This is a genomic window from Pseudoalteromonas distincta (assembly GCF_005877035.1).
Taxonomy (GTDB): Bacteria; Pseudomonadota; Gammaproteobacteria; order Enterobacterales; family Alteromonadaceae; genus Pseudoalteromonas; species Pseudoalteromonas distincta.
On sequence record NZ_CP040558.1, the window covers coordinates 3,229,605 to 3,344,947 of the forward strand.

The 115,343-nt window shown below is 40.0% G+C and carries 107 protein-coding genes and 3 rRNA genes (2 of these 110 cut by a window edge); 50 read left to right on the forward strand and 60 right to left on the reverse strand.

The genetic code is table 11. The features are described from left to right. The 3 genes from FFU37_RS14505 to FFU37_RS14515 all read left to right on the forward strand — a co-directional run. Nucleotides 1–310, forward strand: partial view of a hypothetical protein gene (locus tag FFU37_RS14505; RefSeq protein WP_138489777.1) — the 3' portion only. 2 nt of this gene lie to the left of the window's left edge; 310 of the gene's 312 nt are visible here — the last part of the coding sequence; the start codon is cut by the window's left edge — 1 of its three bases falls inside, at nucleotide 1; it ends in the stop codon at nucleotides 308–310. 50 nt (nucleotides 311–360) lie between these two features. Then, complete coding sequence (locus FFU37_RS14510) at nucleotides 361–942, forward strand: CBS domain-containing protein (protein ID WP_002959556.1); 582 nt, start codon at nucleotides 361–363, stop codon at nucleotides 940–942. 168 nt (nucleotides 943–1,110) lie between these two features. Further along, the gene (locus FFU37_RS14515; RefSeq protein WP_138489778.1) at nucleotides 1,111–3,438 is read left to right on the forward strand and encodes a Tex family protein; all 2,328 of its coding nucleotides are present in this window, start codon (nucleotides 1,111–1,113) and stop codon (nucleotides 3,436–3,438) included. Between the two features lie 72 nt (nucleotides 3,439–3,510). On the opposite strand, the gene FFU37_RS14520 is transcribed toward FFU37_RS14515, so the two are convergent. The 3 genes from FFU37_RS14520 to bioH all read right to left on the reverse strand — a co-directional run bounded on the left by FFU37_RS14520 (nucleotide 3,511) and on the right by bioH (nucleotide 5,506). Further along, nucleotides 3,511–4,365: a putative metalloprotease CJM1_0395 family protein gene (locus FFU37_RS14520; protein ID WP_138489779.1), complete on the reverse strand. Its 855-nt coding sequence runs from the start codon at nucleotides 4,363–4,365 to the stop codon at nucleotides 3,511–3,513. A gap of 4 nt (nucleotides 4,366–4,369) precedes the next feature. Beyond that, entirely contained in the window at nucleotides 4,370–4,678 is a 309-nt protein-coding gene (locus tag FFU37_RS14525; protein WP_002959563.1) for a hypothetical protein, read from the reverse strand. Nucleotides 4,679–4,768: 90 nt separating this feature from the next. Next, nucleotides 4,769–5,506, reverse strand: a complete 738-nt coding sequence (gene bioH, locus FFU37_RS14530; protein WP_138489780.1) for a pimeloyl-ACP methyl ester esterase BioH — start codon at nucleotides 5,504–5,506, stop codon at nucleotides 4,769–4,771. A gap of 74 nt (nucleotides 5,507–5,580) precedes the next feature. On the opposite strand from bioH, the gene FFU37_RS14535 reads away from it, so the two are divergent. Next, complete coding sequence (locus FFU37_RS14535) at nucleotides 5,581–6,258, forward strand: ComF family protein (protein WP_138489781.1); 678 nt, start codon at nucleotides 5,581–5,583, stop codon at nucleotides 6,256–6,258. Nucleotides 6,259–6,480: 222 nt separating this feature from the next. Here the strand turns inward: FFU37_RS14535 and FFU37_RS14540 are convergent, their stop codons facing one another. Beyond that, nucleotides 6,481–9,036 (reverse strand): M14 family zinc carboxypeptidase, encoded by a 2,556-nt coding sequence (locus FFU37_RS14540; RefSeq protein ID WP_138489782.1) that lies wholly within the window; start codon nucleotides 9,034–9,036, stop codon nucleotides 6,481–6,483. A gap of 146 nt (nucleotides 9,037–9,182) precedes the next feature. Here FFU37_RS14540 and nfuA point away from each other — a divergent pair, with 146 nt between their 5' ends. Both nfuA and FFU37_RS14550 read left to right on the forward strand, forming a co-directional pair. Beyond that, nucleotides 9,183–9,758, forward strand: coding sequence for a Fe-S biogenesis protein NfuA (gene nfuA / locus FFU37_RS14545; protein WP_002959571.1), 576 nt, complete (start codon nucleotides 9,183–9,185; stop codon nucleotides 9,756–9,758). A gap of 9 nt (nucleotides 9,759–9,767) precedes the next feature. Then, nucleotides 9,768–10,037, forward strand: a complete 270-nt coding sequence (locus FFU37_RS14550; RefSeq protein ID WP_002959572.1) for a hypothetical protein — start codon at nucleotides 9,768–9,770, stop codon at nucleotides 10,035–10,037. A 9-nt stretch (nucleotides 10,038–10,046) separates the two neighbouring features. On the opposite strand, the gene FFU37_RS14555 is transcribed toward FFU37_RS14550, so the two are convergent. Next, nucleotides 10,047–11,318: an MATE family efflux transporter gene (locus tag FFU37_RS14555; RefSeq protein WP_138489783.1), complete on the reverse strand. Its 1,272-nt coding sequence runs from the start codon at nucleotides 11,316–11,318 to the stop codon at nucleotides 10,047–10,049. Nucleotides 11,319–11,360: 42 nt separating this feature from the next. Between FFU37_RS14555 and FFU37_RS14560 the strand changes: the two genes are divergently transcribed. After that, entirely contained in the window at nucleotides 11,361–12,398 is a 1,038-nt protein-coding gene (locus FFU37_RS14560; protein ID WP_138489784.1) for a polysaccharide deacetylase family protein, read from the forward strand. Here the strand turns inward: FFU37_RS14560 and FFU37_RS14565 are convergent. The 13 genes from FFU37_RS14565 to FFU37_RS14625 all read right to left on the reverse strand — a co-directional run bounded on the left by FFU37_RS14565 (nucleotide 12,388) and on the right by FFU37_RS14625 (nucleotide 24,471). After that, a complete protein-coding gene (locus tag FFU37_RS14565) occupies nucleotides 12,388–13,419 on the reverse strand; it encodes a protein-glutamate methylesterase/protein-glutamine glutaminase (RefSeq protein ID WP_138489785.1) in 1,032 nt (343 codons plus the stop codon). The two genes, FFU37_RS14560 and FFU37_RS14565, sit on opposite strands and share 11 nt — an antisense overlap. Before the next feature lie 8 nt (nucleotides 13,420–13,427). Next, nucleotides 13,428–14,045, reverse strand: a complete 618-nt coding sequence (cheD, locus tag FFU37_RS14570) for a chemoreceptor glutamine deamidase CheD (protein ID WP_039489124.1) — start codon at nucleotides 14,043–14,045, stop codon at nucleotides 13,428–13,430. Continuing rightward, the gene (locus FFU37_RS14575) at nucleotides 14,035–14,859 is read right to left on the reverse strand and encodes a CheR family methyltransferase (RefSeq protein WP_033020851.1); all 825 of its coding nucleotides are present in this window, start codon (nucleotides 14,857–14,859) and stop codon (nucleotides 14,035–14,037) included. Before FFU37_RS14575 ends, cheD begins: the two co-directional genes overlap by 11 nt. A gap of 83 nt (nucleotides 14,860–14,942) precedes the next feature. Continuing rightward, a complete protein-coding gene (locus FFU37_RS14580; RefSeq protein ID WP_138489786.1) occupies nucleotides 14,943–17,249 on the reverse strand; it encodes a methyl-accepting chemotaxis protein in 2,307 nt (768 codons plus the stop codon). A 45-nt stretch (nucleotides 17,250–17,294) separates the two neighbouring features. Then, nucleotides 17,295–17,780 (reverse strand): chemotaxis protein CheW, encoded by a 486-nt coding sequence (locus FFU37_RS14585; protein WP_002959588.1) that lies wholly within the window; start codon nucleotides 17,778–17,780, stop codon nucleotides 17,295–17,297. Then, nucleotides 17,777–19,867 (reverse strand): chemotaxis protein CheA, encoded by a 2,091-nt coding sequence (locus tag FFU37_RS14590; RefSeq protein ID WP_002959591.1) that lies wholly within the window; start codon nucleotides 19,865–19,867, stop codon nucleotides 17,777–17,779. Before FFU37_RS14590 ends, FFU37_RS14585 begins: the two co-directional genes overlap by 4 nt. 10 nt (nucleotides 19,868–19,877) lie before the next feature. Beyond that, nucleotides 19,878–20,240, reverse strand: a complete 363-nt coding sequence (locus FFU37_RS14595; protein WP_002959593.1) for a response regulator — start codon at nucleotides 20,238–20,240, stop codon at nucleotides 19,878–19,880. Between the two features lie 8 nt (nucleotides 20,241–20,248). Then, the gene (locus FFU37_RS14600; RefSeq protein ID WP_024594293.1) at nucleotides 20,249–20,521 is read right to left on the reverse strand and encodes an STAS domain-containing protein; all 273 of its coding nucleotides are present in this window, start codon (nucleotides 20,519–20,521) and stop codon (nucleotides 20,249–20,251) included. Nucleotides 20,522–20,672: 151 nt separating this feature from the next. Then, on the reverse strand, nucleotides 20,673–21,290 hold the full coding sequence (locus FFU37_RS14605; RefSeq protein WP_138489787.1) for an SCO family protein: 618 nt from the start codon (nucleotides 21,288–21,290) through the stop codon (nucleotides 20,673–20,675). Beyond that, the gene (gene cyoE / locus FFU37_RS14610; protein ID WP_138489788.1) at nucleotides 21,287–22,216 is read right to left on the reverse strand and encodes a heme o synthase; all 930 of its coding nucleotides are present in this window, start codon (nucleotides 22,214–22,216) and stop codon (nucleotides 21,287–21,289) included. The genes FFU37_RS14605 and cyoE overlap by 4 nt, the downstream gene beginning before the upstream one ends. Nucleotides 22,217–22,228: 12 nt before the next feature. Next, a complete protein-coding gene (locus tag FFU37_RS14615; RefSeq protein ID WP_138489789.1) occupies nucleotides 22,229–23,218 on the reverse strand; it encodes a COX15/CtaA family protein in 990 nt (329 codons plus the stop codon). 28 nt (nucleotides 23,219–23,246) lie between these two features. After that, the gene (locus FFU37_RS14620; protein ID WP_002959602.1) at nucleotides 23,247–23,741 is read right to left on the reverse strand and encodes a hypothetical protein; all 495 of its coding nucleotides are present in this window, start codon (nucleotides 23,739–23,741) and stop codon (nucleotides 23,247–23,249) included. Continuing rightward, nucleotides 23,731–24,471 (reverse strand): SURF1 family protein, encoded by a 741-nt coding sequence (locus FFU37_RS14625; protein WP_138489790.1) that lies wholly within the window; start codon nucleotides 24,469–24,471, stop codon nucleotides 23,731–23,733. Before FFU37_RS14625 ends, FFU37_RS14620 begins: the two co-directional genes overlap by 11 nt. Before the next feature lie 14 nt (nucleotides 24,472–24,485). Between FFU37_RS14625 and FFU37_RS20525 the strand changes: the two genes are divergently transcribed. After that, nucleotides 24,486–24,794, forward strand: coding sequence for a DUF2909 family protein (locus tag FFU37_RS20525; protein ID WP_081824568.1), 309 nt, complete (start codon nucleotides 24,486–24,488; stop codon nucleotides 24,792–24,794). On the opposite strand, the gene FFU37_RS14635 is transcribed toward FFU37_RS20525, so the two are convergent. From FFU37_RS14635 to lexA, 5 genes are all read right to left on the reverse strand, one after another. Then, nucleotides 24,697–25,572: a cytochrome c oxidase subunit 3 gene (locus FFU37_RS14635; RefSeq protein WP_138489791.1), complete on the reverse strand. Its 876-nt coding sequence runs from the start codon at nucleotides 25,570–25,572 to the stop codon at nucleotides 24,697–24,699. The genes FFU37_RS20525 and FFU37_RS14635 overlap by 98 nt on opposite strands. 35 nt (nucleotides 25,573–25,607) lie before the next feature. After that, complete coding sequence (locus FFU37_RS14640) at nucleotides 25,608–26,138, reverse strand: cytochrome c oxidase assembly protein (RefSeq protein ID WP_002959612.1); 531 nt, start codon at nucleotides 26,136–26,138, stop codon at nucleotides 25,608–25,610. Continuing rightward, nucleotides 26,138–27,730: a cytochrome c oxidase subunit I gene (gene ctaD, locus FFU37_RS14645; protein ID WP_138489792.1), complete on the reverse strand. Its 1,593-nt coding sequence runs from the start codon at nucleotides 27,728–27,730 to the stop codon at nucleotides 26,138–26,140. Before ctaD ends, FFU37_RS14640 begins: the two co-directional genes overlap by 1 nt. Then, on the reverse strand, nucleotides 27,730–28,872 hold the full coding sequence (coxB, locus tag FFU37_RS14650; protein WP_138489793.1) for a cytochrome c oxidase subunit II: 1,143 nt from the start codon (nucleotides 28,870–28,872) through the stop codon (nucleotides 27,730–27,732). The genes ctaD and coxB overlap by 1 nt, the downstream gene beginning before the upstream one ends. A gap of 482 nt (nucleotides 28,873–29,354) precedes the next feature. Further along, nucleotides 29,355–29,972 carry a transcriptional repressor LexA gene (gene lexA, locus FFU37_RS14655; protein WP_024595093.1) on the reverse strand — a complete coding sequence of 206 codons (618 nt, stop codon included), beginning with the start codon at nucleotides 29,970–29,972 and terminating at the stop codon, nucleotides 29,355–29,357. Nucleotides 29,973–30,139: 167 nt separating this feature from the next. Here lexA and FFU37_RS14660 point away from each other — a divergent pair, with 167 nt between their 5' ends. Beyond that, the gene (locus FFU37_RS14660) at nucleotides 30,140–30,580 is read left to right on the forward strand and encodes a PaaI family thioesterase (RefSeq protein ID WP_002959621.1); all 441 of its coding nucleotides are present in this window, start codon (nucleotides 30,140–30,142) and stop codon (nucleotides 30,578–30,580) included. Here FFU37_RS14660 and FFU37_RS14665 read toward each other — a convergent pair whose 3' ends face one another. After that, nucleotides 30,581–30,961 (reverse strand): hypothetical protein, encoded by a 381-nt coding sequence (locus tag FFU37_RS14665; protein WP_024595094.1) that lies wholly within the window; start codon nucleotides 30,959–30,961, stop codon nucleotides 30,581–30,583. Between the two features lie 313 nt (nucleotides 30,962–31,274). Between FFU37_RS14665 and FFU37_RS14670 the strand changes: the two genes are divergently transcribed. Further along, nucleotides 31,275–32,000: a hypothetical protein gene (locus FFU37_RS14670; protein ID WP_138489794.1), complete on the forward strand. Its 726-nt coding sequence runs from the start codon at nucleotides 31,275–31,277 to the stop codon at nucleotides 31,998–32,000. A gap of 62 nt (nucleotides 32,001–32,062) precedes the next feature. Here FFU37_RS14670 and FFU37_RS14675 read toward each other — a convergent pair whose 3' ends face one another. After that, nucleotides 32,063–32,383 (reverse strand): chaperone modulator CbpM, encoded by a 321-nt coding sequence (locus FFU37_RS14675; RefSeq protein WP_002959626.1) that lies wholly within the window; start codon nucleotides 32,381–32,383, stop codon nucleotides 32,063–32,065. Then, the gene (locus tag FFU37_RS14680) at nucleotides 32,383–33,351 is read right to left on the reverse strand and encodes a DnaJ C-terminal domain-containing protein (protein ID WP_138489795.1); all 969 of its coding nucleotides are present in this window, start codon (nucleotides 33,349–33,351) and stop codon (nucleotides 32,383–32,385) included. The genes FFU37_RS14675 and FFU37_RS14680 overlap by 1 nt, the downstream gene beginning before the upstream one ends. A gap of 231 nt (nucleotides 33,352–33,582) precedes the next feature. On the opposite strand from FFU37_RS14680, the gene FFU37_RS14685 reads away from it, so the two are divergent. From FFU37_RS14685 to FFU37_RS14695, 3 genes are all read left to right on the forward strand, one after another. Next, nucleotides 33,583–34,236, forward strand: coding sequence for an endonuclease (locus FFU37_RS14685; protein WP_033012759.1), 654 nt, complete (start codon nucleotides 33,583–33,585; stop codon nucleotides 34,234–34,236). A gap of 101 nt (nucleotides 34,237–34,337) precedes the next feature. Continuing rightward, nucleotides 34,338–35,945, forward strand: coding sequence for a S41 family peptidase (locus FFU37_RS14690; RefSeq protein WP_039489147.1), 1,608 nt, complete (start codon nucleotides 34,338–34,340; stop codon nucleotides 35,943–35,945). Continuing rightward, entirely contained in the window at nucleotides 35,945–36,316 is a 372-nt protein-coding gene (locus FFU37_RS14695; RefSeq protein ID WP_138489796.1) for a hypothetical protein, read from the forward strand. The genes FFU37_RS14690 and FFU37_RS14695 overlap by 1 nt, the downstream gene beginning before the upstream one ends. A gap of 71 nt (nucleotides 36,317–36,387) precedes the next feature. Here the strand turns inward: FFU37_RS14695 and hmpA are convergent, their stop codons facing one another. The 3 genes from hmpA to FFU37_RS14710 are packed head-to-tail and all read right to left on the reverse strand — an operon-like array spanning nucleotide 36,388 to nucleotide 39,091. Continuing rightward, nucleotides 36,388–37,569, reverse strand: coding sequence for an NO-inducible flavohemoprotein (gene hmpA / locus FFU37_RS14700; RefSeq protein WP_039489151.1), 1,182 nt, complete (start codon nucleotides 37,567–37,569; stop codon nucleotides 36,388–36,390). A gap of 20 nt (nucleotides 37,570–37,589) precedes the next feature. Then, nucleotides 37,590–38,822 carry an NnrS family protein gene (locus tag FFU37_RS14705; protein WP_039489153.1) on the reverse strand — a complete coding sequence of 411 codons (1,233 nt, stop codon included), beginning with the start codon at nucleotides 38,820–38,822 and terminating at the stop codon, nucleotides 37,590–37,592. Next, complete coding sequence (locus FFU37_RS14710) at nucleotides 38,822–39,091, reverse strand: hypothetical protein (protein WP_007584928.1); 270 nt, start codon at nucleotides 39,089–39,091, stop codon at nucleotides 38,822–38,824. The genes FFU37_RS14705 and FFU37_RS14710 overlap by 1 nt, the downstream gene beginning before the upstream one ends. 160 nt (nucleotides 39,092–39,251) lie before the next feature. Here FFU37_RS14710 and norR point away from each other — a divergent pair, with 160 nt between their 5' ends. After that, on the forward strand, nucleotides 39,252–40,808 hold the full coding sequence (norR, locus tag FFU37_RS14715; protein WP_138489797.1) for a nitric oxide reductase transcriptional regulator NorR: 1,557 nt from the start codon (nucleotides 39,252–39,254) through the stop codon (nucleotides 40,806–40,808). Nucleotides 40,809–41,002: 194 nt separating this feature from the next. Here the strand turns inward: norR and FFU37_RS14720 are convergent, their stop codons facing one another. Then, complete coding sequence (locus tag FFU37_RS14720; protein ID WP_138489798.1) at nucleotides 41,003–41,902, reverse strand: LysR family transcriptional regulator; 900 nt, start codon at nucleotides 41,900–41,902, stop codon at nucleotides 41,003–41,005. A 119-nt stretch (nucleotides 41,903–42,021) separates the two neighbouring features. Between FFU37_RS14720 and FFU37_RS14725 the strand changes: the two genes are divergently transcribed. Next, complete coding sequence (locus FFU37_RS14725; protein WP_024605004.1) at nucleotides 42,022–42,588, forward strand: NADPH-dependent FMN reductase; 567 nt, start codon at nucleotides 42,022–42,024, stop codon at nucleotides 42,586–42,588. A 17-nt stretch (nucleotides 42,589–42,605) separates the two neighbouring features. On the opposite strand, the gene FFU37_RS14730 is transcribed toward FFU37_RS14725, so the two are convergent. Next, on the reverse strand, nucleotides 42,606–43,055 hold the full coding sequence (locus FFU37_RS14730; protein WP_138489799.1) for a tellurite resistance TerB family protein: 450 nt from the start codon (nucleotides 43,053–43,055) through the stop codon (nucleotides 42,606–42,608). Nucleotides 43,056–43,154: 99 nt separating this feature from the next. Between FFU37_RS14730 and FFU37_RS14735 the strand changes: the two genes are divergently transcribed. Continuing rightward, complete coding sequence (locus FFU37_RS14735) at nucleotides 43,155–43,535, forward strand: hypothetical protein (RefSeq protein ID WP_138489800.1); 381 nt, start codon at nucleotides 43,155–43,157, stop codon at nucleotides 43,533–43,535. Nucleotides 43,536–43,537: 2 nt separating this feature from the next. Here the strand turns inward: FFU37_RS14735 and FFU37_RS14740 are convergent, their stop codons facing one another. From FFU37_RS14740 to rhlB, 6 genes are all read right to left on the reverse strand, one after another. Beyond that, nucleotides 43,538–44,131 (reverse strand): hypothetical protein, encoded by a 594-nt coding sequence (locus FFU37_RS14740; protein ID WP_138489801.1) that lies wholly within the window; start codon nucleotides 44,129–44,131, stop codon nucleotides 43,538–43,540. A gap of 469 nt (nucleotides 44,132–44,600) precedes the next feature. Then, a 5S ribosomal RNA gene (gene rrf, locus FFU37_RS14745) occupies nucleotides 44,601–44,715 on the reverse strand. A 145-nt stretch (nucleotides 44,716–44,860) separates the two neighbouring features. Beyond that, a 23S ribosomal RNA gene (locus FFU37_RS14750) occupies nucleotides 44,861–47,750 on the reverse strand. Nucleotides 47,751–48,048: 298 nt separating this feature from the next. Then, nucleotides 48,049–49,584 (reverse strand): 16S ribosomal RNA (locus FFU37_RS14755). The 16S, 23S and 5S rRNA genes sit together here, the layout of an rRNA operon. Before the next feature lie 563 nt (nucleotides 49,585–50,147). Beyond that, complete coding sequence (gene gppA, locus FFU37_RS14760; RefSeq protein ID WP_002960939.1) at nucleotides 50,148–51,641, reverse strand: guanosine-5'-triphosphate,3'-diphosphate diphosphatase; 1,494 nt, start codon at nucleotides 51,639–51,641, stop codon at nucleotides 50,148–50,150. A gap of 43 nt (nucleotides 51,642–51,684) precedes the next feature. Next, on the reverse strand, nucleotides 51,685–52,962 hold the full coding sequence (gene rhlB, locus FFU37_RS14765; RefSeq protein WP_002960940.1) for an ATP-dependent RNA helicase RhlB: 1,278 nt from the start codon (nucleotides 52,960–52,962) through the stop codon (nucleotides 51,685–51,687). A 91-nt stretch (nucleotides 52,963–53,053) separates the two neighbouring features. Between rhlB and trxA the strand changes: the two genes are divergently transcribed. Further along, the gene (gene trxA, locus FFU37_RS14770; RefSeq protein WP_002960942.1) at nucleotides 53,054–53,380 is read left to right on the forward strand and encodes a thioredoxin TrxA; all 327 of its coding nucleotides are present in this window, start codon (nucleotides 53,054–53,056) and stop codon (nucleotides 53,378–53,380) included. 186 nt (nucleotides 53,381–53,566) lie between these two features. Beyond that, nucleotides 53,567–54,826, forward strand: coding sequence for a transcription termination factor Rho (gene rho / locus FFU37_RS14775; RefSeq protein WP_002960945.1), 1,260 nt, complete (start codon nucleotides 53,567–53,569; stop codon nucleotides 54,824–54,826). Nucleotides 54,827–54,889: 63 nt separating this feature from the next. Here rho and FFU37_RS14780 read toward each other — a convergent pair whose 3' ends face one another. Beyond that, nucleotides 54,890–57,709, reverse strand: a complete 2,820-nt coding sequence (locus FFU37_RS14780) for a tetratricopeptide repeat-containing hybrid sensor histidine kinase/response regulator (protein WP_002960946.1) — start codon at nucleotides 57,707–57,709, stop codon at nucleotides 54,890–54,892. 76 nt (nucleotides 57,710–57,785) lie between these two features. Between FFU37_RS14780 and FFU37_RS14785 the strand changes: the two genes are divergently transcribed. Then, nucleotides 57,786–58,358: a DNA-J related domain-containing protein gene (locus FFU37_RS14785; RefSeq protein ID WP_002960947.1), complete on the forward strand. Its 573-nt coding sequence runs from the start codon at nucleotides 57,786–57,788 to the stop codon at nucleotides 58,356–58,358. A 22-nt stretch (nucleotides 58,359–58,380) separates the two neighbouring features. Here the strand turns inward: FFU37_RS14785 and dbpA are convergent, their stop codons facing one another. After that, a complete protein-coding gene (gene dbpA, locus FFU37_RS14790; protein WP_002960948.1) occupies nucleotides 58,381–59,769 on the reverse strand; it encodes an ATP-dependent RNA helicase DbpA in 1,389 nt (462 codons plus the stop codon). A 189-nt stretch (nucleotides 59,770–59,958) separates the two neighbouring features. Between dbpA and FFU37_RS14795 the strand changes: the two genes are divergently transcribed. The 3 genes from FFU37_RS14795 (at nucleotide 59,959) to FFU37_RS14805 (ending at nucleotide 64,647) form a co-directional block, all read left to right on the forward strand. Further along, nucleotides 59,959–62,037, forward strand: a complete 2,079-nt coding sequence (locus FFU37_RS14795; RefSeq protein ID WP_138489802.1) for a TonB-dependent siderophore receptor — start codon at nucleotides 59,959–59,961, stop codon at nucleotides 62,035–62,037. Nucleotides 62,038–62,218: 181 nt separating this feature from the next. After that, the gene (locus tag FFU37_RS14800; RefSeq protein ID WP_138489803.1) at nucleotides 62,219–63,619 is read left to right on the forward strand and encodes a M20/M25/M40 family metallo-hydrolase; all 1,401 of its coding nucleotides are present in this window, start codon (nucleotides 62,219–62,221) and stop codon (nucleotides 63,617–63,619) included. A gap of 86 nt (nucleotides 63,620–63,705) precedes the next feature. Next, a complete protein-coding gene (locus FFU37_RS14805) occupies nucleotides 63,706–64,647 on the forward strand; it encodes a tetratricopeptide repeat protein (RefSeq protein ID WP_138489804.1) in 942 nt (313 codons plus the stop codon). A gap of 44 nt (nucleotides 64,648–64,691) precedes the next feature. Here FFU37_RS14805 and FFU37_RS14810 read toward each other — a convergent pair whose 3' ends face one another. Next, complete coding sequence (locus FFU37_RS14810; protein ID WP_024595166.1) at nucleotides 64,692–65,597, reverse strand: DUF808 domain-containing protein; 906 nt, start codon at nucleotides 65,595–65,597, stop codon at nucleotides 64,692–64,694. A 145-nt stretch (nucleotides 65,598–65,742) separates the two neighbouring features. On the opposite strand from FFU37_RS14810, the gene FFU37_RS14815 reads away from it, so the two are divergent. The 4 genes from FFU37_RS14815 (at nucleotide 65,743) to fre (ending at nucleotide 70,482) form a co-directional block, all read left to right on the forward strand. Continuing rightward, a complete protein-coding gene (locus FFU37_RS14815; protein ID WP_024605925.1) occupies nucleotides 65,743–66,024 on the forward strand; it encodes an MliC family protein in 282 nt (93 codons plus the stop codon). Nucleotides 66,025–66,090: 66 nt separating this feature from the next. Then, complete coding sequence (locus tag FFU37_RS14820; protein ID WP_138489805.1) at nucleotides 66,091–68,121, forward strand: methyl-accepting chemotaxis protein; 2,031 nt, start codon at nucleotides 66,091–66,093, stop codon at nucleotides 68,119–68,121. A 71-nt stretch (nucleotides 68,122–68,192) separates the two neighbouring features. Continuing rightward, complete coding sequence (gene ubiD, locus FFU37_RS14825) at nucleotides 68,193–69,659, forward strand: 4-hydroxy-3-polyprenylbenzoate decarboxylase (RefSeq protein WP_002960958.1); 1,467 nt, start codon at nucleotides 68,193–68,195, stop codon at nucleotides 69,657–69,659. 109 nt (nucleotides 69,660–69,768) lie between these two features. Beyond that, the gene (gene fre / locus FFU37_RS14830) at nucleotides 69,769–70,482 is read left to right on the forward strand and encodes an NAD(P)H-flavin reductase (protein WP_002960960.1); all 714 of its coding nucleotides are present in this window, start codon (nucleotides 69,769–69,771) and stop codon (nucleotides 70,480–70,482) included. A gap of 51 nt (nucleotides 70,483–70,533) precedes the next feature. On the opposite strand, the gene FFU37_RS14835 is transcribed toward fre, so the two are convergent. Further along, nucleotides 70,534–71,862: an IS4 family transposase gene (locus FFU37_RS14835; RefSeq protein WP_039588252.1), complete on the reverse strand. Its 1,329-nt coding sequence runs from the start codon at nucleotides 71,860–71,862 to the stop codon at nucleotides 70,534–70,536. Between the two features lie 225 nt (nucleotides 71,863–72,087). On the opposite strand from FFU37_RS14835, the gene FFU37_RS14840 reads away from it, so the two are divergent. Then, nucleotides 72,088–72,498, forward strand: a complete 411-nt coding sequence (locus tag FFU37_RS14840) for a CBS domain-containing protein (protein WP_138489806.1) — start codon at nucleotides 72,088–72,090, stop codon at nucleotides 72,496–72,498. 54 nt (nucleotides 72,499–72,552) lie between these two features. Here FFU37_RS14840 and add read toward each other — a convergent pair whose 3' ends face one another. From add to cyaY, 8 genes are all read right to left on the reverse strand, one after another. Then, nucleotides 72,553–73,554: an adenosine deaminase gene (gene add / locus FFU37_RS14845; protein ID WP_039486862.1), complete on the reverse strand. Its 1,002-nt coding sequence runs from the start codon at nucleotides 73,552–73,554 to the stop codon at nucleotides 72,553–72,555. A 127-nt stretch (nucleotides 73,555–73,681) separates the two neighbouring features. Further along, nucleotides 73,682–76,369 carry a CHASE domain-containing protein gene (locus FFU37_RS14850; protein ID WP_138489807.1) on the reverse strand — a complete coding sequence of 896 codons (2,688 nt, stop codon included), beginning with the start codon at nucleotides 76,367–76,369 and terminating at the stop codon, nucleotides 73,682–73,684. Nucleotides 76,370–76,420: 51 nt separating this feature from the next. Next, nucleotides 76,421–77,530 carry a heme biosynthesis HemY N-terminal domain-containing protein gene (locus FFU37_RS14855; RefSeq protein ID WP_138489808.1) on the reverse strand — a complete coding sequence of 370 codons (1,110 nt, stop codon included), beginning with the start codon at nucleotides 77,528–77,530 and terminating at the stop codon, nucleotides 76,421–76,423. After that, complete coding sequence (locus FFU37_RS14860; RefSeq protein WP_138489809.1) at nucleotides 77,527–79,368, reverse strand: uroporphyrinogen-III synthase; 1,842 nt, start codon at nucleotides 79,366–79,368, stop codon at nucleotides 77,527–77,529. The genes FFU37_RS14855 and FFU37_RS14860 overlap by 4 nt, the downstream gene beginning before the upstream one ends. Beyond that, nucleotides 79,369–80,307 (reverse strand): hydroxymethylbilane synthase, encoded by a 939-nt coding sequence (gene hemC / locus FFU37_RS14865; protein ID WP_138489810.1) that lies wholly within the window; start codon nucleotides 80,305–80,307, stop codon nucleotides 79,369–79,371. Nucleotides 80,308–80,342: 35 nt separating this feature from the next. Next, the gene (locus tag FFU37_RS14870) at nucleotides 80,343–81,320 is read right to left on the reverse strand and encodes a DUF2914 domain-containing protein (protein ID WP_138489811.1); all 978 of its coding nucleotides are present in this window, start codon (nucleotides 81,318–81,320) and stop codon (nucleotides 80,343–80,345) included. Between the two features lie 22 nt (nucleotides 81,321–81,342). Next, nucleotides 81,343–81,999, reverse strand: coding sequence for an alpha/beta hydrolase (locus FFU37_RS14875; protein ID WP_138489812.1), 657 nt, complete (start codon nucleotides 81,997–81,999; stop codon nucleotides 81,343–81,345). Further along, on the reverse strand, nucleotides 81,996–82,319 hold the full coding sequence (gene cyaY / locus FFU37_RS14880) for an iron donor protein CyaY (RefSeq protein ID WP_002960979.1): 324 nt from the start codon (nucleotides 82,317–82,319) through the stop codon (nucleotides 81,996–81,998). The genes FFU37_RS14875 and cyaY overlap by 4 nt, the downstream gene beginning before the upstream one ends. A 157-nt stretch (nucleotides 82,320–82,476) precedes the next feature. On the opposite strand from cyaY, the gene lptM reads away from it, so the two are divergent. The 8 genes from lptM to FFU37_RS14920 all read left to right on the forward strand — a co-directional run bounded on the left by lptM (nucleotide 82,477) and on the right by FFU37_RS14920 (nucleotide 88,597). Continuing rightward, nucleotides 82,477–82,671, forward strand: a complete 195-nt coding sequence (gene lptM / locus FFU37_RS14885; protein WP_138489813.1) for an LPS translocon maturation chaperone LptM — start codon at nucleotides 82,477–82,479, stop codon at nucleotides 82,669–82,671. Further along, nucleotides 82,672–83,925, forward strand: a complete 1,254-nt coding sequence (lysA, locus tag FFU37_RS14890) for a diaminopimelate decarboxylase (protein ID WP_002960983.1) — start codon at nucleotides 82,672–82,674, stop codon at nucleotides 83,923–83,925. Between the two features lie 64 nt (nucleotides 83,926–83,989). Further along, nucleotides 83,990–84,820, forward strand: coding sequence for a diaminopimelate epimerase (gene dapF, locus FFU37_RS14895; protein ID WP_002960987.1), 831 nt, complete (start codon nucleotides 83,990–83,992; stop codon nucleotides 84,818–84,820). After that, entirely contained in the window at nucleotides 84,817–85,428 is a 612-nt protein-coding gene (locus FFU37_RS14900; RefSeq protein ID WP_138489814.1) for a DUF484 family protein, read from the forward strand. Before dapF ends, FFU37_RS14900 begins: the two co-directional genes overlap by 4 nt. Beyond that, entirely contained in the window at nucleotides 85,425–86,369 is a 945-nt protein-coding gene (locus FFU37_RS14905) for a tyrosine recombinase XerC (protein WP_024594613.1), read from the forward strand. The genes FFU37_RS14900 and FFU37_RS14905 overlap by 4 nt, the downstream gene beginning before the upstream one ends. A 10-nt stretch (nucleotides 86,370–86,379) precedes the next feature. Continuing rightward, entirely contained in the window at nucleotides 86,380–87,087 is a 708-nt protein-coding gene (locus FFU37_RS14910) for an HAD-IA family hydrolase (RefSeq protein ID WP_138489815.1), read from the forward strand. A 28-nt stretch (nucleotides 87,088–87,115) separates the two neighbouring features. Further along, a complete protein-coding gene (locus FFU37_RS14915) occupies nucleotides 87,116–88,219 on the forward strand; it encodes a retroviral-like aspartic protease family protein (protein ID WP_138489816.1) in 1,104 nt (367 codons plus the stop codon). Between the two features lie 21 nt (nucleotides 88,220–88,240). Further along, nucleotides 88,241–88,597, forward strand: coding sequence for a HopJ type III effector protein (locus FFU37_RS14920; protein ID WP_002960998.1), 357 nt, complete (start codon nucleotides 88,241–88,243; stop codon nucleotides 88,595–88,597). A gap of 10 nt (nucleotides 88,598–88,607) precedes the next feature. Here the strand turns inward: FFU37_RS14920 and FFU37_RS14925 are convergent, their stop codons facing one another. Together FFU37_RS14925 and FFU37_RS14930 are read right to left on the reverse strand one after the other, a co-directional pair. Beyond that, nucleotides 88,608–89,015 (reverse strand): GNAT family N-acetyltransferase, encoded by a 408-nt coding sequence (locus tag FFU37_RS14925; RefSeq protein WP_138489817.1) that lies wholly within the window; start codon nucleotides 89,013–89,015, stop codon nucleotides 88,608–88,610. A 40-nt stretch (nucleotides 89,016–89,055) separates the two neighbouring features. Further along, complete coding sequence (locus FFU37_RS14930) at nucleotides 89,056–89,361, reverse strand: DUF6482 family protein (protein ID WP_002961002.1); 306 nt, start codon at nucleotides 89,359–89,361, stop codon at nucleotides 89,056–89,058. A 109-nt stretch (nucleotides 89,362–89,470) separates the two neighbouring features. Here FFU37_RS14930 and FFU37_RS14935 point away from each other — a divergent pair, with 109 nt between their 5' ends. From FFU37_RS14935 to FFU37_RS14945, 3 genes are all read left to right on the forward strand, one after another. Beyond that, nucleotides 89,471–90,163, forward strand: a complete 693-nt coding sequence (locus FFU37_RS14935) for a pseudouridine synthase (RefSeq protein ID WP_002961005.1) — start codon at nucleotides 89,471–89,473, stop codon at nucleotides 90,161–90,163. Between the two features lie 102 nt (nucleotides 90,164–90,265). Then, complete coding sequence (locus FFU37_RS14940) at nucleotides 90,266–90,640, forward strand: BlaI/MecI/CopY family transcriptional regulator (RefSeq protein WP_002961006.1); 375 nt, start codon at nucleotides 90,266–90,268, stop codon at nucleotides 90,638–90,640. 9 nt (nucleotides 90,641–90,649) lie between these two features. Further along, a complete protein-coding gene (locus FFU37_RS14945; RefSeq protein ID WP_138489818.1) occupies nucleotides 90,650–91,858 on the forward strand; it encodes a M56 family metallopeptidase in 1,209 nt (402 codons plus the stop codon). Between the two features lie 73 nt (nucleotides 91,859–91,931). On the opposite strand, the gene FFU37_RS14950 is transcribed toward FFU37_RS14945, so the two are convergent. Then, a complete protein-coding gene (locus tag FFU37_RS14950) occupies nucleotides 91,932–92,315 on the reverse strand; it encodes an MAPEG family protein (protein ID WP_138489819.1) in 384 nt (127 codons plus the stop codon). 239 nt (nucleotides 92,316–92,554) lie between these two features. Between FFU37_RS14950 and FFU37_RS14955 the strand changes: the two genes are divergently transcribed. Continuing rightward, nucleotides 92,555–93,433: an EamA family transporter gene (locus tag FFU37_RS14955; RefSeq protein WP_175413910.1), complete on the forward strand. Its 879-nt coding sequence runs from the start codon at nucleotides 92,555–92,557 to the stop codon at nucleotides 93,431–93,433. 66 nt (nucleotides 93,434–93,499) lie between these two features. Here FFU37_RS14955 and FFU37_RS14960 read toward each other — a convergent pair whose 3' ends face one another. The 4 genes from FFU37_RS14960 to FFU37_RS14975 all read right to left on the reverse strand — a co-directional run bounded on the left by FFU37_RS14960 (nucleotide 93,500) and on the right by FFU37_RS14975 (nucleotide 98,630). Beyond that, a complete protein-coding gene (locus FFU37_RS14960; protein WP_002962354.1) occupies nucleotides 93,500–93,817 on the reverse strand; it encodes a DMT family transporter in 318 nt (105 codons plus the stop codon). After that, the gene (locus tag FFU37_RS14965) at nucleotides 93,817–95,349 is read right to left on the reverse strand and encodes a bifunctional GNAT family N-acetyltransferase/carbon-nitrogen hydrolase family protein (RefSeq protein ID WP_024595458.1); all 1,533 of its coding nucleotides are present in this window, start codon (nucleotides 95,347–95,349) and stop codon (nucleotides 93,817–93,819) included. Before FFU37_RS14965 ends, FFU37_RS14960 begins: the two co-directional genes overlap by 1 nt. Nucleotides 95,350–95,437: 88 nt before the next feature. Then, the gene (locus FFU37_RS14970) at nucleotides 95,438–96,286 is read right to left on the reverse strand and encodes an MBL fold metallo-hydrolase (protein WP_138489820.1); all 849 of its coding nucleotides are present in this window, start codon (nucleotides 96,284–96,286) and stop codon (nucleotides 95,438–95,440) included. Between the two features lie 58 nt (nucleotides 96,287–96,344). Continuing rightward, nucleotides 96,345–98,630, reverse strand: coding sequence for a penicillin acylase family protein (locus FFU37_RS14975; protein WP_138489821.1), 2,286 nt, complete (start codon nucleotides 98,628–98,630; stop codon nucleotides 96,345–96,347). Between the two features lie 156 nt (nucleotides 98,631–98,786). Here FFU37_RS14975 and ycaO point away from each other — a divergent pair, with 156 nt between their 5' ends. The 7 genes from ycaO (at nucleotide 98,787) to folX (ending at nucleotide 107,478) form a co-directional block, all read left to right on the forward strand. Then, nucleotides 98,787–100,547, forward strand: a complete 1,761-nt coding sequence (gene ycaO / locus FFU37_RS14980; protein WP_024595461.1) for a 30S ribosomal protein S12 methylthiotransferase accessory factor YcaO — start codon at nucleotides 98,787–98,789, stop codon at nucleotides 100,545–100,547. 115 nt (nucleotides 100,548–100,662) lie between these two features. Further along, on the forward strand, nucleotides 100,663–104,025 hold the full coding sequence (locus FFU37_RS14985) for an ATP-binding protein (protein WP_138489822.1): 3,363 nt from the start codon (nucleotides 100,663–100,665) through the stop codon (nucleotides 104,023–104,025). Nucleotides 104,026–104,068: 43 nt separating this feature from the next. Then, nucleotides 104,069–104,698 (forward strand): YceH family protein, encoded by a 630-nt coding sequence (locus FFU37_RS14990; protein WP_002962344.1) that lies wholly within the window; start codon nucleotides 104,069–104,071, stop codon nucleotides 104,696–104,698. 68 nt (nucleotides 104,699–104,766) lie between these two features. Next, entirely contained in the window at nucleotides 104,767–105,597 is an 831-nt protein-coding gene (gene nadE / locus FFU37_RS14995; protein WP_024589633.1) for an NAD(+) synthase, read from the forward strand. Nucleotides 105,598–105,820: 223 nt separating this feature from the next. After that, nucleotides 105,821–106,540, forward strand: coding sequence for a dihydromonapterin reductase (folM, locus tag FFU37_RS15000; RefSeq protein ID WP_138489823.1), 720 nt, complete (start codon nucleotides 105,821–105,823; stop codon nucleotides 106,538–106,540). A 22-nt stretch (nucleotides 106,541–106,562) separates the two neighbouring features. After that, entirely contained in the window at nucleotides 106,563–107,117 is a 555-nt protein-coding gene (folE, locus tag FFU37_RS15005; RefSeq protein ID WP_002962341.1) for a GTP cyclohydrolase I FolE, read from the forward strand. A gap of 4 nt (nucleotides 107,118–107,121) precedes the next feature. After that, a complete protein-coding gene (gene folX / locus FFU37_RS15010) occupies nucleotides 107,122–107,478 on the forward strand; it encodes a dihydroneopterin triphosphate 2'-epimerase (protein ID WP_002962340.1) in 357 nt (118 codons plus the stop codon). A 16-nt stretch (nucleotides 107,479–107,494) separates the two neighbouring features. Here the strand turns inward: folX and FFU37_RS15015 are convergent, their stop codons facing one another. Beyond that, nucleotides 107,495–107,929, reverse strand: a complete 435-nt coding sequence (locus FFU37_RS15015) for a YqaA family protein (RefSeq protein ID WP_138489824.1) — start codon at nucleotides 107,927–107,929, stop codon at nucleotides 107,495–107,497. A gap of 228 nt (nucleotides 107,930–108,157) precedes the next feature. Continuing rightward, nucleotides 108,158–108,523, reverse strand: coding sequence for a DUF4870 domain-containing protein (locus FFU37_RS15020; protein WP_002962338.1), 366 nt, complete (start codon nucleotides 108,521–108,523; stop codon nucleotides 108,158–108,160). A 185-nt stretch (nucleotides 108,524–108,708) separates the two neighbouring features. Here FFU37_RS15020 and FFU37_RS15025 point away from each other — a divergent pair, with 185 nt between their 5' ends. The 4 genes from FFU37_RS15025 (at nucleotide 108,709) to FFU37_RS15040 (ending at nucleotide 112,441) form a co-directional block, all read left to right on the forward strand. After that, the gene (locus FFU37_RS15025; RefSeq protein WP_002962336.1) at nucleotides 108,709–109,410 is read left to right on the forward strand and encodes a spondin domain-containing protein; all 702 of its coding nucleotides are present in this window, start codon (nucleotides 108,709–108,711) and stop codon (nucleotides 109,408–109,410) included. A gap of 10 nt (nucleotides 109,411–109,420) precedes the next feature. Continuing rightward, the gene (locus FFU37_RS15030; RefSeq protein ID WP_138489825.1) at nucleotides 109,421–110,155 is read left to right on the forward strand and encodes a spondin domain-containing protein; all 735 of its coding nucleotides are present in this window, start codon (nucleotides 109,421–109,423) and stop codon (nucleotides 110,153–110,155) included. A 62-nt stretch (nucleotides 110,156–110,217) separates the two neighbouring features. Beyond that, nucleotides 110,218–110,943 (forward strand): response regulator transcription factor, encoded by a 726-nt coding sequence (locus tag FFU37_RS15035; RefSeq protein ID WP_002962333.1) that lies wholly within the window; start codon nucleotides 110,218–110,220, stop codon nucleotides 110,941–110,943. 10 nt (nucleotides 110,944–110,953) lie between these two features. Continuing rightward, complete coding sequence (locus tag FFU37_RS15040) at nucleotides 110,954–112,441, forward strand: sensor histidine kinase (protein WP_138489826.1); 1,488 nt, start codon at nucleotides 110,954–110,956, stop codon at nucleotides 112,439–112,441. Between the two features lie 43 nt (nucleotides 112,442–112,484). Here FFU37_RS15040 and FFU37_RS15045 read toward each other — a convergent pair whose 3' ends face one another. Beyond that, entirely contained in the window at nucleotides 112,485–114,659 is a 2,175-nt protein-coding gene (locus FFU37_RS15045) for a S9 family peptidase (protein WP_138489827.1), read from the reverse strand. 137 nt (nucleotides 114,660–114,796) lie between these two features. Then, nucleotides 114,797–115,343 carry the 3' portion of a S8 family serine peptidase gene (locus FFU37_RS15050; protein ID WP_039486930.1) on the reverse strand. It continues 2,924 nt past the right edge of the window, so only the last 547 of its 3,471 coding nucleotides appear in the window; its start codon lies beyond the right edge, outside the window — the gene reads right to left on this strand; it ends in the stop codon at nucleotides 114,797–114,799.

Genomic DNA, 115,343 nt, shown 5'->3' on the forward strand with positions numbered 1-115,343 from the left:
GTCAAACATGGTACAGCGCATATTTAGTAATGCCGTATTGTTTGCACTTTTAATGAGTGTAAGTTTGACGCTGCATGCCAGTAACACTGACGTAAACCTTGATAACGCTAAACTATCTAATCACTTTATTACTTGTGATATTCCTGACCAAGCAAACCTCGATTTTGACGTGGACTCTCACGTTAACACTATTACCTTTAGGTCGCCTCAACCACTTCCTAATGTCGTAGATTCTTTTTATAAGAGCACTAATCTAAACAGACCTTTTAGCACTGCATACCAACGCGGACCACCTAGCTATTTAATTTAATTCATTATTTTACAACTTAATTAAATTTTATAACTACTAAGGTGACTACTATGTCTAACTTTAAAGAATTACGTACCCAAAATATTTCTCATGGCGTTATTGCTAGCACATTTGCAGATGATCAACCATTAATCGATTTATCTTCTCCAGCGCTAAAAATGGTGAATAACTTTACTCAAAAAACACCTATTCGTGCAGAGCATGGAACAACGATTACAGAGGCACTTAAACAAGTAAGTGCACAACAATCTGACTTTGTTTTAGTAACAGATGAACACCAAAAATTAATTGGCCTAGTTTCTAGCGCCGATTTACAAAGCTCTAAAATTACTATTATTGCAGAGCGCTTAAATATGCAACGAAGCGAAGTAAGCTTACGTGACATTATGACACCAGTTAACCGCCTTACAGGTGTAAGTATGCAAAGCTTAAGCTACGCATGCATTGGTGATGCGCTGCAAACGATGGAGCATCAGGGCACAATGTTTTTATTAGTTACAACAGCGAGTAACGAAATTTGTGGTTTAATTTCAGCTCGCCAAATAGCTAAAACATTACATATTCCTGTACATATCTCACCTATTGCTCACTCTTTCAGTGAAGTATTAGAAAACATTGAGCACCCTCACTAGGGCGCTCTTTTAGTTGAATTGATTTACTCCCGACCCAACCATCTTAAAGCAAGTAAAATAGCTTGCTTTAAGAGCTTTTCATTACTACCTCCTGTGATATTATTCAAGCAATTAACAGCGCCAGTAACACGCTTCTGGTCTTATTTTATTGTATAAAAAGGTTTTTGCATGAGCGATATCTCTGCACGTTTAGCCGGTGAGTTAAACGCACAGCAGCAACAGGTTGTTGCTGCAACAAAGTTACTTGATGAAGGCGCAACTGTTCCTTTTATTGCCCGCTACAGAAAAGAAGTTACAGGCGGCCTAGACGACACCCAATTACGCCTTTTAGAGCAGCGTTTATCGTATTTACGTGAACTAGAAGAGCGCCGTAGTTTTATTTTATCGACAATCGAATCGCAAAATAAATTAACGCCAGAGCTAAGTGCCGATATAACTAATGCACAAAGTAAAACAGAACTTGAAGATTTATACCTACCATATAAAGCTAAGCGCCGCACTAAAGGTCAAATAGCAATTGAAGCTGGTTTAGAGCCTCTTGCGGATGCACTATTTAAAGATGCTAACCTTGACCCAGAGCAACAAGCAGAGCAGTTTGTAAATGCTGAAAAAGGTTTTGCAGATACAAAAGCGGTACTTGAAGGCGCTAAATTCATCTTAATGGAACGCTTTGCTGAAGACGCAAAATTACTTGCTAAATTTAGAAGCCACATTAGCCAAAATGGCGCAATTGAAAGTACTGTGATCAAAGGCCAAGAGCAAGCCGGTGCAAAATACCGTGATTACTTTGAGCATCAAGAACTTCTTAAAAAAGTACCTTCTCACCGTGCGCTTGCAATGCTTAGAGCCCGAAATGAAGGTGTACTTCAGTTAAGTATAAACCCAGAGCCTAGTGCTGAAAATTCAGCACAATTATGTGCAAACATGATTGCAGAGCATTACCGTTTAGATATTAAATATAAAGCGGCAAGTCCTTGGTTATTAAACGTTGTTCAATGGGCGTGGAAAGTTAAGCTAGGGTTACACCTAGAGAATGAGTTTTTTGCAGCAATGCGCGAAAAAGCAGAAGCCGGTGCAATAGATGTATTTGCTAAAAACTTAAAAGACTTATTAATGGCTGCACCTGCAGGCCCTCGTACTACTTTAGGTCTTGATCCAGGCCTTCGTACTGGCTGTAAGATTGCCGTTGTTGATAGCACTGGTAAATTACTAGCTACACAAACTATTTTCCCTCATGCACCACAAAATCATTGGGATAAATCAGTGCGTACGTTAGAGCAACTTTGCCGTCAGCATAAAGTTGAGCTAATTGCGATTGGTAACGGTACTGCATCACGCGAATCAGATAAGTTGGTTGCTGAGCTTATCAAAGCAAACAGCGAACTTAAACTTAGTAAAATTATGGTTAGCGAAGCAGGTGCATCTGTTTACTCAGCTTCTGAATTTGCAGCTAACGAATTTCCAGATTTAGATGTTTCTATACGAGGGGCTGTCTCTATTGCACGCCGCCTTCAAGATCCTCTTGCTGAACTTGTTAAAATTGAGCCAAAATCAATTGGTGTTGGCCAATACCAACATGATGTATCGCAAAGCCAATTAGGCCAGAGCCTTATTTCAGTAGTTGAAGACTGTGTAAACTCAGTAGGCGTAGATTTAAACATGGCCTCGGTACCACTACTTACACGCGTATCTGGTTTAAACAAAACATTAGCGCAAAATATCGTTAATTATCGCGATGCTAACGGCACATTTACTAAACGTAGTGAGCTTAAAAAGGTTGAACGTTTAGGGCCAAAAGCATTTGAACAAGCGGCTGGTTTTTTACGTATTAACAATGGTAGCGATCCACTAGATAACTCATCAGTTCACCCTGAAGCTTATCCTGTTGTTAAACGCATTTGTGAACGCAATAGCGTAGATGTCAGTAACCTAATTGGTAACAGCGACTTTTTAACTAAACTTGCTGCTAACGATTACACTGACGAAAAGTTTGGCTTACCAACCGTTACCGACATTATTACTGAGCTTGATAAACCTGGTCGAGATCCTCGACCTGAATTTAAAACAGCTGAGTTTAAAGCCGGTGTTGAAAAAATTAGTGACCTAAAACCAGGTATGATTTTAGAAGGCGTGGTTTCAAACGTTGCTAATTTTGGTGCGTTTGTTGATGTAGGTGTTCACCAAGATGGTTTAGTGCATATTTCAGCAATCACGAATAAATTTATATCAGATCCGCGTGAAGTTGTTAAAGCTGGTGATATTGTAAAGGTTAAAGTTGTTGAAGTAGACGCTGCACGTAAACGCATAAGCTTTACTATGCGCTTAGATGACGATATTGACACAAGTAATAAGTCAGCAGCTCCAGCTACGCAAAAGCCACAAGCACGTGCTAATAATTCGCAACCTCGCGCTGCAAAGCCTAAACGTGACAACGGTAATGCGTTAATGGGTAATGCATTTGCCGATGCGTTCGCTAATGCTAAAGTGAAAAAATAATACTTGTACAGCTAAGCTAAAACGAAAAAAACCGCGTAAGCGGTTTTTTTGTGGTTATGTTTTGCTAAATTATTAACTTAACGCTGAAAAACTACTTTGGCTCGCTGGCGATGTAGCCATTTGGTAAAAATTAGCAATACGCCCCGCCCGTGCCTCAACATCGGCATCACGTGTTTGCTCATCACTTTTAGCTGTTTTTGTATCGCTGCTTTCATCGCTAGAGAATGACGCTTCAAGTTTACTTTTTGCGTCTTCGTCGTCTTCTTTTTCAGGTTGTGCAAGCTCAGCTTGAGCCGCTGCTAGCTTTTGCGTAGCATCTGCAGCAATAGAGCGATCAGCTCCCGAAGGCTCTGCAGGCGCTAATGCGGCAGCGCGTACCGTTTGCATTTTGTCTATAGTCGCTTGCGGGTCACCCGGAATTTCTGATACATCTATTTGTACTTCTCCGCCAACTGCGTAGTTAGTACCATCTGGGCCACGTTGATATTCATAGCTTGGCGAGCCAGCATATTGCCCGCCCACAGAAGCGTGTGCTTGTTCGTGTATTCGTACTTCAGTATCTCGTGCTTTTAGCTCTGTAATTTGTTGTTGTTCTTGTTCTAATTGCAGCTCTTCTTGCTCAGATTCTTTTTTCTCGATTGCTTCACTTTCTTGCTCAGTGCCCTCAGGATTTTCTGAGTTTCCATCGCGCTGCTGAACTGACTTTTCGTCTGCTATTTTTCCCGTTGCGTTATACGTCGCACCATCGCTACTACCTGGCAACTTTGCTTTTTCAGCATCACTTTGCGCTTTGGTTTCTGTATTACTTGCGCTACTAGATGCGGGAGCGGGAATAACTTCGCGTAGTTGGTTGTCACGCCGTGCGGTTTCCGTATAAACATTTGCGGTGTTTATATTGATAGACGGAAATGGCGTGACAATATTCATAATACTAAACTTTAATATCGATTAACGTGCCAAGTACATCATCGGCCGTTTGAATTGATTGCGTGTTTGCCTTGGCATTAAATTCTTCAACTTTTAAGTTAACAAGCGCTTCATCAACACGAGCTGGTTGTGCTACTGGTGCAGTAATCGCTTCTTCAGGGCGTGCTGCCGTAAGCTGACGTTGCTGCGCTAATTGCGCGTCATCTTGTTGTTCTATACTGGCACGGTTAATCTCAGCACTGGCTTTTTCAATACCTTGGCTAGCTCGGTTAAACCCTTCTATACCACTATTAAATACTGATCCGATTGGCATATTAAAACCTCCACCAAATAAACATTGTTTAATTATCGCTCAGGTTCTGCTCAAAATAAAGCTTTAAACAGCGCTATTCTTAGCTCTATTTTAAAGCATTGATTTAACGACAGATAAAAACTCACTTTTATGAGAAATAAATGGTGCATGAGATGCTTTATCTAGTACTTCATATTCAAACTCAGTATTTAGTGCTGACATTTTGCTAATAGCTTTATAAGGTACTAAAGCATCAAGCCGGCCAAATACTCCTCTAATAGGGACTGGGCAATGAGTAAATAAGTCACGTAAATCGTCGTTTTGTAAAATATCTAAACCAGCACTCAGGGCATCGCTTTGGGGTGCGCGGTACTGATTTAGCAATTGTTTAAGCTGCTTTATATCATCACGCGCCGACTCGCTACCCATTGCTTGAATAGCTAAAAAGCGCTCTATTGTTTTTTCTCGATGATTAACTAATTGCTCTTTAAACTGCGCCAATACATTCGCTTTTATTCCAGGCCAATTATCTGCCTCCGCAAAAAAAGGAGTCGATGCTATTAAAATAACTTTAGATACTTTTTCAGGCCAATGCTTAGCAATATAAAGTGCAAATAATCCACCTAACGACCACCCCATCAAAATGCTCTTTGGCTTTAATTGCTTACTTAAAATTTCTGCTGCATCATGCAAAGTATAAGGGCTTGGGCAATCATGGCTATTACCAAACCCAGGTAAGTCAAGGCTACGTACATTTCCTGAATATAAAAACTCAAGTTCTGGCTGTACTAACTGCCATACGCCCTGATTCATTCCCCAACCATGTAATAACACTAACTCATTTTGCATATTTGCCTAACCTTTACCAAACTTAGGCTCATCATAACGTTTAAAAAGGCGATTGCAATGCAAGGAGCGAGTCAGTGAAACAAGCCATTTTAAATTGGTTATTTCCCTCTTATTGCGTGCAGTGTCAAAACTCGATTACGACCTCTTTAGGGCTTTGTGATTATTGCCTTGAAGATTTACCATTGTTTGACTTTAGTAAGCATACGAGCTTATTGCATCGACCTGATATTATTGAGATGTTTCCTAATTGCGAGTTTGATAAATTATTTGCCTGTGCTTTTTATCAACCTCCCTTTGAACATTGGCTTAAAAGGCTAAAATTTAATAATCAAATTCATTATAAAAAGGCATTGCAGCAAGTTATACAAAAACAATTAACGCAGTTTTTTGAGCAAAGCCCTACTTTGCCAGATACCTTTATTATTTTACCTCTTCATAAAAGCCGATTCATTACTCGCGGGTTTAATCAGGTAAGCCAAGTTTGGCAACCCTGTTTAGCTAATTACGCCCCACTAAGTAATGTTCTTATTCGCGATAAAAAAACACAAGCTCAGTCGGAGCTATCCAAAGCAAAGCGTATAAGAAACTTAAAAAATGCCTTTATTTGTACACAGGATATGGGCGGTAAAACAGTCGCTATTGTTGATGATGTGATGACGACAGGGGCAACATTAAACGCAGCTACTAGTGCACTAAAACAAGCAGGCGCTAAACAAGTGTGGGCTTTTACAACTTGCTTAACGCCTATTTAATTATTAAAAAGTATATACCAATCCGCAATAATACTTAATCATTTTGCGGGGCTAAACGTGTCGCTACCTGTGTTAAAAAATTCTCATTTACGACTGCATGGATGCAGAAGGTAGAGCAATCCAGGAGCAATTGCCGAGAGCAACTAATTAGCGAATTTTTTGCCTAGCTATCAACGCGTTTTTCCATCCTCAAAATAGATTACTTAATTAAGCTAATTGGTATTATTCGCCATTTGCACGAAACGTATGACCAAAAAATAACGCATTGCTTAGTAGTCGACTAGTCCCATACCAGTAACCCCTAAATACAGGGTCGTCGGTCATGCCTATTACTGTACCTCGTCCATATGAGTGCGCAATTAAGCCAGCACCACCAGCAACTTGATCAACATTAACGGCATCAGTAAAACCTGCCAATAATGGGTTTTTAGTGTAGGTAAGTACATTTACGAATGGCGCATCGGAAGCTTCTAGCAACCAAGTACTGTTTTTGAATACGGGCAATGTATTGCGCTTAAGTGAAAATGTAAGCGGATGAGTTAAATCTACATTAGTATTAAAAATAGCACCTGCAATACGTTGACGTCCTGCTAAATGGTCCTTATCGGCGTAGCTTAAACCTTTTGTTTTAAATGCACTTGCTACATCTTGGCGTGATAGATAGCTTGCTTTGAGTAATTGCTGATCAGCTAAAAATTTAGCACCCCCTTTATGGCCCCAAATAACGCCGCCTTTTCTTACCCAGCTTTTTATAGCCACTTTGTCGGTATCAGATAAGCTATTGTAGTTACCATGAGCAAGTACTATATGGCTGTAATTACTGAGTTCAATAGAGTTTAAACGCTCCATTTCAACAATTGTTGGCGCAACACCTACAAAGCGATCGAGGTAATACCATACTTCCCCAGCTTCGTACTGGCTTACGCCTTTACCACCTACCAATAATACTTTTGGCTCGTTAACAACCGCCATTGTACGAGACCCTAAATCGGCTCCTTTACTTGTAAGACCTGAGTTAATAGGCTTGATTGCAATTCCAAACTCGTTTTGTGCTTTATTTAATATTCCAACCCAATCACTATTCGTTTGTAAGCCTGCTGGCACAATAATACTACCAGCATCAAAGCTTACTTCACTTGAGTTTGATTTGGCTGTTAATGGGCTTAGCGCTACACGCGCTTTAATACCTTGCTTTAAAAGGCTGTTTAGCATTTTAGGTGCTAGGTAATCATCCCACGAAAAGCCAAACGCATAGCCTTGCTCAAGTGAAGCAAAAGAAGGTTTTACCGCTTTTTGCCACGGTGTACTTGCAACCTCTAAACCCCAACTGCTTTTTACTTTTGCAAAAGGTAAGTTGAACGCATGCGGTAAAGTCCAGCCAGATACGTCATAAAAGGTATTATCAGCAAAGTTTTTTTGCTCGCTAAAAATAGCTTTTATTAGGCGGTACTGTGGCTGGGCTAAGGGCACAAAGTAGCTATTGGTTGTATAGTTGTTGCCATTTGCCTTGAGTGATTTAGTAAGCAAAAAAGCATCTATTTGATGCTGTTTCAACAACCCTAAAAAATCTTTAATACGAGTGTTGTCATCCGCGCCCTCAATTACATAACCTTCAAAGCTTTCATCGCTGGCTAAATCAGTAGCTTGATTGTAAAACTTAGCTTGGTAATCAAGTAATGCTTGGCGGTTATCAACAGCGGCTTTAAAGGTAGATAAACTCGTTAATAGTTGATTTTTAATAGTAAAGGGAAAGCTCAAAGGTCCATTTATAGTGTCTTGGATATGCCCGCGAGAACTTGCTTGCTCAAATAAAATGCCTATGCCGCCATTTACATCGGGATAGGTTGAACCTTTACCGTAATAGAAGTCGTCAAAGCTTTCTTCAGTAAAGTACAGTGCGTTGTTTTCATCTAACGTTTTTGCGTGATAGTTAGCAATCGCTTTAGTTAACGTTACATTTTCATCCGGTGTTATAGGATGCTTACGACTAGGAATACCTGGCTGAAAAAAGTAACTGCTGTTTGGTCCCATTTCATGAAAATCGGTTAAGACATTTGGTTTCCACTGATGAAATTTAGCAATACGCGCGCGCGATTCAGGATGTTGTAGTAATAACCAGTCACGATTTAAATCAAACCAGTAATGATTGGTACGACTGCTTGGCCAGTTTTCAACATGTTCACGAGTTTTAGGGTCGCTTGATAAGTTCATACCTCGGTTACTGTTGGCCCAATTAGCAAAACGAGCAAGTCCGTCAGGATTAAGCGAAGGGTCGAGTAAAATAACCGTGTTATTTAATAACTCATCTATTTCAGCACCTTGTGCAGCAGCTAAGTAATATGCCACCAGCAAAGATGAGTTACTACCTGATGACTCATTACCATGCACACTATACCCCATCCATACAACGGCAGGCTGCTTTGTAGAATTAGCATCTGATCCATCGTTACTTAAGCGTGCTAAGTGAGCTTGGCGTGTCTGCTCTATGCTTGATAACTTATCAGCTGCTGTAATTGTTAGCATGACAAGGGGGCGTTGTTCATGTGTGCGGCCAATCACTTCAAAATTTATACGGTCGCTTTTATCAGCAAGTATTTCCATATAACGTACGAGCTGATCGTGTCTCACGTGCCACTCTCCTACTTCGTAACCGAGTACTTGCTCAGGAGTAGGAATTGAAGGGTCAAATTTTACATCTTGTTCAAAATAATACGAAAGTGGCTTAGCTACACTTGAAAAGCTAAGCAACACCACCATTAATGTTAATACCAAACGCATATAAATCACTCAAAAAATGTTCGTTGTTTGCACGCTACCATTGCTTAAAATAGATGCCAACTTTTTACGCTCAACACTAGCCGCAACACGATGAGCGGAGTATGATACGCAGTATCCGAGTAATTTAGTCAAGTATAGATGGTTTTATGATTTCTATTTCCGAAACAGCGCAAGCGCATTTTGCTAAACTATTAGCAGATCAATCACAACAAACCAATATTCGTGTGTTTGTTGTAAACCCTGGTTCATCACAAGCGGAATGTGGTGTGTCTTATTGTCCAGAAGACGCTGTAGAAGCGAGCGATATTCGCCTAAACTTTAACGGTTTTGATGCCGTTGTAGATGCAGAAAGTGCTCCATTTTTAGAAGAAGCTGAAATCGATTTTGTTACCGACAAAATGGGTACTCAGTTGACGCTAAAAGCACCAAATGCAAAGGCGCGTAAAATAGGTGACGATGCATCGTTAAACGAACGTGTACAGCACATGCTAGAAACCGAAGTAAACCCACAACTTGCTAACCACGGTGGTCAAGTAAGCCTTGTTGAGATTACAGCTGCAGGTATAGCTATACTTCAGTTTGGTGGTGGTTGTAACGGTTGTTCTATGATCGATGTAACACTAAAAGAAGGCATTGAAAAAGAAATGATAGCTAAGTTTGAAGAAATCACCGGTGTTGCTGATATAACAGAACACGAAGCGGGCGATCACTCTTACTATTAGGCCTTGTAAATGCTAAAGCAGCTTATCTATCGCTTAGGGAGCAATCCTAAGCTGAGCTTAAAGCGCTTTTTTCGCGGCTTAGCACTGTTTGTGCTAGCCGTGATATTCATATCTATTGGGTATTACACCCACTACAGCTTACAAATAATTGGCGTTATAATTTTACTCCCCGCATTATTTTTTGCCGGTTGGGGCTACTGCGGTATTTTTGCTAATCGTTTTTCACAAGTTTTAAAAGATATGGGCCCTAAACACCACGACCCCGATCTCTGGAAATAAATCATTTATTTAATCTAATAGCTGATTATTTATTTTTAAATGGTGATATTTAATTATTAATGTAACCCCGCGCATTAACATAAAACAGCTCATAGCCAGCCATAACCCGTTATTTTGCAAGTCTATAAACACCCAAAACACACCAAAAAAGCCAACTCCAGCTGAAAGTATCATACTGTTACGCATGTTCTTTGCTCGCGTAAGCCCTACAAAAACACCATCAAACAAAAAGCAGCTCATGGCCAAAATTGGTAATACTACTATCCATGGTAAATAATGCGTTGCCTCTTGAATAACCTCTGGCACATTGGTTAAAAGCTTGATTATGGTGTTGCCAAATAATGCAAAAAATAGGCTATATAACACACCAAAAAGCATACCCCAAAATACACTTATTTTAACCCAAAGCTCTATGTTTTTAACACTTCCTTGGCCTTTAGCTTGCCCTACTTTTGCCTCAGACGCGTAAGCAACGCCATCAAGAGCAAAGCTCACCAACATTAAAAAGTTAAGTAAAACAGCATTAGCAGCTAATGTGGTTTCGCCTATACGCGCCGCGTAAAATGTCATAAAACTAAAGCATAATTGCAGTATTAAAGAGCGAATAAATATATCTCTATTCAAACTCAATAATTCAGCCATTTTGCTAATACTCAACCAGTTCGGTACATTTAGATCAATGTCTTGTTTTTTAGCTAGTTTAGCCACTAAAAACAGTGCAAATACTAGTGCTGTATAGTCAGCAATAAGTGACGCCCATGCAGCGCCTGCAACTGCCCAATCTAAATAAACAACAAAATAAATATCGAGCACTATATTAACGATATTAGTAACGAGTAATAAATAAAATGGACCTCGACCATAATGCACACCAAGCATCCAACCCAGTAACACTAAATTACATAATGCTGCTGGAGCACTAAAAATACGAATGCTAAAATACTGATAAGCTTGGTTAAGTACGTCGCCATTAGCTGCGGAGAGGTAAGCAATCGCGTGCTTTATTAATGGGGATAACACAATTAATAGCACGGCCACTGCGCTTGCAAGCAATAGGCTTCGTTTAAGTAAAGCGGCAAGTTGGGTTAAATCGTTTTTTCCGTATGCTTGTGCCACGAGTCCCGTGGTGCTCATTCTTAAAAAACCAGCAAGCCAAAATAAAATAGATATAACTGCAGAGCCAAGGGCAATTCCAGCTAAGTAATGAGCGCTTCCTAAGTGCCCAATTACAGCAGTATCAACAATTCCTAACAACGGCACTGTGATATTTGATAGTATCATCGGACCCGCTAACAACAGCAAGCTTTTATGGTGTGCCTTATTATGTATAAGAAATTGTTTCATTTAATGTTATTTATCCTCATTAGTGTATCTGTACGGGCTCAAGCAGCCGTTATTTTACAGTATCATCATGTTAGTGAAACCCTACCCGCTGTCACGAGCGTTAGCGCAAATACATTTACGGAGCATTTAAGCTATTTAAAAGAGCACAACTTTAACGTTATTCCTCTTAATGAGTTAATTAGGGCGCTTCAACAAGGTGAAACTTTACCTGATAAAACACTCGCCATCACCTTTGATGATGGTTATAACAATAACTATGAACAAGCTGCACCTATTTTAGAAAAGTTTGGCTACCCGTACACTATCTTTGTAAATCCTAAATTAATAGACGAAGGTATGAGTTACGTAATGGGGTGGGATAAGCTCAAAGAATTATCTAAAAAAGGGGCATTAATAGCCAATCATAGCGGACAACATGATTACTTACACCTTAAGCTTGAAAACGAAACCGATGCACAATGGCACTCACGTATTAAGCAAGATATTCTTAACTCTCAAAAGCGCATAAAAGAAGAAATAGGCCACAACTATAAATACTTAGCATACCCGTATGGTGAGTTTAATAACGAGCTGCAAGCACTCGTGACAGAGCTTGGCTTTGTGGGTATTGGCCAGCACTCAGGCGCTGTAAATAAAGATTCTAATTTTAGCCGCTTGCCGCGTTTTCCTGCATCAGGCTTTTACAGCAAACTAGAAACTCTTATTACTAAGCTTAACTCACGCGCGTTTAATATCACCAATTTAACTTATCAAGATAGCGTTACACAGCAGAATCCACCCACGCTCACAATTGAATTTAAGATGGGTGATTTTCATAAGAGCCAATTTGCCTGTTATGTATCAAGCGTAGGCCAAGCAGATTTAAAATGGATAACTAAAAATACTGTCGAAATCACCTCACCAAAGGTGCTTAATAAAGGGCGTTCTCGTTTTAATTGCACGGCCCCTTCTATTTCAAGCCCTGGTGATTACTTTTGGTTTTCGCAGCCTTGGGTAATTGAAGCATCTAAACCTTAACAGCCTGATGTAAAAGCCGCTGGGTTATTTTATCCAGCGCAACTATCTCGTCAGCTGCATTTAGCTCAGCAGCTGCTTTAGGCATACCCCATACCACAGACGAATACTCATCTTGAGCCAAGGTATGTGCACCGTTTTGTTTTAGTGCAAGTAACCCTTTTGCGCCATCACTCCCCATTCCTGTTAGTATGGCTGCAACTACGTTTTTAGCCCCAGTTTCAACTAATGAGTTAAACAACACATCTACCGCAGGTTTATGTCTGTTCACCGGCTCGCCATCATCAAGCTGGCAATATAAGCTAACACCTCGTTTTTTAATACTTAAATGAAACCCACCCGGTGCTATATAAGCCCAGCCCGCGCTAAGCTTATCGCCATGTTCAGCTTCTTTCACATTTATCGTGCATGTACGATTCATTCGCTCAGCAAATGAAGCGCTAAACACTGGAGGAATATGCTGAGTAATTACAATTGGCGGGCAATTTTGTGGCATTTTAATAAGTACTTCTTTTATAGCCTCAGTACCTCCCGTTGAAGCACCTATCGCTATTACTTTATTAAGTAAAAACTGAGAATGAGTATTAATAGGCTCATTTGTGACGATCGTTTTTTTATAGCTTCTTACTCTTGCTCCAGCAGCTATTCGCACCTTTTGTTGGACAAGTGATGCATATTGGCTCAATTGCTCTCTTACGTTATTAGTAGGCTTAGCTATAAAATCAACAGCCCCTAATTCGAGTGCTTCTAGTGTGATAGGAGAGCCTTTTTGCGTCAGAGTTGAAATCATCACTACTGGCATTGGTCTTAATCGCATTAAGTTTTTTAAAAAACTAATACCATCCATTTTTGGCATTTCTACGTCGAGCGTTAATACATCAGGACTGAGTTTTTTTATCATTTCGCGAGCTTCATAGGGATCCTCTGCACTCCCCACTACTGTAATGTCTTTAGCTTGTTGTAATATTTCAGTGAGTAAACGCCTAATTAAAGGGGAGTCGTCAATTATTAATACTTTAATCATGCATACTCCTAAAACAGCTCTATATCGGTTACTACTTCTTGCTTTTTAAGGTTTTGTAAGTAACGAACTTCGCGTTTTTCAATCGTATTATTATGTAGGTTTTTAAGTTTTTTCATGTGAACTTTACCGGTATTCGGATGAAAAAATATTTTTCGCGGCCACGGCCCCCCCATATCATGGGCAACTAGATTTAATGCCTCTTCTTTAATATACGCTGCTGCAAAACTAATATTACCCAGCCCTATATCAGTCATAGCACTAATAATTTTCCCCCCGCCAAAAAGTTTTACTTTTAGGTTACACCGAGACGCGCCATTTTTTAAAACTTCGTTTATAAGATACTCCATAGCCCAATTACCGTACCGACAACTTAAACTATGCGCATTTTTAAGTTCTACTCCCTTTTGAATTGGTAACATAAAGTGATTCATCCCGCCAATACCAAGTACTTCATCGTATACACAAGCCGCAATACACGAACCCAGAACTGTAGAGATCAGTTCATTATTTTTAGAAACATAAAACTCACCCGGAAGTACTTTAGCTACAACGCTACCTCGGCCCGAATCCCAATATCGTTTAATGTGTTCAAAGTTAGGTAATACCGGCCTAAACTCAGCGTGCATTTTGTCCCTTTTGGTACATAGTTTTCCCTAAATTTTTGAATTGTGAATGCTCTTTACCCATACTTTCTGAGTGACCTAAAAACAAATAACCTTGTTCATTTAATATATTAGCGTAGCGCTTAAAAAGCTGATCTTTTGTTTCTTTATCAAAGTAAATAACAACATTACGACATAAAATAAGATCAAATGATCCTTTCATTGGCCAGTCTTGCAATAAGTTTAAACGCTTGAAAGAAATAGACTCTTTTAGTTTATCTCTAACTTTATAATTTTCACCGTCTTTACTTTTTAAAAACCAACGCTTAAGTTGCACGTCATCTAAGCCATTAACATTCGCCGCGGTGTAAATACCTTTTTGTGCTTTTGCCAATACATTAGAATCTAAATCGGTTGCTAGTATTTTTACATCCCAATTGCTCGGAAATGCGTTATTTAAAGTCATCGCCAAACTGTAAGGCTCTTCCCCTGTGGAGCAACCTGCAGACCAGATTCTTACTCGCTTACTGTTTTTATTAGCCTTTAAAAGAGCAGGTACAAGCTCAGATTTTATAAATTCAAAGTGATGTATTTCACGAAAAAAAGACGTTAAGTTCGTTGTTATTGCATTAATAAAGGCATCAAACTCCTGATCTTTATGACTATTCAGATACTCTAAGTAAGCTTTAAAATCAGTTAATTTACGCTCCCTAATACGTCTTGCTAAGCGTGAATAAACCATCTCTCGCTTATGATCCCCTAATACAATTCCACATGCGCTGTAAACTAAACTGGCAATTTCCTTAAAGTCGCGGTCGGTACACAAAAACTCTTTCATTGTTCGCTCTCAATTAAACCTAACGCTAACAAGTAGTGCCTCGCTGTAACTATTTATTAGACGAGGCATAAAAAGGCTAAATATTAAAACTCTTCCCACTCATCAGCTGAGTCTACAAAGTTATCGCCCCTGGGCTTATTACTCACAAAACGACTTTGCGGCTTATGAGATAGTTCAGGGGTTCGCATAGTTGATGACATCATTGTCATCTCTTGCTGATCTACTGAGAAAAAGTTAAGTAATCGGCGCATCTCATTAGCTTGCTCAGCCATAGACTCACCAGCAGCAGAGGCTTGCTCTACTAGAGCGGCATTTTGTTGCGTCATTTCGTCCATTTGAGAAATAGCTTTATTAACTTGTTCAATACCTGCACTTTGCTCTTCAGATGCCTCTGTAATATCAGAAATCATTTGCGTCACTCTTTGCACTGACACAACAATCTCTTTAAGTGTAGCGCCCGACTCATTAACTAATTGAGAGCCATCAGCTACTTTGCCTACACTATCTCGTATTAACTCTTTAATTTCTTTCGCTGCGCCCGCAGAGCGCTGCGCTAAGTTACGAACCTCACCTGCAACAACCGCAAAGCCTCGACCTTGCTCACCGGCTCTTGCAGCTTCTACTGCAGCATTAAGCGCTAATAAATTAGTTTGAAATGCTATTTCATCGATGACACCGATAATATCTGCAATTTTTTTGCTCGACTCATTAATTGCCGACATGCTCGTAACAGCTCTATTAACAACTTCACCACCTTGAATTGCTTTTTCACAGGTTTCTTCTGCTAGATCGTTCGCTACTTTTGCGTTATCAGCATTTTGACGAACGGTACTGGTCATTTCCTCCATACTTGAAGCGGTTTCTTCAAGTGACGAGGCTTGCTCTTCTGTACGTTGGCTTAAATCAGCATTACCTTGAGAGATTTCTTCTGCTCCACTGGCTACTAACGTTGCTGATGAATTTATGCGATTAATCACTTCTGTTAATTTATCTGCCGTTGCATTTGCGTCGCGTTTAAGCTTATCAAAAGAACCTTTGTATTCTTTTTCAATACGCTTTGATAAATCACCACTTGCCATCGCATCGAGCATATTGCCCGTGTCGGCAACGGCATCATCAACTATTTTAACTAAGCTATTTAACCCTTGGGCCAAACGTAAAAAGAACCCTTCCTTCCCATCTTCCGCAACTCTTGTATCTAATTCGCCATTACCTGCAGCGCCAATAAGCTCAGCAATTTCTTTTTCAAGCGCAACTTCATTGGTTCTATCTTCCCACTCAACAATGGTGCCTAAATGCTTTCCGTCTTGACTGATCCAAGGTGAAGCAATCAAGGTAAAAGTGACACCTGCTAACAGTAGCTCGGCTTTATAGGGCTTATCTAGGTTTTTTAATAAATCACGTTGATGATTAGGGTGCTTATGAAAATCATCAACACAGGTGCCAATTAAATTATCAACAGAAAAGCTTGGCAATACGGTTTGTAATTCTTTTTCGCGAACTTTTAGCATTTGCTGAACACGGTCGTTCACAAATACTATTTTAAGGTTTTCATCAGCAATCATTACGTTTGCTTGGCACACTTTAAGCGCATTTGCTAAATCGGCTGCTTTGCGAGATGCTTTTTCAAGCTCTTTTTGTTCAGTAATATCAGATGCATATTTAATCACTTTAAACGGCTTGCCGTTCATATCATAAATTGGGTTATAAGATGCTTGAATCCAAACCTCCTGACCCTGCTTTCCTATTCTTAAATATTCCCCAGAATCAAATTCACCGCGACCTAGTTTGGCCCAAAATTCTTTATATTCGATACTATTTGCATGTTCGGGATCAATAAAAAGCCTATGGTGCTGGCCTTTAATCTCGCTAAGTTGATAGCCAAGCGCATTTAAAAAGTTATCATTGGCATCAATAATAGTGCCATCTAAATTAAATTCGATAACCGCTTGAGATTTACTTATAGCACTAATTTGCCCTGAAGCTTCTGCTGTTATTAACTTTTGCTCAGTCACGTCGGTGGCAAACTTAACTACTTTTAATACTTGCCCTTGCTCATCAACAATTGGGTTATAAGTTGCTTGGATCCATACCTCAGCTCCACCTTTTGCATTACGCTTAAACTCATCTGAGATAAACTCGCCATTACGCAGGCGTTGCCAAAAGTTTTTATAATCGTTGCCCTGAGCTTCATCTGGGTCAACAAACATCGAGTGATGCTGGCCTTGAACCTCCTCAAGACGATAGCCCATCGCGTTTAGAAAATTCATATTTGCAGTAATTATTTTTCCGTTAGGTTCAAATTCAATCACCGCTAATGATTTATTCAATGCGTCTACAATTAAATCATTACTTGATTTTGACTGCTTTGGATTACTAAACCATCCCATGCTCATCACCACCTTTAAGTTTATTATTCATTTAGTTTCTATTTGCTAAATATTCATTGTTTTTTGCAGGTCAATTAGCGCTACCATTTTTTCACCAACATTCACCAACCCAGCTACATATTCACAATTACTCGATTCAGACAAACTAGGAACCGCTTTCGCATCTTGCTCCGCAATACTGTAAACATCAGAGACGGCATCAACAGCAACACCTATAATTTTACTACCTAGTTCAAATTCTATTTTGACAACGATAACCACCGTTAATGGTCCATAGTCGACACTTGGTAATCCAAAGCGCAACCGTAAATCAATAATTGGCACTATTGTTCCGCGTAAATTAATAACGCCTTTTACAAATTCAGGTGCATTGGGCAGTACTGTAATTTCTTCCCAGCTGCGGATTTCTTGTACTGTTAAAATATCAACGCCATATTCTTCATCAGCCATAATAAAAGTTAAAAACTGTTTTACACCTTGCTGTTGCTGAAGATTTAATTGGTTACTTAACTGGCTTTGATCTGAGCTCATAACGCCTCCAAAGTGGCTTGCGTTTCAATAGTTAGTTCTTGGCTACCTGGCTTTTTTAAGCCTGAGAGCTTTATCAAGCCGCTAATGTCCACAATCAGCGATACACGCCCATCTCCTAAAATAGTGGCTCCCGATACGCCATCCACTTTATGGTAGTTTGCCTCTAAACTTTTAATAACAACCTGCTGTTGAGACAGTAAATCATCAACTAATAAACCCACCTTTTGGTTATCTGTTTCTACAACAACAAGCAGCGTTTTATCGAGTGATTCAATAGCATTTTTATGATTAAAAATATCGTAGAGTCTTAATATAGGAATGTATTCGTCTCGAAGCCTCAATACATCAAGGCTTTTACCCACTCGACTCACTTTTGCAATATCAATTTGCAGTGACTCCACAATAGAAATGAGCGGAATAATATAAGTATGCTGAGCCACCTTAACTAATTGCCCATCTAAAATAGCGAGAGTAAGGGGTAATCTAATAGTAAACGTAGAACCAACACCGGGCGCTGAGGTTACTTCCACTGAGCCATTTAATGATTGGATATTTCGCTTAACAACATCCATCCCAACTCCACGTCCAGATAAGTCACTTACCTCATCCATTGTCGAAAAGCCCGGCATAAAAATAAGCTCATTTATTTCATCGTCACTGAGATGGTTATCAGCTGAGATTAATTCGTTAGCGATGGCTTTTTCTTTTATTTTTTTTGTATTTAACCCTTGCCCATCATCCATTATTTCAATAACGATGTTTCCACCCTGATGAAATGCATTTAAGGTTACTGTGCCAACGGGATCTTTACCTGCCGCCAGTCTTTGCTCAACAGTCTCTAACCCATGATCAAGTGAGTTCCTTACTAAATGCACCATAGGGTCAGATATTTTTTCCATTACTGTTTTATCAAGCTCGGTTTGCTCTCCGATCAGCTTTAGCTCAACCTGCTTATTTAGCTTTTGCGCTATATCTCGCACTAATCGAGGAAAACGACTAAATACAAAATTAATTGGGAGCATACGAATACGCATCACATTTTCTTGTAAATCACGCGTATTATGTGCAAGCTGTGCTAAGCCTTCTTGTAGTAAAGTGATTGTGGCTGGTGTGATTTCTTGTTCGCTGAGTTGATTTAGCATGGCTTGTGTAATAACAAGTTCACCTACCATATTTATTAACGAATCAACTTTATCAATGCCAACGCGAATGGAGGTAGACTCTGGTGTACTTGCAGGTTTTTTATCTTTATTAGCAACGGGTTGCTGTGGCTTACTTGGTAACTCAGCTACTTTTATTGAATCGGGTTCTTCAAGCTCAACAGCTTTAGGTATCTCATCTTGATTAGGTGGAATTGGCTCATCATTGCCAAATAAGCCGCCACATAATTCAACTTTTATATCGGCATCGTCTTCAACCCATTCAAACACTTCTTTTATGGCTTTTTCATCATGGCTAGTGCTTAAAAAAAAGCGCCAATGTAAAAAACATTCATCACTACTTAAATCGGTGATTTCTGGAACTTCATCGTAAAATACTGTGGTTTCTAACTCACCTAGCTCTTCAAGCTCACTGATCATATACAGTGGCTCGTTTCCTGTTTTAAATAAATGATGATGAGGTTTAAAGTCTATTTGATAGGTATTACTACTTGTTTGCTCTTCACAGCTTTGAGGTTTATTCTCATGTGTTTCATTTTTCATTCCAAGTACATGTTCAAATTGTACTTTTAACAAATCTGCTTCGGTTAAATCCGGCTCTTGTTCACCTTGAAGTGCAGCAAGTAAAGCGCGTAAGCAATCCACAGCTTTGAGTAATAAATTAACATGCTCGGTACTAAGCTCTCGTTCACCTTGGCGAATTTGATCGAGTAATGTTTCAAGTACATGAGTAAAGTCAGCAACGGAGCTAAAACCAAATGTCCCACTGCCTCCTTTTATTGAGTGAGCAGCTCTAAAAATAGTGTTGATAGTTTCTAAATCTTCCTCACCTGGCACTAAGTTTAATAGCTCAGCCTCCATGGTATCTAGGCCTTCAAAACTCTCTTCAAAGAAAACTTCAAAAAATTGACTTAAATCTATACTCACACTGCGCTCCTTAGCGAATAACTTTTTTAATTACCGCTAGTAGCTGATCGGGATTAAATGGTTTAACAATCCAGCCTGTTGCCCCAGCAGCTTTACCTTCTACTTTTTTTTCTAAACCCGACTCAGTTGTAAGCATCAGTAATGGTGTAAATTTATAACTAGGCAAAGTACGCAGCTCTCGTATTAATGTAATTCCATCCATTATTGGCATGTTTACATCTGAGATCACGGCATCAAAGTCTTGCTGCTTGGCAATAGCGAGAGCTTCACTGCCATCTTTAGCTTCGGTTACATCAAACCCTGCGGTTTTTAATGTAAAGCTCACCATTTGACGCATCGATGCTGAGTCATCAACCGCTAAAATTCTTTTCATATATACCCCTAACTTTTACTTTCGGTTGTTAAGTATTGGCTTAAGCCAAGTTTATTGATTGTATGTGTTAAGGCCTTGCTACTGCCTACCCAAATGATTTTGTGCTGTATGGTAAGTAGGTGTTTTTGTAAGGCGCATAAAAGTTGAATTGAGGCAGTATCAGCAGAAATCACATCGTTAATATCAAGACAGATATCATCGTTGCTATTGAGTTCGTGCAGTAAATCTTGATGTAGTGTTTCAACTTGCGTAATAGCAAGTTCGCTCGGAAGTTTTAGCATTTAGTAGGTGCATTCCCTGTCAATTCAATTCATAACAAAAGCTTAGCCCTAGTTATTAAAATTGCCATAAAATGCTTAATTAAATTTAAATCGTCGTTAAAAAACAAAAAAAGGAGCCTAAAGCTCCTTTCAAATTGGTAAAAAGTAAAAACTAGTCTTTGTAGTAATCGGCTATTTTTTTAAACTCTTTCGTTAAAGTCGTCGCATTAATTAATGGCACACTACCTTGTTTAAATTCTGGTTTAAAAATAGCTCTAACAGCTCCATTTTGATCAACCATAGCGACCGAAGCACTATGATCAACTGCATATTCTGATTCACTACTATCGCTAATCGCGTAAATTAAACCAAGCTCTCTAACAACAGGAAAAAGGTGTTTATGTTCCCCTGATACAGCTAAAAAGTCAGGATTAAAGTAATCTATATATTGCTTTCGTTTAGCTGGTGTATCGCGTTTTGGATCAACCGATAAAAACCAAATTTGTAGCGGATAATCTGCCTGTAAGTTTTTATAAACAGCATTTAACTTAGCAAGTGTTAATGGACAAATATCTGGACAGCTTGTATAGCCTAAAAATACTAAATTCCACTGTCCTAAAAATTGTTGCTTAGTCACTAATTCGCCGCGCTGATCGTTTAACGTAAAATCAGACAGTGGCTTTGCATTTTCGTAAACTAATGCATCTACATCTGGCGGACTATTTTCGTTTGAACATGCCGATAAAAACAAAACTAAAATAACAATTAATCCAAGCCATAACTGCTTCATAAAGGGAGCCATTTATCTATAAATAAGATTACAAAGAGTACCATTAAATGAATAATCGAAAAACGAAATAAGTCCATTGCAGTCTCATCATTTCCAGCAATTTTTAATTTGACGGCTTTATATATAAACACTGCATTTAATACACACGCACCTATTAAATATATTAATCCAGACATACCAATTAAATAAGGCAATACGCAAACAACAGCGAGTAAAACGGAGTAGGCAACGACGCACGTTTTACAAAAGTCGATTCCATGGGTTACTGGTAACATAGGAATTTTAGCGCGTTCGTAATCACTTTTTCGTGCTATAGCCAGCGCCCAAAAGTGTGGCGGAGTCCAGGTAAATATTATCATTACAAGTAACCAAGGGGCTGCTGCCATTTGGTTTGTTTCTGACACCCAACCTAATAATGGAGGCATTGCGCCAGCCAACCCACCTATAACAATATTTTGCGGTGTAGCACGCTTTAAAAATGATGTATAAACAAATGCATAACCTACCAATGCAAATAACGTTAATATAGCGGTTAAGGTATTAGCCCACACCATCAACATAATAAAACCAGCAACCCCAATAACAGCTGCAAAGCTAAGCGCATGTGTTTTACTTAAGCGCCCTTTAGCCACAGGACGATGACGAGTCCTTGCCATTTTTGAGTCTATCTCACTATCAACCACATGATTAATAACCGCTGCAGCAGCAGAAAGTAGTCCTATACCTAACAAGCTAATAAACTGTACAGCCATACCTCGCCCTACATCAGGAGCCAGCGCTAAACCAACCCAAGCTGTTAGTACCAGCATGGCTACCACTTTAAATTTACTAATTGCTAAGTAGTCTTGCAGCAAATTATGAGTACGCGAAATTAGCGATTGAGTATTAACGGGTAGCAGTATTTTTTTATCAATTATAAGTGCCATTATATTTCCCCTTTATGTGCGTGATTTTAGGTAATAACACAACCTAACCATGCTTAATAATAGTATGGCAGCCATCAAGTTATGCGCCAGTGCAACTCCCAAAGGAATATGCCAATGTACTAAAATAAGCCCTAAGCTAATTTGGCAAAGCAGGGTAAGTAATACGCTCACCACGCAATTTTTAATTTTTTTAGAGTACGCTTGGCTGTATATTTTCCACATAATTAGCGCCAGGACGATGCAAGTAACCAGTGCCCAAATGCGGTGTAATAAATGAATAGACATACGCGCTTGCTGCGATAACACACCAAATTCATAATTACTGTGCTCAAGTGGTAATTGAAATACGCTACTCAATGAAAACGGTTGTGCGTAATTACACAATGGCAAACCACTACAATGAGGAGCGGCGTAATTTGCAGCCAGCCAACCACCAAGTGCAATTTGGATAATCAATACACTGAGCGCTACTAAACTTAAACCAAAATAGCGTTTTGCGCCGCTATCACCACCCATAATAGGTTTTGCGGTTAGCCGTAAATATAAAAGCGTTATAAGTGACAAAATACTAAAGCCCCCTAATAAGTGGCCCATTACAATAAGCGGCTGAAGGTTCATGGTTACTGTCCACATACCAAGGGCTGCCTGAAACACCACTAGTAGAAGTAAAGCCAAAGGCAATTTAACTGGCGTAGTTGGATATTGGCGTTTTAAAAAAGCCAACACAAATAAACCTAAAATAAGTAAGCCTAAAGCACCTGCAAAATAGCGATGAATCATTTCTTTCCACGCTTTTGCGGTTTCGAACATCATATCGGGGTAGCTTTGAGTTGCTAAGGCTATGTCAGCCTCATGCTTAGGTACCGTTAAAAAGCCATAACAACCAGGCCAATCGGGGCACCCTAAACCTGCATCACTTAAGCGGGTGTACGCACCTAAAGCAACTACAATCAAAGCGAGTAATCCTGTTATTAATACTAATTTTTTATAATTTTTATACATCAGATACTCCAACTTAAGCTCAACTTAATTAGCTAGAACGAGAATAGTTAAGTAATTTTTTTAGATCTTTTAATAACCCTTTTTGTACTAAACGGTTTTCTTGTGGCTCGACCTTAAAGGGATATTCAAGTACCACTAACCCCATATGATCAATTAAATATAAACTTGCAGGATTTAAACTCTGTTGTTCGGTAATAATTTTCCATGGTAGATTTTTATTGTCGGGGCTCCCCATTACAGCCATATCAACCTTGCCTTGGTTTTTACCAAGTGCCACATATAAGTTATTAAGTGCATTGAGCTGCTCGCTGCATGGGGTGTTACATTCGTTTGAATAATTAAGTGCGATAGTCCATTGTTTGGGATTATTTTGCGGCCAATTTTTAAGTTTTATTTCTTGGCTTAAAAACTCACCATTATTAGTAATTGCAGTAGGCAACCAATCAAACTTTAAAGCGCCATATGCCAAAACCAATGGGATTGCGCAGCAGCCCACAAACAACAAAAGGGGATTATTTTTCATTATGTGTCCTTTTTTTACTCGCAAAAATAGCCACAACAGCACATGCAACAGCAATTAAAAACCATTGCACAGCGTAGGCATTATGCTTTTGAGGGCTCATAACAACGGCCTCATAATGAGGTGTTGCAATCTCATCACCAGTACCTTGTCTGTAAGCCATAAAATTAATTAATGATTGCTGGCTTTGGGTGCTCAGCATATTCAAGTCGATAGATTGGATTCTTGTAGGTAAGTCGTTATTTGTAGTTTTATCTTCAAGCGTAAAGCTACTTAAGTTATTTTCTTTTATTTGCGCTTTAAGAATAAAAACACCTGTAGGCAGAGCAATCTTTGGCAGTGTATCTCTAGATATAGGCGCTTTTACCCATCCTAAATTAACTAAAATCACTTTTTCTTCGCTTTCTGGCTTTAGTAAAGCAAGTAAGTCGTACCCTACTTGCCCGTTATAAACTTGATTATCTAAAAGCCAATATTGGTTTTGTACAAACCGCCCTTTTAACTCAACCAATACACCAGTTTTGTTCCAGCTATCAGGCAGGTTAAGTAATTGAGACCAGCTCATCACACCACGAGTCTGTTGCTTAGCAATGGCGGTTAGTTGTTGCTGCTTTTGCTCACCTCGCTCCAACTGCCAAAACCCTAATCGCACACACACAAGTACAACAACCACAACCATACAAAGTGTGATTAGTGAGCTAAGCTTTTGTTTGTGCCATAAAACTAACTGCATAAAGGGTCAACTCAGTGATTATTAAAATTATTATCGTACTGTTGTTAATATTTATACTTTTTAACTTATTTAGAGCATTGTTTATTATGGTGTCAGGGAAAACTGAGGGACGACCTATGTCTCACTTTTTAGGTCGTCGCGTATTGTTTTCGGTCGTTGTTTTAGTTGTTGTTATTGCAGCGCTTAAACTTGGTTTTATTAAAGCAAATAATTCGCCAATAAACGCTACAGCACATATACAAATACAAACAAACACAGCCACACCACATCTACAAAGTGCCAATACCAAGCAGCTGCTTGAAAAGCAAAGTGCTTATCTTTAGTAAAGTGCCCTTTTAATATCCGTAAAAATATTACAAATAAAAGTACGGTTCCTAGCGTTACATGCATGCCATGAAAACCAGTCAATAAAAAGAACGTATTACCGTAAATACCCGCATCTAGCGTTAGGTTAAGGTCATTATATGCATGCATGTACTCCTCAACTTGCAGCCCTAAAAAGCAAACACCCAATAAAATAGTAGCGCCTAAAAACACCTTAAGTGGAGTGCGTTTATTGTTTTCCATCGCTACGTGGGCAAAATGTAAAGTAACTGAGGAAGTAAGCAGTATTAAGGTATTTATAAGTGGTAAGCCTTGCCAGCCCATAGCTTGAGTAGTTTCGCCAGCAGGTGTTGAAACTAGCGGCCAAACGGCTTCAAAAGTAGGCCATAATACCTCGTTAGTCATTGCATTATTGCCTGCACCTCCAAGCCAAGGTACCGACATTACGCGTGCATAAAAAAGCGCACCAAAAAAGGCCATAAAAAACATAACTTCAGAAAAAATAAACCAGCTCATACCTTGCCTAAAAGAGCGATCCATTTGTGCTGAGTACAAACCTTGGTCCGATTCACTAATTACATTTTTAAACCAGCTAAACAACATATACACAAGTACAGCAATACCGGCATAAAGCAGATAAACCCCGCTACCACCTTCTTTACCTACACTCATAACAGTCAAGCCCGCCCCTACTGCAATAAAAAACAATGCAACAGCACCTACAATAGGCCACGGGCTTTGCTCAGGTACGTAATAATGCTCATATTCTTGATTCATTTTATTTACTCCTAGTTTCACACTAGTTTAAAAAGCTAGTTATTACTTGCCACCAGCTGTTCACTAATATCAAATACGGTATAAGATAAAGTTAATTCTTCAATGTCGCTTGGCAATGCGGTATCAACATAAAAAAGTAATTTAAATTCAAGCTCTTCCCCTGCTTTTAGAGGTTGCTGATCAAAGCAAAAACAAGCTATTTTATGTAAATACTTTGCCGCTTTACCTGGCGAGACTGATGGTACAGCCTGCATTACTTTATCTAGATTGCTGTTATTTTTAGCGCTAAACATTACCTCACGCATTGCACCGGGTTTTACCACTACACTGTATTCTTTTGATTTAACTTCAAACGGTGCACCACTTTGTGCGTGAGTAGTAAAGCTAACGCCGACTTCTCGGTTTTGTACTATTTGTGTACTTTGCTCTGCTTGCTCAAGCGAAGGCTTTCCATTAAGCCCTGTTACATCACAAAACACGTCATACAAAGGTACTAAAGCAAAGGCAAAGGCAAACATGCCTATGCAAATAAGTACCAAACGTTTGAGTAGCGGTGCGTGTGTCATTACTTAATTACCGGCGGCGTAGAAAAAGTATGATATGGCGCTGGAGAGTCAACTTCCCACTCAAGCCCTTCTGCTCCTTCCCATACTTTTGCAGGCACTTTATCACCGCCACGCGCGCATTTAATTACCACAGCTACAAACAACAATTGCGATAAACCAAAGGCAAACCCACCAATACTTATGATTGCGTTAAAGTCGGCAAATTGAAGAGCGTAATCGGGAATTCGACGCGGCATACCAGCAAGCCCTACAAAATGCATAGGAAAAAACAGTACGTTCACGCTCACCAGCGATAGCCAAAAATGCCATTTAGCCAATGTGATATTAAACATATTGCCCGTCCACTTGGGCAGCCAGTAATAGGCCCCCGCCATTATCGAAAATACAGCCCCTGTTACTAATACATAATGAAAGTGCGCCACTACAAAATAAGTATCGTGATATTGAAAGTCAGCAGGTGTAATTGCCAGCATCAATCCCGAAAAACCACCCAAGGTAAACAGCACAATAAACGCAATACTAAAAAGCATTGGCACTTCAAAAGTTATTGAGCCTTTCCACATTGTGGCAACCCAATTAAATACTTTTACTCCTGTAGGTACCGATATAAGCATGGTCGCGTACATAAAAAACAACTCGCCAGCGACCGGCATCCCAGTAGTAAACATATGATGAGCCCATACAATAAAGCTCAATAGTGCTATGGAGGATGTGGCGTATACCATTGAGGCATAGCCAAAAAGTTTTTTACGAGAAAAGGTAGGTATTATTGTAGATATAATGCCAAAGGCAGGAAGAATCATTATGTATACTTCGGGATGACCAAAAAACCAAAAAATGTGTTGGAACATCACCGGGTCGCCACCGCCTGCGGCATCAAAAAAGCTGGTCGCAAAATACTTATCGGTAAGTACCATAGTGACAGCCCCTGCAAGCACTGGCATTACCGCTATTAATAAAAAGGCAGTAATTAACCACGTCCATACAAATAAGGGCAACTTCATCCATGTCATGCCGGGGGCACGTAAGTTCACTATGGTTACAATCACATTGATTGCGCCCATTATTGAGCTAATTCCCATAATATGTACGGCAAATACAAACAATGCAGTATTATCATTACTGTATGTTGTGGACAGTGGTGCATAAAAAGTCCAACCAAATGCAGGCCCCCCACCAGGCATAAATAACGATGCCAATAGGATTAAAAACGCAAACGGCAAAATCCAAAAGCTCCAGTTATTCATTCTTGGCAATGCCATATCTGGCGCGCCAATCATAAGTGGTATCATCCAGTTAGCAAGGCCTGTAAAGGCGGGCATAACCGCACCAAACACCATAATTAAACCATGCACGGTGGTCATTTGATTAAAAAAGTGAGGATCGACCAACTGTAAGCCTGGTTGAAATAATTCAGCCCTGATCACCATAGCCATTGCGCCACCAATTAAGAACATGGTCAGCGAAAAAATTAAATATAAACTACCTATATCTTTATGATTAGTTGTGTAAAGCCAGCGTTTAAAACCTTTAGCTGGGTGATGAGCATGATGAGCTTCATTGGCGTTAGGTTGTTCTACTATGCTACTCATTAGTTCGCCTCCACTTTGGCATCAAGTGCTGCCTGTATTTGACTCGGTTGAATAACATCACCCGTATCATTACCCCACGCATTACGTTTATAAGTAATAACCGCTGCTAATTGCTTTATAGATAACTGTTTGGCAAATGCTTGCATTGCCGTACCGGGTCGTCCATGGATAACTACATCAATGTGATCTTTTATATCGCCAAGCACTATAGGACTGCCTTTAAGTGCAGGAAATACACCCGGTAAGCCCATGCCCGTAGGCTGATGGCACGCTGCACAATTAGCCATATATACTTGTTCGCCTAAAGTCATTAACTCTTCTTTTGGGAGGGTTTTATCAAGTAATGCGGCATCTGCCAGCGCAGCTTTCTGCTTCGCCTGCTTTGCATCTGCAAGCCATGTTTTAAAATCAGCCTCAGATTTAGCGACCACCACAACGGGCATAAAGCCATGGTCTTTACCACACAACTCAGCACATTGTCCTCGGTAAGTACCTTCTTCGTTTATGTTCGTCCATGTTTCGTTTATAAAGCCGGGGTTCGCATCTTTTTTAACTGCAAAATCAGGTACCCACCAAGAGTGAATAACATCGTCAGAAGTCATTAAAAATCGTACTTTTTGATTTATTGGCAGTACAAGAGGCTTATCAACCTCAAGTAAGTAGTTAGGATTTTTATCTGCAAGATTCGCGATTTCATCTTGCGGGGTAGATAAAATAGAGTAGAACTCTACATCTTCGCCCATATATTCATAATGCCATTTCCATTGCGAACCCGTAATTTTAATAGTGAGATCAGCTTTGCTGGCATCTTCCATTGCAATTAGGGTTTTAGTGGCTGGTACTGCCATAGCAATTAAAATAACAAACGGAATTGCAGTCCAAAGTATTTCTACTTTAGTGCTTTCGTGAAATTGGGCAGGTACAGCCCCTTTAGATTTACGGTGATGAATAAGTGCCCAAAACATAATTGCGAACACTATCACCCCAATCACACAACATATTATAAATATGGTCATGTGCAGCTGATATACATTATTGCTTATATCGGTTACGCCTTTGCGCATATTGTATTGGCTATTAGCCAAAACTGGGTGCGTAAAAACACATAATATAAGCCACAAGGTAGAGGTCAGTTTACCCATGTGACGGCTCCTTTGATGCTATTGCGAATGCAAAGCGAAGAGGCATACGGCTTAAACGCCAATTCGTTATTTTTATTTTTTTAGCCAATCTCATTTAATATTGATTGGTTTTGCTGCGCCAACAACGGGTTTGTGTATATTGTGTGTTCTCAAAACTAAAAAGCTGTGAGTTATTATTAGCTCAGCACATTAACAATTAGCTAAAAAACGAACAACAAGCAAGTTTTAGTATAAAAAACAATCAGGTGATATTGAATAATTAATAAAAATCGGTAATCAACTGGGCGACAGAAAGTTCAAAATATGAGCAAAACAAAGGGGTTTAACGCATTCGGAGGGGGAAGATATAAGTGCAAAAAAGTTTACAGCTTAAATAGTCAGTGGGCGGTTTACGCCCTATTTTTAGTACAAATTTTAAAACAAAAATGCGTACTAATTAGTACGCATTTATAAAACTGCTTGTTTAAAAGCTATTTTTAAAGTCACATCCAATCAGCGTTTCTTATAACGCCAACGGCTAAGCCTTCAATATTAAAAGACTCATTCTCAAGATCTACTTCAATAGAGTCAAAATCGTCGTTTTCAGCATGAAGTAATACTTTACGACCCGCTTTCTCAAGACGTTTTACAGTTACGTCTTCGTCTAGGCGAGCAACAACAACTTGTCCATTTTCAGCGGTTTGAGTACGATGTACTGCAAGTAAATCACCATCCATAATACCAATATCTTTCATGCTCATACCGTTAACGCGTAGTAAAAAATCTGCAGCCGGTTTAAACATTAATGGATCGATTTTGCAGTGACTTTCAACGTGCTCTTGCGCCAAAATAGGTGAACCAGCAGCAACACGCCCTATAAGCGGTAAACCTAATTGTTCTGGCTCTTCTTCTTCAATTAATTGAATACCACGGCTTGCACCTGGTTTCATTTTAATTGCGCCTTTTTTAGCAAGTGCTTTTAAATGTTCTTCAGCAGCATTGGCACTTTTAAAACCTAATGTTTGCGCTATTTCAGCACGTGTAGGAGGCATACCAGTGTCTTTAATAAAAACTTTAATTAGTTCGAGTATTTGAGCTTGGCGGTTCGTTAATGGTCGCATACAACTGGTTTTCCATACAGTACATTTAACTGTGAGTATATACAGTTAAATAAAAATCGCAAATTTAAATTAAGCCTTAAAATAGCTAAAGTAATTTCACTTGTGTACATTTTAGGGATATAACTAAAGCTAAGTTTATAAATGATTAAAAATGCAAAGGAGACATTATGAGTATTTGGTACCAGCCCATCACCTTAGAGCTGTGCAAGCAGTTAGAGCAAGGCGTTAATGGCCAAGGAACATTAATGAAAACTATGGGGATAGAAGTCACAGAAATTGGCGATGATTATTTGGTTGCCACAATGCCGGCAATTCCTGAGCATCATAACCCAATGGGCATGGTTCACGGCGGTGCTAACGTTGTACTTGCCGAAACAGTTGCCAGCTATGCCGCTAACTTTGTTGTCGATTTTACTAAATTTTACTGTGTAGGGCAGGAGATTAGCGCAAGTCATTTAAAAGCATCTCGCAACGGCACTTTAACAGCCACGGCTAGAGCATTTCATATTGGCAAACGTAGTTCAGTGTGGGAAATAAAAATTACAAATAGCCGCAATGAGCTGTGCTGCGTATCAAAAATGACCGCAGCAGTCGTAGAGCGAAGATAGTTACTTTTCGATTGGGTAAATGGTAATTTCCATACCCGCACCAATCGCAGATATACGCAATAATGTATCTGCATCTAAGGCTTGATTAAAGCACTTAGGAGAAGTCCCTGATTCAAAACCAATATCAAACGTTCTACGTGAACAGCTTAACCATTGCTTTAGCGCGTTACGCGAACACGATTCAATAAGCTCACATATATGGTTTATGGCTTTATCAGGTGTGCTCACCTCACCTGTAGCTTCAATACGCGCTAGTTGACGGTATTCGTCTTTGTCATAATGTAAAATCGTCGCGACTTTTTTCAAGTCCGCCACTAGCAAACTAATATCTTGCTTTGATTCAAGCTCAAGATCTACATTTAAAAATTGAATTTCCGACATCGTTTCGTATTTATCCTCTAATAATTTCATTGCAAACTTTAACGCAGTTTTACCGTTATACCAAATCAACTATGCTCTATTAACCACTTTATATGGATATTTCGCAGCTTTTAAGTATTTTTTAGCATTTAAAGCTAGCTGGATATCAAACATCCAGCTCAATTAAACAGATAAGTCATGTTAGGGATTTAAGTGTAATCTTTTTTATTTTTAAATGATTACAGTAAGCTATAGTTTAAACTGCGACAAAATGTCGCAGTAACTTATCCCATTAATGTAATAAACTAGCCTCTAAAAATAATAAGACTAAAACATGAATAAAAAAATATTTAAACATGCTCGCAAGTTACATAAATGGTTAGGTTATTTATTAGCACTACAAATTTTAGCATGGTTACTAGGTGGTTTCATTATGAGTGCAATCCCTCTTGATAAAGTTCATGGGGAGCATCTTGCAACACGTACTCTTAATAACCCATTTACGCAGGCTGATTATGTTGCCTCCCTTGACGATATTGCCTCTCAGGTGGCTAATCCAACACAAATAATTTTTGAGAACTTTTTAACTACACCACTTATTACTGTCTTTAGTAATAACGAGCAGCAAAGCTTCAATGGCATAACAGGCCGACCATTTGAACCGCCAACTAAAATACAAATTACCGCAAATGCTAAAGCACACTTACTTATTGACGCTCAAGTAACAAGCGTTGTACTACTAAAGCAAGGTACGCGGGAAGTCGGATATGAAACCAATGTTTGGCAGGTCCAATTTGACGACACTTTTAACACAACACTGTACTTGTCAGAAAATAACGGCAAAGTTGTCACCGTTCGCAGCACGCTATGGCGAATATTCGACTTTTTTTGGATGTTACATATTATGGATTACGATGAGCGAGAGAATTTTAATAATCCACTGCTTATTAGCTTTTCAGCAACCAGTGTACTTTTTTGTTTAAGTGGAATATTACTACTTATACAAAATATACGACTAAAACGATTTATCCGAATTAAAAATAAGAATAAATCAAAGTAGTCATATTGGTTTTTGAGAGCTAGCGCCCACTTATCAAAGAGTAAATAAGCCTAGGGCTTATTTTATTCCAAGTGCTTAAATCGACTCAAATGTCGCTTTAACATTTCGTTTTCGAAAATCAACTCATCACGCTCATCCAGCAATTGTAAAACTAAAGCTATTGCCGACCAATCTAACGAAAAGTCATGTTGGATACGGGCCGCTTTTTTAACTAAGGTCACTGCAGATACCGTAAATTGCCACTGCGTAACATGCTCCCCCTCAATTGGAACCGCAATATTATGCTCAACTAGCTCATATAAAATTGCTTCGCTAATATCACTACTCAAACATAGCTCTTTACTAGTAAGTAAATCGTCCTTTTGTGTCACGATAATTTGCATTATGGCTTGCTCCAGTTATTACGGGGATTAAAGTGAGCTTTTTCGGCTAATTCTTCCCAAAGTTTTTTACTGGTATCATCAACAGATGTTGGATTAACAATTTTAAGCACAGCAAATAAGTCACCTTTAGCTTTTTTACTCATTAATCCCTTACCTTTAATACGCAAGCGTTGACCAGACTGACTATTAGAAGGAATAGTTAATTGGATATTACCTGTCAACGTAGGTAAATTTAGCTTTGTACCAAGAGCCGCTTCCCATGGTGCAAGAGGGACAACTATATTTAGGTTATGACCCTCAACATCAAATAATGGGTGAGGCACTAAACTAATTTGTAAATACAAGTCGCCATTTTGCCCATTCGCTGACCCTAATCCGCCTTGCCCTTTTAGTCGAATTCGCTCGCCATTTACTGAGCCTGCAGGAATTTTCACTTTAAGTGATTTTTTAATTTCAGTGACACGGCCACTGCTGTCTCGCTGCGGTAACATAAACTCAACAGGCTTCACGGTATCAACTAAAGTCTCTTCAAGAAAAATTGGGAACTCTATTTCCACATCTTGTCCTTTTTGCGCGCGAGCGGCGTTACTTCTGCTCTGCCCGGAACGATCGAATCCACCAGCTCCGCCAAACATTGAATTAATAAAGTCAGAAAACTCTTGGTCGGTTTGAGGATCGCTTTGCTGATAATTACTTTGCGAAGAGGCATTGTTACCACCATAATGGCCTTGCTGTTGACGAGCACGATTTTGTTGGTGACGACGTAACTCGTCGTATTTAGTGCGTTCTTCTTTGTTATGGATGACTTCGTAAGCTTCTGCTATTTCTTTAAACTTATCTTCTGCTTGAGGCTCTTTGCTTACATCTGGGTGATATTTTCTGGCTAACTTTTTATAAGCTACTTTAACCGCTTTATCATCTGCATCAGGCGATATTCCAAGCACTGCATAATAATCAACAAATTTCATTTGCAATCCAAATCCTCATATTGAGTAAGCTTTAAGCATACTCCTTAACGGGTAACCTTGTGTGGTTAAAATACGATAAATAGTGAGAAATAAATGAATAGTGAAAATAACTTTGAGTAAAAAATTAATCAGGCACTTTTTATTAATATAAGCGTAGGCCTTAAGTTAACTTTATCTTTTATCTTCAAGGCTTTAAACTGCCTATTCCTGTAGTTCACATTTGTGATGGATATGACTCGATTTATTCTGGCCTTATTGGCTTGTTGTGTGTGCGTTTCGGTATCAGCCGAACAATTTACCCGTTTTTCAACGGCTAAAAGACATTTAATTAAAACCCTACCTGACAACGCCAAAAGCATTTACTGCGGCTGTGATATTAAAAAAGAAGGCAAAAAACTCATTCCTGATCCTTCTAACTGTGGTTACATTCCTCGAAATACACTTACCCGCTCAGGCAAAGTAAATGTGCGAGCACTACGCATTGAGTGGGAACATATTGTTCCGGCGTGGGAATTTGGTCATCAGCTACAATGTTGGCAAGATGGCGGACGTAAAAACTGCCGTAAAGTAAGTGCTAAATTTAGAAAAATGGAAGCTGATATAAATAACTTAGCGCCAGCTATTGGCGAAATTAATGCCGATCGCTCTAATTATCGTTTTGGCATGCTTAGCGAAAACGCCACACAGTATGGTCGCTGCGAAGTAAAAGTAAACTTTAAGCAACGTGTAGTTGAACCGCCTGTCTATGCACGTAAACGTATAGCCGACACTTACGCTTACATGCAGAAAACATACGGTTTAAAAATCTCTGATAAACAGCAAAAGTTATTTAATGCGTGGAAAAAGCAAGCATTCGCAGATACAAGTAGTGCGAGCAAGCTCTAAGCTTTAACACTCATTTACATAAATCAAAGTTATAAATGTTGAATAAACGAGCGAGTGTTGTAATATTTTAAACAACTTATTTACAAAAAAAGCCCTTACCTATGTTTAAAAATAATAAAACCTCGCTTGCCATTTTCACTGCATTTGCGGGCTTTGCTTTGACCGGTTGTGGCGGCGGCGGTAGCGGTATCGACTCAGCCCCTGTAGTTACAACACCTGTTAGTAGCAGTCCAACATGGACTGCGGGTGTATTTGAACCCTCTAACGATTTAAAAAACTTTTGCGAAACCCCGCGTACGGGTAATGATCCCTTTAATAACAACGAGCCTTACCCAGATCAAGCAGGTTCTGCCCTTTACGAAAAACTCTGGCTTCGCTCTTGGAGCGACGAAACCTACCTTTGGTATGATGAGATTGCCGATAACGATCCTGAAAGCTTTGCCACAGTAGCAGATTATTTTGCCCAATTAAAAACAGAGCAGCTTACCGACTCAGGTGCAAAAAAAGATAACTTTCATTTTTCAGAACCTACTGAAGATTACTTTCAAGAAGCGCAATCGGGCGTTACTTCTGGTTACGGTATAAATTGGGCGTTTATTGGCGATACAGCCGACCGTATTTTACGCGTCGCTTATCTTGAAGATGATTCACCTGCAAGCCAAATAGGCTTTCAACGTGGTGATACTGTACTTTCAGTTGACGGTGTTAGCATTAATACCAATACACAGTCGGGTGTAGATACGCTTAACGAAGGCTTATTTAGCCCAACTAACGGCGACTCACATACTATTGTTGTACGCAGTAACGATGGCGCCGAAAAAACATTTAATGTAACCGCTGGCAATATTGAACAAACACCGGTTCAAAATGTTAAAACGATTACAACCGTAAATGGTTTAAGCGTGGGTTACATGCAATTTAATAGCCATATAAGCATTGCCCAAGAAGGGCTTATTGATGCGGTAAATAAGTTTAAAACCGATGGTATTGATGAGCTTGTAATCGACTTTAGATATAACGGTGGTGGTTTATTAGCACTGTCGGCACAATTGGCTTATATGGTTGCCGGTAATGCCAACGTTAACAACCGCTTTTATTATCAAACTCAACAAAACGATAAACAACCCGTTGATTCACCTTTTCCATTTATTGATGAAGAAATAGATTACTCTACTTTTTTTAGCACAGGTGAAAACCTACCTGATTTAAACCTATCAAAGGTTTATGTATTAAGCACATCAGGCACCTGTTCGGCATCAGAAGCTTTTATTAATGGTTTAAAAGGTATAGACGCAGAAGTTATTTTAATTGGCGACACAACCTGCGGTAAGCCCTATGGCTTTACCCCAACTCATAACTGCGCAACAACCTATTACACTATTCAATTTAGTGGCGTAAATAGCAAAGGATTTGGCGAATACGCTGCGGGTTTTACACCAACCCCTACGCCACAATTTGATGCTGATGTTCAAGGTTGTGAAATTGAGGACGACTTTGATCATCAGTTAGGCGACAGTGACGAGGCCGTTTTAGCCACCGCATTATTTCATGTTGAAAATGGCAATTGCCCAATTAGAACGGCTGCTGCAAAAGCAGAGCCAGCTAATTTTTCAAGCTCTCGTGAATCTCTCATTCCTTTAAATATGCCTGAGCAATTTACCCAGCGTAATATGGACTTAACTTGGCCAACACTGAGTGAGGAAAGGTAATGGCTAAATTATTACTCCCATTAGCTACCTTATTCGCTTTGGGAGGATGCCAAAGTGTAAATAGTGAGCCCGCTAAACCCGCTATATTAACGAGCGTTAATCCCAGCGTTATTACAACACTACAACAGGCAATTCAACAAGCTAAGGGAGGCGCATTAGTAACACTTTCCGATTCCGTATTTACTAAACGTAGCGAACTGCTAATTGATCATGCAATGAGTAAAGGGTCTGATGGCAGAGTAATTATGGGCGCGCATAATATAAAATCTGAAAAGTTTATTTTGCAGCTACGTAATAACCAATGCGAGCTTTACTATCCTAAAAAAGAGCTTACTACAGTACTTGAAGGTGTGACCTGTAAAGAGTTATAAGGCACTTTATTAGCGTTTATAAAAAGGCGCGCAGCACACCGCTGCGCGCCTTTTTCTATTTTAAAGCGTTATTACAAGTCTTGATGCGGACCAAACACTTCATAATGAATCTGCTCGTTTTTAACACCTAACTCAAGTAACTGGTTTTTTATAAATGCCATAAAACCGGCAGGACCACATATATAAAAGTCACCATTACTCAATGGTAGCTGTGCTTGTACTGCGTTTAGGTTCATTAACCCAGTAAAGTCAGCGCCCTCTGTCGCTTGGTTAAACCACGTCATTGTTTGTAAGCGGTTATAAACTGCATTTAACTCATTTAAATATTTTGAAAACGAATGCTGCTGAGTATTTTCGCAGGCATGTAAATACATAATCTCTTGATTAGAGTTGTCACTTAATAACGTTTCAAGCATAGCCAGCATTGGCGTTTGCCCAACACCTGCTGAAATGAGTACCGCTGGACTTGTATTATTACGTAAAAAGAAGTCTCCTGCCGGCGGGTATAGCTCAACAATAGTGCCTTGCTCTAATGAGTGTAAATGATTAGACACCATGCCAGGCTTTGGCTGTAGCTCTTTTTTAACACTAATACGGTAGTTTTTAGCGTTACTTTTTTGTGAAATAGAATACTGGCGAATTTCTTCATATTCAGCGCCCTCTGGCTTAACTTTAATACCTAAATACTGCCCTGGTTTATGTGTAATAACAGCTTCGCCATCAACTGGCGTAAGTGTAAAACTCGTTACTAGTTCTGATTCAGCCTGTTTGTTGGTTATTTCAAATTGGCGAGTTCCCGCCCAACCACCGTGTTTATTTTTACTGTGCTCATACAAAGCAGCTTCTTCGGTTATACAAATATCAGCAAGTACGCCGTAAGCTTCGCGCCAAGCGTATTCAACATCGGGAGTAAATTGCTCAGGAAGAAGCTCTTTAAGCGTACCAATTAAGTGTGCACCTACAATAGGGTAATGCTCAGGTAAAATATTCAAGCTGGTATGCTTATGATTAATACGTGTTAGCGCTTCTTTTAATACGGCTAAATTATCAATATTTTGTGCATACGCAGCCAATGCATTAAAAAGTGCAAATTGCTGACGACCTGTATCTTGATTCGCCATATTAAAAATATTTTTAAGCTCAGGATTATGGCTAAATAAACGCTTATAAAAATGATCGGTAACAACCGTACCCGCCTGCGCTAATAACGGAACTGTGCTTTTTACAATCTCAATGGTTTTATCAGATAACATATGTGTTTCCTATGGATGAACTAACCACGACGCCCATCAACACGACGCCGCGTTAATATAGGTGTGCAGTGAATTAAAAATAATGAAAAAGCCACTAACCACAGCAAAGCACTTATTTGCCAAGCAAGGTGAGGCCCAATAATAAAAGGGAGTAATGAACGAGTAATAGCGGCCACAAGCAAAAACGCAAAAGCAACAGCCATGTAATGGGGAATAGCGAGTGTCCGCCCTGTATGACCATGTGATACACGCGTCATCATTGCTAAAATCATCATACCTATTGTGCCAATAGTGATTAAGTGCAGCGCATCTTTAAATTGTATTGCACTGCTATAAAAGCTAAATGCAACCATCATTAACCCTACGCCTAACGCTAAGTAAGAAAAATGTAAAGACCATAACAACGGCACTCTCAATACCTTGCTATCCCACCAACAACCAGCCCTAAGCAGGTGAAGCGCAGCAACAGTTGCAACAACTAACGCAGGATTAATCGTGTTCAAAAACAACTTGTTGATGAAAAACAGAGTGATAGCCAAAATAGATAAATACATCACCGCTTTATCTATTTTAGGAGTGCGAACTTGTGCGGCTAAACCTAGACCTTTAGCGGTAAAAAATGGTAAAACGCGGCCCGCAACAATGCCAACTAGTAAAGTAATTACCAGTACTGCGGTATCAACCACACCAAGTGCAAGCTGCATGTTTTGTTGTAAAACAAGTATTAAATACAATACATTGAGTCCACAAAGCACAGCTAAAATAGCTAAAAACGGATAGTTACTTTTGCTATTGGCTTTTAATAACATATTAGCCAACGCGGTTATGGCGCCTAACCACCAAATAACTTGTAATGTAAGTGCAGCATATAAATTAAAATGAGCAATATCTGGCAGTACTACAAAAAATGCTAAGCGCGCTGCAAGCCATATAAACGTAAGCCACATAAGAGCTTTGCCACTTATGCTCGGCACGCCTGTCCACGTTTGTGCTGCGGTAAGTAAAAAGCCAACAGCTACAACTCCTGCAAAGCCAAACAGCATTTCGTGCGCGTGCCATAATGTCGCAGGTATCGATAAGTGCCAACTTGCATGGCCTGTTAAAATAAGTAGCCAATACCCCACTGACAAAAATGCCAATAAGCCACCGCCTAAAAAGAAAGGCCTAAAAGCTAGCATCCATAACGGCCATTGAGATACTTGATGAATAGCAACGCGTGCTGGCATTGGCTCAGTTAAGTTTATAGGGCGCATTATCGTACCTCCTGCCCTAAACCATGCTGTGCAACACAGCGCAGTACGTAACTTACTTTTAAAATAGCAGCAATAACAATAGTCCCAATATGAGCTGATACTTGCACCGCCATGGAAAAGTACTCAGCAAACGGGTAGCTAATTAAAATACTTGCCGTAATACACACTAAACTCACAGCCAATGCAGTATTGGCAGCAAATAATACTGTTTCGTATAGTGAACTAAACTGTGTTTGATTATTTAAATTATTCAGCATTAGTGTGTTCATAGCGATCTCTGTAACTAACTACGTTACTTAGCTATTACACATACTGTGCCAAAAAATTTAATTAATTAAATTCAATAAGTTAAATTAAATCACTTTACAGTATGAGTCTTTATGACCTACTATAAATTAACTCATAAGAACACAAACAGGTCATTTTGACGTGAACCAGCAATTCAACCTTACACAAGTTGCTCTAGAGCTTGCTCAAAGTACACTACACGAGCATAGCTTTGATCAATTACTAGCAACGGTTGAGCGGGTTATTCCTAGTGATGCAAGTGCGTTACTAGTGCTTCAGGGCGAACAATTAAAACCCCTGGCAATTAAAGGGTTAATGCCCGACAGTTTAGGCAGACGATTTAAAATAGTAGAACACCCTCGCCTAGAAGCTATTTGCAAAAGCACACTCGCGCTTCAATTTGCGCACGACTGCCCACTACCCGATCCATACGATGGATTGCTATTAGCTAAAACCGGCGACATACCGGTACATGCATGTTTAGGTTTACCTCTTTATGATAAAAACGCGCTACTTGGCGTACTTACGTTTGATAGCCTTAACGCTAATGCATTTAACAGCATAAGCGCTGATACACTCAATACTTTACAAACGCTGTGTAGTGCGCACTTTAAAACGGCCTTAGAACTTGCCCACTACAAACAGCATGCACAGCACTCAAGTGCATTAGTACAAGAACTAAATCGTGAAGCATTAACACGTGACGGCGGTGAAATTATTGGTCAAAGCCCGTTAATGCAAACACTTAAAAACGACATTAAACTCGTTGCAGCATCTAACTTTAGCGTGCTTATATTAGGTGAAACAGGGGTAGGGAAAGAACTTGTTGCGCGTAACATTCACTTAAATTCAGCTCGAAAAGATCAACCGCTTATTCACTTAAATTGTGCCTCACTTCCCGAAAACCTCGCCGAAAGTGAATTTTTTGGTCATTCTAAAGGGGCTTTTACAGGCGCACAAAATTCGCGCCAAGGTAAATTTCAGTTAGCTGATGGCGGCACGTTATTTTTAGATGAAATAGGCGAACTACCCCTTGCCATGCAAAGTAAACTATTACGAGTGCTACAAAGTGGCGAAATACAAACGGTAGGAGAAGACACGCCAAAATACGTAAATGTACGCGTTGTTGCTGCAACCAACAGAAATTTAAAAGAAGAAGTAGCTCAAGGTCGCTTTAGAGCCGATTTATACCATCGCCTCAGTGTCTACCCTATTACTGTGCCACCACTTAGTGAACGCGAGCACGACATAACACTCTTAGCTGGTTATTTTATTGAGCAAACAGCCCGTAAATTAGGGATAAAACAATTAAAACTAAGCCCCGAAGCGCAAGCATTGCTTAATCAGTACAACTGGCCAGGTAACGTGCGCGAGCTTGAACACGTCATTAGTCGCAGCGCTCTAAAAGCAAAACAAAGCCAATGGCAAAATCCAATAATAACCATTACAAGCGAGCACTGTGATTTAACACCAAGTGCGCCGAAAACCTCCCTAGCAGCAAGCCAAAGTACAACCAACACCTTAATCAACCAACCTTTAAAGCAAGCTGTAGAATCGTTGCAATACAACGTAATTACTGAGCAATTAAAACAGCATAACTACAACTGGTCAGCAGCAGCAAGAGTACTTGAATTAGATAGAGCTAACTTAGTACGCTTGGCTAAACGCCTAGGGATAGAAGTAAAAAAAACACTATAATCATTTAAAACATAGCTAAAATGCGGCTAATACCAATCTGCTTATATATGGGGTCTATTTAACGTTAAGAAAATTACGCTAGAACTAGGCAAAAATTTTTGTATCTAGTTGTTCTAAATAAAAAATTTTTAACGACGTTATAGTGAAATTTAATTCGTTAAATTGATCAAAGATTTATGCAGGTTGGTATAAAACTATTGATTAGCAGCTAACTTACTAAAATGTGTTTTTAGCAACCCTGCAAAAGCTTGCACTTTAGCAGTGCGATGCACTAAGTGATGCGTGACTAACCATACATCGGTAGGCCAGCTTAACTCACTGTGCAATATAGGCACTAAATCAGGGTATTGCGCCGCTACGTCATGCTGTAATCCGCCTATGCCTAAACCTTTAATAATTGCGCGAGTCGCTTCTGCGGTTTCAGATACTCGCAGCTTAATTTGCGATGCAGGAATATGTTCATCAGCCCATGCAAAATAAGGCACGCGGGCATTAAAACCTGCCACGCCCGATACAAAGTTATGTTGTTGTAAATCAATTAATAATTTAGGCATACCGTATTTATTAATGTAACGTTTATTAGCGTATAAACCCGATGAAAGCTGCGCCAAATGCTGAGCAATATAATCGCCTTCATCAGGTCTTGGGCCTGCACGCACTGCAATATGTGCTTGTCCGTGATCGAGCCTTAGCCTTTTTTGTTCTAAAATAACCTCAAGCTGCACTTGTGGATGTAGCGCCTGAAATTGCTCACATACATCACCAAGGACATCCATGAAGCCACTTACCGTCGTTAGCAACAAACTACCTCTAAGGGTGCTATCGGCCGCTACTATATCGTTATGTAACTGCTCTAAGGAGCTATGGATTGTTTGTGCTGTTGCAAATAACTTGGTGCCAATTTCAGTAACCTTGTAGCCACGAGCATGGCGATGAAAAAGCCGTGCATTTAAGTTTTTTTCAAGATTATTAATTCGCCTAAGCACTGTGCTGTGGTGCACATTAAGCTCCTCGGCCGCTGCTGTTAGCGTGCCTAACCGTGCTACTTCGAACGCAACTTTAACGTCTTGCCAATCTTCAAATTTTATCGCCATGCTGCCTACCTTTTACTTATGTGCATATACGCACACAAGTGTTGCGTTTATTAGGGTTTTCTACAAGTGAAATTTTGCTACATTAGACATGTAACTTAAAACATTAAAAGGCCACTACCATGTCAGCACCAAAAATTATCGCCCTAGCTGGAAGCCTTCGCCAAGAAAGCTTTAATCAAAAAATTATTAATGAGGCAGCACGTTTTGCTCTACAAACAGGTGCTGAAGTAGAAGTAATAAAACTAAATGAATTAAACATCCCACTATTTAACGAAGATATTGAAGCGCAAGGTACACCAAGCGATGTACAGCTTTTAAAAGACAAGCTACGTACAGCCGACGGTATTTTACTAGCAAGCCCAGAGTACAACGGCTCTATTACCGCAGCGCTAAAAAATGCGATTGATTGGGCATCGCGCACAGAGCAAGGTGCTGTTCCTGCTTTTCGTAATAAAGTGGTCGCTTTGTTTGCAGCATCGCCTGGTGGGCTTGGCGGATTACGCGGTTTAAATCATGTGCGTGATATATTAAGCGGCATTGGATCGTTAGTACTTGCCGATCAACTTGCAGTACCCGCTGTGCACACATTGTTTAATGAAAATGGGCAAATAAATGAACCTGTAACGGCTGAAAAAGTATCAGCCCTCGCTCATCAGTTAGTAAGCGTTGCAAGTAAGTTAAAATAACTTGCACGCACGCCTACTTACTTTGTCGCTGCTATTTTGGCGGCGATAAAGTCGGTATGCGTTACATATAAAAGCCCTGCTACTTTACGTATAACGTAGTCTTCTTGGGGATCTATTTCTCCATCGGCATACGCTAAGCGCCATAATAATTCTATTATTTCTATTCGCTGTGCCGCGCTGCAATGCTCATTAATCTGTTTTGAAAACTGAAAGTAATCTATCGAATCATCTAAGCTACTTGCCGCGTTATTAGTAAGCTCATTAACCTCAATATCTGTTAAATTAAAATACTTTTTTAAGGTTACAGTCAGGGTTCGTTGTTCATCATGTTCATCATGTTCAAGCTTGGTATCTGCACGCATAACTTCAATTAATAATGCAGCAACAGCTGTTTTTAAATCGTGCTCTTGCATACTTGGCTGCTGTTCATCGAATACAGCAAAAAGTTGTTTTATTTGTTTGAACATCACACTTTCCCTTTTTGGGTGTTAGACTAATACGTAAAGAAATCGACCTTATTACTCTTATTAATGGGTATAAAGTTCGCAAATTAAAGGATACATTTTATGAAAGGAATAAACACACCACGCTTATTTATAGGCGCTACGCTGGTGGCCCTTTCGAGTGCAAATACTGCACTTGCTGAAAAAGCCGAAACCGAGAAGCTCTACGACTTTGATAACAAAGTACATTACTACCAAACACAAATTGGCAAAGACAATTATAAAATAGAAATCCAGTCAGACGATTACAAACACTTTACCAATCAAAGTGTATTTTTATTGCGCCATGCTGACCGTCTATGCCGCGGCAATACCTTTATGTTGAAAGTACTTGAAGGCGTGCAAGAGTACGAACGTTTTCCAACAAAACCACGCGCTTACCAACCAGATTTAAGTGTTTTACTCCAATGCGAAACTAAAGAAGATACAAGTAAGGGTAAGTAACCTTAGTCTTTATAACCCCAAGGTGCTGATGGTGGAGTAATCGGTTTAGTTAAATCAAAATCCACCTTAAACTCACGTCCTTGGCGAATTAATCGATAAGTAAATACTTCTGGGTAAATATACATTTGCCATGTATTACCTACAGACTGCGCAAGACCTTGTTTTACAAATAACTCTTTAGAGTATTGGTCTGCTGGAAACGACTGTATCTGCGCAGACCCTGCATCAAGCGTATGGCCACCATACATAGTTGATGCGTCGTCTGTTCCATCTTTATGACGATGATCGTGCTTTAAACTCAAGCCGCTACCCGTTTTAGTTATGATCCACGTACGTGATGCATCGTCTCCTACATGAAACGGTACTTGTAACTCAGTCTCACTACATTTACGTACATGCATAACCAGTTTTTTATCTGTAAATGAGCTTGGGCCTTTCGCGTTATCTACTGCTACTTCACCTTCAAAAGCTTTACCGCAATGCGCTGCAATACTATTAAAAAAGGCATCATGAGTAGGAATAGACACTAGCGGTGCAGGGCGTGCAAAAGCTGTCGATGAAGCAAGTAATAAAGTTGCTGCAGTTAATAATTTCATTTGTTTCTCGTTATAGTTATTTTAAAACACCTGTAATAGTACAGTTTTCTTAAGTACTTTATTAGAAGTATCTATATAAAAATGAGAACAGGACAACTAGATAAAATTTTAAGTAATGCTTAACGACTAAATATTAATTGCACACTCCTAGATGTGATTTTAACGTCGGGAGTCGCTGCACTCGCCCGACCTACCTGATGGATGTTGCTGTGAGTGGATGCTAATTACGTGTATTTCACTTTTCTGCAGACGTAAAAAAGCCCGACTATTTCTAGTCGGGCTCTCTACAATTTGTAGTCGGTGCGCTACGCAGTAGGATGTCGTAGTGCCCACAGCGATGGAGAGTTACATAGCAAATGCTACACTATCGTTGTGTCGCGATATGAGTGTATGTTAATTGCGCATATTTCACTTTTCTGCAGACGTAAAAAAGCCCGACTATTTCTAGTCGGGCTCTCTACAATTTGAAGCCTGGTAATGTCCTACTTTCACATAGCAAATGCTACACTATCATCGGCGCTGTTTCGTTTCACTACTGAGTTCGGCATGGAGTCAGGTGGGTCCAAAACGCTATTGTCACCAAGCAAATTTGGGCGTTAATTCGTATCTCTACGCACTAACTGAATTTGGAAAATATCTGATAATATTTTTTAAGTCTTTCTAAGTAATATCTACTTTAGTCATATTAACTTCTGTCTAAACTGTCGCATAAAACGCGTTTGGCGTTGTATGGTTAAGCCTCACGGGTAATTAGTACAAGTTAGCTTAATGGCTCACACCACTTCCACATCTTGCCTATCAACGTTGTAGTCTTCAACGGCCCTTCAGAGACTTTAAAAGTCTAGTGAGAACTCATCTCGAGGCCTGCTTCGCGCTTAGATGCTTTCAGCGCTTATCAGTTCCGAACGTAGCTACCGGGCAATGCCATTGGCATGACAACCCGAACACCAGCGGTTCGTTCACTCCGGTCCTCTCGTACTAGGAGCAACCCCTCTCAATTCTCAAACGCCCACGGCAGATAGGGACCGAACTGTCTCACGACGTTCTAAACCCAGCTCGCGTACCACTTTAAATGGCGAACAGCCATACCCTTGGGACCGACTTCAGCCCCAGGATGTGATGAGCCGACATCGAGGTGCCAAACACCGCCGTCGATATGAACTCTTGGGCGGTATCAGCCTGTTATCCCCGGAGTACCTTTTATCCGTTGAGCGATGGCCCTTCCATTCAGAACCACCGGATCACTATGACCTACTTTCGTACCTGCTCGACGTGTCTGTCTCGCAGTTAAGCTGGCTTCTACCATTACACTAACCGTACGATGTCCGACCGTACTTAGCCAACCTTCGTGCTCCTCCGTTACTCTTTAGGAGGAGACCGCCCCAGTCAAACTACCCACCAGGCACTGTCCGTAACCCCGATTCAGGGGCCAACGTTAGAACATCAAAACTACAAGGGTGGTATTTCAAGGTTGACTCCACAACAACTAGCGTCGCTGCTTCAAAGTCTCCCACCTATCCTACACATGTAGGTTCAATGTTCAGTGCCAAGCTGTAGTAAAGGTTCACGGGGTCTTTCCGTCTAGCCGCGGGTACACAGCATCTTCACTGCGATTTCAATTTCACTGAGTCTCGGGTGGAGACAGCGTGGCCATGGTTACACCATTCGTGCAGGTCGGAACTTACCCGACAAGGAATTTCGCTACCTTAGGACCGTTATAGTTACGGCCGCCGTTTACCGGGGCTTCGATCAAGAGCTTCTCCCTAAGGATAACCCCATCAATTAACCTTCCGGCACCGGGCAGGTGTCACACCGTATACGTCATCTTGCGATTTTGCACAGTGCTGTGTTTTTAATAAACAGTCCCAGCCACCTGGTCACTGCGGCTCCCGTCCGCTTAGAGAGCAAGTCTCATCACAGATAGGAGCGTACCTTCTCCCGAAGTTACGGTACGATTTTGCCTAGTTCCTTCACCCGAGTTCTCTCAAGCGCCTTAGTATTCTCTACCTGACCACCTGTGTCGGTTTGGGGTACGATTCCATATAATCTGAAGCTTAGAGGCTTTTCCTGGAAGTATGGCATCAACAACTTCATCACCTTAGTGACTCGTCTCGTGTCTCAGTCTTAATAGCAACCCGGATTTACCTAAGTCACCAACCTACTCACTTTCACATGGACTACCAACGCCATGCTTGTTTAGCCTGCTCCGTCCCCCCATCGCAATTATATCGAGTACAGAAATATTAATCTGTTTCCCATCGACTACGCCTTTCGGCCTCGCCTTAGGGGTCGACTTACCCTACCCTGATTAACATGGGATAGGAACCCTTGGTCTTCCGGCGTGGGAGTTTTTCACTCCCATTATCGTTACTCATGTCAGCATTCGCACTTCTGATACGTCCAGCATACCTCCCGGTACACCTTCAACCGCTTACAGAACGCTCCCCTACCACTCAGAATAAATTCTGAATCCGCAGCTTCGGTGCATAGTTTAGCCCCGTTACATCTTCCGCGCAGACCGACTCGACCAGTGAGCTATTACGCTTTCTTTAAAGGATGGCTGCTTCTAAGCCAACCTCCTGGCTGTCTGGGCCTTTCCACATCGTTTCCCACTTAACTATGACTTTGGGACCTTAGCTGGCGGTCTGGGTTGTTTCCCTCTTCACGACGGACGTTAGCACCCGCCGTGTGTCTCCCGGATATTACTTTACGGTATTCGGAGTTTGCAAAGGGTTGGTAAGTCGGGATGACCCCCTAGCCTTAACAGTGCTCTACCCCCGTAAGTATTCGTCCGAGGCTCTACCTAAATAGATTTCGGGGAGAACCAGCTATCTCCCGGTTTGATTAGCCTTTCACTCCTAGCCACAGGTCATCCCCTAACTTTTCAACGTTAGTGGGTTCGGTCCTCCAGTTGATGTTACTCAACCTTCAACCTGCCCATGGCTAGATCACCGGGTTTCGGGTCTATACCTTGCAACTAGTCGCCCAGTTAAGACTCGGTTTCCCTACGGCTACCCTATTCGGTTAACCTCGCTACAAAATATAAGTCGCTGACCCATTATACAAAAGGTACGCAGTCACCCAACAAGTGGGCTCCTACTGCTTGTACGTACACGGTTTCAGGTTCTATTTCACTCCCCTCACAGGGGTTCTTTTCGCCTTTCCCTCACGGTACTGGTTCACTATCGGTCAGTTGGGAGTATTTAGCCTTAGATGATGGTCCACCTATATTCAGTCAAAGTTTCACGTGCTCCGACCTACTCGATTTCACTTAAAATGTCTTTTCATGTACGGGACTATCACCCTGTATCGTGGCACTTTCCAGAGCCTTCCATTAACACATAATAAGCTTAAGGGCTGTTCCGATTTCGCTCGCCGCTACTTTCGGAATCTCGGTTGATTTCTTTTCCTACGGGTACTTAGATGTTTCAGTTCTCCGCGTTCGCCTCGTTAACCTATGTATTCAGTTAACGATACCTGTAAACAGGTGGGTTTCCCCATTCGGAAATCCTAGTCTCAAGCGCTTTTTACTAGCTTGACTAGGCTTATCGCAAGTTAATACGTCCTTCATCGCCTCCAACTGCCAAGGCATCCACCGTGTACGCTTAGTCACTTAACCATACAACCCAAACGGGTCTTTGTTTTGTGACAGTTTAACTTCGCCAGAAGTCAATATTGAATACTAAAGTAGATACCAATCAATCAACTCATAAGAGTTAACTAAATGGCACTGAATGGTACTGCTACCATTCTTTTTTTACTTTTGAAAACTCTTGATAAATACAATGTATTCATCAGAATTTTATTATCAGCTTTTCCAAATTTTTAAAGAGCATATTAATTAGTTATCCCGAAGGACACGCACTAATTAACAATCATCTGTGTGGACACTACGAACAAATAAGTTCTAAATCGTATAAGGAGGTGATCCAGCCCCAGGTTCCCCTAGGGCTACCTTGTTACGACTTCACCCCAGTCATGAATCACTCCGTGGTAAACGTCCTCCCGAGGGTTAGACTATCTACTTCTGGAGCAACCCACTCCCATGGTGTGACGGGCGGTGTGTACAAGGCCCGGGAACGTATTCACCGCGTCATTCTGATACGCGATTACTAGCGATTCCGACTTCATGGAGTCGAGTTGCAGACTCCAATCCGGACTACGACGCACTTTAAGTGATTCGCTTACTCTCGCGAGTTCGCAGCACTCTGTATGCGCCATTGTAGCACGTGTGTAGCCCTACACGTAAGGGCCATGATGACTTGACGTCGTCCCCACCTTCCTCCGGTTTATCACCGGCAGTCTCCTTAGAGTTCTCAGCATTACCTGCTAGCAACTAAGGATAGGGGTTGCGCTCGTTGCGGGACTTAACCCAACATCTCACAACACGAGCTGACGACAGCCATGCAGCACCTGTATCAGAGTTCCCGAAGGCACCAAACCATCTCTGGTAAGTTCTCTGTATGTCAAGTGTAGGTAAGGTTCTTCGCGTTGCATCGAATTAAACCACATGCTCCACCGCTTGTGCGGGCCCCCGTCAATTCATTTGAGTTTTAACCTTGCGGCCGTACTCCCCAGGCGGTCTACTTAATGCGTTAGCTTTGAAAAACAGAACCGAGGCTCCGAGCTTCTAGTAGACATCGTTTACGGCGTGGACTACCGGGGTATCTAATCCCGTTTGCTCCCCACGCTTTCGTACATGAGCGTCAGTGTTGACCCAGGTGGCTGCCTTCGCCATCGGTATTCCTTCAGATCTCTACGCATTTCACCGCTACACCTGAAATTCTACCACCCTCTATCACACTCTAGTTTGCCAGTTCGAAATGCAGTTCCCAGGTTGAGCCCGGGGCTTTCACATCTCGCTTAACAAACCGCCTGCGTACGCTTTACGCCCAGTAATTCCGATTAACGCTCGCACCCTCCGTATTACCGCGGCTGCTGGCACGGAGTTAGCCGGTGCTTCTTCTGTCAGTAACGTCACAGCTAGCAGGTATTAACTACTAACCTTTCCTCCTGACTGAAAGTGCTTTACAACCCGAAGGCCTTCTTCACACACGCGGCATGGCTGCATCAGGCTTGCGCCCATTGTGCAATATTCCCCACTGCTGCCTCCCGTAGGAGTCTGGGCCGTGTCTCAGTCCCAGTGTGGCTGATCATCCTCTCAAACCAGCTAGGGATCGTCGCCTTGGTGAGCCATTACCTCACCAACTAGCTAATCCCACTTGGGCCAATCTAAAGGCGAGAGCCGAAGCCCCCTTTGGTCCGTAGACGTTATGCGGTATTAGCAGTCGTTTCCAACTGTTGTCCCCCACCTCAAGGCATGTTCCCAAGCATTACTCACCCGTCCGCCGCTCGTCAGCAAAGTAGCAAGCTACTTTCTGTTACCGCTCGACTTGCATGTGTTAGGCCTGCCGCCAGCGTTCAATCTGAGCCATGATCAAACTCTTCAATTAAAAAGTTTTATGTCTTTCGACAGCTCAATGAATTCTGAATTTTTGTTTTTGTTGCCAAAAACGAATTGACTGTGCGTTATTATTTTCACTTTTAAAAAGTAAAATCAAAACAGCTCAAGGCTGAATCTTTTAATAACATATGGTCACTCAGTTTCAATTGAGACTCTAATTTGTTTGCCTCGCTACCTAAGTAGTTTGGCTGTTAGAACTCAATCTGTACGAGTGCCCACACAGATGATTGCTTTATATTGTTAAAGAACGTTGCGATTATAAAGTTGAACTTTACCTCGCTAGGGCTGCGCATATTACGCTTTCCTATTTTTTTGTCAACACTTAAATTTAAACTTTCTAAAAAGATTCAATCTAAGTTTTACTTAACACTCTGAGTTGTTCATGCTTCGCTATGCGTTGCTGTTTCCCGTCTCAGTGGGGTCGCATTATAGGGAGATCCGAAAACAGATCAACCCTTTTTTGAAGAAAACTTGAAATAATGTGCTGTTCGCACATATTTACATCGAAATGGTTACTTTAAACACTAAAAAGGCCCTGATGGGCCTTTTTAATTAGTTTACTATGAGCTTCCAGCCAAGTTTTCCTTGCTGTTTAGACTCTTGTTGCAGCTCACTGGCCATTAATGGATGATCTTTTAACCAGTTACTTTCAAACTTAAGGTCTAAGACTTCATTTTTAGCAGTTAACTCAAACTTAGGCAGTACATCATCTTGTCTGCGCATTGATAAAATGACTGCTATTCGTAGTAATCTCACTATATATTGCGCTAATAGACTATTTACGCCGAGTGAATTAAAACAACCTTTTGGAAAATCAGATCGATGTGCATCTGCTACCGCTACTATTAATTTATGCTCTGACTGTGAAAAACCAGGCATATCGGTATTTTCCAAAATATAAGCGGTATGTTTATGGTACTGCTTATACTCTATTAGTAATCCAATCTCATGAAGCTGCGCTACCGCTTTTAATAGTGGTAACCCATTTAAGCTTTCAATCGGCCAATCTTTATCAATACTCAGCGCTAACTGCATTGCCAAGCTTGAAACTCGACATGCTTGTTTTTGATCAACATGATAACGGCTCATAAACCCATCAACAGTGCGTTTGCGAATGTCGTTATTATGAAACTCCGGAACCATGCTATATAAAACACCTTCACGCAGTGCTCCACCCGCCAATCCCATTTTTTCTATTTCAAGAGATTCAAATAGTGCGATTAAGATTGCAAGTCCTGATACAAATACCAGTCGACGGTCTTCACTTAACCCAGGAAGGTCTAGCGCTGCAATAGTGCTAAATGCAATTGCTTGATCTTTTATAGTGTTGAGCTTTTCAAGTGTAAGTAAGTCGTCAAGATTTTGCGCGACCATAATTTCTTGAATTGCTTGTACTGTACCAGAAGCTCCAGATGCAATTTGCCATCCAGCTGCTTTATACTCTGGAGAAATTTCATCAATGACTGTACGAGCCGCTTTTATTGCTGCGTTAAAGTTACTCTTACTTAGTTGGCAATCTTTAAAATAGCGTTCAAGATAAGTAACACACCCCATATTGAGGCTTTTGTAATGTAGGGCATCAAATGCTTTACCAATTACAACTTCTGTACTTGCACCACCAATATCAATAACAAGCTGTTTGCCAGTACAAGATGAAGTATGGGCAACACCTTTATAAATTGTGCGCGCTTCTAATTCTCCGCTAATAACATTAATGTTATGACCTAGAATTTTTTCGGCATGATTTTTAAATACGTCGGCGTTAGTTGCTAAGCGTAAGGTAGCTGTTGCTACTATGGTGATGTTTTTGTCTGGGATATCTTGTAGACGCTCAGCAAAAAGGGCAAGGCATTCCCAGCCTCGCTGCATTGCTTCAGTGCTTAATACGTTTCCTTTATCAAGCCCTGCGGCTAATCGGACTTTGCGTTTAACACGTCCAATTGTTTGTAGACCGCCAGCAATTGATTTGGCAATAAGCATATGAAAGCTATTTGAGCCCAAATCAATAACTGCGTACACATTTTTTTGCGGTTTAAGTTGCCCCACCGTTCAAAAACCTCTAGTTACTACTACTTATACAAACGGTCGCTTACGACCGTCCTTTTTGGTAACTATTATTTGGGCGACGTCCGCTGTTATTACTACGGTTACGTGGACCTGTTGAATAGTTGCGCTTTCTTTGAATAATAGGCTGAGTTAAATCATCTAGCAATGCTGTTTTATCATAATGTGATAAAGGAATGCTGTGCTCTATATATTCTTCAATTTCATGCAGGTTGTATGCATATTGCTCACATGCAAAACTAATTGCGTGGCCTGATGCACCAGCGCGGCCAGTACGGCCAATACGGTGAACATAATCTTCACAATCGTCAGGTAAATCAAAGTTAAACACATGACTTACTTCTGGAATATGAAGACCACGCGCTGCAACATCGGTCGCAACTAAAAAGTCTAAATCACCTTTACTGAATTGCGCTAATATAGTTTGGCGTTTTTTCTGGTTAACATCACCAGTAAGCATACCTACACGATGACCGTCTGATTTAAGCCAAGCATATACTGTTTCACAACTATGCTTGGTATTTGCAAACACGATTGCTTTTTCTGGCCATTCTTCTTCAATTAAGGTTAACAACAGCTTAATTTTATCTTCTTGCGAAGGATGAAATAGCTCTTCTTGAATACGTTTACCCGTTTTAACGTCAGGTTCAATTTGAACATGCTCTGGGTTTGTCATGTGCTCAAAAGCTAATTCTTGTACGCGGTACGATAATGTGGCAGAAAATAATAAGTTTAAACGCTTTGATGTATCTGGCATACGATCGAACATATAGCGAATATCTTTGATAAAACCTAAATCGAACATACGATCGGCTTCGTCCAGCACGACTACCTCAATTTCATTAAGGGTGTAACAGCCTTGCTTATACAGATCAATTAGGCGACCTGTAGTACCAATTAAAATATCAACGCCTTTTTCTAGTTGTGCACGTTGTTTTTCGTAATCTTCGCCACCATATACTAAACCTAAGTTAAGATTACAGTGCGGCGCTAAAATTTTAGCATCTTTGTGTATCTGAATCGCAAGCTCCCGAGTAGGGGCCATGATCAGGGCTCTTGGATGTTTACTAGGTGCTTTGCTAGATTGTAATAACCGATGGCACGTGGCAGTTAAAAACGCCAACGTTTTGCCTGTACCCGTTTGAGCTTGGCCCGCGATATCGCGTCCATCACAAATAAAAGGTAGGCATTTTGCTTGAATAGGTGTGCAATATTCAAACCCATTCTCGGTTAAACCGGCAACCACTTCCGGTGCGATAGCAAAGTCTGAAAACTTTTTATCGGTTAAATGTGTCTTAGTCATAGCGTTTAAGCATAACGTTTAAACTTGCAATAAGAAACAAGAGTGTTTAAATACGCACTAAATATTTCGCCTAACTAAATCGGAGAGCGCAATGAGCGAGAAAATAATCCAAATTACTGACGATAGCTTTGAAGCTGACGTATTACAATCAGACAAACCAGTACTAGTTGATTTCTGGGCTGAATGGTGTGGACCTTGTAAAATGATCGCCCCTATTCTTCACGAAGTTGCTGATGAATACGACAGCCGTGTGACTGTTGCTAAATTAAATATTGACCAAAATGCTGGCACACCGCCAAAGTTTGGTATTCGTGGTATCCCTACTTTACTTCTTTTCAAAGATGGTCAAGTAGCTGCAACGAAAGTAGGTGCTCTTTCAAAAACTCAACTTATCGAGTTTTTAGAAAACAACATCTAACGGTAAGCTAGAACAATAAAAAGGGCTTTTTTGCCCTTTTTTAAATTTATTTTGTATAAAGACTGGACGCTTTGCCAGTGAACTGCTAGTTTATAAAGCCAACTAATCCTTAGTTATATTCAACAAACCTCACTCAACGATCAAAGCGATTTTGAGTATGACAACTGTAATAAAGAACCCACCAATATGCATTTACGCGAATTAAAAGACAAGTCGATTAAAGAGCTTGTAGACTTAGCTGAGTCCATGGGGCTCGAAAACGTAGCCCGCTTAAGAAAGCAAGATATCATTTTTGCCATTCTTAAATCCCATGCCAAAGGCGGAGAGAATATCTTCGGCGGCGGTGTATTAGAGATTTTACAAGATGGTTTCGGCTTCTTAAGATCATCAGAAGCCTCTTACTTAGCTGGGCCAGATGACATTTATGTTTCACCTAGCCAAATTCGCCGTTTCAGCATGCGTACTGGCGATTCAATTTCAGGCCTTATTCGTCCACCTAAAGACGGTGAACGTTACTTTGCTTTACTCAAAGTAAATGAAGTTAACTTTGATAAACCTGAAAACTCTCGAACTAAAATTCTTTTTGAAAACCTTACTCCACTACATGCAAACGAACGTTTTCGCATGGAACGTGGTAACGGCAGTAAAGAAGATATTACAGCCCGTGTACTTGATTTAGCATCTCCTATTGGCCGCGGCCAACGTGGCTTGTTAGTAGCTCCGCCAAAAGCGGGTAAAACAATGCTACTTCAAAATATTGCGCAATCAATTACGCATAATCATCCTGATGTAACATTAATGGTTTTACTTATTGATGAACGTCCGGAAGAAGTAACAGAGATGCAACGCCTAGTTAAAGGTGAAGTTATTGCATCAACGTTTGATGAACCAGCTTCTCGTCACGTACAAGTTGCCGAAATGGTTATCGAAAAAGCAAAACGCCTAGTTGAACATAAAAAAGATGTTGTTATCTTATTGGATTCAATCACTCGTTTAGCACGTGCTTATAACACCGTTATTCCTTCATCAGGTAAAGTACTTACTGGTGGTGTTGACGCTAACGCATTACATAAACCTAAGCGCTTCTTTGGTGCTGCACGTAACGTTGAGGAAGGTGGTAGCTTAACAATCATAGCTACAGCTCTTATCGATACCGGCTCTAAAATGGATGAAGTTATCTACGAAGAGTTTAAAGGTACTGGTAACATGGAACTTCACCTTAACCGTAAAATTGCGGAAAGACGTGTATTCCCTGCTATCGACTTTAATCGTTCAGGCACTCGTCGTGAAGAATTACTAACAAAACCAGATGAGCTTCAAAAGCTTTGGATTTTACGTAAAATTGTTCATGACATGTCAGAAATTGATGCGATGGAATTCTTAATCGATAAACTATCGATGAGCAAAACCAATGATGAATTTTTTGATTCGATGAGACGCCAATAAAGCGTTTTAGCTGAATAAAAAAAGCGCCTAAGGCGCTTTTTTTATGTCGGGATCAAACACAGTTTAACTTTCGTTATACTTTTTAAGTACACTCTGCAGCGTATCAACGAGCGCTTTAAAGTCATTCGCACTACTTTTTTGGGTCCTGCGTAAAAGGGCTCTATCTAAACTTTGAGCCGATTGCGCAATTTCATCTAAACCAAACATTTGCGCCGCTCCTAAAATGCGATGACTATCTTTTTGTAGCGCGGCTAAATCTTCACTTATAAAATGCTGAGTAATCGTTTCACTCTCCAAAGCAAAGCTTTGCTTAAAACTTATCACAAGATCGCTCATATCAACTTCATTTTGCTTTGTAATTGGCTGATCTTCTGCATTATGTAGGTGACTAGAAAGCGCTTTATAAAATGACTCTTTATCTATCGGTTTACCTAAGTAACCACTAAACCCTAATTCTAAATAGCCATCCACTTCATGACTCATAGCATTTGCAGTTAAAGCAAAAATAGGCCGCTCAAAACCACACTGTTTTAATAGCTGAAAAGCAGAACGCCCATCCATCACAGGCATTTGAATATCGAGTAGCACTAAATCAGGATACTCTTTTAAGCACTGCTCTACCGCTTGCTCACCGTTTTCAACGGCAATAACCTCGAGCCCCATTGAACGTAAATAGCGGCTTATTAACCTTCGATTATCAGGGTGATCTTCTGCAAGTACAACACGCCCTGCCAATTGCTTATTTACCTTTGGAGCGCTTTGAGTTTCAATCAGGCTTTGCGATTTATTTACTTCTGCGCACGGTAAAAAGAACGAAAACTGACTGCCCTTTTTGTATTCGCTTTGTACACTGATATAACCGCCCATCATCGCGGCTAATTGTTGCGATAAGCTAAGGCCTAACCCTGTCCCCCCAAAGCGACGGCTAATACTGTTATCAGCTTGGCTAAAGCATTCAAAAATAAGCTTTAACTGTTTAGAGCTCATACCAATACCGGTATCTTTTACAATAATCACTAGCCCTTGTTCACTCTTATTTAAAGCAATAATGATTTGGCCAGCGTGAGTAAACTTAATAGCATTAGCACATAAATTTATAAGAATTTGTTTTACGCGTATTAAATCCAGTTTAGTGTAAAACTCATTACCCACTTGATTGTCTAAAATGAGGCGTAGATTTTTTGCTTTTGCTTGAGTGATAAACATTGCATGTACGTCATTTACAAGCTCTACAATATCAAAGCACGAAATATTTAACTCTAATCTATTGGCTTCAATTTTACTTAAATCGAGTACATCATTTATTAAGCTTTTTAAATGGTCACTGTGACGCTGAATTACTCTTAGTTCATCTTTAAGTGACTCAGGCTCATATAATTCATTAATTAAAGCATCTGTTTGCCCTAAAATAGCCGTTAGTGGAGTGCGGATTTCGTGGCTAATATTGGCCAAAAACTGGCTTTTAACATCGTTAGCTTCTCTTAGCTCCTGTGCTATTGCCTGTAACTCGGCAGTGCGCTGCGTAACTTGCTCTGTTAACTGCTGCTTAGCACGTTTTTCTGCGCCACGGCGGTAAAGCGCAATACCAGTTACAACAACCAAAAGTAATAGTAAAAAAGAGAATAAAGTAAGCTGAGAACGCTGCGACATTTTTAGCTCTTGCACACGTCGATCTTGTTTAAGTTTTTCTATCTCTTGGTTTAATTGGGTTGCTTTAAATTGATGCTGAAGTACCGCTAATGCATTTATAATTGCTGTACTTCTGAGTTTTCGTAGCTCACTAATATATTCTTGTTGCAAGGCCATTGCGCTTGAATAATCGCCTTTACTGGCTTCAAGTAGTGCTTTAGTCCCTAAACCCTCCCTAATTATTCGCTCACTGCCATATTCGTGGGCAAGTGAAATAGCTCTATCTAAACTTATTTTCGCCTCTTCTAAGTTGCCTTTAACAAACTGAATTTTACCAAGCGCATGTAGCGCATTAAGCTCTAAATTATGGTTACCTATTTTAAGCGCATAGTACTCACCTAATTTAGCTTGCTCGTACGCTTCATCTACTTTTTTTAACACTAAATTAGTATTTGCCAAGTTGGTATATTGCGTAGATAACTTATTGTAATCATTGGCTGAAATATAATAACGCAGCGCTAGCTGGTAATAATGAAGTGCTAAGTCAAATTGATTACTCTCCATATGAGCAACACCCATATTGTTGTATACCTGCGCAATACCGCTTTTATCATCTAACCGCTGATAAACTTTAAGTACATCTTGATAAAGACTAAATGCACTATCGTAGCGTGATAAGCGTATATAAACGCCAGCTATATTAAGTAATATGTCGGTTTGATCTTGCTCACTACCGTGCGCTTCGTAAATAGCTTTTGCCTTTAAGTAAAACTCTAGGGTATCGCCTAGCTTATTCATATTAAAATAAGCCAAACCAATATTATTTAGTAAATTTGCTTGTTCAAGTAGTTGTTCATTTTTTTCAGCTAATACTAGGGTGCGGGTATATTCACTTATGGCCTTTTGAAATAAGCCTTGATAAAAAAGTGCTACACCTTGCATTTTTATTGCACGAAAGTGCTCGTCAGGAAAGAAAGTATCTGAAGTGTTTTTTTCTAATAATTTAAAATAGTGTAAAGATTCTTTAAAATTATCAGCCGATAACGCACTATTACCTAATGCCGAATAAACAGCGACACGCTCTTTTTTAGAAACGTTTTTATTAGCAAGTAACGTATTTGCTAATTGTAATTTAGGCTCCCACTGCACTTCGTTTTTGAATTGCTCAAATAACGAATCACTATTTTGGGCATAGCTAGGAGCTATTAGTACACAGCATATAGTAAATAAGAGGCATTTAAACTTGCCCAGCATAATTTTAATCCTTCAAACCGTTACTTATATCAGTGTAATCTTTATTGAAGATACACTAACTACTAGGGCCTAAACAATGCTTAACCCACTGATTGATGAGATTTTTGAGCTGATATTAACAAGGCAGGTTTGGCAAGTTCATACTTTAGCAGCAGAACTGACAAACCGCAGCGCAATAACAACACTCGATAAAAGCCCTGAACGTGATTTATTTAAACGTAACTTTTTAATTATGAATGCATTGTACCAACTGCAGGCACAATTACGCCCTCAAAGTTTACTCATTTCAACTCTGCATATCGAGCTTTTAGAAAAAGAAGATAATAGTTTAGTAACAACGAACGAAAATTTGCGAGATTATTATTTAGATTGGCGTAATTACGATACCGGTGAAGAGAAAATTGATGAGCTTTTGAATAGTTTTTGGCGTCAGTTTAAAACGACATCACCACAACAAGTATTAAATGACAATGAATTTAAAGCGTTGGCTTTAGAATGGAAGTTACCTGAAAATTTCACTCTTAAAAACGTTCAAAAGCGCTGGAGACAACTTGCATTACAGATGCACCCAGATAAACCAAATGGTTGTGAAGTTAAGTTTAAAAAAATAAAATTACAATACGAGCAGCTAAAGGTAGCTGCTCGCTAATTTGTTAATTTAGCTATTTAAATTAACGAGTAAGGCGACGAGCGCGTATTTTACGCCCTTTAATGTTGCCTTCGGTTAGTTTGCGAAGTGCTGGTTTTGATGAGTTACGTTCAACAGCAACAAATGCTACGTTATCAAGTACGTTAATTTTACCTACTTGACGACCTGCAACCCCATCCTTACCTGTTAGAGCACCAAGAATATCGCCTGCACGTACTTTTTGCTTTTTACCTGAATCAATCATCAAAGTAACCATTTCAGGGCGGTACGGCGGTTTATCTAATAAATTAAACGGCGGCATTTGCTCTGGAGTAATATCACGCTCGTAATGATCGCCAATTTGTGCAATTTTAAACGCTTCAGCTTCACCGTAAATAGAACAAGCAATGCCCTTTTTACCAGCACGTCCAGTTCGGCCAACACGGTGAACATGTGTTTGCGTGTCATGTGCTAAATGGTAGTTAATAACCATATCCATGTCATCAATATCTAAACCTCGTGCAGCAACATCGGTTGCAACAAGTATTGAAGCACTTTTATTTGAAAAGTGAATTAGCGTACGTTCACGATCGCGTTGCTCTAAATCACCGTGCAATGCAACAGCGCTGAAGCCTTCGTCAGCTAAATCATCACACACTTGTTGAGTTTCTACTTTGGTATTACAAAATACAACACAGCTTTGTGGTGTAAATTTAAGAAGTAATAACTTAAGCGTTGGATAGCGCTGCTTATTGTTATCCATTTTGTAGAAGTACTGCTTAATTGTGCTTTTGGCTTGCTCTTCTTCTACTTTAACCATTTCTGGATTTTTAAGTACACGCTTAGCAATTGCTTCAATAGCTCTTGGGAAAGTAGCACTAAATAACAATGTTTGACGATTTTGTGGAATACGCTCAATAATTGCATCAAGTGTGTCTTGAAAACCCATATCAAGCATTTGATCAGCTTCATCAAGCACCAATGTTTCCACATCATCTAAACGTAGAGTACCTTTACGAATATGGTCATCAACACGCCCTGGCGTGCCAACAATAATATGCGCGCCATGTTCAAGTGAACCTATTTGCGGGCCAATTGAAACACCACCACATAACGTCAATATTTTAATGTTATGAATGCCGCGCGCTAATTTACGCATTTCTACCGCAACCTGCTCGGCAAGTTCGCGAGTCGGACACAAGACTAAAGATTGAATACGAAAGCGTTTTACGTTTAATTTAGCTAACACACCCAAGCTAAACGCAGCAGTTTTACCTGAACCGGTTTTTGCCTGAGCAATGATGTCTTTACCAGCAAGTACAGGCGGCAAACTTTGCGCTTGTACAGGTGTCATGTGGGCATAGCCAAGTGTTGATAAGTTATCAACGAGTCCAGCCGGTAAAGCCAAAGATGAAAAAGCAGTTGAAGTCACAGTAAGTTCCATAGCAATAAAATAACATGGGAGAAAGCCCCACTAATATGCAGCTTATAATAGCAGAATTCGTAATTGGCAACCATTAACAAACACATTATAAAACATGTTAATGAAAGGTGTTGAAAATGATAGTAGTTTGCATTAAGATCGCGATTGTTTTTTACATACCTGCGCTGGAAGCAATTAATGAAACTGAATTCTATTTACATAGCACTATTAGCAAGCATTACAACAAGCACATATGCAAACACTACCGACCTTGAACGCATAGAAGTAAAGGGTAGCTACTTTAACGATTACAAAGTAGATAACGCTAATGGCGCAATGAGAACATCAGCTTCATTACTTGAAACTGCACAATCTGTCACTGTAATAACCGACACTATTATTAGTGAACAGCTTGCCACTACACTTGGCGAAGTACTCACAAATGACGCAAGCTTAACTGCAGGCTCACAACAACGAAATCGTGAAGTATTTAACTTACGCGGCTTTGAGCTGAGCTCATCGACAGGTTATTTACGCGACGGTCATCAGCATTGGTCGCACTATCAGCAACCAATCGAAATTTTGCAACAAGTTGAAGTAATTAAAGGCCCATCAAGCATTTTATATGGTCAGTCAGGCCCAGGTGGCTTGGTTAACATGGTAACTAAAAAGCCTACAGCACAAACATTATTTAATGCCAGTGCCGATGTAGATCAGCATGGGTCAACGCGCTTTATGGTTGATGCTGCAGGTGCATTAACTGAATCAGAAGATTTACGTGCTCGCGGGATTTTAGTAAAGCAAGACGTTGACTACTGGCGTGAATACCAAAATGGTGAAAACCGTGAGCGTGACCGCTTTTTAGGTGCTTTAGTTGTAGATTACGATATTAGCGATAACGCATTAGTACGTGTGCATTACGACCGCACAGATGACGATGCAGGTTTAGATACTGGTGCATGGATAGATGATAATGCTAATGTAATTGGTAGCGATAAAACAATCCGTGATATGTCTTGGGCGTTTACCGATATTACCGTAGAAAACCTAGGTGTAGACCTAGAAGTATTTTTAACCGATAACTGGCAAGTAAAACTTGGCTATAACGAACAAACGTTTGAGCGCCAACGCTTTGAGTCAGCACCTCGCATGCCTAGTGGCTTTGCTGAAGGTGACAGCTATGAATCTCGTCCTTACGACCGTTTTGACGATTGGCAATTTAAAACTGCATTTATTGATTTTATTGGGGAATTTAAAACAGGTAGCTTACAGCATCAGTTTTTAATTGGCGCAAACTCGCTAGATTACTACTACGGGCAACGCCGTACTTCTGCTGACTACTTTGATTTTTCTGCAGGACAAGCAGAACCATCACGCCCATCTGTAAGTTATAAAACAGATGATACAGTAAGCGAAACTGAATACGACTATTACGGTATTTACGTTCAGGACTTAATTTCGTTCTCACCACAATGGCAATTATCGCTAGGTGGCCGTTACGATAAACAAACACGAGAAGGTGCAGATAACGAGTCATTTGTACCAAAGGTAGGTGTGCTTTATCATCCAAATACTTCGGCAACTATATATGCTAGTTACTCAGAAGGTTTTGAGCCTCAAGGTAGTGAAACTCTGATTGATGAAACCGATGTAAATAATGGCATGAAGCTAGATGCCATTACCTCAGAGCAAAGAGAGATTGGTATTAAATGGCAATTATTTGATGACCGTTTACTGCTTACAGGTGCACTTTTTGATATTAGTAAAGAAGGCACACTTGTTAGCGAACAGCTTGAGACACCTATTGGCTCATTCACAAGTGAAACAAACCAAGTGGGTGAACAACGCCATAAAGGTGTTGAAGTAAGCGCACAAGGTGCTGCTACTGACCGCTTATTTGTTATGGCATCAACTATGTATCTAGATGCTAACTTTGAACGCGATGAAGTATTGGAAGGTAAGCGCCCTACCGATGCACCAAAATGGTCGGCATCTCTGTGGACTCGTTATGAATTAAACGACGCCATTGCCATTAACGCTGGCGCTTTTTACGAAGGCGAGCGCTTTGCAGATAGCGATAATACAATTACTAAAGATGCATATACACGTGTTGATGTTGGCGCCACTTATAAGTTTAACTTAAGCAATACCGATATTAACTTACGCCTTAACATCGAAAACTTATTTGATAAAAGCTATTTAGGTGGTGGCGGCACGAGTAATGTAACTGTTGGCGAGGGTACAAATCTTCGTTTAGCAGCGCAATTTAGCTTTTAAATAAATGCCTTAAATAACAGTGTTAAAATATAGCCCGCGTACATTTACGCGGGCTTTTTTTATATCTAAACGTTTATACCTAACAGCATTAAACCTATTACAAAGCCTATTCATCTCATCTATTTTTTATAATGTTTGTTACATGTTCTAATAGCGCTAATTATTAAAAAGGCTTACCCAAATGAAAAAATTAATTACCGCACTTCTGCTTACTAGCAGTATGGCTGCAAACGCTAACAACGCCGAATTTACCCAAAAGCAATTACAACAAGTCAATGAAGTGCGCACCTCTGCTCTAAATAGTGATCTAAGCTATAAATTACTAGAGTCATTAACAACTGAGGTTGGCCCTCGCTTACCTGGTACTGAAAATGATAAAAAAGCAGTGGCATGGGCTCAAGCTAAATTTAATGAGCTTGGTTTTGATAAAGTATGGCTTGAAGAAGCGACTTTTCCTGAATGGCGCCGTTATAGCGAAAGCGGAAAAATACTAACACCAAGCGAGCAACCTCTACATTTAACTGCATTAGGTAACAGTATAAGCACGCCTAAAGATGGGATCACAGCGCCAGTAGTCTTATTCGAAACACTTGATGAGCTAATTGCAGCACCTGCAAATAGCCTAAAAGGTAAAATTGCGTATATTAATTACCGCATGAACCGCGATATAGACGGGAATGGTTACGGACCTGCTGTAAAAGCACGTGGCACAGGCGCTATAGAAGCGTCTAAAAAAGGCGCTGTTGCCTACATGATGCGCTCGGTAAGTACCGGTCATCATCGTTTTGCACACACTGGCGGTAGTTACTACAAAGAAGGTGTTACAAAAATACCTAATGTAACCATTGCTAACCCAGATGCCGATCAGATTGCACGACTCATTGCTTTAGATAAAGACGTATCGGTAAATATTAATGTGCAAACCGAAAGCCTTGGTGAAGGCACAGGTTATAACGTTATTGGCCAATTTAATGGTACCGAAAACCCTGAGCAATATGTATTAATTGGCGGGCATTTAGATTCTTGGGACTTAGGGACTGGCGCACTAGATGACGGTGCAGGCGTTGCGCTAACAATGGCAGCCGCTAAACATATTAGCGATGTAAAACGTCCTAAGCGCAGTATTCGTGTGGTACTTTTTGCAGCTGAAGAGCTAGGTCTTTGGGGTGCAAAAGCTTATTTTGCAGAGCATAAAAACGAGCTAAGCAATATTGTTGCAGCAGCTGAGTCTGATTTTGGCGCCGATGTTGTATATGCTTTTGAATCGAACGTAAGCGCAGAGTCACTTCCTGTAGTGCGTGCTATTGCAAAAGAACTTTCGCCGTTAAATATTGAGCATATTGGTAAAAACCAAGCGAATGGTGGCCCTGATCTAATTCCACTTAAAGCAGCAACCTCAGCACCTATTTTTGAACTTGCTCAAGATGGTACAGATTACTTTGATTACCACCATACAGCTGACGATACGCTTGATAAAGTAACACCTGCTAAGCTGCGTCAAAATACCGCTGCATACGCTGTATTTGCTCTAATGGCTGCTGATTCAAAAACAACAATTAAGCCTAAAGCTCAAAATAAGTAATAACAGACATACTTACTTACAGTTTGTGGCTTTAACTAACACGCTTCTTGTTTTACCTTTAGGTAATTAAACAAGGAGCGTGCTTTATGTTACTTTTCAACACGAGTGAATCATTTCCACATTTTGCACAAACAACACGCTGCCCTCATTGTCAAAGCGACGCCTACCATTTAGTAAATAAAAGCCGCTATTTACGATTTAGCATTTTACCTATGCTTGCCTTAAAATTAAGCTATAAACGCGAGTGCTATCAATGCGGAAAAAGCGAACCTGTAAAAATAACGCAACTACCGTTAATAGAAAAACTAAGCCTACCTAAATACTTTATTGGTGTATTTTTATTACTTTGGATTGTTTTATTTTTTTATCAACAGCACCTTAATAGCGAGACTCGAAAGGAAGGCTATTTAAATACGCCTAAAATATATGATACTTACTTAGTACACGCCGACAAATTTACACACGAGCCCTGGACCCTAACCAATTTAAGAATTGCTCAAGTTTTAAGTTTTGATAAACAGTTTATTACCTTTCAGATAAGCAACTACAGCTATAAACGTAATAATAGTATTACTTTGGCAATGCGTACTAGCCAGCTAATTCAAGACAATTACTTTTCCACTAAAACAATCACCCTCCCTCGTAATGAAGTAGCACGCCTTTACAACGACGAAGCTATTTACGACGTGCTGCGCCCCTATGCCAACATCCTTTATGGTGGGTTTGTGATGCATCCTCCCAAACCTAAGCCACTATATAAAGGCTTAAAGCTCGATAAAAACAATCAACAAGGCATTATTTATTTTAAAGATGGTTTGTTTGTTGAAGCATTTAATAGCTTTAAACAAGCTGCTGAAGCGGGCTCTCAATGGGGGCAATTAAATTTAGCGCAAATGTATCGTGATGGTCAGGGAATAGATCAGGATCAACAGCAGGCTATTTATTGGTACAAAAAGGCCATTGAGCAAAAAAATACTAAAGCACAATTTGAATTGGAATCTCTTTGTAAAATAGCTAACTGTGAATGAGTGAATTTCAATATAGCTGGCGCAACAAGTACGCCAGCTTGGAATTATTTTTTAAATAACTTTGTATAACCTACATGTATAAGCACAACAACTAAGCCAGCAATCACGCCTAGCAAACCATCAAACAATAGAGGAGCTAATACCTCTCCTGTACCGCCAGCAACAGATTGGGCATAGTTTGTTACATCGACTTGAGTATGATGCAGTAACTCAACACCATGTACTAAAATCCCGCCACCGACTAAAAACATCGCGATGGTGCCCGCAAATGCTAAAAACTGCATCAACCTAGGCGCTGCTGCGAGTAAGCCTTTCCCAAGTAATTCTTTAAATTTATTAGCTGTTACCTTTGATTGGTTGAGTAAATAAAGTCCGGCATCATCCAGTTTTACAATACCTGCCACTAAGCCATAAACACCAATAGTCATTATAATTGCGATAACACAAAGCACTAAAGCTTGATTAAGCAATGTAGCACCTGCCACAGTACCTAAAGTAATCACAATAATTTCGGCAGAAAGAATAAAGTCGGTTCTTATTGCCCCTTTTATTTTTTGTTTTTCGTACTCAACTAAATCTAACTTTTCATCTTCGTCTACCGCCTCACTGTTATGAGGCAAAAACTTAGCAAATACTTTTTCAGCTCCCTCAAAACATAAAAACAAACCACCCATCATTAGAAGCGGTGTTATTAACCAAGGCAGCCATACGCTTATTAATAAAGCAGCGGGTACGAGTATCGCTTTATTTAAAAATGAGCCCTTTGCCACAGCCCAAACAACCGGTAATTCACGCTCTGCTGCTACACCTGTAACCTGCTGTGCATTGAGCGCTAAGTCATCGCCTAATACACCCGCTGTTTTTTTTGTTGCAACCTTACTCATTGTCGCAATGTCATCAAGTAAAGTGGTTATATCATCTAATAACGTTAAAAGGTTAGTGCCTGCCATAAAGCTTCCGAGCTCAAAAAATATTGCTATAAACATAACTTAAAGCGCTACTTTCACCAACGGTTAATTTTGCTTTGTTATTCTTACATTAGATTAAAATTTTGCCCTGTGTTTTAACTAACGTTTAAAGAAGATGGGAGGAAAAATGAAAGTATATTTAGCATTAATCGCTATTTTACTAAGCTTAACCGCATGTAGTGATTTAAAAACCAGTACTGCTTACCAATGCGATGATGAGAGCGTAAAACTCAATATTATTAATAATTCTGAAGCCGAACTTATCTTTAACAATAAAGTGCATGTACTTAATCACGAAAAAAGTGCCTCAGGGAATAAATATATAAGTGAAGAGGTACTGTTTTGGGGTAAGGGTAAGGAAGCCATGTTAATCATTGCAGGTAAAAAAAGACAGTGCACCAAGGTTTAACATAAAAACAACCAATAAATTACAATAATGCTACAATAATTAAAGACCCATTATTGTGATGAAGTTATGCGTTCAATTGCGATCAAACATAAAATAATTTTAGCCTTTACAGCCATTGGCATATTGGTGCTAACAAGTAGTGTATTTTTTTATTGGTCATTAAACAAAATTAGCGTTAACAATACCCGAACCGAAAAATTAGCGGTTCCGGTACAACAGTTCAGCAAAGATTTAAGGTTATCATTACTGTCTATTACCAAATTTAACGCCTTAGCTTACAGCCAAGCAAACCTTGATTTACTTCAACAAAATAAAAAACAGGCGCAAGTTGAGCAACAACAATTTAGCGATATGCTCAATTCGTTAAGCACTCAACTAAATCAACAAATAACAATGCAAAATTTACTCACCAGTACCAACGCAGGTTTCGAGCAACTGACTGAAGTAAGTGTCGCAATGTTTAGCGCTAAAGAGCGTAAGTTTGTAGCGCAAAATTCCACCATAGAATTATCAGCAACGTTTAACGAGCAACTTTACAATTTAAGTTCTAACTTACTTGATATAGAACTTTTAGAAGTGCCTGTAAAACAGCAGGCATTACTTAATGCTATGTTTGGAACAGCGACCCGTATAGACGATTTATTGTTTAACTTAAGTAATAATATAAAAAGCATTACTCAAACTACAAGTATCAATGATTTAAATAGCCATCAGCAAGATACCCTATTTCTACTAGATAACATCCAACCTAATTTCACCTATTTAGAGCAACAAGCCCTACCTTTTAATAATGCGTTTAATGCTAAAAATTTAACGGCTAAGTTTAATCAATTAAGAGAGTTACTTAACAACGATACAGGAATTTATGCCCAACAAAATAAAGTACTCAAAAGTACTATTGCTGCGGCTCAAAATTTTGAACACTTTCAACAGCAATTTATAACAACAGAAGGTCAGCTTATTGAACTTAATAAATTGGCTGATGAGCGCTTTAATGCCTTACAAACTAATGCAAAGGCCGCCATAAATACAGGGATCAGTTCTGTAGTAATTATTACGATTGTTTTAATTATATTGATTATCGCCATCTCTATTTTTACAACTCGCGCAATGCTAAAACCGCTTAAAAAAGTAAACCGCGATTTAGCCCGAATCGCCTCAGGTGATTTATCAAAGCGAAGCCACCCACGTAGTAAAGATGAATTTGGTACTTTGCTAAATAACATAAATAAACTCAGTGAAGACCTTACTAACCTAATTGGTGCAATTAGTAGTGACGCCCACGAGCTAGACCGCAGCGCTATTAAAACCAGTGAAAAAGGTCAGCAAATGACGGTTGTTGCACAACAGCAGTTAGAGCGAAGCGCGCAGGCAACATCGCTTGCACAAAATATGCTAATCAACTCACAAGCGGTTTATGAACAAGCAGATAAAACATCAAGTGAAATAACAAACGCATCGCAATTTGCAAATGATGTAAACGAGATTGCTAATCAAAATAGTCTAAGTATAGAAACTTTATTGCAGCGTCTTGATAAAGCAGTAGGCAGCACAGAAGAACTCGCACAGTACACCCAGCTTATTGAAGCCATTGTTGAAACAATTAGTAGCATTGCCGAGCAGACTAACTTACTTGCACTTAATGCTGCAATTGAAGCAGCGCGAGCGGGTGAAAACGGACGCGGGTTTGCTGTAGTTGCTGATGAGGTTCGATCATTAGCTGCACGTACACAAACCTCGACTAGCGAAATAAACACCATGATCCAAACATTGCAACAACACACTAAAACAACTCAAGAACACATTACTGATGGCCAACACCAAGCCAAGCAATGTGTTAAAAACAGCACTGAACTAAATAAAGCCGTAGAGCGTATTAAAAGCACATTGTTGTCTGTTAATCAGATGAGTGAGCAAATTGCTCATGCATCACATGAGCAATTGACTAACAGTGGCGACATTCAACAAATAATGGCAAAGGTGACAGAGCAAGCAACCTTGAATGCCCAAAACGCGACAACCCTAGCAAGCGAAAGTGAAGACGTAAACCAACTTGCACACTCTTTAACGAGTGCCGTAGAGCGCTTTAAGTTTTAAGTGCAAGTAATGACTTGGCTTGCATGAAATGGGTATAATACTTTAACTCTTTTGCTTAATAGCGGCCCACAATGAAATATAAAGATCTACGTGATTTTATCGATTTGCTTGAAAAAAAAGGCGAACTTAAACGTATCACCCAAGAAATCGACCCGTATCTTGAAATGACCGAAATATCTGATCGCACCTTACGTGCAAAAGGCCCAGCGTTATTATTTGAAAACCCAAAAGGCTACGATATGCCGGTACTTACCAACTTATTTGGTACACCAAAACGCGTAGCAATGGGCATGGGCCAAACAGATGTTAGCGAGCTTCGCGAAGTGGGTAAGCTACTCGCTTTTTTAAAAGAACCTGATCCACCAAAGGGTATTAAAGAAGCACTAGGCGCTATACCTATTTTTAAGCAAGTGCTTAATATGCCTGCAAAAGAAGTTAAAAAAGCACCTTGCCAGCAAGTAGTTTTAGAAGGTGATGATGTAGATTTAACTAAATTACCTATTCAACATTGCTGGCCAGGTGATGCAGCGCCATTAATTACTTGGGGCCTTACCGTTACTAAAGGGCCTTATAAAAAGCGCCAAAATTTAGGTATTTATCGCCAGCAATTATTAGGCAAAAATAAAATAATTATGCGCTGGTTGTCACATCGTGGTGGCGCGCTTGATTTTCAAGAATGGTGTAAAGAAAACCCAGGGCAACCCTACCCTGTATCGGTAGCATTAGGTGCCGATCCTGCCACTATATTAGGTGCCGTAACGCCTGTACCTGACACTCTAAGCGAATATGCATTCGCTGGGTTATTACGTGGCAGCAGAACCGAAGTTGTAAAATCTATTTCAAATGACCTACAAGTCCCTGCCAGTGCAGAAATAGTACTTGAAGGTTACATAATGCCTGGTGAAATGGCGCCAGAAGGCCCTTATGGTGACCATACCGGTTACTATAATGAAGTCGATGACTTTCCAGTAATGACGGTCACTCATTTAACGCATCGTAAAGATCCTATTTATCACAGCACATTTACCGGCCGTCCGCCTGATGAGCCTGCTATTTTAGGTGTGGCACTTAATGAAGTGTTTGTGCCGATACTACAAAAGCAATTCCCTGAAATTGTCGACTTTTACCTTCCGCCTGAAGGGTGCTCATATCGTATGGCGATTGTAACAATGAAAAAACAATATCCAGGCCATGCTAAGCGCGTGATGATGGGAGTTTGGTCGTTCTTACGTCAGTTTATGTACACCAAATTTGTAATCGTCTGCGATGACGATGTTAACGCCCGCGATTGGGAAGATGTTATTTGGGCTATAACAACCCGAATGGATCCAGCGCGTGATACAACATTAATAGAAAACACACCTATTGATTATCTCGATTTTGCATCACCAGTCTCAGGTCTTGGTTCAAAAATGGGAATGGATGCTACCAATAAATGGCCTGGCGAAACCACCCGCGAATGGGGCGAGCCTATTGTTATGGATAAAGACACCAAAGACCGCGTAGATGATATTTGGGAAAGCCTTAATATTGTTTAAGTGTTTATATGTAAGTACATATCAGGCTATAAAATAACCCTGCAGATATGCTAGAATCGAGCTATTCGATTGCGTATCTGCTGTTACAAGCGCTGCTAAAAGGTAAAAAATGCAAACATTAAAAGCTGAAGTTGTAGCTATCAGCCCACTTACAGAATTTGTTCATAAAGTAATTTTAAAGCCACAACAACCTGTGACCTTTGAAGCTGGCCAATACATGCAACTCGTATTAGGCGAAAAAGACAAACGTGCTTTTTCTATAGCTAGTCGCCCTTCACAGTGCGATGCAATAGAACTGCATATTGGCGCCTCAGGTGCCGATTCGTATGCAATGCAATCGTTAGAGCATTTACGAAACGCCCATACCACAGGGCAGTTAGTAGACATTGAAGCTGGCTTGGGTATTTCACAGTTGCGCCTGCAATGTGAGCGCCCTATTATTTTACTCGCCGGTGGTACTGGTTTTTCATACGCAAAATCAATGGCTGATCATTTAGCTGAAATAAAATGCGACCGTCCTGTATTGTTTTACTGGGGCGTAAAAGAAGAATCTGCTTTATATGCACATACAGAAATGCAAACATGGGCAGATAGCCATGAGAACTTTAAGTTTATTCCTGTAGTAGAAAATCCATCTGCTAATTGGCAAGGACACACTGGCTATGTACACAAAGCAGTAATGCAAGATATTGTGTCACTAGAACCATACGATATTTATATGGCAGGTCGTTTTGACATGATAGGTATTGTCCGTGATGACTTTATTACTCATGGTGCAATTCGTGAAAACATGTACGCAGATGCATTCGCATTTATCAAATAATTGAAATTTACTTTCAGTTATAAATAAAGGCACCTAATCGGTTAATGCCAGTCAGTTAAGCTGACTGGCATCTTTCTTTTTATGGGGATACTTAGATGGTTTTGGCTTAACCCATCGGGGATATCTTCTATCCTCTCGTCTAGCTGGAAGCTTAAATAAGACCAGTGTATCGAGTAAGTGCTGCCAGTGTATTGGAATGTTCCCTGGGCTCATTATAGATACTGACGAGAAATACTGAATGACAGCCATCGAACTGCTAGAGAAACTAAGCTGGTTAGGCCATATCCCTGTGACTGTCGCCGCCATCGTCATTATTCTTCGTATTAAATTATAGGCGAGTAACACGGCCCATAGCTCCTGACGCACCATGTCTGGACGCTTACTTCTTAAATGGTATGCGCTATCAAGCATGGTTTGTTTGATTTCTCTAAACCCAAGTTCTATCTCCCAACGATGACAATATAATTCAACAATTTCATTACCTGGATAACGCAATCTATCCGTCATCGAGGTTAATATACGGTAGCTTTTGCCCTTTATTGTTTTGCTGATTAATCTCGCTTTAATCGTTTCAGGAACATCGGGAAAGTTTTTTTGTGCATGCTTTGTGGTTTTCAATTCAATGATATGGTCATTTTTACCCGCGCTGGAGATGATTTCATACTGTAAGTCGGGCCTTGCTGGTATCAGCCAGTGCCTCATCTCCCCAGTTTGATGCCAACGGTTTAACAGGCCTAAAGAATAATATCCTTTATCAAACATAGTCAGTGAATTATCTGGTGTACGTTCAATTAAACGCTCAGCTAATTTCATCTCGTTGGTTTTATAGTTATCAAACTCGCTACTGAGAAGTTGATGGCTGGTCAATTCCATATGACAGACCATGCGTATTTGAGGAAAGGCTGTATCACCGTATTGGTTGCTACCTGAAGAGAAGGCTTTACGATTATCAGGCGTGTCGGCTGTTCGCCACACAACACCGTCAACAGCTAATAGGTTCAAACCATTCCATGTTTCGAATGACTGTTGCTTATACATTGATTGAGCAGATTTATTGAAAACGTGTTTAACGGAATCATCACCTAACCTTTGTCTAGCCTGTACCATCGCACTTGGAGCAACGAGTTGGTTCTTGCCAGGTAACATGATATCTAGCTTATTAGCGATATTCCAAACTGATTCTTTTCGAAACAATGCCATGCCAATAACTGACCACAAAACGGCTTCAAGCGGTAATCTTCGCTTACGAACGGTTGCAATCCCTGCTTGTTGAAAACCTTGTTCAATGATTTCAGGGTCAAGAATTTCTGATAATTTTTCAAAGGTATGGTATCGGCTGCTTTCTTCAAGTGTTGCTTGCAGTGCTTGTTCTATATTCACAAAAAAATCCGTAGTTAGTTTCCTAACTACGGATTTTGCATGATCGTTTGGATCGGTCAACCGGTCATTTTCTTAACTGATCGGCATTAACCTAATCGGTGCCTTTATTTTTATAACAACAAATATTTAATAGTTAAAACCTATCAACTCCATCAATATAAACAATTTCCTAAATCCCTATCTATAAACCATACTTTGTATAGAACATCAGCGGGAGAGACCCAAATGCTAAATACAAAAGTAAAAGATTTTATGCAACGCAAGTTGCCAAATATCACACCAGATACAGAAATGACGACAGCCATAGCAGAACTACAAAAATTTAAACTACTTGGCGCACCAGTATTTGATAAAGATAAATGCTTAGTTGGATTTATATCAGAGCAAGAGCTGTTACAACCACTTACTCAAAGCAGTTATTTTTGTGATGGGATGGTTAAAGTATCGCAGCTTATGCAAACAGAGGTAGTGACCGTTAGCGGCGATACCAACATTATTGAGCTTGCACAGCAGATGCAGCCTGGTAAACCAAAAAACTACCCTGTTGTAGAGGGCATTAAAGTAATCGGTATGATCAGCCGAGCAGATGTACTTAAAGCACTTTACGATAATTACATAAGCTGCCAAACACACTAAATTGCAGATACAAAAATGCCGCTTATATAAAGCGGCATTTTTAATGCTCTTACATTAACGTGCGCTAACGAGTGCTAAAAGTTCTTTTTTATCGCCATCGCTTAAAAATGCTATTTCTAAAGCATTTTTTTGGGCTTTTTCCATATCAGCTTGAGATAAGCCTGCTTTAGGTGCAGCAACGGTATATTCATACTCAATTTCAATACCTTCAACCGCAGGATCATCAGTATTAATACACGCTAAAATACCATGATCTAAAAACTGTTTAAGTGGGTGCTTAGTTAAATCGTTTACTGTACTGGTTTGAATATTACTTGTTAAGCATGACTCAATACCAATACGGTTATCGCGTAAATAATCCATTAGTTTTGGATCTTCAATTGCTTTAACGCCATGCCCTATTCTGCTCGCACCCAACTCATTAATTGCTTGCCAAATACTTGGAGCACCAAGTGCTTCTCCAGCATGGACAGTCGAAGCTAAATACGCATTTCGTACTTGTTTAAAGTGCTCTACAAACAACTCACCCGGGAAGCCAATTTCGTCACCGGCTAAATCAACAGCAACTAAATCATTTTTAAATGCGAGTAATGCATCAAGCTCTTTTTGACACGTTTTTACGCCATAAGTACGCGATAAAATACCAATCAAGTTAGCTTTTATATTTGCGCCTTTTGTTGCTGATTTAATACCATCAACAACTGCCTCTACAACGCCTTCTGGGTGTAAACCTTGGCTTTGTGCCATGTAGTAAGGGCTAAATCGAAGCTCCACATAATCAAGACCTTGTGCTTGTGCATCTTCAATGTTTTCAATTGCGATACGTCTACACGCATCGTAGTCGCCAAGCACAGTAACTCCCCAATCTAACTTTTGTAAAAAAGCCATGAGGTTTGGTTCAGGATCAATAACTTGAACATGAGGGATTAATGCTTCAACGTTATCTGCAGGTAGCTCTATATTAAACTGTCGACCAAGTTCTAATATGGTTTGCGCACGTACATTACCGTCTAAATGGCGGTGAATATCTAGCAAAGGTAATTTTCTATTGATCATAATAGCAACCCAGTTTAGTTAAATTTGCGCGCATGATACGCAGATACAGTTATTTTTCAAGTCTATATGATTTGCGGTAAGTTTTAGCGGTCATATGTCTGCTTTTTGTGCAAAAAAATGATACAGCTTATTTTCCTGATAAGTGGTGCCAAAGAGTTTTAAAAAGCGTATTTGCATCAATAGGTTTGGTAATATAACCATTCATTCCACAAGCTAGTGCCTTTTTAACGTCATCGTCATGGGCGTTCGCCGATAGCCCTATTATGGGTAAATCAATTAACTCTAAATCACGACGAATTACTTTTGTTGCTTTGAGTCCATCCATTTTTGGCATTTGAATATCCATAAGAACAATGTCGTAGCTATTTTCGGCTAGCTTTTCTATGGCCTCAAAACCATCGTTAGCAATGTCGGCAATACAGCCTTTCGTTTTTAAAATAGCATTAGCAACATGCTGATTAAGTGGATTATCTTCTACTAAAAGTAATTTATAGCCTGTAAATGATAATGTACTTACGTCTATTTCGTTGTATTGCTGCTGAATTTGCTCTGCCTTTGGTAAAGGCGATATTAGCGGCAAACTAAATGTAAATGTAGAGCCTTTACCTTCATAACTAACTAAATCAATTGCACCACCCATTAACTCAACTAGTTTTCTGCAAATACTTAATCCTAAGCCTGTACCACCATATTGACGTGAGGTTGAGCTATCAGCTTGCGCGAACGGTTTAAACAATTGTTTCTGTGCTTCGCTACTAATACCAATACCCGTATCGTTAATACTAAAATAAGTCATTTTTTTCGACTGCCAAATTTTCAGAGTGATTTCACCTTCCCCTGTAAATTTAACCGCATTATTGAGCAGGTTCAGCAGCACTTGTTTTAAGCGGATTGGATCGGTATTGATGACCAAATTTGATGTTTTATCAAAATCGAGACTTAACTTTATTGATTTAATATCAGCCTCAAATTGAAGTAAATTAAGCATTTCATCCGCTAAACTCGCTACATTAATAGGCTCTTGCATTAAGTCTAGCTTGCCTGCTTCCATTTTTGAAAAGTCGAGCACATCGTTTAATACCCTCAGTAAAACACCCAGTGCCCCATCTGCTTGCTCTATGTAACTTCTAGCTTGTTGCCAATCATTTTGCTGGAGCGCTAAATAATGCAGCCCTTTTATACCGTTAATAGGGGTACGGACTTCGTGGCTCATATTTGCTAAAAACTGCCCCTTTATATGACTCGCTTCATCTGCTTTTTGTTTTTCTTTGCGTAGTGTATGTGTTTGCTTAGCCACTTGTTCGCGAATTTGTATGTTTGTACCAGTAACTGAAATCAAAAATGTAATCAGTAACCACACAAACAACATACCTACTATTTGTGCAAGCCAATATACTAACCAAGACGTTCTAACTATTGGCTCATATAACTCAACCTGCCACATACGTTTGCCAATCAACAATTGATATTCTTTAAATAGCGCTTGCGAATTAGCGGTATCTGCAATATAAATTGCCTGCTTTTTCCCTGGTATCGTTGTGTCAAAAAAACTAGCTGAAATTGAGTTGTTGTGATCAAATAATAGTGTTTGCGATAAGCGTTTCAGGCTGACAATCGCTGCCACAAAGCCTTGAAAATCATCTTCGGTAGAGGACTCTCCAAAAACAGGATATAAAAAAAGCACACCGTGTTCGGCTGTATTTTGGACCAAATTAATTGGCTCACTTAGTGCAAGTTCATTAAGCTCTTTCGCTTTGCTAAGCGCTGCACCTCTTACTTTACTAGAAGCTAAATCAAACCCTAAAACATCTTCATTACCTTTTAAGGGATATACGTACTTTACTGGAAAGTAATTACTACGCGTACCTGCAGGTTGCCAAGCTCCATCTAGTGACTTTTCTTTTATATATAGAGGTTTGCCTGTGGCTGGATTTTCATGTGTCTCAAAATCTGCGAGTTTATTTGCTGGTATATAAGGTATCCATTCAAAAGCCAGAATTTCTTGGCTGTAGTCCAACTGCTTTGAAGTAAATTGTTTAAACTCTTTAAAATCCACGTCACTACTACTAGCAAAAAACGTAGCTAATAAGCCTAAATGAGCAGTAATACCATCAAGCTTTTGGCTTATAGCATTTTGCACAGAAAGTATTTTGGCTTCTTGCTTTTGAATATCTTTTTCTTTTTTAACACTAGCAGCGCCATAAAAACTAACGCTGATCAGTATGTAAATTAATAGCGAGGGTAAAATTACCAACATACGGTGGCGTACTTGTGTGTAATTAAAAGCGGCGAGTACTAAAGGTGTAAATATAAGTACGCCAATACTGTCGCCAATCCACCATGCTATAAAGTTATCAAAAATAGCATTGGTCGGAATCACATTATTCAATGCTAATAAACTTGTTCCTACACCTGCAGCAATAACACAGCATATTGGCCCCGCTACTATTAAGCTTTGAACACTGTGTTTTAAAGAAGATAAATTCAACGGCGCTTTTATAACATTCACTATAATTTGTCGCCCAATCCAAGCCTGTAAAACAGAGGCTAAAGTAATGCCTATAACTTGTAAAAGCACAATAAAATGAAAAATATCTACGGTGCGTTCAAGGTGAATTAAGTTAGTACAAAAAGCCCCAATAACAAGGCCAATAAATGACTTACGTCCCCAAATTAAAAAGCTCGCTAAAGCAATTCCTGAGGGCGGCCAGGAGGCGACCGCATAGCCATCTACAGAAAGAAGTGAGTTGCTAAAGTATCCTGTAAAGAAGTAAGCACAAGCCAAGCTAAGGGTTAATATTAAAAACTTTCTCAAAGCTTGTGCTCCTGAACTACAAAAAATGCTAAGTAGTTATAGTGTAGTCATTTATTGATATAAAACGAGCGCCTTTTCTGCCTGTGCACTATTTTTATAACTCAACACAGCTTGTTCAGCGAACTGTTTTTTATTTTCACTATTCAGTGCTTTATCAAAAATTCTAGCTGCTAAGTCATAATCACCCTTCGCATTAGCAAGGCAAGCTAGCGCAAGTAATAGTGAATTATTTGAATCATCCTTCTTAAGCCGTTCTTGAATGCTTATTTGCAACTTAGCTGCATCAGCTGCTGTTGCTTTACTTAATATATTTGCAAGCTCTAAGTGTTGCTCATTGTGCTTAACCATCTTAATTAAGTCACTTTCAATAACAGCCAATTGACCTGCTTGCGCCATTTGCATTAAATATGCGGTGTAGGCATGAGCTTGCAGCTTTTTCGGTAGCTGTTTATATTTTTCACTCAGCTTGTCTGCATCTAACGCATTAAAATAAGCACTAAATAACTGCATCCACTGTGTATCAGTAAGTGCTTTTTTGCGCAGTAAACGCGGCAAAAAGTCTTCCAGCGCACTAAAGTGTTGTTGCTGTACTAATACTTCTGCATAAAGCTTTAACTCAAGTGCGGTGGCTTTTTTAGCTTCTGCGCTAATACGCATTTGTGATTCAATCGCGCTACTGTCGCCACTTGCCAACCATAGCTTTGCTACTTTTAATTGATGCTCTGGGCTTATTTCAAATAAACGCTCAAGTGCTTTATCTGTTTGATTATTAGCAAGCGCTGCTTTTGCAAGTAATGCTAAGCGAATATCTTCAAACTTATCTGGTACGCTATTACCCAATAAAGCCTGTTCTACGTGCTCGTAATCATCATTAATAGCACTCCAAAGAGCCTGCTCAATAGCTGCTTGTTTGCGCTCTTGGCTACGTGCAAAAAAGCCATGCTTAGTATTATGATAAATCGATAATAAATAACGAATTAACTTATATGTTAAATATAAAACAACAGCGGTAATGACTGCCATTATACAAAACGATACTATCGTGCCTTCTATCGTCGTATTGTTAAATGAAATAAGTACATAACCTTTTTCATCTAGAACGAATGGAGTAACCGCTAGTACAACAACAATAGCTACAATTAAAATGATTAGCCCTATCATTGCGCCCACTCCTTAACCTTTTGTGTACTGTTTAAGGTTACTTTTGGATTAAAGTTTAGCTGCTCTTTTTCAAGTTTAGACAACGCTTTAAGTACCGTTTTTGTTGTATCATCGTCTTGCTTAAAGTACTCACCAACTAAACGTTTTGCTTCACTTAAGGCGCTAAAGAAAATACTTGCCTGCTTACTCATAAGTGCATCTTGTGCCTGAGTTATATTAAGCTTGATTCGTTGATTTATTAAATGGCGCTCTTGATCCGTAAGTAATGGCTCAATGGAAACACCTTCGTGCTGACGAATAGTAATAAAGCTATCCACAATTTTATTCCAGCTATTACTCAAGTTTTGCTGCCAATCACTCACGTCACCACTTAAAGCATTTTCATCTATTGCAGCTGCTTCTTCTGGTAAATTAACCGCATTAAAAACTAAGTCGTCAATACTGCTTAGTACACTGTTTAGCTGTAAATAAATAGCCTCTGTTGCAACAGGTTTAAGGCTATCAAGTGTTTGTATATCTTGCATAATCGCTTGGCGAACTTCAACTGTTCCTGGGTGCTCACTAAGTAATCCATCTAAGCGCTTTAAAACAGCACTAGTCCCTTGGTAGTCTTTTTCAGCCCATAGTTTAAACTCAGCCATACGCTGTAAGCTGGTTACTTCTTGCGGGTTTAACGATGAGCCTTGTTGCTGCGCCTTTTGCAAAGCCGCTTTTAGTTCTTGCTGATTTTGAACTGCACTTTCATTTAGGGCTGCGGCAACTTTTTCTTCACTATTAAACAGCGCTTGTTGCAAATTAGATTGCGCCGATTTAAGTGCTTGCAGCTCCTGGGTGAGTAACTTATTTTGCTCGCTTAACTCATTAACGGCTAGGTTTTGCGCCTTACCAGCATTTAATTTTTGATAAAACTCGTATCCAACACCAGAGGCCACAATTAACGAAATAAGAAGCGCAAGTACTGCAACCTTACTTATTTTTTGTTTACTTTTGTCTGCCGTATTTTTTGTAGCTGTAGGCTCTTGCTTAGTTGATTTAGCAGAGGTCGTGTTAGCTATTGTTGGTGTGGCTTTTTCTGCCGTTACTGGCTTTGACTGTTCGCTCATGTTGCTACCTTGCTGATTTATGCAGGTAAACATAGCATTATCGCTAGCCCCTGCTGCAATGTGTATATTAGCCGAACTTACCTGTTGCAGCTTTAAATAAGCGGCTATACGCTCGCTGGCAACATAAAATCGGCACTGTTGTAACCATTGTAGTTGGTGTGCAGTAAGGCTTTTAAATATAGCATCAACTGCTGCATTACTTGTTATGACTATACCGTGTACATTCTGGCTTTTCCAGTGGTCTGTCCAGTTAGAGGTAATACTCTCTGTCGGTTCACGTTTGTACACAACACAATTATTTAAAAAAGCACCGCGCTCTTTGAGCGTTTTAGCTAACTCAGGGCGGCCACCTTGGCCCTTAACTAATACTATATTACAGCCATCCACCTCGGCGAGTGATTTAAGCGCAAGTAACCCTTCTGAATCATACTGCTTTGGTACTGCTGCGCGCACACCAAATTGCTCATATATAACATCGGCTGTTTGTTGTCCAACCGCATAAAACTGCGCTTTGGTATTTATATCTGGTTTTAATTGCGAAAGTGCACTGACTGAATCTTGCGATATAAATATTATTTTATCTGCATTTAATAGTGGACTAAGCTCAGTGCTGGAGGGTGTTAAATGCGTTATTTTTAATACCGGAAATAAAGACGCCTGATAACCCGCTTGCTCAAGTTGCTGTGCAAGGGCTGCGCCTTTTCCTTCGGGCCGAGTTATCAGAATATGTGTCATTTATGCGTCTCTATAAACTTCAGCTAATATTTTGTCTGCACCTTGAGCTAGTAATTTTTTAGCAAGCTCAATACCTAGTTTTTCTGCGTCATTTACATGGCCCGTTACTTCGTCACGTAAAATTTCGCTGCCATCAACAGCACCAACTAAACCACGTAAATGCACTTGTTCGCCATCAACCAATGCATAAGCACCAATAGGAACTTGGCAACCACCTTCTAAATAGCGATTCATCGAACGCTCTGCGTTTACGCGAATACGTGTTTGTGTATGCTCAAGTGGTGCAAGTAATGCTTTGGTTACTTCATCATCAATACGACATTCAATACCTACAGCGCCTTGACCATTTGCTGGTAATGACACTTCTGGCTCAATGTAGTCAGCAATACGCGACTCCATTTCTAAACGAATAAGCCCTGCAGCCGCTAAAATAATAGCATCATATTGGCCGTCATCTAATTTACCTAAACGCGTATTTACATTGCCGCGTAAATCACGAATATCTAAATCAGGGCGAAGTGCCTTAATTTGGCACTGGCGTCGTAAGCTCGAAGTACCAACAATAGCGCCTTGTGGTAGGGCACTTAAATTAGCGAAATTGTTTGATACAAACGCATCGCGTGGATCCTCACGCTCACAAATAGTATGCAGTGCTAGCCCTTGAGGAAACTCTACTGGAACATCTTTCATAGAATGTACGGCAATATCAGCTCGGCCATCTAGCATGGCTTGCTCTAGTTCTTTAACAAATAAGCCTTTACCGCCAATTTTGGCCAATGGCGTATCTAAAATTATATCCCCTTGTGTCGACATTGGGACTAATTCTACGCGCACATCTGCATGAAAACGCTCAAGCTCTGCTTTTACAAATTCGGCCTGCCAAAGTGCTAGAGCGCTTTTGCGCGTTGCGATGCGTACTAATTTTGTTTTTTCTGTCATAGGGGTATCCAATTAATTACTGCGTTTAGCCAGTTTTAGTCAGCTAAAATTCTAAATTCTTTTTGGGCAATTAAATTACCTTGCTCATCAACTACATCAACACGCCAATGACCTGTTTGTGTGTTCATGATATTTTTTGTTGAGTACGTTCTGTAACGAGGCGAAGTAACATTAAGTGTAATTTCAGCCATCGTTTCACCTTCAAACGACCAAACATGCTTAACTTGCTGGCCTTGAAGGTTTTTAATCTCGCTAAAAAACGATAACCCTTCCTCAAACTGGCTTAACCTAATATCAGCAGCAAACACATTAGTAGGCTCACGCTTACTTACTTTACGAGTTAGTACCGCACGACTAATTTTACCCGTGTCTATTTGCGCGCCCAATGCCACACTTGCCACATGTGCTGTAGAGGAAAAACCTTCAGTGCCACTCAATGCGCCATCATCACTTTCTAACTCTAAAAGTAAGTCACTTTGACTAGCAGGCTCAGTTACGTTTTGGGCTTCTGCGGTTTCTTCTTGCACATCATTATCAAGGTTTGAGTTTAACTCTGTATTAATACTTTCGCTTTGATCAGTAACAATATCGTTGTTAGCCAACAAAGCCGAGGTATTATTTACAAGGTCTACTTCGGCAGGTGTATTACTTGAAATGCTTAGTTGAGTCTCATTTTGCTCAGCTAACAAAGGTTCAATACTCGCTTGAGTTACCTCTGCAGACTCAGCTGGGGTATTGTTTACTGATGATTGAGGCTCAACATCCATTACCTCATCGCTTGTTTGGTTTTCAGCGTTACTGCTAAAACTTAAGAATTGTTCCTGCTCATTTGGGTGCTCACCTTGCTCTGCATTAACAGAGGTGGTTAAGCCATAAACAACTGCTGCAGAGGTCATTAATACCAACATAGCAATACTCACAATACGACGCCAATTCCACTCGTAGCTTACCGTTGGTACGCTCTGTTGTAATTCGCGTTTAACATTTGCTTTTATAACTATTTTTTGACTCATATTGACCTCAGCGGTTCCAAAATTAGCTTAAACGAGCAATTAACCATTGGCGAATAGCTTGCAATTCTTCTGCGCAAACTTGATGAGCCATTGGATATTCTTGCCAACTTACATCCATGTTATGTGCTGTTAATACTTCAAACGCATTTCTACCCGCACTGTGCGGTACAACGTTATCTTGGCTACCATGAGCCATAAATACGTTTAAATCAGAATGCTTTGCTTCATCAGCAAATTTGTGTGGCACACACATATAAGTAGAAAGCGCCATAACACCCCCAAGCTTTTGCTCAAAGCGCGGCGCTAAATGCAAAGACACAACACCACCTTGAGAAAAACCAGCTAAAATTATTTTATTAGCAGGAATGCCATTAGCAATTTCTTTATTAATTAACTCTTCTACCTTTGCAGCAGAATCTCTTACGCCTTGTTCATCGGCACGCTTATCTAATTCTATAGACTTAATATCGTACCAAGAGCGCATTTCCATGCCACCATTTATGGTGACCGGTTGCACTGACGCATGCGGAAAAACAAACCGTATACCAAGCTCGCTTGGTAAATTTAGCTGCGGGGCTACTGGCGCAAAACCATCCCCAGAGTCACCTAAACCATGTAACCAAATAACCGTTGCTTTGTGTTCACTTTGGGCTGCATATTCAACAAATTCTAAACTCATAGTGATGATTGCCACTTAACTTCTTGGCCTGCTTGGCGAGTTGAGGCTTCATTTATAAACGCCCAAAATTCAGCGCCAGAGCGGTTATCAATCCATAACCCATCACGCATTTCAAAATGATGTCCGTTAAACTTAGTCGCAACCCATACTTGGTGAAGAGGTGCTTGCTTATTGATCACTATTTTACTTTTATCAGGAAAAATAATTTCTAAAATACCTTGTGCCGATTCATAATCTAAATCAGCTTCGCAATCATCAACCTGCTCTTCAATAGTGAACATAAGAGCTTCGGCTAATTGGTGATATTCGTGTTCAGTCATTGTTATTTCCTTTGCAGGCGAGCCGCCTAATATTGGGTACGTTTTAGCTTTAAAAGTATGCAGCTAGTGTAACAGGAATAAAATCATCCGCGAATAGCTGCATTTTTTAGATATTCTGTTACTCTGCGATTATAAAGCCAGCAACCGTATTAATCTAATGAAAGCGACACATACCTTACAATTAAAAAGACTATTAATAAGCACTGTACTGTTAAGCGCCTTAGCTGGCTGCGGACAAAGCGGTCCGTTATATTTACCAGAGCAACAAACAGAGCAAAACCAACCTCAAAATACAGCTAAACCAGCCACTACCGCTGAGCAAGCTAAAACATCGCAACGTCAGGAGCAATAAATGGATTATTTTAACTACAAAAACAACCAATTATTTGCCGAAGACGTCAGCGTAGCAAGCATAGCGCAGCAATACGGCACGCCGTGTTATGTATACTCGCGTGCTACATTTGAGCGCCATTACTTAGCATTTGCTAACGCCACTAAAAATCATAAAAGCTTGGTATGTTACGCTGTAAAAGCAAACTCAAATATTGCCGTACTTAATATATTAGCGCGCTTAGGATCGGGTTTCGATATTGTATCTAAAGGTGAACTAGCGCGTGTAATTAAAGCGGGAGGCGATGCTTCTAAAGTGGTTTTTTCAGGCGTGGCGAAAACGTCTGACGAAATAGCTTACGCATTAAAACTGGGCATTAAATGTTTTAATGTAGAGTCGGCGTCTGAGCTTGAGCGTATTTCTGAAGTGGCTTGCGAGCTTAACCTAGAAGCGCCTATTTCTATTCGCGTAAACCCAGACATAGATGCAAAAACACATCCGTATATTTCTACGGGTTTAAAAGAAAATAAATTTGGTATTGATATTCAAACAGCAGTGAGTGTTTATCAACAAGCAGCGGCTTTACCTGGTTTAAAAGTAATTGGTGTCGATTGCCATATTGGCTCTCAATTAACGCAAGTTAGACCTTTTTTAGAAGCCCTTGATAAATTAATGGCGCTTATTGATGAGCTAAAAACTAACGGTATTGAGCTAACTCATTTAGATATTGGCGGCGGTTTAGGTGTGCCATACGACAACGAGCAACCACCACACCCAAGTGAATATGCAGCGCAAGTTACCGAACGCTTAGCTAACTACAAACATCTTGAACTAATTTTTGAACCAGGGCGTGCTATTGCAGCTAACGCAGGTATTTTGGTTACTCAAGTTGAATTTATTAAACAAAACCAAGACAAGTTTTTTGCAATTGTAGATGCAGGTATGAACGACATGCTTCGCCCTGCGCTTTATCAAGCGTGGCAAAAAATTATTCCGGTATCCGTTCGCGACGACGAAACACCTACTCACAACTTTGATATTGTGGGTCCGGTGTGCGAAACCGGCGACTTTTTAGGAAAAGACCGCGAACTTGCGCTTAAACAAGGCGATTTACTCGCACAACGAAGTGCGGGTGCATATGGCTTTACAATGAGCTCAAACTACAACTCGCGCCCGCGTGTTGCAGAAATTATGGTAGATGGTCAGCAGCATCACCTTATTCGCGAACGCGAAACTATTGAAAGCCTTTATCAAGGTGAGAAAGTTTTACCATAAACGTTTTTGTCTACTAGCTGCTCTGTGGCATGATTAGCACAGAGCAAAACCGAATTAGAGCGCTATGTTAGTAAATTTTTCCAAAATGCACGGCTTAGGTAACGACTTTGTTGTGATTGATAACATTACACAAAATGTTTTTTTGTCGCGAGATCAAATCAAAAAACTGGCAGATCGCCACTTTGGCATTGGCTTTGACCAATTGCTGATGGTTGAAGCACCATATTCACCTGATCTCGACTTTCATTATCGAATTTTTAATGCCGATGGTACCGAAGTAGAACAATGCGGTAACGGCGCACGCTGTTTTGCCCGCTTTGTACGCATGAAAGGCCTTACTAACAAGCACAAAATTAGTGTATCGACTAAGTCGGGCAACTTAACGCTCTACATAGAAAAAGACGGTCAAGTAACTGTTAACATGGGCCATCCTAATTTTGAGCCAAGTAAAATTCCGTTAAAAGCCAGCAAACGCGAGCTTACTTATATTATTAGAACGCAAGAACACACTGTATTTAGTGGCGCGGTATCTATGGGTAACCCGCATTGCGTGCTAGAGGTTGACGACGTAACCACCGCGCAAGTTGATATATTGGGTCCATTACTTGAAAACCATGAACGCTTTCCGCAAAAAGCGAACATTGGCTTTATGCAGGTTGTATCGCAAGAACACATTAAGCTAAGAGTGTGGGAGCGCGGCGTTAACGAAACCCTAGCCTGTGGCACAGGTGCGTGTGCAGCAATGGTGATTGGTCATATGCAAAATAAATTATCAACAACCGTTCAAGTAGATTTGCCGGGCGGTACTTTGCAAGTGCGCTGGAGTGGTGAAGGTCATCCGGTACGCATGACTGGTCCCGCAGAGCATGTTTTCGACGGACAAGTAGCGCTATGAGCGAGCTAAGTACAGAGCAGGTTATTGATTACTTACAGCAACATCCTGACTTTTTAGTTCATCACCCTGAGCTACTCGCACAACTTGAGCTGCAACAGCAAGCTCAAGGTGCAACGTCACTAGTACATATTCAGCAACGTCAATTACGCGAGCACAACACGCTTTTAAAAAGCCAAATAGATGCTATGAGCAAGCATGCAACGCAAAACGAGCTTGTATATCGTTTGTTTAGCCAATGTCATCACCAGCTTTGGAATCATGACGATTTTGACACTCTTGCAAATAATCTACGCAATATAATCTGCTCAAGTGAAGATGTTAACGACTGCAAATTAGTAAAATATAATCCCGAGTACGACGAGCTTATTGCGCATCGCCTTACCCATTCTGGGCATTATTTAGGGCGAATTAATAAACAAGAGCGCGAACAATTATTTAGTGAAGATACACAATCTGTCGCTATTTATTTAATTGGCGACACCAAGCACCCTATCGCTATTTTGGCGTTTGGTAGCAATAACGTAAACCATTTTGAGCCCGCGCAAGATAACCTGTTTGTGCTCGACTTTATAAACGCATTACACCTTCGGTTACAAAAACTAGCATGAGTGACGATGCGCCTAATATTACCGCGCTAAGCGACCACTGGCGTACACCCATAACGCTATTTAGCGATTATTTAAAGTTTGAAAAACAATATTCAGCGCACACAGTTAATCAATACGTAAGCCAACTAGGCTTTGCAGCCCTATATTTTAGCAAACTATGTGATGACTGGTTTGGCGTACAAGGCGAACATATTCGCCGCTACAGCATGGCACTGCGATCAAAGCAATTAAGTGGCCGTACAATTAGCTTAAAGCTCAGTTGTATTCGCAGCTTATATAAGTTTTTAAAAGCAAAAAATATTGCCGAGCAATCGCATTACCATAATCCGGCTATAGGTATAAAAGGCCCTAAGTTTGCAAAGCCCCTACCTAAGAATCTCGATGTAGATCAAATGGCACGCTTGCTCGAAATACCCGACGACGAACCTCTCGCAATTAGAGATAAAGCAATGATGGAGTTAATGTATTCTTCAGGGCTGCGTATAAGCGAGTTAGTTGGCGCTAACATGCAAGACATTAGCGCTGCCAATGGTGAAATTTTAGTGCGTGGTAAAGGTAATAAAGAGCGATTAATTCCGGTGGGCAAAAAAGCGCTAGACGCATTAAAAAAATGGCTCACAATACGCCCTCAGTTTGCAAAGCCCGATGAAATAGCAGTATTTTTAAGTAGCCAAAAAAACCGTATTTCGATTCGCCAAGTGCGCCTACGCATGCAAGAGTGGGGAATAAAACAAGGTATTAGCTCGCAGGTTCACCCGCATAAGCTGCGCCACTCGTTTGCGTCACATATTTTAGAATCATCTGGTGATTTACGCGCTGTGCAAGAGTTACTAGGGCACAGCAGTTTGTCGGCTACACAAGTGTATACGCATTTAGATTTTCAACATTTAGCCAAGGTGTACGACAACACTCACCCTCGTGCAAAAAAACGAACTGATTAGGTAAATAAAAATGATCCGATTTAATCGTGCTATTAAGCCATTTTCTGTCATGAGCTTTGATTTAGACGACACTCTTTACAACAATCACCCCATTATAAAAGCAGCGGTTAAAGCGCAGCAAGATTATTTAAACGCGCTCCCAAGCTACTTAGCCCAAGGCCCAAAATACTGGCAACAATGCCGCAATGAAGCCGTATTACAGTTACCTGAACTTGCTGATAACGTCACTAAATGGCGCCAACATACACTGCGCTTAGCCCTTTCTAAACTAGATTTGAACGAGCAAGAGGTAGAGCATCATGCCGATGCTGCCTACAACGCCTTTGCCAATGCGCGCAGTAAAATAGTGGTAACCGACGACGTACTAAAGCTGCTAGATAACTTAGCCCAGCACTTTACGCTGGTTGCTATAACTAATGGTAATGTTGAAATTGAACGCTTTAACTTACACGATAAATTTGAGCTTGTATTACAAGCCGGTATGCACGGTAAAGCAAAACCTCACAGCACCTTATTTGATAAAGCCGCCGAGCACTTAAACGTTGCTAAAAGTGAAATTTTACACATTGGCGATAGCCTAGATACCGACGTACAAGGCGCAAATAATGCCGGTTGCCAATCGGTATGGTTAAACGACCAAGGCGTTAATTATGCTTATAAAGGGCTGGCTGATATTGAAATAGCCAATATTCATGCCTTAACGCACTTTATTAAATAATACCAATTGCATTAAATAAGAGGTCACAATGAGCCACTATACCAAGCTAATTACCTTGCTATTAATTGGCTCACTTAGCCTTAACGCTTATTTATTGTGGCCGCAGCCCGCGCCAACCAAAGTACAAAAAACGCAAGGTGCTGAAAAAAGCATATCGCCTAAACAACAAAATACGCTATTAAATACGGCAAAGCAGCAGTTTAAAAAACACCAATTTGAAGCCGCACTTAGTAGCTATCAACAACTCAAAAACAGCAATCCAGAAATCGCAAAAAACCTTTATTCATCGTGGCTGATACAGCTTAAAACATGGCTAAATAGCAATTTATTACTCAGCGAATCATTTCTCAATGCGCTATTAAATAACAGCCCTTATAACGTAGAGTTACTTAATTTACAGGTTGAGTATTTAATAAATAGCGAGCAAACACAAAATGCCATTATTGCTTTATTTGAGCTTAATTCATTACAACCTGCTGATCAGCAAAGTAATGTAAATACACGTTTAAATACGCTCACTCAAAACGAATTACACACATTAACTGAGCAACAAAATTGGCAAGCTATTATTGAGCAAACACAAATTTGGCTTGATTATAAAAGCGATAACGCGCAGTTTTTATATCCGCTTGCGTACGCCTACTTTCAGCAAGGCGATTTAATTAGCGCACAAGCAACCCTTGATCGAATGCCAAACCAGCACAATCTAAAAAGCCAAGTGCAAACACTGCAAGCGATGATCAATAAAGCACAATCGCAAGACGACTTCGTTGCTTTAACGCCTTACGGCGCGCATTACTTAATAAACACCGAAATAAATAATAACCTATCGACCGAACTAATGATTGATACAGGCGCAAGCTTAACCTCACTACCTACAAGTATAATTGAGCAAATTTCGCCACAACCTTTATATTTAGGTGATGTAACGGTAAACACAGCTAACGGTCAAATTGTTGTAAAGCGTTATCAAATTGAATCGTTTAAAGTGGGCTCGCAAATTATTTATGGTTTTGAAGTGTTGAGTATTGAAAACACCCGTGGGCAAGGTTTGCTAGGAATGAATTTTTTATCGCGATTTAAATTCAATATAAATCAGCAAACAGATGAGCTAGAGTTGAGCGCTAAATAATTAAAAACCCAAAGGTAACACATGACACTAAATAACTATTTAAAAGCACTTGCTGAAAACCCAAAAAGCATTCAATTTACCGATACAATGGCCGTGATAGAAGCAAATTACGACTTTACTGCATGTGGCTTTAATAACCATGGATTACTTAGCGCTGCGAGTGAGAACAACGGCTCATGTAAAATTTTTGCGTTTGCTAAATTAAACGATTTAAGTAAACAAAATACGTTGGATTGTTTTGGTAAGTTTTACCGAGAAGACGTGCTGCAAAACCCTAAAGGGGATGATCATATGAACATTCGCACGTTTATGTTAGCACCAGAGGCAACACCTTTTTTAGGTATTACCTTTGAAGGCGAGCCACTAAAAGCAAAATAGCCAGCAAAAATTAAAGTGGTTTTTCCATAAAATAACGCGTACCTGAGCGTGGGTAATTATTAAGTTGATACTTAACACTATAACCGCGCTTTTCATAAAAGGGTTTTGCTTGAAAATCAAGTGTATCAAGCTGAGCAGTTGTTGCTCCTAGCTCAATAGCAGCTTGCTCAAGTGCCGTTAGCAATTTACCTGCAAGCCCTTTACCTCGTGCACTATCGCTACACCAAAGCCAACTAATCATCAGCCAATTTCCAAACACACACCCACTAATACCGGCAACAAGCTCGCCTTGCTCATCAGTAAATTTATAGCCTAATGGCACTCTTTGCGCATCAAAATGCTGGGCGTTAAATTCAACCATTTGTTCGCGGAGCGCTGAGTTTAACGCATCGGTATTATCTACTTTTAATTGATACATTTATCGCCCTTAAAAAGCAGATACTAGCAAATTAGCTCAATCAATAAAGATTATTTTTACCGTAAGGTACTTCAAGCATATTGCTGCTGGTTTTATCCGGCTGACCGCACATTTCGTCGTAAGCGCTTGTTTGCCTTAACATCATCTGTGCGTACGCTATTTTTTCAAAACGCTTTTGAACATGCAGTGGGCTTAGCGCTCTTAAAAACTCACCGCTGTCTTCTGTTACATAGTATTCAACGTTATTAATCATTACCGATACTTGATAAAGCGCCATATCTAACGAGTGAACAATAACTTTTTGTAGCGGCTCGTGCTTTTTTAACTGTGAAAATTTAATACCCATCTTGGCTACCTTTTTATATTTAACCTGAGTTCTGGTTATTTAACATTATCGATACGCAGCTTTGCTATAATCACGATCAAATTTTTATTAGCCGCTGGCGTCACACGTTATGAGCACAAAAATCCGACTCGCTAAATATATTGCCCATGCAGGTATTTGTTCTCGTAAACAAGCATCGCGTTTAATTGATGAAGGTGTAGTGACTGTAAATAATCGCCCAGCGAATCATATAGATCACGTTGATGAGCAAGACACAATAATAGTGAACGAAAAAGAAATTAAAGGTGCTGCCGATTTAGTTTATTTTGCGTACCACAAACCAGTAGGTATTGACTGCAAATTAAATATTGATGACCCAGCCAGCCTTATTCACCATTTGCCCACACTCACCCGTGTTTACCCTATTGGTCGATTAGATAAAGACTCTCGTGGTTTGCTTATTTTGACCAACGATGGAGATTTTTGTAATCAACTAATACATCCTGACTTCCACCAGCCTAAACATTATTTAGTCACCGTAAATAAGCCTTTAGACGATGCTTTTTGTAAAAAAATGGCAGCAGGCGTACCCGTTGATAAACACATAACCCTGCCTTGTGAGGTAAATAAAATAGCCAGTAATCAGTTTAGTATTGTTTTAAAACAAGGGCTAAACAGACAAATACGTAAAATGGCGCATTACTGCGGATACAAAGTAATTGACTTATTTAGAGTGCAATTTAGTGACCTCACCCTTTCAAAGCTAAACCTACCTGAAAACCAATATATACAAATTAATAAAACCGATATTTCAAAAATCTAATACCAAATCACTTAACTACATCTCAAAAAGTTAAAAAATAAACTTGCAAAAATAGATTACAGGCGTAGTCTTAAATTAAAGATTACACTTGTAGGCGATAAAATGATTGAATTATCAAAAGCAGAGTTTGACGTGCTCGACGCACTTTGGATTAACTACCCCGCCACCGCGAGCCAAATAATTGAGCGCTTAAGTGACGATAAGCAATGGCACGAAAAAACCATTAAAACCCTGCTAGGTCGACTAGTAAAAAAAGGCGCACTTACATTTGAAAAAGAAGGTCGCCAGTATATTTATACTCCCTGTATGGAGCGCGCCGACTACACCCAAAAAGAAAGCCAAAACTTTATTGAGCGATTTTTTAGTGGGCGTATTGCGCCACTTGTGAGTGGCTTTGCTAAATCGGAGCAGCTTTCTCAGCAAGATATAAACGAGCTTAAAAAAGTTATAGATGACTGGGAAAAAAACCAAAAGTAAGGGATTAACATGGCTATTCAAACTGGTTTTAATTGGTTGATTGAGCAGCAATTACTATTAAGCATTTTGTTTTGTGGATTTATTTTACTCGAGCGATTTGGTTTAAAAGCCCTTGGCTCGCGGTTTGTATATAAATTAGCATGGCTATTACCTGCGGCATTGGTTATTGCTAATTTACCAAATGCGATTAAACCACTGCAAAATAGCAATATTAGCCATTACTTAATCACCCCTAACCAGCCTTTTATACATGAAATGGGTATTAGCTGGGCGCTCATGTATGTACTTATTACCGCAGGGTTATTAATAGCTAGCTTTATTACGCATACCCGCTTTGTTAAAAGCCTGCAGTTAACTGAGTTAACCCAATTTGAAAGCACTCTTACCGCTGATGTTAAAACTTATACCAGCCAACATGTAGCCACGCCAATGGTGGTCGGTATTTTAAACAGCAAGCTGGTGTTACCGAGTAACTACAATACCCAGTTTGATAAAGCCACATTAGCGCTTATTTTAGAGCACGAAAACGTACACATAAAACGCAAAGACAACCTAACAAACGCACTTATGTTACTACCTACTATTTTACTTTGGTTTAACCCTCTAGCTTGGTTTTGTTACGCAAGCATGCGCCGACTACAAGAGTTGACTTGTGATGAACGGGTACTTGCCAATAAAACCACACAACAACATATTTTATATAGCAAAGCCTTAATAAACTGCGCGGCAAATGCGCCCACAGGACTTATGGCTTATTCACACTACGGAGATAAAAAAACCATGTTACAACGACTTACTAATATAAAACACAGCGGGGAGCGTTCAAAGTTTGCTAAAGGTGGCTTATTACTTGTAGCCGCAAGCATGCTAAGCGGCTTAGCGATTGCAAAGCAACCAGAGGCAATGACTAAAGAGGATCACATTTCACCAACAATACGCATTGAACCTGCTTACCCAATACAAGCAGCCCAACAAGGGATCAGCGGCTCTGTTGTATTAAAATACGATATTGCAGCAAACGGTAAAACAAAAAACATTAGTGTTATTCAATCAAAACCTAAAGATGTTTTTGATAAATCAGCGAAAGAGGCACTAGCAAAATGGAAATATAAAGCATCAGATTCAGGTTTTGAAGATGTACTTGTGCAACTAGATTTTGCGATTAATAGTGAAGTGGCGCCTACCGATTTAATTGAGCGAATTAAAGTATCGCATTAACGCCACGAGTTGTTCAAGACTACAAAGCAAGCGCCCTTTTAGGCTGCTTGCTTTGTGGTTTTACGCTATAAACCTACAAACTCACCACAATCATGGCAATGGCTGTACCCAAACCAATAAACCACACTAATGAGCGAATTATATCTAGGTTCATATAGTAAAATACGCAATACAAAATACGCGACACAATATGCGTAACCGCTAGCGTTTCGGTCACTGCACCTACAGAGTTAGTGCCCAGTACAGCTGCAATAGCGACAGCAAAAACAGCAAGCGATTCAAAACAGTTTTGATGAGCAGCGAGCGCCCGTGCACCAAAGCCGGTTAATTTTGTTTGTTGCGCCCTTGGATGTTTATTGTCGTATCGACCTAATTTTGCCATTGCTATAGCAACCGGCACTTTTGCAAAGTAAGGCATTAATACCGCAAGTAATGCACATACAACTAATGTTGTCATAATTTATCCTTTTGATGTTTCGGATAATTTAGCATAAGCGTAATAAAAAAGCCGCCAGATACGTTTTATGACAAACTCTGGCGGCTAACAATAACATCAGACCTACTATAGCTAAATTTATCCTCAAACCCATGCGACATAATGTCGCAGATGATGAATATTCAACATCATAGTTAATGCATCGCTTTACTTCACAAAGCTTGTTAACTTTACTGCCTTACATTTTAACGATGACGACCATGACCTGGATATTTTTCACTTTTTTAGCCGCCTTCATGCAAGCATGGCGTAATGCCCTGCAAAGTAAATTAAGTAACGATGTGAGTGTTGCTGGCGTAACTCTCTCCCGCTTTATTATTGCAGGCCCTATTGCTGCCGTGTATTTATATGGTTTGTATCAATATCAAGATACCGCCATGCCTACGTTTAATAATGCCTTTTGGGGATTTATTGTAGGCGCAAGTGTTATGCAAATACTTGCCACTGGTTTAATGGTTAAGCTATTTAAAATGAATAATTACGCTGTAGGTGCTGGTCTTGCCAAAAGCGAGGCGTTAGTAGCTGCTATTTTAGGTGTATTATTTTTTGGCTCGGCACTTTCTTTGCTCGGTTGGCTTGGTGTGTTTTTTGGCGCTATTGCCGTATTGCTACTCAGCGGCATAACAAGCGTTAAACACTTTAATGCTAAAACAGCATTACTAGGACTGGCTTGTGGTACTTGCTTTGCACTTACATCGCTGTGGGTACGAGAAGCGAGTTTAAACTCAGGATTACTATTTCCTCACTCAGCAGCTTGGGTTTTGCTGTTTGTAATTAGCTTACAAACGCTAATACTACTGGGCTATTTATTACTAAAAGAGCCAAAAACGCTCAGTAAACTGTGGCAATACAAAGGCACTACAGCCGCTATTAGTGTTTTTAGTTGTGTCGGTTCTATTGGCTGGTTTAGTGCAATGAGCTTACAGCACGTTGCTTACGTTAAAACACTTGGACAGGTTGAAGTTTTTTTTACCATGCTAATTGCCGTTCTTTGGTTAAAGCAGCCACTTAAGAAACAAGATACTGCAGGCTTAATACTCATAGCCATTGCTGCTGTTTTGGTTATGTTGCCGAATTAAGGGCATAAAAAAGCGCAGGCTTTTATACCTGCGCTGTTATAATTTTTATAGCTTTAAGAACTGGTTCTAAGAGCTGATTTTTAGTGTTATCACGCCACTAATAATCATTAATACTCCTGCAATACGACCAAATGTAGCTGCATCGTTATAAAACAATATACCCACTAAAAACGTACCGGCGGCGCCAATACCTGTCCATACGGCGTATGAGGTACCCATTGATATTTGCCTTTGTGCAAGCCACAACATAAAACCACTAGCGACTAAAAATACCACCGCTATTGCTATGCCTTGCCAGCGTGTATCAGCGTTTTGCGAAATTTTTAAGCCAATCGGCCAGCCAATTTCAAGTAACCCAGCAATAATTAAGTACACCCACGCCATTAAACGTCTCTCTTTTTAACAATCACTTCGTATAAATCTTCGCGGCGATCTTTTAAATTACGCACTGTGCCTTCGCTGTGAAGTATTTTAAGCTTATCCATATCAAGGTCACTAAATAGCAGCATTTCGGTGTTTGGTGTGGCTTCGTTAAGTGTTGCATCGTGCGGGAACGAAAAGTCCGATGGCGTTAATACCGCCGATTGTGAGTACTGCACATCAAGGCTTTCTACCTCAGGTAAGTTACCTACTGAACCTGCAATAACCACATAACATTCGTTTTCTATTGCACGCGCTTGTGCACAGTGGCGCACACGTAAATAACTGTTTTTAGTATCAGTCCAAAATGGCACAAACAGAATATCTAACCCTTGTTTGGCCAATATGCGTGAAAGCTCTGGAAACTCTACATCGTAACAAATTTGAATACCTACACGACCGGCATCGGTATCAAACACGGCAATTTTATCGCCGCCTTGAATAACCCAATCGTTTTGCTCATGCGGGGTTATGTGTATTTTACGTTGCTCGTCTATTTTACCGCTACGATGGCATAGGTAACTTACGTTATAAATTTTATCATCTTCGGCAAGTGGCATAGAGCCGGTAATAATATTAGCGTTGTATTCTATTGCCATACGCGACATGGCGTTTTTAAACGTTTCGGTATATTCCGCTAAATAGCGAATCGCTTCTGTTTGATTACTTTGATTTCCTAAGCCCATTAGTGGCGCATTAAAAAATTCAGGGAATAATATAAAGTCACTTTTGTAGTCAGATACGGTATCTACAAAGTATTCAACCTGCTTTAGCATTTCTTCAACCGATTCAACACAACGCATTTGCCATTGCACAGCACCTACTCGCACGATTGATTTAGTTGACTCAAGTACCGTGTCGGTTGGCTCATACATGATGTTATTCCACTCAAGTAAAGTGGCGTAACCAACTGATTCTTGATCCTCCGGTAAATACTTTTTAAGTAAGCGTTTTACCTGAAAATCGTTAGATAACTGAAAGCTCAAAATAGGATCGTATAATTCTTTTTGATCTACTTTTGCAATGTATTCCATTGGCGTCATTTCACTGCTGTGATTGTAATAACGCGGAATACGCCCACCAGCTAAAATAGCGCGTAAGTTATATTGGCGGCACAATTCTTTACGGGCATCATAAAGGCGACGACCTAAACGCATGCCTCTGTGACTTTCGCTAATAGCAACATCTAAGCCGTATAGCGCATCGCCGTCGGTATCGCTAAATACACGGTCGTGACCGTCTGCAATATCTTCGTATGTATGCGGGTTTGAAAAACGCGTGTAATCAACCTGCACGCTTAATGCTAAGCCCACCAGCACGCCGTCATCCACAATACCTATTTGCCCTTCAGGAAACTGGTCTATTAATCTAAAAATGGTATGACTTGGCCACGCACCGCCTAAGTCGGGATACGCTTGATCCATCAAGGTTTTAATTTGCGGATATTGCTCTCTGGTTAAGTTACAAATTTCAAGATGGGTTTTTTCTGCCGACATACACAACTCCTTTGGGCATAAGAAAATAAAAGCCGAATGTACGTTAAAGTACACTCAGCTTTGTATCATGTTTTTTACGTTACGCGTACTACTTTAAGCTACGATAAAAAAGTGTGGTTACTTTCTCTTTTGGTAACCAGCCTGCGTATTCAAGATTCAGCTCAGCCAATGGATCGGCTTTAAGTACTTGCTCTAAGCTTGCATTATTTTGCATTGCTTTTAGCATTACGTCTTTCGCGTTTTGAACTAGCTTACCATACGCTATCAGTCCTGAACGGTCACTTACCTTGCCGTGTCCTGGTATTACTTTAGTGTTGTCGTCAATTTGATTAACTACATCGTTTACTGCCGCTAAAATACCATCAACGCTGCCGCCGCTATCTACATCAACAAACGGTAAGCTGCCAAAATTAAAGTAAATGTCGCCCATGTGCACTATGTTGTCGTTACTAAAAAAGATAACCGAATCGCCATCGGTGTGTGCATGTTCGTAATGCACTACATGGGCGTGTTCGTTATTAAAATGTAGTTTTAAGTCGTGACCAAAACTAATGCGCGGTAAAAAGTCTGACCCTTCGCCGTGCTGCTCTTCTAAACGTTTGTGTACATTGTCGTGCGCTATAACGTGCGCGCCCGCTTTAGCAAAGTTCTCGTTGCCACCGGTATGATCGCCATGATGGTGAGTATTAATAACAAACTCTGCACTGCCTGGTTTTAAATCGCTAATGGTTTTTTTAATATCATCTGAGAGTTTGGCAAACTGATCATCAATAATATAAATGCCGTCATCACCTACACTTGCTGCAATATTACCGCCTTGCCCAAATAGTACGTATACATGGTCACTTAATTTTTGTGCTGTTACTGGGCCATCGTCTGCTTGCGCTGTAGTGCTTAGTAATAAACCTGTTATTAATGCGGGTAGTATTTTTTTCATTTTAGTTCTCTGTTGTTTTATTGGTAATTATATAGAACGTGTTTAGCTATACTTTAGTTCATCGTGTCGGCTTTATTACTATTTGATGTATTAATTGTTGAGGCAATAAAGGCGTATGTTTACCTTCTACGTAATCACTAAATCCCGCTCTGTAAAATTCAGAAAGAGGGTGCCCCGATTGCCCACCAGGAATAGCTAAAATTGCATGCTCTAGATGCCCAGGTTGAGCAATAAAACGCTGTGATGCGCCAAAACTACGCCCTTGTACGGCGGGCATATAACTATCTCCAAAACCTGCTGCTGTGGGCATATTTAATAACTTAGCAAGTAACGGCATTTGCTTTGCAAACGGATGCTCTATCACTAACTCATTTACCTTGCCCCACTGCCAGTTTTGTACGTTATTACCAAATTGTTCTGTAAGCTTAGTAATAGTTTGGCTAAATGCTCCTTGTAACTGCTCATCCCAGCTTTTAAATTGTGGGTTTATCCATGTGTCGGGCTTGTTGTTTATAAGCTGCCACACAGCGGGCTCTAAATCTCGTTTTACATATTTAAGTGTGCCTTGTTGTTTATTTAATTCATCTTCCATATTACTAAATAAAATATTAATCACTGCATCGCGGTAGCGCTTAACTAAGGTATACCCTGTGGAGGTTGAACACGCACATTGCTGCCAGTTTTCAAGCGCTGTTATATATTGCTGATTTTTAGTTATATCGGTTTTTAATTGCTTTAATAACAGAGCATGCCAAGGCATTAAAAAGCGAGCTTGATTATCAAGTTGTAATGCGTAAAAGTCGCTCTCAGCAAATGTTTGTTTTTCAAATAATCTATCGCGAATTTGGCTCGAACGTGCGCCGAGTGCATAGCCACCATTACCAAAGCGGGCGTTATCTTCAGCCGATACCACGCGAGAATTACCAGTCCATAATCGACCGTTTTGCGGGTTTTTAATAAAAGGGCGTTGTAATTCATTTTGCTGCCAAAGCGCTGAGTAGTCATCGGCATTTACGCCAAGCTCACTTGGCGCTTTACGAGCCGGTATACCGCCCATATTTTTCCACGCTGCGCTACCAAGGCTGTCTACTACCATTAGGTTTTGCACCGGAATGCCCACATCGCTTGCTACAGCAAGTGCATCATCTACTGTTTTGGCTTGCTCTAATTTTAATAACTGCATATTAACGGCATAAGGCTGATGGGCAGCCCAGCTCAACGCATAAGGTTTTTCGTTAATATATTTTACAGGTCCGTATTCACTGAGTATTAATGAATAGTTTTCAACCTCCCCATCGGGTAATGGGATAGGTTCATCAACTTGCCATGTTTTACTATCATCGTTTAATACAATCCAATCGGCTGTATCTAAATAACCGTTAGTAAATCCCCATGCAACATTGTTGTTAGTGCCAACAACAATGGCAGGTGCGCCGGGCAGCGATACACCGGTTACCTGAGTCTGCTCACCACTGTGCATGTAATTTAATTGTGCCCTGTACCAAATTACAGGTACTGCCATCGATAAATGCATATCATCCGACACCATACCAGCCCCTGTTTTAGTAAGCGCTCCTGTAACAGCCCAGTTATTACTGCCGCGCTCTTGGTTGGCTTCAATACTTTTAACTATATGCTCTGTTTGATTGGGGAAAGTAGGTATGCCGCCGCTATAAGGCGCTAATTTGCTGCCATCAAGCGCGGCTTGGTACTTACTCGGTTGCGTTAAAAAATCAACCATTTGCTTTGTGTATGCTTGCTCAATTTGAATAAGTGCTTGGTCGCGCTCAAATGTGGCACTTTGTAAATCTAGGTACATGCTAAATATCACAAGTAGGCTGTCTTCACTTTGCCATGGCTTTTGCGCTGCACCGGTTAGTAAATATTCAAAGCTTGAATACCCTACTTGCGCTAAACCTTCGTTTACACCTTGAGCGTAACTTTTAAGTAATTGCTTATCTGCTTCAGGCAGGGTTTGTAAAATAATTTGGCTGCGTTTACGTAATTGATGAAAACGCATTTTTTTATCGAGCCCCAACGCTGCTTCGCCAAATAATTCACTTAACTCACCTGCGGCATTACGCCTTAGTAAATCCATTTGAAAAAATCGGTCTTGGCCATGCGCATAACCTAAACCATAGGCAGCGTCGTTTCGGCTATCTGCATTTATTACTGCTTGCCCTAGTGCATCGCGCGAAATTTTTACAGGCTCTACCACCGCGTTACTGCGTCCGTTTCCATCAAGGGCGGGTAAACTTAAACTAAGTACCCCATAAACAACAGCGGTACTTGCCAGCCCTAATATCACAATTAATAACAACAAGCGTTTGATTACTTTAAACATCACCGTTTCCTTTGCACGTTTTGACCAAGCGTTAAGCACATATAATAACCACAGTTTTATTAAATAATAATGTTCTTGCTCGCAAAGGGTGAAATAAACATCAAAATCCACGATAATGTCAGCTCCACACATCGTGCAGAACTAGTTGAGATCAATATGACTGAAAAAACATTTATCAAAGGTAAAGACCGCGACCTAGAATCGTCAATCTCTACCATGCAAAACAAGCTTAAAGCCCTAAACATTAATGTTGAAGAAGCGCTTTGGCTTAACCCTGTAGCTAACTGTTATTCGGTTCATATAAAAGACAGCGACTGCGGTGTTATGTTTACCAATGGTAAAGGCGCAACCGACAAAGCATCTATTGCTTCAGCACTCGGTGAATACTTTGAACGTTTAAGCTGTAACTACTTTTTTGCAGACTTTTATCTAGGTGAAGAATTTGCTAATGGCGAGTTTACTCATTACCCAAGCGAAAAATGGTTTAAAGTTGAAGGCGATGAAGTGCCAGAGGGCATTATGGATGAAAGCTTATGGGATTACTTTGACCCTGAGCGCGAACTAAACGCATCACACCTTTTTGATTTTAACTCAGGCAATATCGATCGTGGTATTTGTACCCTGCCATACACACGCCAACGCGATAACCAAGACGTATACATTCCGGTAAACGTTATCGGTAATATTTTTGTATCTAACGGTATGAGCGCAGGTAACACCAAATTTGAAGCTCGCGTACAAGGTTTATCAGAAGTATTTGAGCGCGCTATTAAAAACCGCATCATCGCCGAAGGTATTTGTTTACCAATCGTGCCTGAAGATGTTGTTAAGCAATACCCTAAAATTCACGAAGCGTGTGAAGAACTTCGCAGCCATGGCTTTCATTTACGTATTGCCGATGCATCACTTGGGGGCAAATACCCTGTAATGAGCGTAACGCTTATTAACCCAACAGATGGCTCTGTATTTGCTTCTTTTGGTGCTCACCCATCATTTGAAGTTGCGCTTGAACGTACCGTGACTGAGTTACTACAAGGTCGTCGTCTTGATCAGCTAGATGTATTCCAACCTGCAACATTTGATAACGATGAAGTAGCAACACCAGAGAACATTGAACTGCACTTTATTGATTCAAGCGGTTTGATTTCGCATGATTTTTTCCGTGCAAAACCTGATTTTGAATTTGTACACTGGGACTTTAGCGGAACAACTGAAGAAGAATATAACTTCTGTACTGATCTAATTCATAGTATGGATCATGATATCTACATCATGGATTACACGCACCTAAACGTATACGCGTGTCGTATTTTAGTACCTGGCATGTCTGACATTTACCCTGTTGATGAGCTTATTTGGCGTAACAACAACGAAGGCGCTAAATTCCGCGAAACATTCCTATCGCTTGATCAGTACGATGCAGAGCAATGGATGGAAATTTACGACAGCCTTGAAGAAGCAGGCCACAGCGATATTATCCGCGCCGCAGAATTTATTGGCCTTGCAACCGATGCCGACACACCATGGCACACACTGCGTATAGGTGAGCTTAAAGCGCACCTATGTTTAGCTGCAGGCAGCGAAGAAGCCATTGATTGGGTTGACTGGATACTTCATACAGGCCAAGTAAATGAAGAGGCAATGCGCCACTTCCGCTGTTTAAAAGCAGTTCTTGAAATTAAATACGATGACGAGCGCGAATACGCAGATTACCAAGATGCACTAGGCTTAATGTTTGGTGCTAATAATGTAGCGCTGGCTATAGAAATTGCCGAAGGTAAAAAGCAGTTTAACGGTTTAACTTTCCCTGGTTTATCGCTTGAAGGCTTTAAAAAGCATGCGGCGCTACTTGATGGTTACCGCAAGCTACATGTAGCAAAGCAAAATCACTGGGCGCGTGAAGTTAGCGACTCGTAACTCGCTAAACCACTAATTATAAAAAATAAACGGCACATTTGTTAATGCGCCGTTTTCATTTGTGTAATAAATTAGCTATAGTTAATTTGCCTAAATTAACGCCACGATGTAGCAAATGCCACCATCTACTAACAATAAAAAAACGAACGTTCATAACTTTAAGTTGACCTTTTGGTTATCGCTTACGCTAACTGTACTAGTTGGTATCGTTCTTGATCGTATTAACTACAATCGTGTTAAAGATGCTCATCGCCTACAAATTCTTTCTGAAGTAAGTACATATCGAGCTCAATTAGAATCTATTTTAGTTTCTAATATCCAACTAGTTCGAGGTTTAGGTGTTGCCGTAGCGGCGCAACCTGATTTACAGCAAACACAATTTGAACAAATTGCCCAACCACTATTTAAAACCTCAAATGAGCTTCGCAATATTGGTGGCGCTCCCGATATGGTAATTCGCATGACTTACCCCTTAAAAGGTAATGAAAAAGCACTCGGTTTAAACTTTTTAGAAGAAAAAAACCAACGCGCTGATGCTATTAGAGCTCGCGATACAAATACCATTGTAATGGCTGGCCCATTAAAATTAATCCAAGGTGACATAGCACTTATAGCCCGCGTTCCTGTTTACATACCGCCAGATAATCGCTTTTGGGGATTACTTTCAGTTGTTCTCAACATTGACAAAGTCTATGAAAATTCAGGTATTTATGAGCTAGAAAAAGAATACAACGTCGCTTTACAAGGCAGGCATGGACTTGGCAGCAAAGGGGAGTTTTTTTACGGTAATCAAAACATAATAGAGCAAGACCCTCTTGAGTTTACGTTAAGCTTTCAAGGTGGCAATTGGCAACTTTACGTAGCACCTAAAATAGGTTGGAGCCCACCAAATTCAGCTGTGTGGCCTCTTAGGTTATCAATTATAATTATTTGCGGGTTATTAATTTGGGCCTTTTTATTCTTTTTGAAAATGCTTAATCGTCAGCAACAAAACGAAAAAATGCTTGAGGCAATGAGTGATCTAGCCCAAATAGGCGCATGGTCATTTAATTTAGAAACGAAACAAGTGTATTGGTCTGATATGACCAAAAAACTATTTAAATACCCATTAAATAGCCAACCAGAATGGCCTAAAGATTTAAATTACTTTAAAAAAGGCACTAGCAGAGAAACAATTAAACCTTTAATTGAACGAGCTATAAAATATGGTGAAAGCTACGAAGTTGAATTAGAAGTAATGGATGAAGAAGGTGAATCTGTTTGGGTACTCGTACATGGTGAAGCAGAACGAAAAAATGGACGATGCACACGTATTTTTGGCTCATTACAGAATATTGATACCCGTAAAAAGATTGAATTAGAAAATAATAAAACAGCATTACACAACGAAATTTTAGCCTCCCTTACCGTTAATAAATTAATATTAACTGGGCAACTGAGCCAATCAAAAGATATTATTACTAAAGCAATCTGCCAAGCATTTGATATTAAACGTGCCAGTATTTGGTTTTTTAATGAAGACAAATCCCAACTAAGCCCTTTTGCCATACATAGTAAACATTCGTCTAGTGATAAAATTGACTCTATTTGGCTAAGAAAAAATCTTCCCGGCTTTTTTAATGCAATAGATCACCAGCCTGTATTTAATGTGCCTGACGCCCAAGAACACCCAATACTCGAGCCAATTAAAGAACAGTATTTAATGACTCTCGAGATTAAATCCATGCTGTGCGTAATAATCCCTGCAGGAAGTGGCGCTATAGGAGTCGTTTGCGCAGAGCAATGCCAATCAAAACGCTACTGGTCTAAAAACGAAGAAAGCTTTTTAATTGCCGTTGCTGCGTTAATAGGCAGCTTGCACTCAAGCCAACAGCGAATTGAAACCGAACAAAAACTAGTTTCTGCCAAAGAAACCGCCGAACAAGCTGTTGAAGCTAAAAGTGAATTTTTAGCGAGTATGAGCCACGAAATTCGCACCCCAATGAACGGTGTTTTAGGTATGCTTAACATAATTAAGCAAACTCAATTGGACCTACAGCAAAAACATCATATTGAACTTGCTCAATCATCAGCTCAATCTTTGCTTAATATAATTAATGACATATTAGACTTTTCTAAAATTGAAGCCGGTAAGCTCGATATAGAAAACGTGCAATTTAATTTACCTCGGTTATTAGGCGAAGTGGTGGAATCCTTTGCTTTAAAGGTAGAACAAAACAATACAAAACTTATTCTAGATGCTACTCAAATAACTGTTAGCGAGATAATTAGTGATCCTAACCGCTTGCGCCAAATTTTAAATAACTTAATTGGCAACGCGGTTAAATTTACTATTGATGGCGAAGTAGTCATTACTGCCAGAATAGATGAAACAACGGATGGCTCGTTCCTACAGTGTTCGATTATTGATACTGGTATTGGTATTGACCCTAAAAAACAAGCGTCGTTATTTGACTCATTCACACAAGCCGATGCTTCAACAACACGCCAATTTGGGGGCACAGGGCTTGGCCTTGCCATAGTAAAACAATTGTGCGAACTGATGAACGGTGAAGTGAGTGTAAACAGTATGCAAGGTGAAGGAAGTACATTTTCTTTCACAGTACAAATACAACCGCGCTTAAGTAAAGAACAAGATTTACCGAGTCATTTAATTAAAAACAAACATATTTTAATTATTGATGAGTGCTCGTTAAATGCTAACACCGCTAATAAGCAGCTCACTGTTTGGGGTGCAAAAGTTAATTGTATACATAACTATCTTGAGGTTGATGATTACTTAAGTAATGTAACCACCCACCCTGGTGCTATTTTAGTTGATTACTACTTTTTTGAAAAAGCCCCACAAACGCATATCACCGCGCTCAAAAACTTTATAAATATGCATAGTTGCAAGTTAGTTATTATGGCACCAATGAGTTATTCACCAGAGGAGTCTAAAGTAGGTATGGAAGTCGACTGTATGATTTTCAAACCTCTCACACCGTCTGATTTGTTTGACTCACTCACAAACGATAAATACATTGAACAACAGCAGCAACAAGCACAGCTGCAAAACAAGCTAACTAAAGCGCCAGTACTCGATTCATCAGAACCACAACTATTGCTTGTTGAAGACAATAAAATAAACCAAGTGGTTGCCTCTGCGCTATTAAAGCAGGCGGGTGTTACTTTTGATATTGCCGAAAATGGACTTGAGGCAATTGTAAAGCTCAATGCAAAACAAGGTAAACCATATAAGCTAGTTTTAATGGATTGCCAAATGCCCGAAATGGATGGCTACCAAGCCACTAAAGCCATTAGAGAAGGTGATGCAGGTAAAGATAATGAAAATATTACTATTATTGCGCTAACAGCCAATGCCATGCAGGGCGATAAAGAAAAATGCCTAGCCGCAGGCATGAACGACTATTTAAGTAAGCCTCTCGATTTAGCTGCATTACAACCAAAGCTTCAACAATGGCTTGGCATTCAATAAAGGTGTAAGCTAATAAAATACGCTTACTAATTTGAGATTATTTATGCAGTTATCAACAAATCAACAACGTATTCTTGGTTGCCTATTAGAAAAACAAAGCACAACGCCAGAGCATTATCCGCTATCGTTAAACGCTCTCGTGAACGCATGTAACCAAAAGTCTAATCGCGATCCTGTGTTAAGTCTTACAGATGAAGACGTGCAAAACGCACTTGATGAACTAATAGAAATGCGTTTGGTCACAATAGATGAAGGTCTTTCGGGACGCGTAAATAAATACGATCACCGCTTTTGCAACACTGAATTTAGTAATCTGCAATTTTCTGCTCAGCAGCGTGCCATTGTTTGTTTATTACTTTTGCGTGGTGCTCAAACCCCTGGTGAATTAAGAACCCGCAGTGCTAGGCTTGCTGATTTTAATAACGTAAATGAAGTAGAGGCAGCGCTCAATAAACTGATTGAAAGCGAGTACGTCACAAAGCTAGAGCGTGAAGCTGGTAAACGTGACAGCCGATATATTCATTTATTTGGCGAACAACAAAATAATCCCGCCGATGCCTTTGTTGCTCTACCAAGCGAAGTAATTAAAGACAAAGAATTAAGCGATTTACTTGAAGAAGTAGAAAAATTAAAAGCAGAGCTTCGCCAAATAAAAGCTCATTTAAAACTTTAATTAACTAAAACTAAATCACATAATAAGTTTATTGCGTATCACATATTAAATTTTATAAGGAGCTGGCAATGCGCGCCGAAATTATGGCTGAAATGAAGGTTCAGCCAACGATTGATGTAAATGCTGAGATAACTCGCCGAGTTAACTTTATTAAAACACGTTTGGTAGCAGCTCATTCACGCTCGTTAGTACTGGGTATTAGCGGTGGTGTTGACTCATCAACCTGCGGCCGCTTATGTCAACTTGCTGTAAACGAGCTAAATAAAGAACACGATACTGACAAGTATCAGTTTATTGCAGTGCGCCTACCTTATGGTGTACAAGCTGACGAAGATGAAGCACAAATGGCGGTTGATTTTATTCAGCCAAGTAAACGTATGACCGTAAACGTACAACCTGCGGCTGATGCATTGCATGAGCAAGCGATAGCTGCCGTAGTTGGCTGTGGTGAAGCACTGCCTGAGCAAGCTCAAATAGATTTTATTAAAGGTAATGTTAAAGCACGCCAACGTATGGTTGCTCAGTACGAAATTGCAGGTTTTTGCCAAGGCTTAGTAGTGGGTACCGATCATAGTGCTGAAAACATTACTGGTTTTTATACTAAATTTGGTGACGGCGCTTGCGATTTAGCCCCTCTGTTTGGTTTATCAAAACGCCAAGTTCGTGCACTTGCTACTGCACTAGGTGCGCCAGCTTTATTGGTAGATAAAGCACCTACAGCTGATTTAGAAAGTGACCGCCCAGGTTTAACAGACGAAGAAGCACTTGGTTTGAGCTATGAGCAAATTGATGACTTTTTAGAAGGTAAACCTGTGTCTAATGATGTTGAACAAAAGCTTGTAAGCATTTACACGCGTACACAACATAAGCGTCAACCAATTCCGACAATTTACGATTAAGGTTTAGTAGCTAAAATAAAGCAATTAATGCCTTTGAGGATTAATTGCTTTTTTGATCGACAGATTAAGAAGCTGCGTATATTTTAATAAATTAACGCTTTGAATTTTATAATACCAATTGCATTAAATTAGTGAGCTATTATAGCCCTATGAAATAGCGATAGAGCGATGATATTTTTAATTATATTGGTATAACTACCCGCCAAAGAGAACACTGCCTTATATGACATCGCCCATTTTAATTACCGGCGCAGGCCAACGTATTGGTTTAGCACTCGCTCAGCATTATATAGCCCAAGGGCAGAGTATTATTATCACGTATCGTACTCGTCACGCCGCTGTTGATAAATTAGAGCAACAAGGTGCTGTATGTATTTATGCCGATTTTAGTACCGATGACAGTATTAGTGCATTTATAAATACGCTTAAAAAACATACAGCATCGCTGCGCGCTATTGTTCACAATGCATCAAGCTGGGACTGCGAAGCTAACAACCCTGACTTTGCAGCACTGTTTGATAATATGATGCGTATACATGCCAAAACACCGTATTTAATTAATTTAATGTGCGCAGAGCTGCTTTTAAACTATCAGCAAAATGAAAAAGTACCTGCCGATATAATACATCTTACTGATTATGTAGTTGAAACAGGCAGCCCTAAACACTTAGCTTATGCAGCAAGTAAAGCAGCACTCGACAACCTAACCAAATCGTTTAGCGCTAAATATGCGCCAAATATAAAAGTGAACTCGGTTGCTCCATCGCTCATTATTTTTAATGAACATGACGATGAGCAATATCGAGCTAAGACCCTTAAAAAATCATTAATGGGCATTGAACCCGGATGCCAAGAAATTATCAATAGCATTGATTTACTATTACAAAGCCACTACATCACAGGGCGCTCTTTGCCTATTGATGGCGGTCGTCATTTAAAGTAAATATAAATAAACTGAGATATTTATGCACAATGAATTAAAAGAAAGTTATGAAAAAATCATCACCGCTGTAGGCGAAGATGCTAACCGCGAAGGCTTACTTGATACGCCAAAACGTGCTGCAAAAGCAATGGAATATTTAACGCAAGGGTATCGTCAAACGCTTGATGAAATAACTAATAAAGCGGTATTTACATCTGACGCTGACGACATGGTGTTAGTACAAGACATAGAGCTCTACTCTATGTGTGAGCATCATTTACTGCCTTTTATTGGCCGTTGCCATATTGCTTATATACCAAACGGTAAAGTATTAGGCTTGTCTAAATTTGCCCGTATTGTTGATATGTTTTCACGCCGTTTTCAAATTCAAGAACAACTAACGCATCAAATCGCTAAAGCAGTTGAAGAAGTTACTGGCGCTAAGGGCGTAGGCGTTATTGTTGAGGCAAAACACATGTGTATGATGATGCGTGGTGTAGAAAAGCAAAATTCAAGCATGCGTACATCAGTAATGTTAGGTAACTTTAGAAGCGATCCTAAAACACGTAACGAATTTTTGCAGCTTATAAAAGGTTAACCCTATGGCTAATGCAATCATTAACGTTACTAATTTACGCCTGCGTACGTTTATTGGCTTTAACCCCGATGAGCGTGAAAAAAAGCAAGATGTAGTGATCAATCTAGAGATTCACTACCCTGCTGATGACGCGTGTAAAACGGATGAAGTTGACCAAGCACTTAATTATAAAGTGATCACCAAAGAAGTTATTAGCTTAGTAGAGCAAGGGCACTTTTTACTGCTCGAAAAATTAGTTGCTGAAATTCTTGCCGTTTGTCACGCACACCCAAGCGTTCATTACGCTAAAGCACGTGTTGATAAACCACATGCACTGCGTTTTGCAGACTCAGTGTCGTTAACGCTTGATTGGGCTAAATAAGCACTTAAAAACTTATTTAAAAAAGCTTTTCGAATCCTACGGCAAGGGCGATAACCGCTAAATAGCGAGCGCCTTTGCCTAGTGTTACTAGTAATAAAAACATACTAAAGCGTACTTTAAATATCCCCCCAATTACAGTTAGCGGATCGCCTACTACTGGCAGCCAAGCAAACAACAAACTATACACACCGTATTTATTAAATTGCTTTTGTGCGCTATCAAGCCCTTTTTGCGATACAGGAAACCATTTTTTATCTTTAAAACGCAGTACCTGCGTGCCTAACCAATAATTAACACAGCTCCCTAACACATTTCCAACTGTTGCTACGCACCACATAAGCCATAAATTAACTTTACCTTGAGTAATCATTCCCACCATTATCACCTCAGAAGAGCTAGGCAGTAATGTCGCAGATATAAATGCGCTAATAAATAACGAGAGATAAAGCATAATGCCCTTATGGCTAAACGTAAAAACCCAGCCTATAGCTGGGTTTATAATACCAATTTTATTAAAAACATGAGCATTCTAGCGTATCAAATAACTCACTAACTACGTTAAAAATTATTTATATAGAACAACTATGTATCATAATTTTAGCCTTGTTATTGAGCTATTTTCTTATCGCTATAATAGATCACTAATTTAATGCAATTGGTATAAAAATAAACTGTGTGTTTATTTTATCAAATTTAAACTAAACGGGTAATTAAACTCTTTACCTTCATTAGCTTTAATACTTGCCATTACAACCATTACAAACCCAAAAATTGCCACTATAGGTAGTAATATTAAGCCGACTGCTACAAACATCAGTACAAAACAAACTACATATGCAATTGCCATCGTTATTTGAAAGTTAAGCGCCTTTTTACCGTGCACGTCAACAACTGGCATTTCATCTCTTTTAATTAACCACACAATTAATGGCCCAATTATTGAGCCAAACGGCACAACAAACCCAGCAAGCGCACTTAAATGGCATAACATAGCCCACGTACGGTCATCTTTATTAACTGGTTCAACCTGTTGATTTTCTTCCATAACACTCTCCTTTTTGTTTTATGTATGTTGCCTCTTAACTAAACAAATGTCTACAAATCAACCAACGTATTTATGTTTAAAAATCACAGCGTGAAATCTTGTGATAAAAAAGTGATAAGTTTGTGAGAGTTTCTGGAGACGATTATTCAATACTTAACTCGAATCATCACTTACAGGAAATAATAATGAAAACTTCTACATTAACAATCGCAATTCTTTTAGCGGCAGCTAGCCAATCGACTATGGCCGCAGAATTAGACCTAAAAGTAACTAACCTAACCAAAGGTATTCACTTTACTCCACTGTTAATTACAGCACACAACAGCGAAGACACACTGTTTGAAGTAGCAACAGAGGCATCTACAGCACTACAAACAATGGCTGAAGGCGGCAATATTGCAGAGCTAGTTGCACAAGCAACTGCAGCGGGCAGTGATATGGCTGCAAATCCAGCTGAAGGTTTACTTGCACCAGCCGCATCTACAACGGCAACACTTACCACTACCGACGGTAACGAGTACCTATCTTTAACTGCAATGATGCTACCAACTAATGATGGCTTTGTAGGCTTAAACAGCTGGAAAATCCCAACAGAAGCGGGTACTTACACAATTAATTTAAATGCTTACGATGCAGGCACAGAACAAAACAATGAGCTTGTAGTTGAAGGCTCTGGCGCACCAGGTACTCCAGGTATTCCTGCGGCTCCAGGTGGCGACGCTGGCACTGGCGGTACAGGTGTATTAAGTGGTGATACAAATACTAACATTCATATTCACCCAGGTAGCTTAGGTGATGACGATTTAGAAGCGGGTAATAGCGATTTAAGTAATACAGTACACAGATGGTTAAACCCAGTAGCGCAATTAACCGTTACAGTTAAGTAGGAGCATGATTATGTCATCTGCTAACAACCTTAAAAAAAGTCTACTAGTGCTTGCACTTGCAACCACACTTGCAGCGTGTAGCGATAATGATAACGACCCAGTTGTTGAAGAGCCGGTCGTTGTTGAGCCAATTGTTGTAGAACCTGTGATCAGTGAGTTTACTATTACTTTTAGTAACTTAACTGCAGGACAGCCTTTGTCACCACTCTCTGTCATTGCTTTTGAAGATGAAGCACCTTGGACCTTCGGTACAACAGCTTCTGTGAGCTTAGAAATGCTTGCAGAAAGCGGTGCAAATGAAGAATACCTCAGCTACGAAAGTGCACTTGCTGCAGTTTCAGCTGAAGGCGCTATTGGCCCTGGTGAAACCACCACAGTGATCATTACTGTTGAAGAGCAAGAAACGCTTAATTTGTCATTTGCTGCCATGCTTGGGAATACAAATGATGCTTTTACCGGTCTTAGTTCTTTAGATGTATCAACATTAGAAGTTGGCGGTTCGTTATCACGCACTACGACTGCTTATGATGCGGGTACGGAAGCAAATACAGAAACAGCTGAAACTGTGCCAGGTCCTGCCGCTAGCGGTGAAGGGTTTAACGAAATACGTGACGATACAGCCGATATAATAACGATGCATCCAGGCATTGTTTCAAATCAAGATGGATTATCTACATCAGCACTTGGTGTTGAACATAAGTTTGATAACCCAGTATCGAAAATAGTAATTACGCGCACGCAGTAACGTTCCAGCTTGTAATGGGGAAGTAAGGGAGCACGGATGCCCCCCTTTTTACGAGGTAATACATGCGTCACGAAAAAATATTAGTAGTAGAAGATGACAGAGAAATAGGTAAATTAATTACCACGCAGCTAACGTCGCTTAACTTACATGTTGATCATGTTGTGAGCGCAGAACTAGCCTTAAAAAAAATAGCCAAGCATCCCTACGGACTTATTTTACTCGATATAAACTTACCGCAAATGGATGGTTTAAGCTTATGCCGAAAAATAAAAGAGCATTACCCTACTACCTCCGTTATTTTACTCACCGCGCTGAGTAGCGATATGGACAGAGTTATTGGCCTTGAAATGGGCGCCGATGATTATATTTGTAAACCCTTTTTTGCACGCGAATTACAAGCCAGAGTAAAAACCCAATTACGCCACAGAGCACAACTACTCGCAGGCCAAAACAACGACAACTCTCCCGCTGATAGCGAACAAACACTAAATGTAGGCTCACTCAACATAGAATTTAGTTCGCACCAAGTGTATTTAGGTAAACAAGCCCTTAACCTTACCGCCACCGAATTTGATTTACTCGTTTACTTTGCACGCCATCCTAATCATGTTTTTAGTCGCCAGCAGTTACTCGATAAAGTATGGGGTTACCAACACAGTGGTTACGAGCACACGGTTAATTCACATATAAACCGCTTACGTGCCAAGCTAGAAGAACACCAACAAGCGCCTATCATCGAAACAGTTTGGGGTGTTGGTTACAAACTAAACCCTAGCCAACTCAATTAAGACACCTATTATGAAATTATCTTTGTATCAAAAATTAGCTATATCGCTAGTCGTGATTTTTTGCTTTATTTGCGCCCTAGTTTACGGCTGGAGCAAGCAACTGGAACTCACCTCAAAACACCACGCCGAACAAAATCTGCACTTAGCGTTAGCGGAACATTTAGTACAAGATAACCCACTAATAAAAGAAGGTGTTTACGACTATAAAGCGCTTGAGAACCTCTTTCATACCTTGATGTTATTAGGTCCTGCGTTTGAATTTTATTTTGTAGACGAAACCGGAAAAATTCTTACTTACTCAGCAAAGCCGGGTAAAGTTAAACGCACGCACATTAGTTTAACGCCTTTAAAAAGGCTGATTAACGACCCAAGCGCTGCACCTATCTATGGTGATAATCCTCGTAATAAAGAGCAACAAAAAATATTTTCAGCCGCGCCAGTATTTAATCAAGATAAGCTACAAGGCTATTTATATGTAATTATTGGTGGTGAGGCTTACGACACCTCACTAAGCACTGTAAAAAATAATGATAAGTTATGGCTAGCCGCTTTATGGCTTGGCTCTGCACTCGCATTTTTATTTATTGCGATGCTAATTTTGCTACGCTTTTTTACCAACCCAATACAGCGCTTAGCACGTGATGTTAGTAATATTGAAGCCGCTAATTACAGCCTTACCGACACCAAGCTAAGTAACTATTCAACGCAAAAAAGTAACGAAGTGCATAGTTTAGGGCGAAGTATTCAAGCCATGCTTACCCGTATTAACGAGCAGTTTAAAGCACTTGAGCAAGGCGATAAACAACGCAAAGAGTTGCTAACTCACTTATCGCACGACCTACGTACCCCACTTGCTTCACTGCAGGGATTTTTAGAAGTATTAAATCAGTCAGGTGAGCAATTAAGTCAAAACGAACAACAAGAATACTTACAGGTATCGCTTAATAATTGTGGGCAATTAAAGCTACTCATAGAGCAAATATTTGAACTTGCTCACTTAGAAAATGGCGAAATAAGTATAAATAAAGAAACCTTTAATTTAGGTGAACTCATTTACGATTGCATGGCAAAATTTAGTTTAGCCGTTGATAAAAAAGGCATAAGTTTGTCGGTAGAACCTGCAATTTGTGACTTTCCTGTGGTTGCCGATATAGCTAAATTAGAGCGCGTGTTAAGTAACTTAATTGACAATGCAATTAGGCACACCCCTCGCGGTGGCAGCATTGCAGTACATGTAAAACGCAGTGACGATAATCAACTATTTGTGCATGTATCAGACACAGGCGTAGGTATAAAAGAAGATGAGCTGAATGCTATTTTTGACCCGCACTACCAAGCAAGTAATTCTAATAAAGAAGGGCGCCAGCAAGGTGGTTTAGGATTGGCGATTTGCAGAGGTTTATTAAAACTGATGGATAGCGAAATTTACGTACAAAGTGAAATTGGTAAAGGCACTATGTTTAGCTTTAATTTGCCACAAAAAAAGGTGCTTTCTTAAAAAGCACCTTATTGAGTTAAATCTATTTAAATATAAAGATTAATTACTTTTTAATACCCGCTAAATCAAGCATAAATGCATAGTTTAGCGCGGTATCTTCTAAGCGCTTAAAGCGACCTGATGCACCACCGTGCCCTGCTTCCATATCTATTTTAAACAATAACTTATTGTCATCAGTTTTATAGTCACGCAGCTTAGCAACCCATTTTGCAGGCTCAAAGTATTGAACTTGTGAATCGTGCAAGCCAGTCGTCACTAGCATATTAGGATATGCTTGCTTAGATACTTGGTCGTATGGCGAGTAAGACAGCATGTAATCGTAGTACGCTTTTTCGTTCGGATTACCCCACTCGCCGTATTCATTTGTTGTAAGCGGAATACTCGCATCAAGCATCGTGGTTACTACATCTACAAACGGTACCGCTGCAACCATGCCTTTATAAAGTTCAGGCGCTTGGTTTGCTACTGCGCCCATTAATAAGCCACCAGCACTGCCACCTAACGCAAATATTTCATCTTTTGCGCCATACTTTTGAGAAACCAATGCTTTAGTTACATCAACAAAGTCATTAAACGTATTCTTTTTAGTGAGTAGCTTGCCGTCTTCGTACCAAGGACGACCTAGCATTTGCGAGCCACGTACATGGGCAATTGCAAATACAAAGCCACGGTCAAGTAAACTCAAACGCGTGCTTGAAAAAGTAGGGTCCATGGTTGCGCCATAAGAGCCGTACCCATATTGCAGTAGCGGGTTAGTACCATCTTTTTTAAACGCATCTTTACGGTAAACTAAGCTTACTGGTACTTTTATGCCATCACGTGCTGTTACAAAAATACGCTCTGAGGCGTAATTATCAGCATCAAAATCACCTAATACAGCTTGCTGTTTAAGTAGTTTTTTATCGCCAGTCGCTAAATCTACATCGTACGATGAGCTTGGTGTAGTCATACTGGTGTAATAAACACGTAACGTGCTGCTATCTATATCGTTATTGCCATAAGTACCAATTGTATAAGCGCTATCGTTAAAGCTCAGTGGTAACTCTTTACCTGTTTTTAAATCACGCGCAATCAACTTTGATTGGCCCATTTCACGCTCTTGGTAAACTAAGTAGTCATTAAATAAATCAATGCCTTCGAGCTTAATATCATCGCGCGCTGGGATCACACTTTGCCAATTTGCTTTGTCACCTGCTTTATCAATATCCACTTTCATCAGCTGAAAGTTTACAGCATCTAAGTTAGTTACAATGTAGTAAGTATTCCCTAGTTTAGATATTTCATATTCAAGCCCTGCTTCACGCTCAATTAAGCGTTTAGGCATTGCCTTAGCATCATCAGCACTTAGTACCGATACGCCTGATGCTGCTGTGCTGCTGTGCCAAATATAAATTTCTGACTCATCTTTGCTTTTACTCATACCCATGTAGTAACTGGTATCAGTTTCTTCGTAAATTAGCTCATCATCAGCTTGTGGTGTACCTAATGTATGACGATAAACTTGATAACCTAATAAAGTTTGTAAATCTTTTTTAATATAATAAACAGTTTTATTATCGTTTGCCCAAACTATACCGCCGTTGGTGCCCTCAAGTGTATCTTCGAGTAATTTACCGGTTGTTAAATCTTTTATTTTTATACTATAAATACGACGGCTAACAGTATCTTCGCCATAAGCCATTAAATTGCCATTCGGGCTTACATTTAAGCCACTTACTGCATAATAATCATGGCCTTTCGCAAGCTCATTTACATCTAAAATAACTTGCTGATCGGTACCTGTAAAATCGCTGCTGCGTAAGTAAGTAGTGTACTCGTTATCGCCGCGTGTTTGCGTTGAGTAAAAATAATCACCGTTTTTAACTGGGACTGAATCATCGTCTTTTTGGATACGCCCTTTTAGCTCTTCAAACAATTCACTTTGCAGCGTTTTGGTATGTGCAAGCATTGCATCTGTGTATGTATTTTCAGCTTCTAAATAGTTAATCACCTCTGGCGCTTTACGTTCGTCATCACGTAACCAATAGTAATTATCTACACGTGTGTCACCATGAATAGTCATCTCATGAGGCACTTTTTTAGCAACTGGGGCAATAGCTTGGGCTACTTGAACCGTTTTAACTTGTGTATTATTTTTTTTGGTTTCTTCAGGGGCTTGATTACAGCCACTTAAAATAGCTAGCGATAATGCAGCAAGTGCGAGTGGAGTACGTTTCATCAGTCAAAGTCCTTGTTGGTTTTTATTTTTATTAAGTAATTAAATATACCTAAAAATAACCTGTGTTGTGATTTACTTTGTGAAGCTATGTAAAAAGGGAGCCGAAGCTCCCTTTGTATAACAATTAAGTTATAAAATTACTTTTGTTTACGACGACGCATAAATGCAAATGGCGCTACTAGTAATGTTAACCATGCAAGTGAGCCAGATGAGCTCTTTTTGCTTTCTGGTGCTATAGTCTCTACTACTGGTGGTACTACTTTTGTAATACTTATAGTAACTACAGCAGGAGCAGATACATTACCGCGTACATCAATGGCAACAACTTGAATTTCAGCTGATGAATCACCAGTTAACAATTCAGTATTAGTTACAACCACTTGTCCATCCGCATCAATACCAAAACCTTGGTGAGTACTTGATTGCACATAGTACTCTGACACATCTAAGTCTTGATCAGACTCAGTGATAGTTAGTGCACCAACAACTGTTCCGTTAGCAGCATCTTCTGAAACACTAAATTCACCACCAACTAGCATTGGAGCCTCGATTGCAGGAAGCTCTAACTCAGCACTATTCATCACTTTAACAATATCTAAACCAGACGTTTGTGATAATGCAAATGGACCGCTTGCTTCAACAATTGCTTTTTCACCCGGTTTAAGTGAAGTAACTGCTTCGCCA

Excerpts from the sequence above, each read along its gene's own strand:
- hemC (WP_138489810.1), bottom strand. The coding sequence starts at position 80,307 with ATGACAGAAAAAACAAAATTAGTACGCATCGCAACGCGCAAAAGCGCT.
- FFU37_RS14595 (WP_002959593.1), bottom strand. The coding sequence starts at position 20,240 with ATGAAAAGAATTTTAGCGGTTGATGACTCAGCATCGATGCGTCAAATG.
- FFU37_RS14690 (WP_039489147.1), top strand. The coding sequence starts at position 34,338 with ATGTTTAAAAATAATAAAACCTCGCTTGCCATTTTCACTGCATTTGCG.
- cheD (WP_039489124.1), bottom strand. The coding sequence starts at position 14,045 with ATGCACGCTGAGTTTAGGCCGGTATTACCTAACTTTGAACACATTAAA.
- FFU37_RS15035 (WP_002962333.1), top strand. The coding sequence starts at position 110,218 with ATGCGTCACGAAAAAATATTAGTAGTAGAAGATGACAGAGAAATAGGT.
- lexA (WP_024595093.1), bottom strand. The coding sequence starts at position 29,972 with ATGCGACCATTAACGAACCGCCAAGCTCAAATACTCGAACTAATTAAA.
- hmpA (WP_039489151.1), bottom strand. The coding sequence starts at position 37,569 with ATGTTATCTGATAAAACCATTGAGATTGTAAAAAGCACAGTTCCGTTA.
- FFU37_RS14840 (WP_138489806.1), top strand. The coding sequence starts at position 72,088 with ATGCTAAATACAAAAGTAAAAGATTTTATGCAACGCAAGTTGCCAAAT.
- FFU37_RS14815 (WP_024605925.1), top strand. The coding sequence starts at position 65,743 with ATGAAAGTATATTTAGCATTAATCGCTATTTTACTAAGCTTAACCGCA.
- folM (WP_138489823.1), top strand. The coding sequence starts at position 105,821 with ATGACATCGCCCATTTTAATTACCGGCGCAGGCCAACGTATTGGTTTA.
- FFU37_RS14575 (WP_033020851.1), bottom strand. The coding sequence starts at position 14,859 with ATGAAAGAGTTTTTGTGTACCGACCGCGACTTTAAGGAAATTGCCAGT.
- FFU37_RS14565 (WP_138489785.1), bottom strand. The coding sequence starts at position 13,419 with ATGATTAAAGTATTAATAATTGACGACTCCCCTTTAATTAGGCGTTTA.
- FFU37_RS14780 (WP_002960946.1), bottom strand. The coding sequence starts at position 57,709 with ATGCTGGGCAAGTTTAAATGCCTCTTATTTACTATATGCTGTGTACTA.
- FFU37_RS14520 (WP_138489779.1), bottom strand. The coding sequence starts at position 4,365 with ATGAATATTGTCACGCCATTTCCGTCTATCAATATAAACACCGCAAAT.
- lptM (WP_138489813.1), top strand. The coding sequence starts at position 82,477 with ATGAAAGCGACACATACCTTACAATTAAAAAGACTATTAATAAGCACT.
- FFU37_RS15020 (WP_002962338.1), bottom strand. The coding sequence starts at position 108,523 with ATGGAAGAAAATCAACAGGTTGAACCAGTTAATAAAGATGACCGTACG.
- FFU37_RS14910 (WP_138489815.1), top strand. The coding sequence starts at position 86,380 with ATGATCCGATTTAATCGTGCTATTAAGCCATTTTCTGTCATGAGCTTT.
- FFU37_RS14675 (WP_002959626.1), bottom strand. The coding sequence starts at position 32,383 with ATGCAAATTATCGTGACACAAAAGGACGATTTACTTACTAGTAAAGAG.
- FFU37_RS14810 (WP_024595166.1), bottom strand. The coding sequence starts at position 65,597 with ATGGCAGGCACTAACCTTTTAACGTTATTAGATGATATAACCACTTTA.
- FFU37_RS14785 (WP_002960947.1), top strand. The coding sequence starts at position 57,786 with ATGCTTAACCCACTGATTGATGAGATTTTTGAGCTGATATTAACAAGG.
- FFU37_RS14680 (WP_138489795.1), bottom strand. The coding sequence starts at position 33,351 with ATGAAATTTGTTGATTATTATGCAGTGCTTGGAATATCGCCTGATGCA.
- FFU37_RS15025 (WP_002962336.1), top strand. The coding sequence starts at position 108,709 with ATGAAAACTTCTACATTAACAATCGCAATTCTTTTAGCGGCAGCTAGC.
- nfuA (WP_002959571.1), top strand. The coding sequence starts at position 9,183 with ATGATTTCTATTTCCGAAACAGCGCAAGCGCATTTTGCTAAACTATTA.
- FFU37_RS14720 (WP_138489798.1), bottom strand. The coding sequence starts at position 41,902 with ATGGCGATAAAATTTGAAGATTGGCAAGACGTTAAAGTTGCGTTCGAA.
- FFU37_RS14525 (WP_002959563.1), bottom strand. The coding sequence starts at position 4,678 with ATGCCAATCGGATCAGTATTTAATAGTGGTATAGAAGGGTTTAACCGA.
- FFU37_RS14905 (WP_024594613.1), top strand. The coding sequence starts at position 85,425 with ATGAGTGACGATGCGCCTAATATTACCGCGCTAAGCGACCACTGGCGT.
- ycaO (WP_024595461.1), top strand. The coding sequence starts at position 98,787 with ATGACTGAAAAAACATTTATCAAAGGTAAAGACCGCGACCTAGAATCG.
- FFU37_RS14670 (WP_138489794.1), top strand. The coding sequence starts at position 31,275 with ATGAATAAAAAAATATTTAAACATGCTCGCAAGTTACATAAATGGTTA.
- FFU37_RS14640 (WP_002959612.1), bottom strand. The coding sequence starts at position 26,138 with ATGACACACGCACCGCTACTCAAACGTTTGGTACTTATTTGCATAGGC.
- FFU37_RS14515 (WP_138489778.1), top strand. The coding sequence starts at position 1,111 with ATGAGCGATATCTCTGCACGTTTAGCCGGTGAGTTAAACGCACAGCAG.
- FFU37_RS14555 (WP_138489783.1), bottom strand. The coding sequence starts at position 11,318 with ATGATACTATCAAATATCACAGTGCCGTTGTTAGGAATTGTTGATACT.
- FFU37_RS14860 (WP_138489809.1), bottom strand. The coding sequence starts at position 79,368 with ATGACACATATTCTGATAACTCGGCCCGAAGGAAAAGGCGCAGCCCTT.
- fre (WP_002960960.1), top strand. The coding sequence starts at position 69,769 with ATGCAAACATTAAAAGCTGAAGTTGTAGCTATCAGCCCACTTACAGAA.
- FFU37_RS14800 (WP_138489803.1), top strand. The coding sequence starts at position 62,219 with ATGAAAAAATTAATTACCGCACTTCTGCTTACTAGCAGTATGGCTGCA.
- FFU37_RS14605 (WP_138489787.1), bottom strand. The coding sequence starts at position 21,290 with ATGAAGCAGTTATGGCTTGGATTAATTGTTATTTTAGTTTTGTTTTTA.
- FFU37_RS14580 (WP_138489786.1), bottom strand. The coding sequence starts at position 17,249 with ATGGGATGGTTTAGTAATCCAAAGCAGTCAAAATCAAGTAATGATTTA.
- folE (WP_002962341.1), top strand. The coding sequence starts at position 106,563 with ATGCACAATGAATTAAAAGAAAGTTATGAAAAAATCATCACCGCTGTA.
- cyoE (WP_138489788.1), bottom strand. The coding sequence starts at position 22,216 with ATGGCACTTATAATTGATAAAAAAATACTGCTACCCGTTAATACTCAA.
- rho (WP_002960945.1), top strand. The coding sequence starts at position 53,567 with ATGCATTTACGCGAATTAAAAGACAAGTCGATTAAAGAGCTTGTAGAC.
- FFU37_RS14705 (WP_039489153.1), bottom strand. The coding sequence starts at position 38,822 with ATGCGCCCTATAAACTTAACTGAGCCAATGCCAGCACGCGTTGCTATT.
- FFU37_RS14940 (WP_002961006.1), top strand. The coding sequence starts at position 90,266 with ATGATTGAATTATCAAAAGCAGAGTTTGACGTGCTCGACGCACTTTGG.
- rhlB (WP_002960940.1), bottom strand. The coding sequence starts at position 52,962 with ATGACTAAGACACATTTAACCGATAAAAAGTTTTCAGACTTTGCTATC.
- FFU37_RS14820 (WP_138489805.1), top strand. The coding sequence starts at position 66,091 with ATGCGTTCAATTGCGATCAAACATAAAATAATTTTAGCCTTTACAGCC.
- coxB (WP_138489793.1), bottom strand. The coding sequence starts at position 28,872 with ATGGGTAAACTGACCTCTACCTTGTGGCTTATATTATGTGTTTTTACG.
- FFU37_RS14685 (WP_033012759.1), top strand. The coding sequence starts at position 33,583 with ATGACTCGATTTATTCTGGCCTTATTGGCTTGTTGTGTGTGCGTTTCG.
- FFU37_RS14855 (WP_138489808.1), bottom strand. The coding sequence starts at position 77,530 with ATGATAGGGCTAATCATTTTAATTGTAGCTATTGTTGTTGTACTAGCG.
- FFU37_RS14540 (WP_138489782.1), bottom strand. The coding sequence starts at position 9,036 with ATGCGTTTGGTATTAACATTAATGGTGGTGTTGCTTAGCTTTTCAAGT.
- FFU37_RS14975 (WP_138489821.1), bottom strand. The coding sequence starts at position 98,630 with ATGTTTAAAGTAATCAAACGCTTGTTGTTATTAATTGTGATATTAGGG.
- lysA (WP_002960983.1), top strand. The coding sequence starts at position 82,672 with ATGGATTATTTTAACTACAAAAACAACCAATTATTTGCCGAAGACGTC.
- FFU37_RS14550 (WP_002959572.1), top strand. The coding sequence starts at position 9,768 with ATGCTAAAGCAGCTTATCTATCGCTTAGGGAGCAATCCTAAGCTGAGC.
- FFU37_RS14510 (WP_002959556.1), top strand. The coding sequence starts at position 361 with ATGTCTAACTTTAAAGAATTACGTACCCAAAATATTTCTCATGGCGTT.
- FFU37_RS15045 (WP_138489827.1), bottom strand. The coding sequence starts at position 114,659 with ATGAAACGTACTCCACTCGCACTTGCTGCATTATCGCTAGCTATTTTA.
- bioH (WP_138489780.1), bottom strand. The coding sequence starts at position 5,506 with ATGCAAAATGAGTTAGTGTTATTACATGGTTGGGGAATGAATCAGGGC.
- trxA (WP_002960942.1), top strand. The coding sequence starts at position 53,054 with ATGAGCGAGAAAATAATCCAAATTACTGACGATAGCTTTGAAGCTGAC.
- FFU37_RS14875 (WP_138489812.1), bottom strand. The coding sequence starts at position 81,999 with ATGAGTTTAGAATTTGTTGAATATGCAGCCCAAAGTGAACACAAAGCA.
- FFU37_RS14635 (WP_138489791.1), bottom strand. The coding sequence starts at position 25,572 with ATGAATCAAGAATATGAGCATTATTACGTACCTGAGCAAAGCCCGTGG.
- FFU37_RS14695 (WP_138489796.1), top strand. The coding sequence starts at position 35,945 with ATGGCTAAATTATTACTCCCATTAGCTACCTTATTCGCTTTGGGAGGA.
- add (WP_039486862.1), bottom strand. The coding sequence starts at position 73,554 with ATGATCAATAGAAAATTACCTTTGCTAGATATTCACCGCCATTTAGAC.
- FFU37_RS14600 (WP_024594293.1), bottom strand. The coding sequence starts at position 20,521 with ATGCTAAAACTTCCGAGCGAACTTGCTATTACGCAAGTTGAAACACTA.
- FFU37_RS14585 (WP_002959588.1), bottom strand. The coding sequence starts at position 17,780 with ATGAGCTCAGATCAAAGCCAGTTAAGTAACCAATTAAATCTTCAGCAA.
- FFU37_RS14990 (WP_002962344.1), top strand. The coding sequence starts at position 104,069 with ATGCAGTTATCAACAAATCAACAACGTATTCTTGGTTGCCTATTAGAA.
- FFU37_RS15015 (WP_138489824.1), bottom strand. The coding sequence starts at position 107,929 with ATGCTTTATCTCTCGTTATTTATTAGCGCATTTATATCTGCGACATTA.
- FFU37_RS14950 (WP_138489819.1), bottom strand. The coding sequence starts at position 92,315 with ATGACAACATTAGTTGTATGTGCATTACTTGCGGTATTAATGCCTTAC.
- FFU37_RS14725 (WP_024605004.1), top strand. The coding sequence starts at position 42,022 with ATGTCAGCACCAAAAATTATCGCCCTAGCTGGAAGCCTTCGCCAAGAA.
- FFU37_RS14665 (WP_024595094.1), bottom strand. The coding sequence starts at position 30,961 with ATGTCGGAAATTCAATTTTTAAATGTAGATCTTGAGCTTGAATCAAAG.
- FFU37_RS14945 (WP_138489818.1), top strand. The coding sequence starts at position 90,650 with ATGGCTATTCAAACTGGTTTTAATTGGTTGATTGAGCAGCAATTACTA.
- FFU37_RS14960 (WP_002962354.1), bottom strand. The coding sequence starts at position 93,817 with ATGGCGTGGGTGTACTTAATTATTGCTGGGTTACTTGAAATTGGCTGG.
- FFU37_RS14900 (WP_138489814.1), top strand. The coding sequence starts at position 84,817 with ATGAGCGAGCTAAGTACAGAGCAGGTTATTGATTACTTACAGCAACAT.
- FFU37_RS14935 (WP_002961005.1), top strand. The coding sequence starts at position 89,471 with ATGAGCACAAAAATCCGACTCGCTAAATATATTGCCCATGCAGGTATT.
- FFU37_RS14560 (WP_138489784.1), top strand. The coding sequence starts at position 11,361 with ATGTATAAGAAATTGTTTCATTTAATGTTATTTATCCTCATTAGTGTA.
- folX (WP_002962340.1), top strand. The coding sequence starts at position 107,122 with ATGGCTAATGCAATCATTAACGTTACTAATTTACGCCTGCGTACGTTT.
- FFU37_RS14615 (WP_138489789.1), bottom strand. The coding sequence starts at position 23,218 with ATGTATAAAAATTATAAAAAATTAGTATTAATAACAGGATTACTCGCT.
- cyaY (WP_002960979.1), bottom strand. The coding sequence starts at position 82,319 with ATGACTGAACACGAATATCACCAATTAGCCGAAGCTCTTATGTTCACT.
- FFU37_RS14730 (WP_138489799.1), bottom strand. The coding sequence starts at position 43,055 with ATGTTCAAACAAATAAAACAACTTTTTGCTGTATTCGATGAACAGCAG.
- FFU37_RS14625 (WP_138489790.1), bottom strand. The coding sequence starts at position 24,471 with ATGCAGTTAGTTTTATGGCACAAACAAAAGCTTAGCTCACTAATCACA.
- ubiD (WP_002960958.1), top strand. The coding sequence starts at position 68,193 with ATGAAATATAAAGATCTACGTGATTTTATCGATTTGCTTGAAAAAAAA.
- FFU37_RS14795 (WP_138489802.1), top strand. The coding sequence starts at position 59,959 with ATGAAACTGAATTCTATTTACATAGCACTATTAGCAAGCATTACAACA.
- ctaD (WP_138489792.1), bottom strand. The coding sequence starts at position 27,730 with ATGAGTAGCATAGTAGAACAACCTAACGCCAATGAAGCTCATCATGCT.
- dapF (WP_002960987.1), top strand. The coding sequence starts at position 83,990 with ATGTTAGTAAATTTTTCCAAAATGCACGGCTTAGGTAACGACTTTGTT.
- FFU37_RS14620 (WP_002959602.1), bottom strand. The coding sequence starts at position 23,741 with ATGAAAAATAATCCCCTTTTGTTGTTTGTGGGCTGCTGCGCAATCCCA.
- FFU37_RS14925 (WP_138489817.1), bottom strand. The coding sequence starts at position 89,015 with ATGTATCAATTAAAAGTAGATAATACCGATGCGTTAAACTCAGCGCTC.
- FFU37_RS14965 (WP_024595458.1), bottom strand. The coding sequence starts at position 95,349 with ATGTCGGCAGAAAAAACCCATCTTGAAATTTGTAACTTAACCAGAGAG.
- FFU37_RS14710 (WP_007584928.1), bottom strand. The coding sequence starts at position 39,091 with ATGAACACACTAATGCTGAATAATTTAAATAATCAAACACAGTTTAGT.
- FFU37_RS14915 (WP_138489816.1), top strand. The coding sequence starts at position 87,116 with ATGAGCCACTATACCAAGCTAATTACCTTGCTATTAATTGGCTCACTT.
- FFU37_RS14735 (WP_138489800.1), top strand. The coding sequence starts at position 43,155 with ATGAAAGGAATAAACACACCACGCTTATTTATAGGCGCTACGCTGGTG.
- FFU37_RS14920 (WP_002960998.1), top strand. The coding sequence starts at position 88,241 with ATGACACTAAATAACTATTTAAAAGCACTTGCTGAAAACCCAAAAAGC.
- FFU37_RS14985 (WP_138489822.1), top strand. The coding sequence starts at position 100,663 with ATGCCACCATCTACTAACAATAAAAAAACGAACGTTCATAACTTTAAG.
- FFU37_RS14930 (WP_002961002.1), bottom strand. The coding sequence starts at position 89,361 with ATGGGTATTAAATTTTCACAGTTAAAAAAGCACGAGCCGCTACAAAAA.
- FFU37_RS14660 (WP_002959621.1), top strand. The coding sequence starts at position 30,140 with ATGAGTATTTGGTACCAGCCCATCACCTTAGAGCTGTGCAAGCAGTTA.
- FFU37_RS14970 (WP_138489820.1), bottom strand. The coding sequence starts at position 96,286 with ATGAAAAAAATACTACCCGCATTAATAACAGGTTTATTACTAAGCACT.
- FFU37_RS14955 (WP_175413910.1), top strand. The coding sequence starts at position 92,555 with ATGACCTGGATATTTTTCACTTTTTTAGCCGCCTTCATGCAAGCATGG.
- FFU37_RS14870 (WP_138489811.1), bottom strand. The coding sequence starts at position 81,320 with ATGAGTCAAAAAATAGTTATAAAAGCAAATGTTAAACGCGAATTACAA.
- FFU37_RS14805 (WP_138489804.1), top strand. The coding sequence starts at position 63,706 with ATGTTACTTTTCAACACGAGTGAATCATTTCCACATTTTGCACAAACA.
- nadE (WP_024589633.1), top strand. The coding sequence starts at position 104,767 with ATGCGCGCCGAAATTATGGCTGAAATGAAGGTTCAGCCAACGATTGAT.
- FFU37_RS15040 (WP_138489826.1), top strand. The coding sequence starts at position 110,954 with ATGAAATTATCTTTGTATCAAAAATTAGCTATATCGCTAGTCGTGATT.
- FFU37_RS15030 (WP_138489825.1), top strand. The coding sequence starts at position 109,421 with ATGTCATCTGCTAACAACCTTAAAAAAAGTCTACTAGTGCTTGCACTT.
- FFU37_RS14740 (WP_138489801.1), bottom strand. The coding sequence starts at position 44,131 with ATGAAATTATTAACTGCAGCAACTTTATTACTTGCTTCATCGACAGCT.